The organism is Planococcus maritimus, assembly GCF_001592825.1.
In the GTDB taxonomy this organism is placed as follows: domain Bacteria; phylum Bacillota; class Bacilli; order Bacillales_A; family Planococcaceae; genus Planococcus; species Planococcus maritimus_C.
This window is the reverse complement of the sequence record NZ_LTZG01000001.1, coordinates 1380848-1496190: the sequence shown is the minus strand read 5'-3', so window position 1 is coordinate 1496190 and position 115343 is coordinate 1380848. Positions and strand designations below refer to the sequence as shown.

Here is a 115343-nt window from a genome sequence, read left to right as displayed (position 1 = left end):
TTTCGGAGGCGGATTTTAGTATAAAAACCGTTAAACATGACAGGGCTTTTGTCTATGAGCTTTAGATAATATTTGTTTTCTTCGAACAAAGCTTCGAAACTCAAGGCAATATCGGTCCCAAGTAGTTTGACGAAAGGCCTAGCTAGTCTTCGTTGAATTGAAGAGCTTGTTTCAGTTGAAGAAAACTTATCGAAAATAATGAGTTCCCCACCATTTTTAAGTACGCGTGTCATTTCTCGCAAACAAATATTCGGATCAGGTACAACAGAAAGTATCAGGCTGGCAATGACAAAATCAAACTGATCGTCATCAAAATCCAGTTTTTGAGCATCCATTTCTAAAAAACTAATAGCAGAATCAGGATATTTTTTTCGCGCCTTTTCTAACATGTCGGGAGATAAGTCAATCGCGGTAATAGTAAAGTGTTGAGGATTGAATAACTCCAAGTCGGCTCCTGTCCCCACTCCTACAAATAATAGATTTGAGTGCTTTTCAAACTTCACATCTTGGAAAACTTTCTTCCTGGCTTCTAAGAAAGGCCCAGTATTGAAGATCTGATCATAGATAGGCGACCAAATCCTATACATTATTTTATTCCAAGCATTGTTCACTCTCTCTACCTCCTAGTTAGGATGTTCATATTTGGTATAGGCAAGGATAGAACAGATGAAAAGGAGTTTGACATTCCTTTTTCTCTGTCACATTCTTTATCTCTTCCTTAATTTCCTGCTTGCCGAAACTCTTCTTCATAAGCAATTATGGAAATTGCGCCTATCATTTACCAAGGTGTATTTCATGAGCTTTGGGGAATATATAAACTACTCAGTGACATGGAGTGAGTTAAGCCTTGGGTAAATCAAAATTTGTACGTCATTTTTTATTTAACTGTAATGAGAAAGGAGGAGAACAGATGGCAACAGCTCATAAGGATGAGAAAAATATCAAATTGGCTTTTTTCATCAACTTGCTTTTTTCTATAGGCGAATTTATTGGGGGCTTCTTAATTAATAGCGTGGCTATTATGTCTGATGCCGTACATGACTTGGGGGATGCAACAGCATTGGGGCTTTCTTGGTTTCTGCAAAAATTCTCGAAGAAGGAAGGCGACCAAAAGTTCAGTTTCGGTTACAAGCGTTTTTCGCTGCTGGGAGCTTTGATTAATGCACTCATTTTAATTGCAGGTTCTGTTTATATTTTCTTTCAAGCCATACCTCTTCTATTCAACCCCGAGCACTCCAACGCCCAAGGAATGGTTTGGTTTGCAATTGCCGGTGTGTTGTTAAATGGATTTGCGGCATACAGGCTACATAAAGGCAAGTCAGTAAATGAAGGCGTGCTTACTTGGCATCTGTTAGAAGACGTCCTAGGTTGGGTTGCCGTACTAATAGTAGGTATCGTTTTGTTGTTCAAAGACATCCATATACTTGATCCCATTTTATCGATTGCCATTGCTTTATTTATACTGTTCAATGTTTTTCGTAATTTATCGAAAACCATGAAAATCTTACTTGAAGGTGTACCTCAGGAGATCAATTTGGATGAAGTCCATTCAAGAATTGAGAAAATTCCTGGGGTGCTTTCAGTAAAGGATCTGCATATATGGTCAATTGATGGGGAGGAGCATGCGATGAATGTGTGCCTGTCGGTCACAGGAGAAAACTTGGCAGATTCAACTGCAATTAAGGAAAAGGTCCGGAGTACAATTTCGGATCTTCAAATCATTCATTCCACAATTGAAATGGACTGGAAGACTCAGTGATTGCCAAGGTCCCGTCATGGGAATAACCAGTTGATCAATTTTACTTTTATAAAGATGTCCAATAAGGGAGTTGTCGTAAATGGGAAGTGAACATGACCACGCACATGGACGCAATAAAAAAACCTTATTAATTTCTTTTTTGATTATTACGGTTTATATGGTCGTAGAAGCGATTGGCGGCTTTCTGACAAATAGCCTGGCATTGATCGCGGATGCTGGACATATGTTGAGCGATTCGATTTCCTTAGGAATTGGCTTTTTAGCTTTTACAATTGGGGAAAAGGCAGCGGATCAAGCTAAGACGTATGGTTACAAGAGGTTTGAAATCTTAGCTGCCGTCTTCAATGGAGTAACGTTGGTGTTAATCTCACTTTACATTTTTTACGAGGCCTACCATCGGTTTTCTGATCCGCCAGAAGTCGCTACAACAGGCATGTTGATTATTGCCATTATCGGTCTATTAGTAAATATATTGGTTGCCTGGATTTTGACCAGAGGCGGAGATACTAAGGACAATTTGAATCTCCGAGCCGCCTTCCTACATGTACTGAGTGATTTGTTGGGTTCTGTAGGAGCTATAACAGCCGCATTGCTAATAATCTTTTTCGGCTGGGCATGGGCCGATCCTTTAGCTAGTGTCGTTGTGGCCATACTTGTTTTAATAAGTGGTTGGCGTGTCACAAAGGAAGCTATTCATGTATTGATGGAAGGGACTCCGACAGATGTAAGTATCGATCGCATAACAGATACGATTGAAAAAATCCCAGGAGTAAATAATATACACGATTTGCATGTCTGGAGCATCACTAGCGGAAAAAACGCATTATCGGGCCATGTGGTGATAGAGAATGGCCTTTCTTTCGAAGAAAGCCAACTCATATTGAGAGAAATTGAGGCTGCAATGATAAAACAACAAATTACCCATGTAACAATTCAATTGGAATCACAAGACCATCCTCATATAGAGTCTATTTATGGGGATTTGAAGGATTTAGAAGACTCCCGTTAGCTTTTGCAGGTACTTCATTTGAAAGTGCTTGGAATAGAGTGTTCAAAAATATTTTGATAAAAAAGAGCGACGGAAAGCCCGTCGCTCTTTTTTATTGTTCCCTTATCATTCACTTGAGTTTTAACTCGGACTCTTTTACTGTCTCTTTTATTTTTCGTTGCTGATAAAACACTTTTGACCACAAATAGATGGCAAACCCAAGGAATAGAATCGGTACTTGCCATCCAGTGGTACCCGTGATAAAAAAGTCATAAATAGACCAGCCGAGCAAGGCTAAAAAGTAAAATAGAAATCCAAAAGTTGTCGATTTATCTTGTGGCTTTTTATTTGAAGAGAGCATGATATTCCTCCTTAGGATTATTGAAAGAGCGATATTTCATTTTTGGACCATTGTTAATATCCTGTTTAACTGTAATACATGTTTCGAGAAAATCAATACCTATTGACGCTTTAATTACAGAATAAAGTGTATTAATAGCTTAACCTACTGAAGCTTCATCCAAGTAAGCTTAAATATTCACAGGATCGATAAAACTTTAAGCAGAGTTTATGAAGTATTTGATTTTATATAGAAGAGAAAATTGATATTTGTTACACTGAACCGAATCTGAAAACGAGTTTGGTATTTTTGAGGAGGAAAACTGTGTGAAAAAGAGATGGGTTTCAATCCTGTTGGTGGGATTTTTACTATTCAATTTAGCAAGGCCGATAGAAGCTTCAGAGAATAATGAATTGCAAGACGAAATTATTTATGACCTATTGGTAGATCGATTCTTTAATAAAGGGATTCAAAATGATATCAATGTAAATTCCCTAGACCCTAATTCATTTAGCGGGGGAGATTTTGCAGGACTGAGCAGCGAAATGCAGTACATCAAAGATATGGGGTTTACCATGATTTCCGTCGGGCCTATCTTCTCTGCGACTTCCTATGATGGGAAAGCCGTGGTGGATTACGATGAGTTAGAGTCACGTTTTGGTACCCAGGAGGAATGGAAAGAAGTTATAAACAAAGCCCACGAACTGGATTTAAAGGTAATGATTGATCTGCCGACTCAGGAATTGAGTGAACAACATGTATGGCGGGAAAGCCATCCTGAATGGTTTGTTGAAAATGGAAATGGAACCGTCGCTCTGAAGACTGCTAATCGTGAAGTACAAGATCAATTAATTGAACAATTTGAAGGCTTCATCGAAAAATATGCGATTGACGGTATTCGAATAAAAAAGGCAGGTAGCTTGGATCCAGCCTTTATAACTCGATTTTCTGAAAGCCTAAAAAGCATTCGGGATCTCTACGTAATAAGCGATGATGTAACACCGCCTCAAGACGGCCTTGATGCTGTGGTCATGCCAGGAATTGAGACTGCTTTAAGAGATAGCTATAAGAGTTTTAACCCTAATGAAACAGAGCTTTCCGGTTCTTGGGAAGAAGCAGAGGGCAAGCTGATTCAAGTTGATTCTCTCCTCACTTCTCGGTTCACTGCGGACACCGTCCAAGAAGGCGGCTTCCCGCCAACACGATGGAAGTTGCTTACCTTTCAATTATTAACTATGCCAGGGATTCCTGTCATACAATATGGTTCTGAAATTGCTGTTAACGGGCGAACGACTCCTGATACCCATCCGATCTTGGATTTAGGAGTAGACGAGGAATTAATCGACCATATAGCCAACTTGACTTCTCTGCGTAATCAATCGGCAGCCTTGCGGACGGGTAGTATGGAAGTATTACACGAGGAAGACGGCTGGTTTGTATATAAGCGGTCAAACGAAGAAGAAGCCTGGATTATCGCCATTAACAATTCTTCCTCTACACAAAGTTTGACTTTGCCAGCCAGTGTAGTTGGCGACGATAAGGAATTGCGTGGATTATTCGAAAACAATATTGCGCGTCAGGATGAAGAGGGAAATTACCGGATCACTTTAGATAGAGAATTAGGAGAAGCTTTCAATATCATCGAACAAAAAGGCTTCAATAAAGCCTATATCGCGGCGTTAGTAGTCTTATATATCTCCTTCTTAACGTTCTTGTTTTTAGCTTGGCGTCGAGGAAGAAAGAAAAAGAAGGCTGCCACTGCTAAAAAATAATTCCTCCTTAAAAATTCAATACGGTCATAGTGGCTTTAGAATCGTTCAAGATGCTTGGGTATGTTATATATCCAAGCATCTTTATTTGATTCCGTTATCTCCTAATTAGGAGCATCGATTGGTACTTACAGAAAAAAATGAATAAAAAAGCTGAGATTCTGCACTGGGAAATACCTTGAATTAAAAACGAAATTGCAAGGTTCCTGTAACAAATGTAAAAGAGCACCATGATACACTGGTACAGTTGGATTTTAAAATCGGGTTTCTAGGATAATAAAGTGTTTTGAAATGACTGGTGAGTCCTGGAAGACAACTGATTATAAAACGATATATTTTAGCGCGAATTTTAAATGATGTAGTACTGACCTATACATAAAGAAATAAGAGTTAAAGTACGAGAGGGGAAGTAACAATGAGAAAGCAGTGGTTATTAACCGGTTTATCTTCTATTTTGGCATTCTCCATTTTAATGCCTACAGTAAATGCGGATAAATTGAGTGAACTCGAACAAGAGAAACAGGAAATAGAGCAAAAACAGAATGATTTAAACAAAGGAATTAATAATAAAGCAAACGAAATTTCCAAGAATCAATCAGCTCTGGAAAAAATCATGGAAGAAATTCAAAGCTTGGATAAACAAATTCAAGAAACGACATCAAAAGTTGCAGTTGTCGAAGGCGAAATTGAACAAACGACAGCGGAAATAAAGGATTTACAAGATTCAATCGCTAAGTTAAAGAAAAAAATTGATGAGCGAACAGAATTACTGAAAGAACGGGCACGAGCTATCCAAATGAGTGGCGGATCCGTTGATTATATAGATGTTTTGCTTGGGGCTGAGGATTTTGTTGATTTTATTGATCGATTTTCGGCTGTTAATACGTTAATTGAAGCCGACCGTGAAATCATGCGTACCCAAGAAGAAGATAAAGAATTATTGGCAAATCAAAAGGCCCAGGTGGAAACCAAGCTTGCTAAACAAGAAGAGCGTAGAGCAGAGCTTGAAAAACTTAGAAATGAGCTCAATGGACAAAAAGCTGAACAAGATGGTCTCGCAAAAGATTTGAAGGCAGAACAGCAGCGATTGGCAGCAGAAAAATCCGATTTAGAGCAACAACGTTCTGAAGCACTTGATGTATCAGCAGATTTAGAAAATCAAATTACCAAAGAGCAAGAACGTCTAGCCGAAGTAGCTAGAAAAGCTGAAGAAGAACGAAAACGTAAGTTAGCTCAGGAACGTAAAGCAGCAGCAGAGCAGGCAGCAAAGAAAAAAGCACAAGCACAAAAAGTACAAGCACAAAAAGCGCAAGAACAAAAAGCCGAAAAATCTGCGGAGTCTGTTGAAAGTTCGTCAAAATCTACAGAATCGGCTGTATTAGCAAGCGAGCCAGAAGCTCAGGCTACCCCAGCTGTATCGTCAGGATCTCCCTTCATTCGGCCGACTACTGGACGAGTGACATCTAACTTTGGATGGCGTGATATTGGTGATGGACCTGAGTTTACTTCAGGCATGGATATTGCAAATGGTGTCGGTACAGCAATAACAGCTGCTGCAGATGGATATGTTTCTCATGCAGGTGTTATGGGGGGATTAGGAAATGCGGTAGTTATCACCCATTCCGTCAACGGACAAACGTTCACTACTGTATATGGCCATATGAGCGCGCTTAACGTATCTGAAGGACAAAAAGTGACTCAGGGACAACGAATCGGCGGAATGGGAAGTACTGGCCGTTCTACAGGGTCACATCTTCATTTTGAAATTCACATTGGTATCTGGAATGGTTCAAGTTCAAATGCAGTAGATCCAAGAAACTACATCGGTTCTTGATAAGCAAATCTTTTCACCATGTTTCTATCCAAAAGAGCCAGCCGTTCAATAAATGAACGGCTGGCTCTTTTTATTAGTTAGGATTCCAGGATAAAACGATCCGGGTTATGCGGGGTTGGCTCAATATTTGGTTTTCATGAGGCGCAGAGAATTCAATACGACAATCAATGTGGCACCCATATCAGCAAATATGGCCATCCATAGTGTTAACCATCCAGGAATGATTAACAGCAAGGCTAGCAATTTAAGCCCTAAAGCAAAAGCTACGTTTTGAAAGATGATTTTCAAAGTTTTTCTGCTTAACCCAATAGTATAAGGGAGTTTATCTAAATCATCTGCCATAAGTGCGATATCTGCCGTTTCTAACGCTGTGTCAGTCCCGGCCCCGCCCATGGCAATTCCGACAGTAGAAGTTGCTAGTGCCGGCGCATCGTTTACTCCATCGCCAATCATTGCAACCTTGCCAAACTGTTTTCGTAAAGATTTAATGGCATCTAATTTATCTTCGGGCATTAAATCTGATCTAACTTCAGTCAAATGAAGTTTATTGCCGATTGAAGTAGCTGCCAGTTTATTATCACCTGTGAGCATAATCGTTTTCTGAATGCCCAAATCGTATAGTTTTTGAATGATAGTAGAGCTAGCGGATCTGATCTGGTCTTCTACTGCTATATATCCTTTGATCCCAGTGTGGGACCCTAACAGCATTACGGTCTTGCCGTCAGCTTGAAGCGCTTCAATACCCGCTGAAATTTCAGGTGACCGTTCTAATTCAGCTGTAAACAGATGAGGACTGCCAATGTAATACAGTTGGCCGTCGACTTCGGCTTTTGCGCCTTTGCCGGTCATGGACTGGAAGTTCTCTACTTCAGCTAAAATAATATTGGAGCTCTGCGCTTTTCGCAAAACAGCAGCCGCCAGCGGATGTTGAGAGAGGTTTTCAATGGATGCAGCTGTTTTAAGGACTTCTTTTTCAGTCATGGTTGACAGGGAAACAATATTCGTTACTTCGGGAGTTCCATGCGTTAGTGTCCCCGTTTTATCAAAAGCAATGACTTTGAGACGGCCAGTTTCTTCTAAGTGGATCCCCCCTTTAATCAATACGCCATTTCTAGCAGCATTGCCGATTGCTGTGACAATAGCGACAGGCGTAGAAATGACGAGAGCACAAGGGCACCCCACAACTAGAACTGCTAAGCCGCGATAAATCCATTCGTTCCATTCCCCATTTATAAGTAAGGGGGGGAGGACAGCGACTAAAAGGGAGATAATTAATATAGCTGGTGTGTAATACTTTGCGAACTTGTCTACGAACTGCTGGGAAGGGGCACGCTCTGCCTGGGCTTCCTCAACTAAGTGAATAATCTTTGCAATCGTAGTGTCTTCAGTTCTCTTGGTGATCCGGACTTCCAATGCACCCTCTTCATTGAGTGTGCCTGCAAATACTTCATCTCCAGCACTTTTATGGACAGGCAAAGATTCGCCTGTAATTGCTGCCTGATTAATTGACGAATTCCCTTTTGCGACAACGCCGTCCATTGCCAATTTTTGTCCTGGTTTAATGATCATGATGTCACCGACCTGAATGTCCTCTACATCTACTTCGAACTCTTGTGTTCCACGTTTGATTGTAGCTGTATTAGGTGCGATGTCCATTAGTGAACGAATGGAGTTTCTTGCTTTGTCCATGGAGTAGGTTTCCAATGCTTCACTGATTGCAAACAAAAAGACTACGACAGCACCTTCTCCCCATTCGCCAATAACTGCAGCTCCAATGACCGCGATGGTCATTAACGTTGTCATATCGAATTGGAACTTAATAAGATTTTTAAGCCCTTCCTTGAAAAGACTGAGACCGCCTGTCAAAATCGCTAGACCAAAAAGGCCGATAGTAATAACTTCTTCTTCGCCAATTTGAAGTGATGATATATAGCCGAGAATCAAAAAGAAGAGAGAAACCATGGTGGTTTGATTCGCTCGTTGCTTCCAAAACGGCTCTTTGGTTTCAGGCAATCGTTGGTGTTCAGGATATACCAGGATGCCATCGAAAGAACCGGCTTGCTCTAATTGTTCAATTGAGGCTTGTCCAGCGATGGTGATTTTTGAAGCTCCAAAGTTTAGTTTCACGTCTTCAACTGTAGGAATTTCTCGGATGTTTTTTTCGAACTTAGCGGCACAGCTGGTGCAGGATAGATTTTGGAGCTTGTAAATGTGTTGGTCCTGAGTTTCGCTCATTTGTATCGGTCCTCCTCTGCATGCTCGCAAGCAATGCGGACTAACTGGTGCACATGATCATCAGCTAGTGAATAAAAAACCAATTTCCCGCGTTTTTCATAATCTGCCAATCCCATATTACGCAAATAGCGCAGATGGTGCGAAGCAGTAGCTGTGGTTGTCCCTAGAATATTGGCCACGTCACAAACACATAATTCTTTTTCCAGTGTCAAAGCATAAGCAATTTTCAGTCGGGTCGCATCAGAAAGTGCTTTGAAGATTAACTCCACCCCACGAATGCCGACCATCTTAGGTTGAACCCTTCCAATCACTTCTTCGTCATAACAGAAAGTTTGGCATGTATCATTCTTTTTACTAATTTCGATTTCCTCCATTTTTACACCTCATTCAAATGTTCGTTTGAGTATTAGTTTAGAAAGAGTTCGTTGATTTGTCAATTCTAATATTCAAACGATTGTTTTAATGTTCAAAGATTCTTGGTAGACTTTATAAGAGGGAAAGTGGCTTATTAAATAAAAACAACCCATTCTGGAGGTTTTTAGCAAATGAAAAAAATATGGATAATGGCAGTATTGATACTGCTTATGTGTTCGACTACTGTTTCTGCTCATACTGCACTCGAAAAAAGTGTGCCGAGTGATGGAGCTACAGTGACTGAAGAACTTAATGAAATTGTTCTTGAATTCAATACCGCCTTGGAGAAAGGCAGCAACTTTACCGTGGAAAACCAAGAGGGCGAGGAAGTTCCTTTCAATGTTCAGCTTTTGGAACAATCAATGAGTGGGAATCCTAAGGGCAGCATGCCTGATGGGGACTATACTGTGAAATGGAAAATAATCGGCGCGGATGGGCATCCAATTGAAGGTATTTTAAGCTTTACCGCAAAAACAGGAGAGGTGAAGAAAACAGAGGATACAGAAGAGCAAATTACAGGTTCCCTTTCAGAGGTACCAACTAAAGAAACACAAACCTTTGAAACGGATCAGCAAACTAGCGAAACGACAACATCCAGTCCTCCGTATGCCGTAATAATCATTTTTATTATTTTGGCGATAATCGCAGCTGGTACATTCATGTGGGCGCTGGAGAGGCGAAAAAGTTAAATGATCTGGCTATACATAGCTGAAATGCTTCTATTTCTCTGTTTTTCGCTTTTAATTGGTTCGTTGCTTATTCACTTAGTTCCAGCCAATAAAAAGCCGGATCTGGTAATAAATAAACGCGTCCTACAAATTTCCATCTTGGGCATTGCTTTTTTATCGACAGCTCCCGTCATTCGGCTTGTAGTATTTCTATACGAAGATATCGGTCTTTTATTGACCGTTCAAAATGTAGTCGGGGAATTCGAGGTAGGGCAAGCGTGGTCAGTAACGGTTTTAACTTCTCTTTTTTTCTATTTTTTCGTATCAGTTACTCCCGTTTTTAAGAGCAAAGTATTGATCGTTGTCTCCCTCGTTTTTACTTTTCTGCTCCTTCTCGCGTTGGGATGGGGAAGCCATGCAGCTTCATTAACAGATGGAAGTGGATTTATTTTTCATACTTTACACTTTACAGCTGCAACGGTTTGGATAGGTATTTTACTTATTGTTAGCTGGTTTTCAGTGTCTTCTAAAAACTGGCTCCCATTTATAAAATGGTTCACTCCACTTGCTATCATATGTTTAATTATCATTTCGGCTTCAGGATTATATATCATGACTTTGGCGTTGAATTTAAAAGACTATACGGATGCGTGGCAAATGCCATATGGCCAAGCAATTTTAGTGAAACATTTATTAATTCTTCCAGTATTACTCTTTGCTTTCATCAATGGCGTATTCATTAGAGCGAAATTAAGCAGAGGGAAAAAGGTAAATCCATTGCCTTGGGCCAGAGCAGAAAGCGTTGTATTGTTACTTGTATTGTCGGCAACTGCAGTATTAGGGCAACAAGAACCTCCCCATTCAATCGAATCGTTTATAAGAATGAATGGAGCTTCCAATCTTTTTGCTTATTTTCATACTGATTCGATGGATACTGCGATGCATCTGCAATTTGAGTGGAGCATTCTTGGCGTTTTGTTTTTGTTTCTCGGCACAGCCTTTGGCAGTCTTGTCATTTATAGTTTCAAGCAAAAAATCCCTGTATATTTGACATTGGTGATGGGATTGTTTTGTGTGTTGAGTTTTTATGTAGGCTTAATGCTCAGCGTTGGATAATAAAAGTAGAAAAGAGGATATAAAAATGGGAAATAAATCGAAGCAATCTAAAATGAAATGGATCGTCCTAGCAACCGCTGTATTAGCAGTAATTGTATCCGTCATAGTGGTATTTCTGAATCAAGAGGAAGCACCCGCTGTAGAAACAGCACAAGTGGATGTTTCCGGACAGCCCACTTTAGGTGAGGGCAATGCTCCAGTGACAGTAGTGGAATACGGTGACTTTAAGTGCCCATCTTGTAAAGCTTGGGGAGAAATGGTATATCCTCAGCTTGTAGAGGACTATGTGGAAACAGGAAAGGTGAAGTTTTCTTATATTAATGTATTTTTTCACGGAAATGAGTCTGTATTAGGTTCTTTGGCTGCGGAGTCGGTTTATGAGCAGAGCCCAGAAATTTATTGGGAGTTTCATAAAGCTCTTTATGATGCCCAACCAGTAGAAGACCATGATGCCGCATGGATTACTCCAGAAAAATTGATGGAAGTAGCATCAGCATTTCCAGAGATTGACCAGGTTCGTCTAAAGGAAGACATCGAACAAGTGTCACAACAAGAACAGCTCCAAAAGGATGAAGCTCTAGTGGAAGAAGCTGGTGTTTCTCAAACACCTACTATTTCAGTTAACGGCCAACAATTGGAAGACCCCTTTGATTATGATGCGATCAAAGCCTTGATTGATCAAGAATTGGAAGGTGCAGAGTGATGGCGAAAGAACAAGGACAGTCTGGAAAAACGGGGATTCTACTCTATAGTGCGTGGTTTGTTTCCCTAGTAGCGATGCTGGGAAGCCTATACTTCAGTGAAGTGCAAGGTTTTATTCCGTGCGAACTTTGCTGGTATCAACGGATTGCCATGTATCCCTTAGTGCTGATTTTGGGCATTGCAACCTTTACAAACGACACTAAAGCGCCTCGTTACGTTTTGCCACTCTCCCTTTTGGGTGGGAGTATTTCCGTTCTGCACTACTTGGAACAAAAAATTCCTGGGTTTGGTGGATTCAAGCCCTGTGTCAATGGGGTTCCATGCAGCTCAGAATATATCAATTGGGCAGGTTTCATCACGATTCCATTCTTGGCATTGATTGCCTTTGTTTTAATCACGGTAACTATGCTATTACTGGCATTTAGAGAATCTCGTTCTTAATCTGTATATGCATCTCAAGTTATTCTGTCTTTGCTGTGAGGTTTAACAATTTCTATGGTTTTGGGTCTAGTAAAGATGAAAGATTAGTACTGAGGGGGGAACGTATGGCTGTAAGAAAAAAGCAACGTTTAATTTTGAGAAGTGTTATCTTGCTTGTCATGACGGGTGCCATCATATTTACGATTTATAATGCACTAACGAAAGAGCAAAGTGAGGTATTACAGGTAGGAGACAAGGCACCTGATTTCACCTTAACTGACTTAAATGGGCAGCGCCAGCAACTATCTGAGTATAGAGGACAAGGAGTTTTTGTAAACTTTTGGGGAACTTGGTGCAAACCATGTGAGAAAGAGTTTCCATTGATGGAAAAGCAATACCAGAATTACAAGGATCAAGGCGTGCAAATATTGGCTGTAAATATTGCTCAGTCTGACTATGAAGTGAAACAATATGCAGAACAAAAAAACTTAACCTTCCCAATTGTTATTGATAAAAATAAAAGTGTAATGGAGGCATACAACATTCGCCCACTTCCTACTACCATGTTGATCAATCCAGATGGAGATATCGTAAAAATCATTACCGGTGAAATGTCGGAGGAAGACATAAGAAGGTACATGGAAGAGATTAAACCAAAAGCTTCCTGAAGGGGTTAATAAGAGAACAGCTCTCTGTTTAAATTCCTTTGTTTTAAAGCAAAGGCCTATGGAATTTTTTCCTTGGCCTTTTTTTATTGAAGCGTATTTAAAACAAGCCCGACGTTTTAGTTTAAGAGCTTTAAGAGATCGAGTGACACAATTAAATTTTAGAAGTTGAGGAAGAATTATCTTTTAAAAAACTGAACTGACCCCCGATTGGTAGACACTTTAAGAAAGTGACTACCAGTCGGGGGTTTTTTCTGGTTATATTATTTGAAGCGTGTTTATAAGCTAAACTGTGAAGAATCTTTGAATCGGTCCAGGCCATTGGTCTAGATAAAATTCCGAGTAATTATTGTTAGTATACTCAGAAATTACCTCTCTCCAAAACTTTTGAGCTGGAAGGTTGGTTTCAAGTTCCGCCACTTCCCAAGTATCTTGAAAGAGATTGAAAATATGAAAGGCTGCTCGTTTTCCAACACCTTCTTTTCGATATTTTCTCATTACAAAAAACTCACACATTTTCATATAAGAAGGATTACTTGCATCTTCAACAGTTATCTTACGTACCAAAGCAAATCCTGCATACTTACCGTCCACTTGAAATAAAAATGGATAGTGGTTTGGTTCGTTCCAATAACAATCCAGATATTTATAGCCAAACAATCCATTTTCATCTACATCTTCAGATTCAAACTCTGAAAAATCATATTGGTACAATTCCAATAAATTCTTTAAAATCTCTTTCCGTTCCACGATTGGTTGAATGATTTCAATTTTCATTATTATCCCCCATATAAGTAGTTTATTTATTAGATAATAAACTTTAAATGTGAAAAAAGTGTCGAGTATAGCTAGTAATTTAAATGTTCTGATTGAAATTACGATGGAGAATTAGCAGTTATATAAATAGAAAGGGCTAAGTAAGTCTGGTTAAAGCCTACTTTGTTGCCCTTTTATCTATGACTCTTAAAAGAGAATCCATAAAGATAGAGGAGTGAAGTGAACTTTGGTGTACTCCATATCTAAATATATAGAATAATTACTTAAAAAAGTACAGAGAGGGGCCGGAATAGTGATTCGATTTGATCGATATGAAGAAAATCGGCTATATTGAGGATTTACAGAGAGAGAGCTAGAGGTTATTTTAACGATACTGGAAAAAATTCTGAACAATGAAATCACAAGGCGAATGGATGTATTGAAAACGACTTTTCGAAAAAGAAAAATAGAAGAACGCGAATCAAAAGGTAAAGAATGAAAAAGATAGCTTAAAGTTCAGTGTATAAATGCGATATAATAGAAAGAACTTGTTCATCCGAGAAACTGAAACAAACATTGAGGGGGCATTTACTTGAGATTAGAAGAGGCCAAGAAAAAGTTGGCGGCTACGTTGCCTGCTTTAAAAGGGATATCAAAAGAAGAAGAGTTTGAGCACGACCGTGAAGATCCGGAACAACGCTTTGAAGAGCGAGAAATTCGGAAAGTGGCAGACCATCTGTATAGCTTAATTTATTCGGTTGAGTACCTTCAGAAACCGATCCAAGCCAGTGGAAGAATTATTAAACGGTCAGATGGACGTTATGAAATCGAAGGTGCTGAAGATTACTTTACGTCGGGCAGTCCCCTTGAAATCTGGGATGAATCACAAGAAATATACGCACGAACACGAATTGAGCATGACGGTGAGGATTACTTTGCGGTAGGCATCAAACAACCTTTGGAGGGTCTACAAGCAAGGTGTCGATAATATAAGAGACTCTTTCTGCAGCAACAGCAATAAACTGAATGATGTGATTCGAAAAATAGCGAGAACCCATTTTCTTGGTCTTCAAGAGAATGGGTTTTTGTGTGCTTATTTATAAAGGGAGGATTCAGAGCGCTTCTAGAGTGGTATGATAAGAACGTATGTTCTTTTTATTTGAAAGGAGGCGATAGCATGAAAACAACAAAACACACAAAACAAGTAGGGGCTGTCAGCGATCGAGGGTTAATCAAGTGGCAAGGGATGCTGCTAACGGAACACGTCCGGTTAATCAAAGCATTCTACGAGGAACAGGACCAGGTGCCGAAACCCGAATTGACCGAGTTTGATTTGCAAGCCATTCAGGAAGAAGTGGAAATCGCCATGAGCCGAAGATGTGAGGTCCAACTGAAGACATGGAAAAACGGCGCGTTTTTTACGCATACCGGGGTGATTCAAGAAATCGATTTGAAGAATGGTCAACTGATTTATGAAGATGCATCCGGACGGCAGCGATTACCGGTTGAGAGCTTAGTAGGCATTCAGTTAGTGGATTGATTCAAATGATCAAAAGGAAATGGCGGATGCAAGGTAGGTGGCATCGGTCATTTCCTTTTTCCTTGCCATTGTTTCTGCGCAGCCATGAGGTTTGCGGAATCTCCCTTACAAAAGGCAAATCCCGTGTCTGAGATTTGCCTTCTGAGGGATTTATCTTTACTTGGACGATAGATGATACGGTTCATTTCGCCTGAGAAGCCTGTAGGGAAGGGGTTTTTAGATTACCCCAAGTTCCCTCAAGGAAACGCCATCTTTTTGGCTGACAATCAGTGAATCCAACACTTCAATGCCAATCAGTTCGCCGGCATCCATCAATCGCTTGCTGACAGCTACGTCTTCATTAGAATATTGGCAGTCGCCGGAGGGATGGTTATGAGCTATTAAAATACTTCCGGAGTTATTCAAAATGGCGGCTTTGAACACTTCGCGTGGATGAACGACACTGGCATTCAAGCTTCCGGTGTGGCAACGATGAACCACCGAGATTTCATTTTTGATGTTCAAGCAGATGACCAAGAAGACCTCCCGGTCCTCATCCCCGATTAAGGCTTTCGCAAAGTTAATGGCGTCTTTAGAACTCTGAATGCGTTCAGGAAGGACACTTTTATAGGTTTCTTCGACTTCTTTCACTTCTTGTTTAATGCGTGTGATTTCAATGATTTTTTCGAGTTTCATGGGTATCGCTCCTTTGTGGTTTTGTCCGCCGGGCGGGAATGGTCCCAAAAGGGATTATTTTTTGCCTTTTGGTAAGGAGGACGGCCACACCCCATAGCCGACCAGTCAAGGGTCCCAGCGCCAAAGTTTTTTAGCGAAGCCAATCTAAAAAAGTTTGGTGCCCCTTGACTGAACACGGGCTTTGTCGGCTCCTGTCTTGGCTCGAAATAGGGATAGGGTGAAGCCAAGGAATCTGTCCGTATTTCGAGCTTAGACAGGCTGGGGCTGTGTACGCTCCGGTGGCCAAAAGCAAAAAATAACAACAAAAGGCAGCCGTTTCGGCTGCCTTCCCACTTGCTTGGTCTTCTGTTGTTCGACTCGTTCACCCGATAAGAAAAAGACAGGAATCTAGGGGCTGTTTCCGGCAGGTTACAGCCCCTGATTATCGGCTTTTTTAGGGGGAAGCGACACATAGAGCGCCTTGAAACGACGGTTGCTAGGCGCTCTTGTGCAGTCATCCAAAAAAGTCCTTCTCATTAGAAAGAATTAGACTGAAGTCCTTTGAAAGAATTCTCAATCGTTGCGGTTCGTCTCCATCAGAAAACTGATAAGCACACTCTGTAAGAAGGAAAAACAGATGAATGGCTAGAATAGTAAAAGAATGAGAAGATACGGGGGTGGGGATTGATGAAAGAGAAGACAAGGTTTCAGCGCCGAGTAGAGCATACCTCTTGCCTATATGGACCGCAGCTGTTGCTGCGATTTGAATTTTTGCATAATCGTCAGAATATGCGGAAGTCCGAGATTACGTTAAGGGAATTTCTTTTCCTGGCTCAGTGCAATGAAAAAATAACTCAAAGGAAACAACTGCAAGGAATATTTGGAACACAAACGGTCCAGTCCTTCTACCGAATACAATCAAAGCAATAGAGCTTGAAATAGCCAAGCTGTTCTGCGCATCATCCAATAGAATTTCCGCCTCATTTCCCCTCGAGCCCTCTCAACTATAAACACATTCCAAAGTGAGAAGAATCTGGAAGCATAGTGGAAGCCCCAGTTTTTTTGCATCCAAAGTAAGTGCGAAAAAAGTGGTCTATGCATTTACTAGGCAATCAGTAACCGTTTCACTAAGGTGAAGACGTCAAAATCCGACAGGAGCTTTATACATGAAATATCTTAAACATGAAACACGTAATCAACTCTTAGAGGCCATGGTTAATGGCAGCCGAGTAGCCACTGTCGTCACGGATCCTCAACAAGAAGACAACCCTATTATTTATAGCAATCAAACCTTCGAAAAATTAACCGGCTACACTCAAGAAGAGGTTATTGGGCGTAATTGCCGATTTCTACAGGGAGAAGATACCGATCAAAGCGTTGTTCAGCAAATTAGAGAAGCCATAGCTAATCAACACTCTTTAGTTGTGACTTTGAAGAATTACCGGAAAGACGGGACGAGCTTCTGGAATCGCTTGCAAATGGAGCCAGTCAAATTGGGGAACGATGTTTATTTCGTTGGCACTCAAACGGATGTGACCAATGAGGTGTATCAGCAACTACTATTGAATGAAAAAGAACATGAGCTGAATGAGCAGCTTTTGCCGATCATGCCAATTAGTTCGAATATCGGTGCCGTGGCACTTGTTGGACGAATGAATAATCATCGATTTTCTGTATTAACCTCAAAACTAAGCGACTTTGTTCAAGAGACATCTACACATTACATCTTGATTGATGTGACGGGAGTCCTATGGGAGCGTGATTTTTTATATCATCACCTCCTAATGGTGCAGGATGTCTTGCGCTTAATGGGCAGCGAGTTGCATGTAACGGGAATCAGTCCAGCGACCGCCATTCAGATTGCCCAAAATCAAGAGGACACTAGGCGATTAAAAACTTATTCCAGTGTCCAACAAGCAATGCAACGGCTGCTTGCAGCTTAACTGCAAAAGACCGGAAGAGAGCGAACTGCTTGTCTTCCGGTCTTTTACATGTCTCTATAGTGAACTGTTCTTTGTGCGATTCGCTTCCATTTTCGCCAAAACTTGTTGCTGATCCTTATTCGATAGGTTGGTATAGAGGGAAGTGGTTTCAATATTGCTATGCCCCAATTGATCTCTAAGGAGCACGATATTGCCGCCATTCCGGATAAAGTCCGCTGCAAAACTATGCCGAAGCTTGTGAGGACTCATGCCTTCCCCTTGGGCAAAGGCCGCTGTGTATTTGTTCACCAGGTTTTCAATCGACCGACGAGAGAGAGGACGCGCAGCTCCACCATATAGAGTAACAAAAAGAAAAGGGACTTCATTGCTGGCTTTATAGCGACTTTCTCGAATGCTGAGATAAGATTTCAAGTGACCCATCGCTTGATCCATGACACCGACCGTGTCTTCTTTCGAGCCCTTCCGTTTGATATCAATCAGCTGTTTCTTCAAATTGACTTTCTTCGTTAGAATCCGTGCAGTTTCACCGAGGCGAATGCCGCTGCCAAGGAAGAGGGAGAGGATGGCCAGGTCCCGTTCTTTGTCACGGGAAAAACGTTGTTTTGAAATGCCACTCGTCAGGGTGGCTCCATAGTCATGCTCGACAAAATGAAGAAATTCATGAATTTCCTGTTCATTCAAGATGACCGAGCTGATTTTTTGAGCCCTGCGACTTGCTGTTTCTTTTTTCGTATGTAGCACGATTTTGCTCATCACGTTCCGGTAAAAGTAGGATTCTCCATCTTCCGTTTCAGTTTCCTTCGTCAAGTAGTTAAAAAGAGACTTCAGCGCATGAATAGACAAATTCACAACCGCGTCGCCTCGCTTTTTTGTGGTGTCTTTTTCGTAAGGAATGGTTTCCTCTCGCAAATACTCAATGTAGAGTTCCATGTCTTGTTTTTTCATTTCTGCCAATAGCGTATAAGGAATTGAAGCCACGTCAGGAGACGTTGCCAGACCTTCATGCCGCAGCCATTGAAAGAAGTGCTGGTAGCGATACAAGTACTGCAATAAGGTATCAGGGGAGAGTCCGGCCCGTTTTTTCGATCGGACATATTCGACCACGTAAAAAGGCATGGTAGTGAGCTGTGTTTCAATACGTTGGAGGACTTGAAGTTCTTCGGGTGTCATGGCCATATTAGTTGTTCCTCCTTAAAAGTAGGAATAATAACTTCGCAAAATGTAATTTAAGCGAACATATAAGTAAGAAAAACGGTTATCGAACCGCTTTTAAGTAATTGGTTAAACTTTCTTCAACGCAACCGGCAATTAGCGCGATGAACGGTTGGACATTGTTTCTTACGCTAGCCATTTCCAACGTTTCATAATAGGCCAACCGTTGCTCATTCTCGGCTTTTACGATAGCGGGAGGGAAGCCATGGCTCATGAGGATTAAATTCATCAATAACCTTGCTGTCCGTCCATTGCCATCGGCAAACGGATGGATATAAACAAATTTAAAATGAAACAATGCGGCCAGTTCAACAGGATGAAGACGATTTTTCTCTCGTTCATACCAGTCGAAGAGATCCTTCATTTCATGTGGGACTTGAAGAAAGTGCGGCGGTTCATGCTGGCTGCCGGAGATTCGGACGCTAATCGAGCGGTAAGTACCAGCATTTTCATCATCGATATTTTTTAAAATCAAGTGATGAATCTTTTTTAACGTTTGCTCATCAAGAGGCTCTGTCCGATTGACTTGATTCTCTATGAAACTGATGGCTTCCGAATGGTTGATTACCTCAAAGTGTTCCTGTATCCGCTTGCCACCAATGGCCAGTCCTTCTTCAAGAATGATTTTCGTTTCGATAAGGGACAGCGTATTCCCCTCAATTGCATTGGAGTTATATATCCATTCCACGCGCTCTGCTTTTTTGAGATTATTGAAAGCAGCTATTGGAAAGGGTAGAAGTCGATCGAATTCTGCTTTTAGCTGATTTACATGATAAAAACCTTCCATAATCCAGCACCTGGCCCTCCGGCATTCAATGAATTATTTCTGAAATGACTTCTTAGTTAATGGATCAATTGATAACTTGGATAAGAATCACAGGTTTTCACCCAAGAATATATTAAAGTAATTAGTAAATGGTGTATCAATCAAGTCATTTGATTGACCCCATTCATACAGTTTAATTCGGTTTAAAAAGGAGTGGAAACTTTCGTTTTGATTAATTAAATCCAAAATCAGCTTATTTTTGGCTCTTTTAGCTGCAGATGTTCCAGTCGGATTTTCTATAATTGTTCGAACGATTCCAAGTAATAAATCGGTTAATTCTATTCCGTATTCCTGTTGTTTCTTCATATACTGAACATTGCTTAATTGAAAATTTTCGCCTCTGTAGATGGATTGAATGTTGAGCTGTTCAAACATTTGCCTGCGCAAATCATAATTCTTAGCTTCATATGTATTGTCATGTTCGATCGCCACATCGGCATCCACAAATGAGTGACTTCCATATTTACGAATTAGTCCATAAACAACTCGTTCCGGAAATTTAGTATAAATTGTATGATCTACCACATCGGTGAACTTCTCTTTGATTCTTTGGGAATCCAGTTGAATCTTATTTTGATTATAAGAAATTACATTCATTTTAATTAGGTGCTGATGTTTCATGGCTGTAAGGATGATTTTTTCTATCTTTTTCCGGGTTTGGCCATGTCCCCGGTAAGTAGCCCAATGGATATCGGAATGTCGAATGATTTCGTTCAGTTCTTGTAGTTCCGGTAAATTGTATAAGTTTGAAGGCAGTAAAATGGCACCCATTAAGTGGGTTTTTTCTGAGTATTTGCCGCTTTCATCAAAGAAGATTTTAACAGGAAAAGATTTTCTTTCGGTCACCACTACACCGCCTTAATGGTTTTTAATTAAATCTTATAACTTTACAAATCACTTTATTTACGTGATAATAAAGATAAATAAAATAACAGAATTTAAATACTTTAAGTAACATTTTATTGGTTGCTCCTAAATTCGCAGCTTGTGAAATGTTACGTATTAAAGCCTATTGGTTGCTCCTTAATCTGCAGCTTGTAGGTTTTTGTTTTGGGCTAAAAGAGCTGACTTTTATAAAGTTGGATCTTTTCTTATTATACCACATCTAATTATTCGTTAAATTAATATTTTGCGAATAAATATAATGTTATTTTTTATAAAAAGTAAATTCTTAAGAAAAGGTGTCTCTGTTTTCTCAATAATCAGTGAATACTTTTATTAATCAAAATATCTTTTGGTTGGTCGGCGAAAAAATTTCACACTTGTTTAAAGCAATTTTGATGGCGAAATGTTTATAAAAATGCGGATGAAAAATCTAGAAGCTTAACTATTTTCATATACATCGATTATTAGATGTAATTGACAGCTATATTCAACCCTGTAAAATCGTCTTTTAACTGCTTTGTCCTGCAAGTAAAATGACAAATGGAGTTGCTATCTTTAAGGTGAGTTTGTAACAAAACTCAATCATTTAAATAAATTGGTATCTATACTATCATCTTGGATGTTGCTTATCCAGAAAAAAGCAGCTTAGAATATGCAAAGGAACATTGCCTATACCTCATTTCCAAAAAAAAAGCTGGAATGTGGCTGTGTAGAGTTAGTTATGTGATAATCCGGATAGCTCACTAAAAAAAACGGCCAAAATCAAAAAGATACGTACTATTTGGATATTGAGCATTGCAAGCGATGTCCAATGCGAAACGGCTGTTATAGAGCATGCGTCAAATGCAAGACCTATTTCGCTAAAAACAAATCAACTGCACATCTTAATTAATTGAATTTTACGTTAATATATTTTTTCAAGGAAACTGCTAAAGAGCGACGCAAAATTGAGGTCGAAAATAGCGAATTGAAGAATTGGTATATCTACAGAGTAGCTATGGACAACGCATTAACCAATATAGAATGGCGAGGTCGCATGTCTATTTTCATAGTGAACTTAAAACTAATCTTTCGAGTATTAGTAAGTCCCACACTAGTTCCAAATGGCAAATGATAGACGAAAAAGCCAGAAAAGCACAATTCTATGCTTTTCCAGCTTTTTAGTTCCTTACACCACTCTTGAAAAAGAGTTTTTCAGTTGCCTCTCACTGACGCTGTTTCATTTTAAATTTTTGATGAAACAGATTTCAGAAAAGCTTGAAATTAAACTCTGTTCATTCCCTGAGGTAATACTTAGTTAACAAAAACCCATTGACTTACTGATCGCAAAAACAAATATTGGATATAACAATGTGAAAAATTTTTAATCAACAAGGTTTTACTTAATTTAATTTACATCAATAATTAAAGTATCAACCTTTGTTTGAAAATTCCACCAGGACATTAAAAACAATTTATTTGTCAAATCCTCAGTAGTGGAATTTACTTCTAAAATAATATCCTCTGTTTTATTCTCAGTTGCATTGCTTACAACAATTAATTTAAACGAGGCATTATGGAAATAGACTTGTAATTGTTCGAGTTTGTAAATAAGATTTCTTAATTTTTGTGGCATATTTTCCTTCTCTTTCCAGTCCTCGAATTCTCCCTGAAACTCCTGATCAACAATTTCTATGACTTCTTCTCCTAAATAGTCTTTTAAGTATTCTAATTTTCTTTCTTCAATTTGATTTTTTGATGAAACTATATAACCGTCTTTTTGAAGGTTCTCAAATATTTTATCATAATCATTCTTTTCTTTCTCAACAAAAGTCAATAATTGACTACAGTCGAAGATGGTAATATTAGACATACTTTGCACCTTTCTTTTAACGATATTTGTTATTGTATAGATAAGAATATAACTGCTTGACATCTCTGCGGGTAGGATATGTTACTCCGCGATTTTTGGTTTTTGAGCCTACGCCACCTCTAATAGTTCCATTTTTTACATTTCGTCTTGGTTGATGAACGTGAGGGTTTAAACCAGCATGAGAACCATTCCCTATTCGTTTGAAAGCGCCGCCCTTAGAGCCATGATTGTTAAATTTAGCTGATTTTGTATATAAGTTTATCTCTTTTTTTGAGGATACGTTGTTTCGAACAAACCCCTTTAAAGTTCTTTCTCCCGGCTTTGGTCTATATCCTTTATTTGCAAACCCGAGAAGTTTTCCGGCCTTTTTTAAATGACCGACTTTTGCAAAACTACTTCCACTTGCCCAAGCTACAGAACCGGCCAACTTCCAGCCAGATTTTCCGGCTTTTTTTCCGGCTTTATATGCTTTGTATCCGTCATAAGCCGCGAACCCAGCATTGATAGCTAACCAAACATAGTGGCCGTCTGGATCGACTAGCATGACAGGGTTGTTATTGGCATAGGTGTATCCATTTTGCGTTAAGATGTCATCGTCGTCTCCTGGATCTGGATCCATGGAAGTGAAGACACCAGCTTTTGGATTATAGTAACGCGCCATTAAATAGTACTGGTTCGTCTCTGTATCAAACTGGTACCCTGCATACCGGTAGGGGTTCTTCGCGGCGTATGAACCTTCTTGATATACAATATTGCCCCATGCGTCATAGACATAAGATGCAACAATCAAGTCTGTTTTTGAAGTGCCGCCAGCTTTCGTAACCATGACCACATCGCCGTGTGCATTATAATGATAATAGTAAGGAGTTTGCGTGCTGCCACTTACTTCTGTGCGGGTCATTAGTTGACCGTTGGCATTGTAGGAATGATACGCTGTGATCGTATGGCTAGCGTTCGTTTCATACAAAACGTTTAATCCATCACCATCGTAAACGTAGGTCGTGATGGTACCGCCAACGTTTTTACGGATTCGACGGTCTGCATCATCGTACCAGTATTCCGCAATTTGTGCACCGCCTACTTTAGCCTGAACTTTTCGTAACCGGTTATCGGCATCCCATGTATAGGTATACTTGCCGTCGTCCAACAAGTTGCCGTTATCATCGTATGTCCAGTCAATGGAAGTAGTTCCTTCTTTTACTCGAACGAGTTGGTTTCTTGCATTGAAGGTATGTGCTACTGTTTTGGTCACGGTACCATTCTTTGTGACTTTCATCTGGGTGCGGTTGCCGAGCACATCATACTCATATTCAACTTGTTCGCCCGTTAATGGGATCGTCTCACGTTTTAACTGGCTCATCGCGTCATACTGATACTCGACCGTTCCGGTAAGTGTTGCCCGGGTAGCAAATTGCTGCATGATGGATTGCTTAGTACGGTTGCTAGTTGCATCGTACTCGTAGCCGAATTTAGCTAGTCCGCCAATTTCGTTATGGCCAATGTCAATTGAGCTGACCAGTGAGCGCTCATCGTATTTAAAGAGAGCAAAGGTTTCGTTCGGTCCGCTATAGGCCTTCACGTTCCCAGTTTCATCGTATTGGAAACGATATTTTCCAGACGTGGGTCCCTCCAACTCTGTATTCAAGTTCGTTGCATTGTATTTTAGATCATGACTATAAACCGTGCTGCCATTCGTAATTTTTTCCGCCGTTACATTATCGTTGGCATCGAACGTCCAATCAATCGTATTCCCTTTGGACGTCGCAGTGCCGTTGCTTTGTTGGATGACACGATTTCCTTTATCAAATTCTTGGTACTGGACACTATTGGTCAGGAGGTTATGAATCTCCTTCTGATTTCCGTTGCCGTCCAATTTGTAGGAAGTGATTTGTTCAGGTGCTTGTCCAGGTAAAGTGTGAATCAGACCGGTCGAGCGATCAGCTGAATCATATAATACGGACACGTTGCTTCCTGTTGGATACGTAGTTGATTGAACTGCGCCTCTGGCATTGTAAGCAAACGAAGTTCGGTATTCTTTTTCGGGTGTATGATAACTTTGCGAAAGCAATTGACCTGCATCGTCGTATACATAATTAGTCCTTATCGGAAGCGAAGAAACTCTAATATGAGTTTCTTTTTTTATTGTCTATGAAAGTTTATTCTAAAAAAAGGGAAGTCGTTCTTTATCGATAATACTCCAAACATAAGGAAAGCTAACTGTATAATCAAAGGCAGAGAAATAAGCACATGCGAAAGGGCGATTAAATGTTTAATCAAAAAAGAATTCGCGATTATGGGGTCGAAATTGGGCAATTGGAAACGGGTACACGCAATGCGATCACCGATGTTGAAGGAGTATCCGTCGGGCATGTGACCTTAAGCCATAATGAGATGCAAACTGGTGTCACAGCAATATTGCCGCATCAGGGAAATATCTTTAAAGAGAAACTGATTGCTTCTAGTCATGTGATTAATGGTTTTGGAAAAACGACAGGTACTATTCAAATAAAGGAGTTAGGTACTTTAGAGTCACCCATTCTTTTAACGAACACACTGAGTGTTGGAGTAACTGCAGATACTGTAATTGACTACATGCTAAAAGAAAATCCGGAAATTGGACGCACAACTGGAACTGTGAATACCATCGTTGGTGAATGCAATGACATGTTTTTAAATGATATAAGAGCGAAGTTTGTAAAGCCGGAACATGTTCTCCAAGCACTTGAAAATACTGCATCTGAATTCCAAGAGGGAACAGTTGGCGCCGGGACTGGAATGCTTTGTTATTCCTTAAAAGGAGGGATTGGCTCTGCTTCTAGACGGATTGAAATGAATCACGGAACCTACACCATAGGGGTTTTGGTGTTATCGAATTTCGGGATTTTGAGTGATTTGTTAATCAAGGGCAAAGCAGTCGGTCAAGAATTGAAGACGGCTATCCAAGAATCCTATAAAGAAGAGGACAAAGGCTCTGTCATGATTATTGTGGCAACGGATCTTCCGGTGTCTGAGAGGCAATTGAACCGGATCATCAAAAGGTCCGTAACGGGACTATCTAGAACCGGCTCAATCATCACCAATGGAAGTGGTGAAATCGTCATTGGATTTTCGACAGCTACGAAGATTCCACATGATAAACCCGAAAAATGTATGGCAGTTCCTCAAATTCATGAAGAAGATATGGATTTGGCTTTTAGAGCTGTGGGAGAAGCGACGGAGGAAGCCGTGCTGAATTCACTGGTAACGGCAGAAGCAGTGAGTGGCCGAGATGGGAATGAAAGACCAGCTTTTAAAGATCTAATCGAGAAGTTTGGTATTTCACTTAAGTGACTAAAATAATTCTCCATGAAAAGTTAATTTGAATCACTTCAATTCAAAACAATGAACTTTCTTCCAATTATAAGAGTAATTAAGAGAGTGTCAGTTTGCATATTGCCGGATTGTCGGAAACCACATATAAGCAAAAAAGAAGAGTTGATAACAGAACTCTTCTTTTTTTATTCTAAGAACGCTCAAATAAAATAAGAATGAACGGGTGAACCATGCAGTTCATTTCTTAATTTCATCCTTATTTCACATTTGTCCGGTAAGTTTTAGTGGATGAACGAGACAGTAAAGAATGAGGCGGTCTGGGGGTAAGCCACCTGGTTGCAGTATTCGGTGTCTGAAGAAAAGAGGAATAGGTGAAATGAAAGAAAAGAAAAAACCTTCCAGGGATTGGTTTCAAACCATCTGGCGCTGGCATTTTTATGCGGGTTTGTTTACTGCGCCATTTTTAATTGTCTTGGCGTTTAGCGGCGCCGTGTATTTATTCAAACCGCAAATTGAAGGCGTACTTTACCAAAGCCAATTTCAAGTGCAAGAAGTAATGGAAGAGCGGCTCGCTCCTTCGGCGATCGTTGCGGTTGCCCAAAACCGTTATCCAGAAGCAGCGATCACTGCAGTGAAAAGCTATGAAGAAAAAGATCGGACGGTAGAGCTGTCGGTGATGGACGGGGAGCTTGCGAAATCGGTCTATGTCGATCCGTATACCGGCAAGTTCCAAGGCGAGTTGGTCGTCAGCGACAAGTTTACGGAGCTTTTTAAAAAGCTGCATAGTGAATTGATTGTAGGCGGTACATTCGCCAACCGGCTGGTGGAATTGGCGGCTTGCTGGACCATTATTCTTCTGGCTACCGGGTTGTATCTCTGGTGGCCGCGTACAAGAAGCGGCATTTGGGGAACGGTGCTGCCGCGTGTGCGTGCTCGCGGCCGCTTGTTTTGGCGTGACTTGCATGCAGTGCCGGCGTTTTGGTTTTCGATTTTGATTTTGCTGCTGATTGTTAGTGGCCTGCCTTGGTCCGGCGTTATGGGCGGCCAGATCGACCGTTTGGCGAATTCGACTCATTCCGGATATCCGGAGTATGCTCATTCCTTCGGTGAAAAGCCTGAATCTATTGTGAGAGCAGCCGACGCAGCCGAAGATATCCCGTGGGCTTCGCAAAATGACATCATGCCCATTTCAGGAAATGGCTATCAACGCCTTTCCATTGATGATGTGGATATGATTGCTTCTATGGAAAATGTTCAATTGCCCTACACGATTTCATTGCCGGCACAAGAGACAGGTGTCTATACAATCGCGGCTTCACACGCTGCGCCTTGGGATAACGCGGCACTTCACGTAGATCAATACAGCGGGGCTGTACTATCCGATGTGCGCTTTAGCGATTACGGGATTTTGGCGAAAGCGATCACGGCCGGAATCGCCTTTCACGAAGGGCGGTTGTTCGGCTGGCCCAATCAATTGCTGGGGCTTCTGATATGCTTGGCGGTTATCCTGCTGGCCATCAGTTCACTTGTCATGTGGCGAAAAAGAAGGCCGGATGGATTGGGGAGCCCGAAAAAGCCAATGGACCGCAAAGTGTCTTGGATGGTTCTCGGCATCATGCTCATTGGCGGGCTTCTTATGCCGCTCGTTGGACTTTCCATCCTCGCTGCTTTAGTAGTAGACGCAGTCATCATTAAACGGATCCCGCGAGTCAAAGCTTGGTTTCACGGAAAATAAATGAGAGAAAGATAGGAGTAGATCGTGTTGAAACAAATCAAACAGATTGGGTTCATAGGTGCATTGTTATTTTTGGGAGCCTGTAATGCAGAAAACGCCACGGATACAGAAGTTCCAGAAATCATCGAGGCGGATATCCAATTGCCTGGAGAAATGGATCCTGGTGAAGAATATCAGCTGCAAGTCGCGGTGTCACAAGGAGATGAAGCAGTCACGGATGCTAACGAAGTGGTGTTCGAATTATGGAATGATAGTGAAGGCAGTGACAGCACTCAAGTGGAGGCAGATCATATCGGAGAAGGAATTTACGAGATTAGCCAAACCTTTGAGGATTCCGCAGTCTACAGCGTTCAGACCCATGTAACGGCCAGATCCGTGCACATCATGCCGAAGCGCCAATTCCAAGTAGGAGAGGTCACGGAAGAACAAGTCAAAAAAGCGGAGGAAAATGCCGAAAATCAGCAAAGTAGGCATATGGATGGCCACGAGGCTGGCGGACATCATTGATCGCTTCACTTCTTGTGTATTGCAAAAAGACTGTCCCAAAAGTCATAAATGATGACTTTTGGGACAGTCTTTTTTTCAACTAGTAAATCTGATTAGATCATTCCTCAAAGTGCTATGAACAACAAGCTCCTTTTCATTCTGAGCCTCTTCAACAGTGAGAGGAATCACGTAAGATTTTAAGAAAGTTCTGATAAAATAAGAAAGAACCGTTTTCGAGCGGTTACATAAAATGGAGACAGGAGGAGAAACACTAATGAGCAAGAAATTGATAGGTCTCGCCTTAGTATCTTCGGCAGTGCTGTATGGCTGCGGTTCGGGAGCGGAATCAGAGCCGATTGTTATCGGGGGTAAGCCGTGGACAGAACAATACATTTTGCCTTATATTCTCGGGGAATACATCGAGGCACAATCAGATTATACAGTTGAGTATAAGGATGGCCTTGGGGAAGTCGCTATTTTGACGCCCGCTCTCGAGCAGGGAGATATCGATATGTATGTGGAATACACCGGTACGGGGTTGAAAGATGTATTAAAGCGCGAATCAGAAGCCGGTCAATCCTCTGAAGAAGTGCTTCAAGAAGTGCGTGAAGGCTATGAAGAAGAGCTTGAGGCGACATGGCTTGAGCCGCTTGGATTTGAAAATGGCTACACGCTGGCGTATTCGAAAGACAGCGGATTCGACGCAGCCACCTATTCTGATTTGGCAGAATTGTCCCGCTCACAAGACGTCACATTCGGCGGGCCCCATTCCATTTATGAAAGAGAAGGGGATGGCTATGAAGATTTGAAAGCGACATACGGCTTTGAATTTTCCGCAACTGAAAGCTTTGATCCCGCGATTATGTACGAAGCAGTGCGCAACGGGGACGTAGATGTCATCCCTGCCTTTACAACGGATAGCCGGATTGGTTTGTTCGACTTGGAAACGACAGAAGACGATATGAACTTTTTCCCGAAATACGATGCCGCTCCGGTCGTTAGGCTCGAAACATTGGAAGACTATCCGGAGCTAGAAGAAGTATTGAACGGGCTCGAAGGTGAAATCAGCGAAGAGGAAATGCTTGCGATGAATGCCCGAGTGGACGAAGACGGGGAGCAACCGAGAGATGTCGCCGTCGATTTTCTGATTGAACAAGGCTTGATTGAAGAATAATAAAAGCGTGAACAGAAAACTAGCAATTTAATCAAAATTCAAGGGAGTTTTTGCATGCAAACGATGGATATCGAAACTTTAACCGGCCGTTATGCCGAAGTCCGCAACGTCACAATGAAACTGATCGAACCCTTGGAAAAAGAGGATTTCATCATTCAATCAGATGCGGATGTCAGCCCGCCTAAATGGCATATTGCCCACACGACATGGTTTTTTGAGCGCATGATTTTGAAAGAATTTAAATCAGGCTACGAAGAATTTAATGCCCGCTTCGATTTCCTGTTCAATTCGTATTACAACTCCATCGGCCCCTACCAGCCACGCCATGAACGGGGCGTATTATCGAGGCCGACCGTTGAGGAAATCATCGCCTATCGCCACTATGTAGATGGCCAGATGAAAGACTTACTGGCTGAAACACATACGCCAGAGCAAGCGCATCAGCTTGGCAAACTGGTCGAAATGGGCCTTCAACACGAGCAGCAGCATCAGGAATTGATCTTGATGGACGTTAAGTACAATTTTTTCGTCAATCCATTGTTTCCAGCTTACAAAGAACCACAAGCACAACAGGCAATAGAACCCAAAGAGGCCGCATTTGTGGAATTTGCTGGCGGACTGGTCGAAATCGGCCACCACGGGGAAGGGTTTGCGTTCGATAACGAGAGCCCGCGTCACAAAGTATGGCTAGAGCCGTTTCAACTGGCGTCTGAACCAGTAACCAATGGAGAGTTTCTGGAATTTATCGAAGCTGGTGGCTACGAACAGCCGGAGCACTGGCTGTCGGACGGCTGGGGCGTCGTGAAAAAGAATAATTGGAAAGCGCCGCTGTATTGGCTGAAAAATGAGCAGCAGCAATGGGAAATCTTCACGCTCGGCGGAGTGAAAAACTTAGATTTGGCCGAACCGGTCAGCCACGTGAGTTTTTACGAAGCCGATGCGTTCAGCAGATGGAAAGGCAAGAGGCTGCCGACTGAAGCGGAATGGGAGCATGCAACTCAAAATCTCCCCATTCAAGGAAACATGATGGAACAAGAAGCTTATCATCCGTCAACTGCACAAAACGAAAGCACCGCGCCGCTTTCGAAAATGTTCGGGGATGTATGGGAATGGACATCGAGTGCCTATTCCTCGTATCCCGGAAGCAAGCCGCTAGAAGGGGCTCTCGGTGAATACAATGCCAAATTCATGAGCAATCAGATGATCTTAAGGGGCGGCTCTTGTGCCACTCCGGCAAGCCACATCCGGGAAACCTACCGGAATTTCTTCCCGCCAGATAAGCGCTGGCAGTTCGGCGGATTCCGCTTGGCGGATGATCAGGCTTAACCGATGCAGGAAGAAGCTTTAAAAACCGGCTGGACCAGACTCGTTATTCCAGCGAATTCATGACCTGCAACTGGAAAATGCATCGAAACTTTCTATAGTAAACCCCAAAAAACATCAAGCGATGAGAAGCTTGATGTTTTTTGGGATTTTATTGAAATTGGTTGAACCCAACTACGATATGTTTTGGGGCTATTGCTGTTCGTTTAGCTGCAGCCAACTTTCCAGGAATTCCTGCTGGTCGCCTTCCAGCTGTTCTTCAAAAAACGCAGCAAACTCTTCGCTATCGACGGATTGGAACCGGAATTGCTCAACATACTTCGAGAGAAAATCAAATGCTTGCGGCTCGCCGCCTGCTTCTTCAAAATAATCCTGCAACAATAGAGGCGCTTTCCCATAAACGGTAGAGTAATATTCCCCCTCTTCAAAATCAGGCAAAGATAAGTTGACAATAGGTGAAGTCGCGTTGCTTGCGGCAAGTGATTTGGAAAAACCAAACGCATTGGTTTGCCCTTGTTCGCTCCGGTACATAGCAGCGACCCATTCCGCAAGGCTCTCATCCAGCCAAGCATTTTCGTATGGATCATTCGCTACTAAATAATAAAACCACTGGTGGGCTATTTCATGGACGAGAGTGTCTTCAAAAACAGCTGGACTGCTGCTCACTTCCACAATATTCGGGTATTCCATTGCTCCGTCATTGCCGATAATATCCAGTTCCTCCAAAGGGTGCTCAGCAATCTGCTGTTCAAAAAAGCCGAACGTTTCCTGTGCTGCTGCAGCCATTTTTGCGGTAAAATCGGGCCCGCTTTTTGGCGTGAAGACACGGAAAACTGTGCCATCCTGTTCCGCCTCACCAGTATGCCAAGAAGCGGGATCCAAGAAGGCGAGATAGAAGTCTTTGATGTTTTCTCCGGCCAACGTTCCTGTAGCCGTTGGCAACGCTGTGCCGTCTTGTGCTGAACTGGCGACCAGGTAATCACCCGGCAATTGATAGCTTATGTGATAGCTGCCATAAGGCGTATCGTAGGATTCCCCTTTGCTGTCGAAGGAATGGATTTTCCAACCTTCGTCATACTGTCCGAGCATCGGATACCATTGCGCCAAAAAGAAATCGTTATCGACTTGTGCCAGGCGAATGCCGTTTTCCGGGAGCGACAGTGTGTATTCAATGGTGATTTTTTGTGCTTCTGCAGGTTTTAGTTCTTCATCTAATTGAACGGCAAGATGATTCCCTTCTAATGTGTAAGTGGCTTCCCCACCATCGACTTGGACTTTAGAAATGCTCGTTTCGGCCCCGTCTGTCATGGATTCCGGTTTGTTGGCATCGGTCAATGCGTTCGGAACAAAATAAAATCCGATGTCGCCCCAAGTCGCTTCAGAGTCGTTTGTTACATCAATTTCTGTGTGTATGTGGAACTGGTCGTTTTCATCCAAGCGAAGCTCAATGGCATAAGATGCACGGGTGCCTGAATTGACAGGGACATCTGCAACGGCATCGTCAAGCGGGATTTCAACGACTACAGGGCTTGGGTAAAATTCGCCTCTCGACACGAAGACAACCCGGTCGAGATCTTTCGGCACTTCGTAAGTCAGGAGAGTGGTCATCTTATTGGGCAGCAAGAATTTGTAGCGATTCAGCCAGCGTTCTTCTCCTTCTAGTATGTCCATATCCACTATCGAATACTCGGATCCGCTATCATCAATCAATTTAAAGCCCTGCGGTTTATAGTCGGTACGGCTGCCGTCATCTTCTCCCGAAAGATCTAGTGTAACGGGGAAGGAGATCAATCGATTGTTTTTATTCGTGACCTGGACATCGGAAGGGGGCGGGGCGAGCGCGCCTAACCGAAAGTCTGACGTTTCGTCAGTCCCGTCTGCCAAGGTATAGGAGCGGTAGGCAGTCTCCTGGAGCTTTTGGATTTCTCCCCCAGTTGTTTCGGGTAGTTCTTCTGGCGCTTCCAAAACCGCTTCAGCGGGATCTTCAGAAGAGTCCTGTGCTATCAATTTCCCATCGGTGCCTGTTTCTTCCTGTTCAGGGGCAGGATCGCTTGTCGCGCTGTCAGCAAGTTCTGGCAAAGTCGCGACAACTAAAGACAAGATGCCCACAACCAAGCTCGTTCCGGCAATGCCCAGTGCCCATTTGAATTGCCGCTCGACTTTTTTGGAATTTTGCAGGAGCCCGTTGATGGCTTGATAAGGTAAGATTCGCACGGCTTTTTGTGCGGGCAATAAAGCGCCAAGGACACCGGTCAAAATCGGAATCCATAAAGTGAGCGACAGGAAGCCGAACTCTGCTGCCGGCAATTGCCCATAGATCCAATAAATCATCGTCAGGGAAAGGGCCATCCCGATCACTCCGGCAAACAATCCAGTGAAAATGCCTTCCCATAAAACGAGCATGCGGACGCTTTGATTCTGCCAGCCGGTCGCTTTTAAGACCGCAATCTGGGATTGTCTTTCAGCCACGTTTTGCCACATGATTTCAGTCGTCGTCAGGACGGCAATCAATAAAGCGACGGCCATGGCCACATAATGCATGGTGCCGACTTCGAGTGCCACGAATTCACCGAGCCAAGTGGCATAAAGCACTCCTTTGAGACGGAAAGTCACGAACAAAAAGAAGATGAAAAGACTTGTCGGGACCGCAATCGCAAAAATCGACAGCAGGCTTCGCTGCCATTGCGAAACCAAATGATTGACGCTCATGCCAATGACGGACTCCGAACGGGCCAATCGCTTCGCTTTGAACGAAACTTCGCCGGAACGCATGGATTCAAACGGCTTGATCTTCCGTATGAGGGCTATGGGAATGAGCGAGCCGAACCAGTAAATGGCGATGCCGCTCACACCGATCAAAAAGACGCGCGATGCGGAGGTGTCGACACTGCCTGTGACATAAAACACGCCGAGAATGAACCAGCTGATCAGGGCGACGAGCGTCCCGAGTAGAGTAGCTTCCCAGAACAATAGCTTGGAAAGTTGAGAAGGGCGCCAGCCGAGTGCCAAAAGAACCGCAAATTCCTTTTTGCGGGCTACGAGCATAATGATGCTCGAAGCGAATACATAGACAATGGCCACTAAAATGACGCTGGCGATGACACCACTCAAGCCAATTTTTGCTTCCTTGAAAATGGAGATCGAGGAGCCGATTTTGATCCAAGGCTGCTGGATCCACCCCAGCGGCTCTTCGTCTTCGAGTGCGGGCAAATGGGTCAAGGCGAGCTGTGGGGAAGATCCCAAGGTGATATCGGTGATCAGGCCCGTTTGCTGCTCAATCTCAGCAGCCATTTCTTTAAGGATGCGTTCGCTTTCCTCATCCATGACCTCTACGCCTTTGACGTTGACGCGGATGGCGGAAATCGGAGTATCTCCTAAAATTTGAGCTGCCGCATCGAGCGTCGTTAAGACGAGCGGAGGCTTCGTCAAAAAACCATAATTATCATTTGTCGGTCTCATGTCAGTCGGTGGATTGATCGGCGTATTATCCGCATCCATCACCCATTGCGCTTTAGCTGGGAAGTATGTCTCCATCGGCAATTCGGTTAACGGGTCTTTGGATAGCTGAAGCTTTTGCGGGTCGAATACCCCGACAAAATCCAACTGCAGTTTTGGCCAAGCCGAACTGTCTGTGCTATAGGGGTTGAATTGGCGATACATATGTTGAGTGGCCCAAGGCGAGTCCTCAGGAAGCTCGAACGGTTCCACTTCATAGGCAAAAGGCCAGCGTTCTTTGAACGGGCTCGTCACGGGTGAATAGTTTACACTAGACGGCTTCAAGGCAATCCACGCCCGGTCAGGTACCGTCATGATGCCATCATAAGCGGGATCCAGGATTTTTTTGATTAGTTTTTCATGTACTTCAGTCGTTTGATAAGTAAATTCTTTGACCGGAGTTCCTTTAAAGGTATCGAGGTATTGCTCTTTGCCTTTTGCAAGAATGTCCTCCGCAATCTGCTGTTGGTTATTATCAAACGCCAAGTCGATTTTTTCAAAACGATAAGTGATTCTAGCGTCCACAAAATCCTGGTTGCTAATTAACACGGGAATTTTGTATTCCGGTGTGTCGATCACTTCGCCGGTAGCCGAAACCACATCACTTTCAGTAAAATAACGGCTGGAATCACTGGCAACAATCGCTTCGTCGAGACCGGCCATGGCCGCTTCCGCTTCCGGGTCGATACCGGCGATCATGATGGAGGTGCCGTAGGCTAAATTCGGAATGCCTGGCGAAATCCCATAATCGATAGCCACTTCACCGCCCGGCTGCCAAGGACCGGCTGTTACATAAATGGCGGATTCGTCCACTTCCGTGCGAGCGCCAGTATTGGTTTCCTCACGCATTGTCATCCGGTAAATGCCAGGTTCTGTAATAGCAGGGTCTTCTAGGTCCACGTAATTGGTGTTCGAACCGATCATGGCAATAGGAGCGGCGATTTCCACATTTTCAATGGCTTTGATTTTCTCGTATTGCTCGAGAGAGATTCCGCCTTCTAAGCCGCTCAAATAATTCGGTTCCAATAAATTCAAGTCTTCTGTAATGCTCCGGCTCCCAGGGGGGCGGACAACGAGATGATAGGAAGATTTCCATCTCTTTTGCAATTCTTCCACGACTGTGCCGTTATTGGCTTGAGTCAGGCCGATTAAATAACTTAAGCCCGTACTCAAGATCAAGACACCTACTAGCAAGAGGATAAAACGTTCTTTGTTTCGCCACCAAGAGTTCCAAATGAATTTAAGCATAATGACGTGCCTGCGAGTCTTCGATAATTTCGCCGTCACGCATCTCGATTTTCCGGTCGGCCCGGTCGGCCAACTGCGGGTCATGCGTCACAAATAAAACGCCGCATCCTTTCTCTTGATTTAAACGCTGAAGCAGCTGGAAAATAACTTCCCCCGTTTCAGAGTCGAGGTTGCCAGTCGGTTCGTCCGCCAGCAGCCATTTCGGTTCATGGACCAGCGCACGGGCAATGGCGATTCGCTGCTGTTGCCCGCCTGACAGCTGAGAAGGGAGGGCATTCGCTTTGTCGGATAGCCCGACCAATTCCAGCAATTTTAACGCACGCTCTTTTTTGTCATAGCTTACTTTGCGTCCGAACAATGGCGCCATGATGTTTTCAAGTGCAGTCAAGGTCGGGATCAAATGGAATTGCTGAAAGATAAAGCCGATCGTCTCAAAGCGAAAATCGGCCAATTGTCTGCTGTTGAGTCGGCTAACCGGCTGTCCACCGTGCAATAGCTCTCCTGATGTCGGCTCATCGAGCGTTCCCATTAGACTGAGCAAAGTAGACTTTCCAGAACCGGATGGGCCGATAAGGGAAATGAATTTTCCGCCTTCTAGGACAATGTCGACATTTTTTAATGCGTGCGTCTCCACACCGTCTCCGCGGAAGGCTTTAACTAGCTTGCGGCACTCAATGGATTGATTCAATATGTTCACCTCTATGTAATTAGTTGGTAAATAATCTCTGTTTTAAATATACAGAATTGCTAAAAAATAATATAGTTTTTTTTCGTGCCTTGCTGATCACGCGTCACAACGGATAATAAACAGCGGTGTTATGCAACAATGCAGCAAAATATAGAAAAAAGAGGGAAGAGCGGCTGTTTCAACAGCGCGTCTTCCCTCTTTTACATTTTGGTGTATAAATTCACATAGCTTAATTGATGTCCTTGAACTTGATTAATTCACTCCAACGGCGGAGAATGCTGCTTTCACGCTGGCCACTTCAGCACTTGATGCCCCGTACAAGTCCGTTGCCGCTTGGATGGTGGAGACGCGGAAATGGCTATAGTTTGAGTTTGGCGTCAAGTATTGCGTAAGTGTGCGGTAATAGATATCGCCGGTTTTGTCATTGCCGATGCCAGCGACTGTCACGCCGTAATGCGTCCCGCCATTCGCGAGCAGGAATGCGGCTTTATTGCTGATACCCGAGTTGATGTGGACGCCGCCATAATCACCCGTTCCTGTGTAGCGTTTCGAATAATGATCTGGATCTCCGCTCAAAGTCGGGTCTTCCATCGAGCGCAAAGCATCTCCCGCCACGTTCGGCGTATAGATGTCTTCGCCTACTTGCCAGTCTGGCTTGTTGTTGAAATGGTGTTCGACAAGCGTTCCGAAGATATCGGACATCGACTCGTTGATTGCACCTGACTCGTTCTGGTAGATCAAGTCGGCGGAAGTATCCGTCACAGCGTGTGTTAATTCGTGCGCAATGACATCAAGCGCTCCTGATAGTGGCACGAATGTAGTGCCGTCCCCATCCCCGTAGACCATTTGGGACCCGCTCCAGAATGCATTATTGTAGCTGCGGCCGTAATGGACAGTCGAGATCAGCTCCGCCCCGTTGCCGTCATAGCTATTGCGGCTGTGGACGTCCTGGAAATAATCGTAGGTCTGGCCAGCGTAGGCATGAGCATCGACCGCCGCCCCGTCATAAGCCGCGTTATAAACATTGTCGCTGTCAAGCCACAGCGTGCCCGGCGTACGCGTCCGGTTTTTCGCATCATAAGTGAAGATGCCGCTGCCGCGTGTCCGGTCAACCAAATAGGATCCGTTATTGTTCACTAAAGTATTGAAAGTTTTTGTATCGCCCAGTACGCCTTTGCCAGTCGCAGTCGAATCATTGCCAGTTAAACTAGCACCGCCGCCGGATGGTTTCGCTTCATGGATTTGGTTAAAGGAATCCAGAACGTCGCCGGTCTTCGCGTCGACAAAGTATTGATAATTCCCCGGTTCTGGGTAGAGGAATTCGAATTCTGCACTGTAGGCAAAATGCGCTTGCCCGTCTTTGGAATAGATGACCAATTCCGGTGTCACTTCAGCTTCAAGTTCCGGTGTGCTGCCGATTTTTTCTTTCAAATCCGCCGCCGCTTTTTCGACCGCTGCACTCGCTTTCACGGTAGCGCCTTTTTTCAAGGACTGCTTATCGTATAGTTCAGGTGCCAAGTTGCCGGATACGGAAGTCAACACGCCGTTTTGGTCAACATGTGCATTGATGACAGAGCCGAAAACAGGCACGCCTTTGAATTTCTGTTGCAGCTTCACTTTGGTGAAACCAAGTTCATCTTTTTCCTGGCTGATCACTTTAAAGCTAGAAAGGTCTTTTTTATCAATCTTAAATGTGTCTTCGTTTTCTTCCAAATATGTAAAGACGATCTCTTTGGCTGCTTTATCGGATGGTTCGGTCAGTTTTCCGGAAATGAAATCTGGCGTCTTCGTGTCTTTATTGACATGGACGTTTTCCGTCGTTTGTCCGGATAGTGTATCAGCCGAAACAGCTGTTGCGGATAATGCTAGTGATGCTGCCAAACTTAAAGTTAGTAATTTCTTTTTACTCATCAAATTCACTCCTTTTCGTCTTACCGGCATCGTAACTCGGTAACAACATCATAACTTTTTAACTATTCTGAACAAATGGGTTGGACTATGTGTTTTTTGATGTCCGAAATTGTGAATTTAGGACGTCCGTAAAAAACAGCAGGGCGACTCTTTTTATTTTTTATAGGCATATGTATGGCATTTGCCAGCTGTAAAGAGAGAGCGTGGAGCCAAATAAATGAATTGAACCAGAAGAACAAAATATTCAGTTTTTTTGAATGGGCGTTTTTAATAGTAGAAGATAATGAGTGCAAATCAATAAACATCACAATTACTGAGCAAAATCAGCGTTATTTTCCAATTTTCAAGCTAAAAAAAGCGATTAGGACAGTTTCGACAGAAAAAATTCATTATTTATTTTACTTTTCACGCAAAAAGGATTAAGATGGATTAAAGTTTCCTTGAGGAAACAATATTCACATTAGGAAAGAGGGTGGGGACATGACCCATGCACTTAAAATAGAAAATGTAACGGTGTCCTATCATGGCCGGTCCGCGATCGAGGCCATTGACTTAACGCTCGGCAAGGGAAATATATTAGGGATTATTGGCCCAAATGGAGCTGGCAAATCCACTTTACTGAAAGCGATACTGAACTTGATCTCTGTTGATTCGGGTTCGATCAACATATTGGGCGGGAGCTTAAAGGAAAATCGCAATCGCATTGCCTATGTTCCTCAGCGAAACCAATACGATTGGGATTTTCCGATTCACGTGATGGATGCGGTGTTAATCGGGACCTATCCGTCTTTAGGAATATTCAAGCGGCCAAAGAAAAGCGACAAGGCTTGGGCACTGGAATGCTTAGAGAAAGTCGGTTTGGCGCAGTACGCGAACCGGCAGATCGGGGAGTTGTCCGGGGGCCAGCAGCAACGGGTTTTTCTCGCACGGGCATTGGCTCAAAAAGCGGACTTGTTTTTCCTGGACGAACCTTTTGTCGGAATTGACATCGCGAGTGAGGAAATGATTGTGAAGCTATTGAAAGATTTGCGGGACGAGGGCAAGACCGTCGTCGTGGTCCATCACGATTTGAGCAAAGCCAAGGAATACTTTGATGAATTGCTGCTATTAAATAAACAACTCGTACAGTTCGGGCGTCCGGCTGAAGTCTTGCGCCCTGAAGTTATGCGCAAAGCGTATGAAAGCGAATTGGCTTTCTTGTTTGAAGCGGGGGTGAGCTGATATGGCATTTATCGAAGGGATTATGCAATATGACTTTTTGCAAAAAGCCTTGCTTACTTCTGTAATGGTCGGCATCATTTGCGGTGCTATTGGCTGTTTCATTATCTTAAGAGGCATGGCGCTGATGGGGGATGCCATTTCCCATGCGGTGCTTCCGGGTGTGGCGATTTCATACGCGCTGGGCATCAATTTTTTCTTTGGGGCGGTATTTACGGGCGTATTGACGGCGATGGCGATTGGATTTGTGAGCCAAAACAGTCGGATCAAACAAGATACGTCCATTGGGATTATGTTTACAGCGGCATTTGCGATGGGGGTCATCCTCATTACAGTGCTAGAAAGCAGCACGGACCTCTACCACATCTTATTTGGCAATGTCTTAGCCGTGCGCCCATCCGATATGTGGATCACGCTGGTGATCGGGCTGGTCGTGCTGGGCTCCATTTATTTGTTCTATAAAGAATTGTTGGTGACGTCTTTCGACTCGGTGATGGCCAGCGTCTACGGATTGCCGGTTCGGCTCATCCATTATTTCTTGATGGCCTTGCTGACGATGGTCACGGTCGCTTCTCTTCAAACGGTAGGAATCGTTTTGGTAGTGGCTATGCTGATCACGCCTGCCGCGACGGCGTATCTTCTGACAGACCGGCTTTCCACCATGGTGTTCTTGGCATCCACTATAGGGGCAGTGTCAGCAGTGATCGGCTTGTACTTTAGCTACACGTATAATTTGGCCTCTGGGGCAACCATAGTATTGGCAGCGACCGCGTTGTTTATCATCGCGTTTGTCTTTTCTCCGAAGCACGGCTTGCTTTGGAAAAAAATAAACAGCAAGAAAAAGCAATCAGAACTGGCGAAGCTATAGAAAAGGAGAATGATGATGGAAAAAATAGTGAAGACGAAAAATAGGATAGGGGCGTCGATAGCATTTCTTTTGCTACTCGCGCTTTTGGCTGGATGTACCGGGAATGAAGAGCAAGACGCTTCTGCTGATGGAGGCGAAGATACATTGGAAGTGGTGACGACTTATTCCATCCTCTACGATATCGTGAAAAATATCGGCGGTGACCGGATAGAGATCCATAGCCTGGCACCGATTGGCTCCAATCCGCACGAATACGAGCCTTTGCCTCAGGATTTACAGAAAACAACGGATGCCGATTTGGTGTTTTACAACGGTTTGAACTTGGAAGCCGGCAACTCATGGTTTGAAAAATTATTGGACACTTCCGGAAAATCCGGGGAATCGGCCCCTGTCTTCCGATTAAGTGAAGGAGTAGAGCCGATGTATTTGACGACGGAAGGCAAAGAGGGCGAAGAAGACCCGCACGCTTGGCTGGATATACAGAACGGCATTCAGTATGCCGAAAATGCGCGCGATGCCTTTATTGAAATCGATCCGGAGCATCAAGACGTTTACGAGCAAAATGCGGAAGCCTACATCAGCCAATTGGAAGAGCTTCATCAAGAAGCCATTGACCAATACAGCAAAATTCCACAAGACGAGCGCGTATTCGTGACAAGTGAAGGGGCGTTCAAGTATTTCAGTAAAGCTTATGACTTCCAAGCTGAATACATTTGGGAGATCAATCAGGAAAACCAAGGAACGCCGAACCAAATTACGCGCGTGCTGGACATTATTGAAGAGCAGAATATTGAAGGCTTGTTCCTGGAAACAAGTATCGACCCGCGCAGCATGGATATGGTGGCAAGAGAGACCGGCGTTGACATCAAAGGCAAGGTCTTTACCGATTCTATCGGAAAGCCTGGTGAAGACGGCGATACTTACCTGAAGATGATGCAATGGAATATCGACACCATTCTAGAAGGACTGACAAACTGAGCGTGCGTCTATCCTATTGCATGAAAAAAAAGGGGCAATGGCGTAATAGCCATTGCCCCTTTTTCTTGGATATGGATCAATCTTCGCAGATTGTGTGCCGCAGCACCCGCTTATAGCGTAAAGAAAGTAAGGATAGAAATGGAGAGCGAGACAATCGTCATGACGGCTAAAGGGAGCAATGCGCGTTCTTTTACGTCTTTTAAGCTCACATTCAAGCCCAAACCGACCATCGCAGCCGTCAAAAGCCATGTGGTAAGAATCGAGACGAAATCCATCGCGGCTTCAGATACCGGGATGATTGGCCCCAATACATAACTGCCGATGAGGCTCATGCCCATGAACCCAAGGAGAAACCAAGGGAATTCCACTTTGCCGGAGACATCTCCAGCAGGTGCTTTGCGCTTCATGATCCAGATGAAGATAAAGCAGACCGGGATCAATAAAAACACACGACCCAATTTGGCAAGCAAAGCCATCGCAAGGCCCTCTTCCCCAGCTGGTGCGCCGGCAAGGGCTACATGTGCGACTTCATGCAAGCTCATGCCCGCCCACATGCCGTATTCGATGTCTCCGATCGGCAAGAACGGGCGCAAAACGGTATAAGCGATGGCAAACACGGTCCCCATAAGGGCGATGATTCCAACACCGATTGCGGTATCTTCGTCTTTTGCTTTAATGATCGGGGCTACAGCCGCAATGGCAGCCGCGCCGCAAATGCCGGTCCCTACCCCAAGGAGTAAGGAAATGTTGCGGTCGGCCTTGAAAAGCTTGGCCAACAACAAGATCCCAAAAATCGCCACAAGCACGACAGCTGCATCTCTTGCCAATAGGCCAAGCCCATCCTCTAAAATGATATGGACGTTGAGCTTCAGGCCGTACAGGATAATGGCTGCCCGCAGGAGCCGTTTGGAAGAAAAAGCGATGCCGCTTCGCAAACTTTCCGGATAGCCGAACAATTGCCGGTAAGCCACTGCGATGATGATGGCGCACGCCAATTGCCCGATGAAATTGAATCCCGGGACCAGTGCAAGCAAATATCCTAAAAATGCGATAAAAAATGTGAATACAATGCCCTTGAACCAGGCGTTACCTGGCAAAGAGCTGAAAAACCGATTGTTTGCTGACATATAAACACCTCAATTTTATTGTACGGGCGCCATATCTATAAGTATAATAAATATAAAATAATCTAATGATAAGTAATAATTATTATCATTTATTTAGGAGGTGCATGAATGAATCAGGCCTTGGAAGTCTTCATTAAAGTGGCAGAAGAAAAAAACTTCTCGAATGCAGCCAAACGATTGCATATGAGCCAGCCGGCGGTGAGCCAGTACATTCGAGGATTAGAAGAAGAATTAGGTGTTCAATTGCTGGAAAGGACCAATAAATACGTTCGATTGAATAAAGCTGGAGAAATTGTTTATCAGCATGCAATCGAAATGGCCAAGGTTGATGAACGCATGCGCCATTTAGTTGAAGATTTGAGCACAGTGGCTGCCGGGAAACTAGCGGTCGGGGCCAGCTACACATTCGGTGAATATATTTTGCCGAGTATCTTGGCCCAATTAAAAGAAGCGTTTCCACAGATTGAAGTCGAAGTGACCATCGGAAATACCGCCTCGATTGCAGAAGCGGTGTCCAAGCATCTATTGGATATAGGGATAGTGGAAGGCCATCACAAAGAGCATGTACAATTGCATACAGAATTTTTTGCTGAAGACCAAATGGTTATCTTTGCTTCAGTTCATCATCCACTGGTTCGCCGTGGCGGAAAAGTCACGATGGCTGAACTTCAAGAACAGGAATGGGTGTTACGTGAAGAAGGGTCCGGAACACGAGAAGCCGCAGAAAACATCTTCGCCGAACATCGTTTTCGCCCAGCCACTTTCATACAATTCAGCAGCACCCAGCCCATCAAAGCCATGATCGAAGCAGGGACCGGGGTTAGTGTGTTATCGGAATGGGCCATCGAAAAAGAAGTGCGCCACGGGGAACTGGCGATACTGGATGTAGAAGGCATGCCTTATCCTAGAAAATTTTCACTTGTCACAAATTCTCATTTCCAGACAAAGGCTTTATCAGTTTTCATCGATATGGTCAAAAGGCAAGCGCGGTAAAGCGTGCCGACAAGCTCCGAGTGATAGCCGGAAATCCAATAACTGGCTTGGAATAGAAAGCTTGCCGTGAGAAAATCGAGATCACCGTGCTTCACTGCGCGAGCCGACGAAACAGTAAAAAACGGGGAAGAGGGAGCGATCATGGAAACAATCTATTTAGCAGGCGGATGCTTGTGGGGCGTCCAAGCATTTATCAAAACATTGCCGGGTGTCGAATCCACTGAAGCGGGGCGGGCCAATGGCATGAGGCAGACGCTTGAAGGCGCGTACGACGGCTATGCGGAATGTGTCAAAACGACATTCAATCCGGCGCAGGTGTCGGTCGAGGAATTGATGGGCTATCTCTTTGAAATCATCGATCCCTATAGCATCAATAAACAAGGCGAAGATGTCGGCGAGAAATACAGGACCGGTGTCTATAGCGAAAGCCCGGAGCATCTAACGGCGGCGAAATCCTTCATTCAGGAAAGAGCGGATGCGGCACGCATTGCAGTCGAAGTCATGCCGCTTGAAAATTACCTCAAGAGTGCAGAAGAGCATCAGGACCGGCTAGACAAATGCCCAGATGATTATTGCCATATTCCTCAAGCCATGTTGTCCAAGTATTTATAGAAGAAAAGGAGTATGGGGCTTATGATCTCACTTGCACTGACATTGAAACGATTACTATCAGCTATTTTCAGGACCGGGAAAGATCCATTGTTCCGGACCTTGTTGCTGACTTTGGCGTTTATCGTGCTTTCGGGTACGTTGTTCTATTATCAAATAGAAGGATGGCCATTGTTCGACGCTTTCTATTTCGCTTTCGTCAGTCTGATTCCTACCGGAGTCGATACCGGTCTCGTCCCTAGTGGCAACTTGAGCCGAAGCTTTACGATGATTTACTTGGCTGTGGGGGTCGGCGTGATGGTTATGGTATTGATCAGGCTAGCCTATGCCGTTTTAAAATTAGAGCGTCCGGAAGAGTTTGGAACTCCTAAGTCTTCCCGCGAACTGCGGGATAAAGAACAATAGTATAGAAGAAACCCCAAACGAGCTGCCATTGAAAGTGGCTCATTCGGGGTTCTTTTTGTCGTCTTATTGTTCTTTTGTCGTCGTCTTTTTCCAGCTGTCGTCCATGACCATTTTGCCTGGCCATGTGTACGCAGTAAGGCCGCCGTCCACTACGATGTCTTGGCCTGTCAAATAAGAGCTGTCGTTCGATACAAGGAACAAGACGGTTGTGGCGATTTCCTTGGGTAAGCCAAGACGGCCTAGCGGTGCGAGCCAACGATTGCTTTCTCTGAATTCGCGGCCAGCCTCTTCTTCTTTTGAGCCGGCAAGTTCATCAATCAGCGGTGTTTCGATCGTGCCAGGGGATACGGAATTGGCACGAATGCCGGATCTGCCGTATTCGATGGCGATCGATTTCGTGAAATTGATAATGCCGCCTTTTGCAGCGTTATAGCCCGAGCGGTCCAGATCCGCGAAGCTGCCGGACATAGAGGCATTGTTGACGATCGCCCCGCCATTGTCCATCATGAGCGGAATGAAATACTTGCTCATCAAAAACGTCCCGCGTAAATCGGTAGCCGTGATGTCGTCGAACAAATCAACCGGGTACTCATGCACTTTGCCGCCTTCTTGGTCGATGCCGGCGTTATTGAATAATGCGTGAATGTTTCCATACTGTTCTTTTACTTGATCCGCGAAAGCAGTAACTTCTTCTTCCTTGGCGATATTTACTTGGAAGCTTTTTGCCGTGCCGCCGTTGTCGTTGATTTTTTTCACGGTTTCTTGCAGCTCGTCTTCTTTAATGTCTGCCAGCAGGACAATTGCGCCCTCTTCTGCAAAAACTTCCGCTGTCGCTTTTCCGATGCCTGTGGCGGCACCTGTAATGACGGTTACTTTATCTTGTAATTTACCCAAGATGTATTCCTCCTCTAAAAGAATGCCATGATTAACTTCCAGCGTTTTACTGTATTCATCATTCTTGCTCTTCCTCAAATACCACGCTCGCCTGCTGTTAAACCGTCTTTTCGAATGTAACCGTTTCAATAAAAAAGTTTTTTAAAAAAAGTTGAAAAATAAGTGATCTAAATATAATCCCACTCCGTTGAGCTTATAAGAAACAAAAACAAAACAAAAAAGAGGAGCGGTTTGAATGAAAATGAAAAAGCTTTTATTACCAGTAGTAGGGGCATCACTTTTGGTGCCGGGGATCGGATCGAGCGTATTGGCAGCTGAACAAGCACCGCCAACAGAAACGACAGGCGTTGAACTTCGCACAGCATTGGACTCATTACTATCTGAACATTATGCACTCGCAGTTGACTCCATGATGAAAATTTACGATGGAGACGAAGCGGCAGACGAAGCCATCGCAGCTCTTGATGAAAACGCAGCCGATATGGAACCGGTCATCGCTTCTGTTTACGGTGAAGAAGGCGGAGCAGCTTTCGTTGAAATCTTCGACAAGCACAATATGGGGACAGATGATTACGCAGCAGCCGTGAAAGCGGATGACGAAGCGATGCAAGAAGAAGCATTGATGCAAATCCAGTCTTTCGTCGATGAAATGGGCGAATTCCTTGGTACAGCAACAGAAGGCAATCTTCCAGAAGACGGCGCGACAGCAGCCCTTCGCGAGCATGAAGATTATGTGCAAGACACTTTTGATCTATATGTAGCAGGTGATTACGAAGCGTCATACACAAACTACCTTGAAGGATTCAAGCAAATCTTCGGAGCAGGCAGCGCAATTAGTGGCGCCATTTCCGTTCAATTCCCGGATCAGTTCTCTGACCCGAATACGCCAGCTGGCGACTTCCGTTCTACAGTTAACCGCATCGCGGCAGAGCATTTCGCTCTTGCACAATTGAGCATGACAAAAGGCTTTAACGGATCAGCTGACTTTGATTTCGTCAACTGGGCACAAGACCAAAACACTGAAGAGTTCCGTTCTGCACTAGCTTCTGTTTACGGGGAAGAAGCAAGCAATCAGTTCGTGAAAATTTGGAACAACGAGCACATTACAGTCCAAGGTGACTTGGCTAACGCTACAGCTTCAGAAGATCAGCAAGCGAAAGAACAAGCTTTGTCTACATTGACTAGCACATTTGCTACGGACCTTGGCACATTCTTGAACCAAGCTACTGAAGACCGCATGCCTTTGGATGAAACCATTGCAGGTGTGGAAGCACACGAACAATCAGTAGTTGACACATTCCAACAATATGTCGACGGTGACTACGCGGCGTCTTATGACACGTACCGTGCAGGTTATGCGATCATGTTCGATATCGGTAAAGGCTTGAGCGCTTCTATCGTCGATCAGTTCCCGGAAGCTTTCGAAAACACAGCACCTGAAAAAATGCCTTCAACCGGATTCGGTGGAACTGCTAACCAGTCCAACACAATGATCCTGTGGGTTGCACTGAGCGCATTAATCTTCATGGCAGCTGGAACATTGACTTATCGTCAAACTAAAAAACAATAATGTTTTCTAAAAAAAAGAGGGCCTCGGCTCTCTTTTTTTATTTTCATATGTACAATCGTGGGAGCGCTTTATTTGGTCCTTTTTAAATAGATAGTGGATCAGAAAAGCGAAATAAGCGCATGTAAATATAAAATGATGGTATAATTCAATGACAATAAACGCTGGTTTCCCATAAACTGTTAGCGGAGCATCAGCGGAAGAAAGAAGGTTGGCCGTTTGGAATATACGATGAACGAATTGCTGGAAACCCAACGTAATGTCCATGTCCTGTATGCATATAACGGAGCGGAAAATTACCTGCAGCAGCTCCTCAATTACATAGAAGAAGGTATAGCGGCAGGTGACCACGTCTTAATCGTCGAAAACGAGCGCGTGACAAAAAAGCTTGAAGCGGTATTGGCAAAACGCTATAACGAAACTCAACGAAGCCTAGTACATTTTGTCAACAGCTTGCAATTTTATTGGTCAACTGGAAGTTATCATCCGCCCGCCATCTATCAGTATTTCAACAAAACGGTAGAGCCTTTCATTAAAAACAACCGGGCTTTTCGTTCATGGGCTCATGTGGAGTGGGAAAGTGTGAAAGAACCATTGTTCCTGATTGAAGATTTCGAGAAAATGGCGGACCGGGCTGTGAATGAATACGCATTCCCATTAATATGCGCTTACGAAAAACAGCGGATGCCGCATCACTTGACGGAAAGTTTAATGAGAACCCATCCATATGTATTGCTAGAAGACGATTTGGTTGCTTCCAATCAGTATCAATCTACATAAAGCCGGGATCCGGGCAATTGCCGATCCGGGCTTTTTTAATAGCGCTAGGCCTGTACATTGCAATCAAAGAACAGCTTATAGTATCGTTAAAACAATTCGCCTATTTATTTGGGCGTATTGAATAGAGGAGGGATTATATGCACTATCAGACAATCGGCCCTTCCAGAAAATTTCAGAACTTCAACGATGCAGCAAATCAAGTATTGAACATGCTGAGCAGTCAAATGGAGATTAATACGCTTTTTATAGCTGAAAATGATGGAAAAACCAATACAATCAAGAAAGCGTTTAATAGAAATGAAGAACTGGTGGTAGAAAACAGCCAGTCTCCGCTCGATCAGACTTTTTGCAGTTTGGCGATTAATGCCGGACAGGAGCCGCTATGGATTGAAGACATCGCCGCTGATGAAGGGGCCAGTACGCTGCCAATCGCATCTCAATTCGGCAATGGGGCATTTATCGGCATTCCGATTTATTACGAAAACGGTGATGTCTATGGCACGATTTGTGGCTTGGACAAGCATCCGTTCCATTTCACAAAGCAGCAGCAGGAAATGTTCGAGATGATGTCATCTTTACTAAGCTATATTCTCGAACTCAATAAAGCCCAGCAAGAAATTCAAACTTTGTCTTCGCCGCTTGTTCCTTTATCAGACGGCATCTCCATCTTGCCAATCATCGGCCACATTACGCTTGAAAGAGCTTACCAATTAATCGATGATGTCGTGATGAAAGCAAGTGAAGGCTTAGACTTTTTGATAATGGACTTTTCTGGCATCACTCAAATCGATCCACGCATCGAGCAGCCTTTATTGGATTTGATCAAAGCTTTGAAAATCATGGGGATCACCCCGATCATTACGGGCATTTTGCCAACAATGGCCATGCAAGTGCCGCATTTTGCCCATTCCCTAAAAGGGGAACGAATGGAAGCTACGCTGAAAATAGCGATTGAGCAACTGGGCTTTATGTTGGTGCCAAAACAACACTCTTAACTACGAAAACTTGTACAGCCTGAAGACCTGGTCCAAAGCATTCTTCCGGGTATTTTGGCCGTTTGCTGATTGATAAGCATGCCGCAGTAAAGTGAGGAGGGATTGCCATTTCTTTTGAATGGTGGAGCACTGTAAGTAATGTTTTTATCATCATTAATATGGTCTTGGCGTTCTTTATTTTGTTTTTCGAACGGAAAACAGCTTCTTCTGCCTGGGCATGGATCCTCGTCTTGTTTTTTATCCCGGTTCTTGGATTCGTGCTTTATTTGCTATTTGGCAAGCCTTTGCGAAAAGAACGGTTAAATCGGCCAGTTGCTTATGACAATCCTGTCTTTAGGGAACGCCTAAGCCGTCAGCGCCTCGAGTTGCAGTCAGGCCATTTCACAGCGCCCTCGTCTCTTGCTGCCGAGTGGCAAGACCTTATTCAGATGAATGCCATCCGGACCGATGCGCCGCTGTCTAAAGCCAGCAACATCCAGATATTCAATGACGGACATCGTAAGTTTGAAGCATTGTTTAACGATATACGCCAAGCACAGCACCATATTCACCTGCAGTATTTCATCCTAAACAACGATGATTTGGGCAGGCGCCTTGTTTCGCTGCTCACTGAAAAAGCACAGCAAGGCGTAAAGGTGTTGTTTTTATACGATGCCCTGGGCTCAAGCAGTTTGCCAAAGCATTTTTTTGATGAGTTCGAAAAGTCCGGCGGCAAGACAGCCGCCTTTTTACCGGCGATGCTTGCGAGCATCAACCCTAGATTCAATCACCGCAATCATAGGAAATTGGCGGTCTTGGACGGGACTGTCGGCTATATCGGCGGTTTTAATGTAGGAGATGAATACATCGGAGAGAAAAAAGAGTTCGGCTATTGGCGCGATACGCATGTGCGCTTGGAAGGGGACATTGTCCATTCTTTGCAAAATCGCTTTTTCATCGACTGGAACCAAGCGGCTGAACACTACCCGATGAAATACCAGGAGGCCTATTTCCCGAAAATGAAGGAAGTTGGGGGAGCAGCGATGCAAATCGTAGCGAGCGGGCCGTTGGAGATGCGCGAAGACATTAAAAACGGCTATTTGAAGATGATCCACCACGCCCGGAAATCGATTTTCCTGCAGACGCCGTATTTTATTCCGGACAAGTCGATTATGGATGCGCTTCGTACGGCGTCGCTTGGCGGCGTCGATGTGCAGCTGATGATTCCGCATCAAGCGGATCATTTATTCGTCCATTCGGCCACATTGGCATTTGCGCGTGAATTGCTTGAAGACGGCGTGAAGGTCTATAGCTATAAAAACGGGTTTTTGCATGCCAAAACACTCGTGGTGGATGGGCAAGCCTGCTCGGTCGGGTCGGCCAATATGGATGTGCGCAGCTTTGCTTTAAATTTTGAACTGAATGCCTTTCTTTATAATGCCGCATCAGCGGCGGAAATGACAGATCTCTTCCGCCACGACCGAAAGCTGTCTGTTGAATTGACAGAAGCCTATTTTAAGGAACAACATTGGACAAACAAAGCGAAGCAAAATATTGCCAAATTGGTTTCGCCAATCCTATAGGATCAGCAACGAACGGATTGATTATTGAAATGTGCCGCCCCAGCCGTAGCTTACACGGCTGGGGCGGATTTTTTATGTTTATTCTTGGGAAAAAATAAAGGTTCTTTTTTAGTGAAAAAATGCTTTTTTGAAATGTTGATATTGTATACTAGTAGCAGAAGTGAAAGTATAGGTTAAATTTTGAAGAAAATAAGTCATAAGGAATCACTGGCTTAAAGGAGGGAGATTTATGAAAAAATTGCGCGAAAAAGGCATTCGGTACAAATATTTGAGGATAACGGTTTCATCCTTATTGGTATGTGCTCTTATCATTGTCGGAATCTATTCTTATATGAATCTGCAGCAAGAGGAAACTCAAGCGGAGCGAGATTTGCTCATCGATAAGCAGGAAACGCTTCAAGACCTTGCGCATTCTTTAAATCAGTTATTTTTCCGTACACGGGGCTATTATGCGTTCCAAAACCAGGAAGAGTTGCGCTTGGCGTATGTAGAGATGGAGAAGTTGAAAGCTTCGATCAATCAATTGAACAGTTTATCGATCACCGATCAGGAACGGCAGCAAATCACAGAATTGACGGCGTTTATTACAGCGTTTGAAGACGACATCTTTCCGGCTGCACTGGCAGCGGTGGAGGATGATGATTACGAAAGGCTGCGGGAATTATCACGCGGTGGGACGAACGCGGCTGTAAACGAATTCGTGGCGTTTGCGGATGAATACGAAGCTGGAGCTGAACAAAAGCTGGACCAATTAAATCAAGATATGGCGAAAGAAGCTGAAAACTTTGCTTTTGCTCTGATTATTTTATTCGGCCTATTTTTCCTGATCACGGTATTTGTTATTCTGCGTGCGTTAAGCGACATCATCAAGCCTCTCGAAACAATGAGGTCTTCGATCGATGGATTTATCGAAGGAGAAGAAGTATCCTATACGCCTCTAGAGCGAAAAGATGAAATCGGCATTCTTTCAAATGCATTTTATCGGATGGTGACGACAATCCGAAAAAACCAAGAAGAACTCACTGCGAGAAACCAGGTCTTGTTGCTTAATAAAGAGGAATTACAAGAACAACAAGAAAAGTTAAAAGAATCACTAACAGAAATCGAGAAAACCAAAAACCGTTTATTGCGATTTAATGATTTGAACCATATTCTTTCGCTTACACTGAGCGAACAGAAATTGATAGAAGGAACTTTGGATTATTTTGATGATTCTTACGACATTGATACCGGTGCTTTATGGCTGCCAGGTTCTGATGAGTATGCGTTGAAAGGCTTCACGCCTTCCATGTTCGGCCAATTTAAGGAAAAGCAAATGGCTTATATCATGGAACGGCTGAAAACCGCTGATGCCTTCACGATGAAACGGGAAGCAGACGAGGAAAAAGGATTTACGGTGGGCAAGGTGTATGTGTACGACCTGTACACCACGGTCAAAAATGAGTCAGACGAGGCAATCGTCATTCTTGGACTATCACGTTTGGGTAGACCATTTTCAGAAGAAGAACAACAGGATATCCACGGTCTGCTAAAACGGCTTCATTTGGCCATTGATCGTATTCAGCTATACGATGCGGCCGTACACGAACGGACATTGAATGAACGGATCATCAACAACATCAATGAAGGCATTCAATTTATCGCGAAAAACGGGGATATGGTCCAGCATAACGATACGATGTGCACGATGTTAAGCTGCGGGGACATTTCACTCGATACAAAAGTTTCACAAGACAGTTGGATTGCCCGTATGACAGAGCAAACGACCAAGCCAGAAGACATGGCAGACTTTTTGCATAGCTGCCTGCGTCAAAAGGAAAACAAGTCAAATACATTCCAGTACACGGTGAAAGCGCCTTACGAACGAGTCATCGATGTCTACAGCACACCAGTAATCGTCGATAATGAACGTACGGGCACGATCTTTGTCCACCGGGATATTACAAGAGAGCACGAAGTAGACAAGATGAAATCTGAACTTGTCAGCACCGTCAGCCACGAATTGCGTACGCCTTTATCGAGTGTGCTTGGGTTTACGGAGCTCTTGCTGAATAAGGAATTGAAACCTGAAAAACAAGTTCGCTACTTGAAGACCATTTATAAAGAAGCGAAACGATTGACCAATTTGATCAATGACTTTTTAGACTTGCAACGAATGGAGTCTGGAGATCAAGTGTACCGAATGGAAAAATTGTCGATGAACGAATTGATTATCGAGACGGCAGAGAAATTCCGCACTCAATCGATGCATTCGGTTATTTTTGTCGATGATGCGTCGGATGTAACGGTTGAAGGCGATAAAGAACGTCTTGCACAGGTCTTGATGAACTTGATCGGCAATGCTATTAAATTTTCCCCACAAGGCGGCAATGTGACTGTCTGTATGAAAAATAATTTTAATGCGCTCCGCGTGTCGATCAAAGATGAAGGAATCGGTATTCCGGCTGAGGACATTCCGAAATTATTCTCGAAATTCCAGCGCATCGACAATAGTTCCCGCCGTAAGATTGGCGGAACAGGGTTGGGCCTTGCGATTTGTCAGGAGATCATCGTCAAGCATGACGGGAAGATTTGGATCGAGTCGCAAGAAGGCGAAGGCACGACGATTCATTTTGAACTGCCTTTGCAATCGGATCCTCAAGAGTACAGCGTGCACGAAGGCGTCGAAGAAAACCCGCCCGTCATGATTGTAGAAGACGACATGAGCCTCGCCCTGTTGTTATCAGAGGAATTGAAAGTGAACGGTTTTAAAGTGATTTACCATACTTCGCCGAAAGAAGCTTTCAAAGAAGCGAAACGGACGCCGCTTGTCGGTGCCGTGATCGATATTATGCTCGGCGAAGAGCTGAACGGATGGGATCTAGTGAATATGATGAAAGCAGACGCTGCTACGCAAAATATTCCGATCGTCATCTCTTCTGCACTGGATCCAACAGATGATTCGGGACAGATTGATAAAATCAATCATTATTTGACGAAGCCATATGCGCCAGTGAATTTGTCCAAAGTCATGAAAAAACTATTGGATGGCCAAGAAGAAAACGGCGTCATCTTCTATGCTACACAAGGCGGTACGGAATAATCATATTAATGAAAGCTTCTCAACAATAAACCCCGTTGGAGAAAAGGGAATCCTTTTCTCCAACGGGGTTATTTGATGTGTTTGAAAGAAGCTTACGCCTCCAATATTTCTTCGACTAGCGACAGCAATTCCATCGGGCTGAATGGCTTGGACATAAAGTAATCCGCCCCATTTGCTATTGCTTTTTCCCGGTCGGCATCTTGGGCTTTAGCTGTCAGCATCATCACTTTAGTATCATTCTGCTCACCTCGGACAGCCTCGAGCACTTCCATACCCGTTAAATAAGGCATCATATAATCGAGTAAGACCAGGTCGTAGTCAGTCGCCCTGATTTTGGCTAGGGCTTCTTTGCCATCTTCTGCTTCATCCATCTCAAAATCGTCTTCTAAAGTGTCGACGATCAACGTACGCAAGATGTCTTCATCATCTGCGACCAATATTTTTTTCATGAATTTGCCTCCTTTAGATTTACGTAGAAATGCCTTTGCGTTTCATGTCTCCCCAATGGGCTTTTTTGCGGAACGCTGCGAAAATCCCTTGGACGCGCCACAGCACCATTAGCGGACGATACCAGAAGGCTTCGGTCAATGCCCAGAAATAAAGCTTCACCAAATGGGAAACATTTGGGTATTTATGCAAGGTCAACTCTTCTAATAATACGGCCAATGCCGAAATAAGGGAACCGTAGAAAACTGTCACCAAGAACATGACACCGGCCACTTGCGGATCGACCAAAGAGAAGAAGAAGCCGCCGAAAATGATGAAATAGCCGATAAACTCGAACACGGCGCCCAGCAGTTCCACGAAGAGAAAATACGGCATGGAAAACAAGCCGATCGAGCCATATTTAGGGTTTAACATCAGCTTTCGATGAGTCCAAAGAGTTTCGAATAACCCACGCTGCCAGCGAATTCGTTGCGACTTAAGAACACCGAGTGAATCGGGGGCTTCTGTCCAACAGACAGGGTCTGGAATGTATTCAATGCGCTGCTTAGATTTCTCTTCCCGCAGCAATCGATGCAGCCGGACAACCAGTTCCATATCCTCACCGACAGTATTTTTATTGTAGCCACCAGCTTGAATAACCCGTTCTTTATTGAAGACCCCAAAAGCACCGGATACGATCAATAAGATATTTAAATGGCTTAAAGCCAAGCGGCCAATTAAGAAAGCCCGGAAGTATTCCACGATTTGCATAAGAACAACCGGGCTTCTAGGCAGGCCGATAACTTCGACTTTGCTTCGTGAAATGGTCGAGCCGTTGGCAATGCGGACAGACCCGCCAGTAACAATGATTTGCCCATCCGATTCGATGATCGGTTTCATGGTCTTGAGTAATCCGTCGTTTTCCAAAATGGAATCGCCGTCAATGGCGCAAAAATAAGGAAAAGACGAGAGATTGATGCCCGCATTCAAAGCATCTGCCTTTCCGCCGTTCGCTTTTTTGATCAGACGGATGTAGGGGAAGATGGATGATTGGTAAATGGACTCAATTTCTGCCGTTTCAATGTGCATGCGGACAGCAAAAGGAATCTTGGTCATCTTGAACTCTTCAATCATGCGCAAAGACGTATCATCCTTCGATCCATCATCGATGACGATGATTTCCTTCTCCGGATATTCGAGTGCCAATAGCGAACGGACTGTGCTGACCACGCCGACTTCCTCATTATAAGCGGGAACCAAGATCGATACGGGATAAGTAGATTGGTTGCGCAGAAAATCTTCGGTGGATTCCCTTTTATCCAGTTTGGTTTCCCTTTTCACTTTGCGGAAAGCAAGCGCAAAAAGCCCAAGGTAACTCAGGCTTGAAAAAAGCATATATGCAATGACGATATAGGATACGATAAGCGCGGTTTCCTGCATTATTGTTCACTTCCTGAAAGAGAGGTTTTCCACTGATTCGCCATATCACGTGCATAACGATCGGGGTGGTTAGTTGAAAGGTGGGACAATAGGATGTCGCCGTCGGAAAACTGCGTCAAGGCCTCTGCGGCTGAATAACGTACCCACCAAACTGAGTCTCCCAGTAACTCGCTAAGCCGTTCCTTGTAGCGGGACAATTGCAAAGCCCCTGCAATCTGGCTGGCAAACATGCGCTCCTGCCAAGAGTCTGAGCTGAAGAAAGGAGTCAATGAACCGGGATCGTTCATGTATTGCAAATGCAGCAAGGCTTTTAAAGCTTGGATCCGCATTTCAGGGTCCTCATTTTCAAGCTCTTGTTCAATGCGCGGAAGAAACAGCATAATCCCCGCCATGCCGATATAAGATATAGCCGCGTGCTTTAGCGCGGGACTGGCATTTGCATCAAGTGCAGCATCCAATTCATCCAGCTTCGTCAATTCGTCCAGCCGCTTAAAGACATCGATGTACAAGCGGGCCGGCGCTTCCGGAAATTCGGCCAATGCCGCAATCGCAACAGGTTCGTTCAATGAAGCGAGTGTGCGGATGAGCTGCTGGGTCTCTTGATCCAATTTAGAGTGCTTGTGAAGCTTTTCCTTGAGCTGCGGAATCAACGACGCCATACGGAAGTCTTCGATAAAATACAAAGTGTTCATGCGCATCGCCCAGTTTCTTTGCTTCAATAGTTTAGCATAGCGGTGTGCGAGGTATTGTTCTGCCAAAGCGGTAATCTCATCCGAAGTAGGGCCGGTTTTCGTCACTGCTACGTAATGATTCAGCAAACGTTCAAGAACGGTTTGCTTATTGGGAGAGGCATCCAATTGTTGAAGAAAGCGGCCATCGTCTTGATCTATCATATAAGAACTGAATGCATCTATTAGGTCGTCATATTGCCGATCAACGGAAGATTCTTTCCGGTTTGTCCGCTGTTTTCGCCAAGCCAGAATGCCAAGCAAAACCAATTGGCCAATAAACAGTGAGAGACTGAGCATCCAGAAGAAAAATAGGTTCACTCGAACATCCTCTTCGTGAGCCGTTGAACGCGCGCCACTACTTCCTGTGCATAAAATGGTTTGACGATGTAATCATCTGCGCCGCTCTTCAGTGCCAAGATGATATCGGATTCATTGGTTCTCGACGTCAGCATGGAAATGACGATGTTATCGTGAGGATACTGGGTACGGATGTGGCTTAACACTTCCAAGCCGTCCATTTTTGGCATAACGCCATCCAATAAGATCATATAACTTTCCTCTGCGCGGTACCAATCGGATTCGATTAGGGCCAAGCCGTCCGAAAATTCTTCGATATGGATATCGAAATCGTCCGCTTTCCAGTTGGAAAAATGTTTTGAAACCAATTTCCGGACGAGAGAATCGTCATCCACAATAAGGATGTTGAGCTTTCTTCGCACCTCTTTTTGTGCTGACTCATAAATCATGGTCTGGTTTCTGCCATTTCTTTTGGCTTGGTACAATGCTTGGTCCGCTGTGGTGATCAAGGTCTCTTGTTTTAAGCGGTATTCGCTGATTCCAGCAGAAAACGAAATGCGGAAAGGTTCATGACCATCAACTTTGAACTCGGTTGAAGTGACCGCTTCGCGGATTCGTTCTACCACTGAAGCCGCGGACTGGGCTTTCGTTTCCGGAAGAATAAGGGCGAACTCTTCACCGCCGTAGCGGAAGAAATAATCCGATTCCCGTTTTTTGTTCAGGAGGATGTCGCTGAATGTTTTCAGGACTTCATCTCCCGCGGGGTGGCCATAATCATCGTTGACTTTTTTAAAATGGTCGAGGTCCAATAAGACCAGCGTGAAAGTTTTGCCGGTTCGTTCCGCTAGGTGGGTCATTTGCAGCAACACTTCATTGAAACCTTTGCGGTTGCCGGCTCCCGTTAAGTCATCATAGCGGGTTCCTTGCAAGATAAGTTCCTGGCTATGTAGGCGGTTCATCATGTACGGAACGAAAAAATCCATATTCAAGGGCTTAGCCAAGAAATCCGTAGCACCGATTTCCATGGCGCGGATCTGGTTGTCCATCTGGTCATCCTCGCTGACAATGGCAATTGGAAGATGACGGCCTCGTCCAGCTTCGTAAATACGGCTGACCAAATCGAAGCCTTCAGCATCCGGGAAATGAAGATCCAATAAAACCATTTGCGGATGTAGTGTGTAAAACAACTCCATTCCTTTTTGGCCGTCCAAAGCGATGACAACCGGAATGCCTTGCTGCTCTAAGGTTTCTTTTACTTGCGCTGCAAATTCTGCGTCGGGGTCAATTATCAGCACAAGTGATTCATCAACTGAAGATGCAGATTTTTGTAGAGGTTCCAAAATGGAGAGTTCTTCGGCTTTTTCGTTGTCTTCCACAGCAAAAAAGCTCCTCAACTGATTCATCATCGCTTGTAGGGAATCGATTGGCAACGAGTCAGTACTGCTGTCTGAATAAGCATCTAAATGTTTGCTACAAAACTCAGATAAGTCTGTGAGCCCGATCGTTCCTGCGGTGCCTTTCATCGTATGTAGAAAGCGGTAGATTTCTTTTTCTGGAACTGTTTCAAGCGTTGTCCATTTTGCAAAATCGCGTTCCGTTCGATCTGCGAGTAAAGCTTTATAATCTGTCTGCGCCATGTTCTTCACCTTCTTCAAAAGAGTGTTTCTCAGGTTGATATTAGCTTGGTCTTCTTTATAGAATTCCCAAATAAATACCATAATATTCAACTTCTAATTCAATAATAGATAATATTTTCCACTTATAGAATAACATCATTTTGTTTGTAAGTAAGGGATTTTGTATTGAGAATTTCCTGTTTCCTGGATTTAACCAAACACGTTTCACAATTTGCTCATAAAGGAGGAGACAAGAAAACACTTCCATTAGGTAATGGAAGTGTCAGGTATTCAAGGAGCCATAGTCATCCAACTGCCTACGTGGTGAATGGCGGTTCCTTCATATGCCGATGAGCTTGAGTAATGGCTCGCCACTTTATCTAATTGCTGGTTCATATACGCTTCGCCTTCCTCAGCAAAAGTGATAACGCTGCCTTCGTCGGTTGTTCCTGTTTCTACCCCAACAACGATTTTCTTGCCATATCGCTCGGCCATGGCAATTTCATTTTTGACGATTTCGATGATCATCGGGGCAGAATCACGGTAAGCCATCAGCGTTACCCCATCGGTATTGGCGATGACCCATTCAGCCAATAATCCTTTGCCGAAGGTATTTTTATAAGGAATCTCATCGAACCAAAAAGGCATATCGGCTTCTAGCGGCAAGTTCAACTGCGCAGAGCTCGTTGCGGCTCTTTGAAGAAGCGATTGGTAGGATTTCACGGTTGCTGCGCGGTTCGAATTCCAACCGCTATAGAGATAGGGCTCGACATCCAAATGAATGCCATCGAAACGTGCCTGTGCAAGCGATCCGGTTTGGTAATTGCCCAGCCAGTTCATTAATTGGTTTTGGTTAGTGAATCCTTTTGGAGCCACCCATGAAGGTGCTCCATCGAGTGCAAATACAGCGATGCCACGCGTATGCGCTTGTGTAACAAAACTGCGGTAAGTATTTTTAGGGATATCCCGGTCGATTTGGACATAGACTTTATTGACATTTTTGTTCTCGAGAAAAGCCAGCGTAGCTGCCTCATCTTCCACAAACATCCATGGATTCCATAGCCAAGTAGCACGGGTATCAGGCGTATCGCCGCTTGCTTGAACGTTTTCTGCATGGCTGAACGCTGTCAGCATGAGAGACAGTGCGAACATCCATATCGCCGCTTTCTTCAACATATTCGTTTCCTCCATTCTGTTGGCCGAGGCCCGCAGAATGGGTGCCTGGCAACCTGACGACCGTGCACTGCTTTAGCAGTGGGTAGGCTCATGGCTTTGCGTCCTTCCTTTTCAGGTAAGTTTGCCTTTATCAGTTTTTTCTTATTATAGATGGAATATGACTTATTAAGACAGTAACTATATACCTATAAAAGCCTTTGCGACGCAATAAAAGAAAAATGGCAAGGCAGTTCTTCCAAATTTTATTTAAAAGCTGAAATTTTTGTGGAGCGTTCTCGGAAACTGCTATAGACTAACACTATATAATAATTTACTTGCCGGCCCAGCTGGCTAAACAGATCGGCACAATATCCCAAACGCTAGAAGGAGGATTCCGCATGATTAGTTCAAAATACTTGGATCTGCTGGCAGAAAAATACGACAGCGAAGAAAAAGTAGCGACAGAGATCATCAACCTAGAAGCCATCTTGAATTTGCCAAAAGGGACGGAGCATTTCGTCAGTGACCTCCACGGTGAATATCAGGCGTTTCAGCACGTGTTGCGCAATGGATCGGGTAACGTCAAAGTGAAAATCAGGGATTTGTTCAAAAACGAGATGGAGGAAGAAGAGCTCAACGAATTTGCGACGCTTGTCTACTATCCGGAAGAAAAACTGAGCTTGATCAAAAGCCATTTCAGCAGCAAAAAAGAATTGAAGGAATGGTATATCGAAACGATTGAACGGCTGTTGAAGCTGGTATCTTATGCATCGTCCAAATACACGCGTTCCAAACTGCGTAAGGCTTTGCCAAAACAGTTTGTGTATATTATCGAAGAGCTGCTATACAAAACCGACGAATTCACGAATAAAAAAGATTATTACGCCAAAATGCTCGAACAAATCATTTCCCTCGGACAAGTAGACAAATTAATTGTTGGGCTTGCCTATACGATGCAGCGCCTGACCGTCGACCACCTGCACGTTGTTGGTGACATTTACGACCGGGGACCAGACCCGCATAAGATCATGGATACGCTCATTGATTACCATTCGGTCGATATCCAATGGGGGAATCACGATGTGCTGTGGATTGGTGCTTATTCCGGCTCCAAAGTATGCCTTGCCAACATCATCCGCATCTGTGCACGCTATAACAATCTGGACATCATCGAGGACGTGTATGGCATCAACTTGCGGCCGTTGTTGAATTTGGCGGAGAAGTATTATGAAGACAATCCGGCCTTCCATCCGAAACGAATTTCAGATGAACAATTAACAGAGCAGGAACAATTGCAGATCACCAAAATTCACCAAGCCATCTCGATCATCCAGTTCAAATTGGAAAGCCCGATCATCAAACGGCGCTCCTGCTTCGCTATGGAAGACCGCTTGCTTTTAGAAAAAGTCGATTACGAGAAAAACGAAGCGACGATTCACGGCAAGACCTATGCGCTTGAAAATACGTGCTTTGCCACGATCGACCCGGAACACCCCGACCGCTTGCTAGAAGAAGAGCAGCAAGTGATCGATAAACTGCTGTTTTCGATTCAGCATTCCGAGAAACTGTCACGGCATATGAAATTCCTCATGAAAAAAGGGCGCCTGTATCTCCAATACAACGGCAATTTGCTGATCCACGGCTGCATCCCGCTCGAGGAAAATGGGGATATGAAGGAAATGCAGATCGAAGGCGAGAGTTACTCCGGACGGGAACTGCTCGATATCTTTGAAGAATATACCCGTTATGCCTTTGCGCATCCAGAAGAGACCGATGATTTCGCGACCGATATGGTGTGGTACCAATGGACAGGCGAAAACTCCTCATTATTTGGCAAACGGGAGATGACGACCTTTGAGCGTTATTTCATCGCAGACAAAGCAACGCATAAAGAACGGAAAAACCCATACTATCATTTGCGTGAAGACGAAGAGATGTGCCGCAAGATGCTGGCAGAATTCGATTTGAATCCAGAACACGGCCGCATCATCAATGGGCACACGCCAGTCAAAGAACGAGACGGCGAAAATCCGATTAAGGCGAACGGCAAAATGATCGTCATCGATGGCGGGTTCTCAAAAGCCTATCAATCGACGACGGGGATTGCCGGCTATACGCTGTTGTACAACTCCTACGGCATGCAGCTCGTTGCCCATCAGCGTTTCAATTCCAAGGAAGAAGTCTTGCAAAACGGGACCGACGTCTTGTCAATCAAGCGATTGGTCGACGAAGAACTCGAACGCAAAAAGGTGCGCGAGACCAATATCGGAGAAGAACTCCTGCAGGAAATCGCCAATTTGAACAGCTTGAGAAAGCATCGTTATATGAATTAACAGCAGTAAGAGCAAGAACTGATCGCCAGTTCTTGCTTTTTCTCATGCGAAAAAATGTAGAAAGGCAGGAATGGGAATACGAAAATCCAATTAATTGGTATTTAAATTGTGGGAATCTTTGGTTACCTCTGTTAGTCTAAAAGGGAGAAGGAATAGAAAAAACACGAACTTAAAAGAAATACAACTGGAGGGAGTCCATGCCAATTTGCCAAAACTGCCATCAACAATGGGGCTGGAAGCAAACTGTCCAAAAGATGTTCATTTTGGATACGGGCATGATTTGCCCACATTGCGGAAAAAAGCAATTTCTGACTACCGAATCGAAAAAAAGAGCCGGCCTCTTAAATTTTCTAACACCGTTAGTGATGCTTTTCGGGGTGTTATTTGACCTTCCCTTAAGCATCATCTTGATCATGATCTTCACTAGTGGGCTCGTGATCTTCGCTGCCTACCCGTTTTTAGTTGAATTCACTGATGAAGAACAAGCTCTTTGGTAGCTCATATTTATGGATTAGCCATTTGAACCTTTGATTGAAGGAGATGAATGCCATGAGGAAATCCATAGCCTTATTCGCCTCCGTACTAACTAATCCTGTCATTGACGGCCTGCAGTGATTCGGAACAAGACACTCAGGAAGAAAGCGGAAAATTTCTGTTGGACAATATATACGCAAACCCTATTGAAGCGGATACCATGTATTCCATGATTCACGAAATCGAATGGACAGGGGAAACGCCTGCTACCATCAATTCTTTTGACTTGGTGAAAGAACAGGGCGAACCGGTTTCATTTGAGAAGGATGGCATTGCCTATGAAGCGTATGGGGCCGATCCGCTGAAGCAAGTCGGAGTTTACGCCGAAGGACATGAGATTGGTGAGGTTGAAGATGTAAATGGATACGAAGTTGACGGAACAGGGCGCATCGTTCTCAAACTGAAAATCGGCGAAGTATCTGAGGACCCGGACCGTGCTGCCAAGATCAACTACACTGTAAACGGCGAAGAGCATGAAGTCATTTACGAGTGGGATGGCTACAAGAAATTCACTACAGAAGACAATTAATCGAATCAAGCATTATTTTGAGCAGCTATAGCACGGCCGATTTTTTGCGAAAACACAGCTAAACTAAAGGTGGTGCGTTTATTTTTTATCCATTCAGCTTTTACATAGCTATCCTAATCGCCATCTTGTACTGTGCAAGTTTGTGGATGCTGCGAAACTTGGGGAAATTCAGAATGCCTTTATTTATCTACGGGCTTATCGTGCAATTGTCGTTTCTGGCATTCTTCTTTCGGATGAGCCGCTATTTCAGGACCAGCGAAAGCGTGAACCGGGATTATTACGGTGTCTTCGTGAATGGCCTTTTCATTTTCTATCTGTTGATGGTCGTTCCATTCGTCCTTGCACTGTGGGTGCAGGTTTATAAAGGGATATGGAATTTGCAAGTCGGACAAATTTCCAAAGTCATCATGATGATTTTATTTATTTTAATGACATTGGTGGTCGCATTCGTTGGTTTTTATGCACATATTCTGTTCTATTATGGATTTGCACCGTAATGAACGGCGGGCTTTCTTTAGAAAGGAGTGATGGGGTGTTCAGTAGGTATTCAATTGGGCTCATCGTATCGGGGACATTATTGCTTGTGCTAAACCACAGGATGTCCGGCTATTCCGACCCGCTGGCATTAACCGGTTTTCTGCTGCTTTTTTTATCCGCAGGGGCCATCTTTATGGCGGCGTTGAAAAAAGAGCCGGGCCAATTGAAAGTTTGGGCGCTCTCTGCTTTATTCATCGTCCTATTTGTCATCAGCTGGGCTGAACCTTTGGAGATTTTGCGCCTGCTGACATGGCTGAAAAATGTTTGATTGAAAAAAAGCGTGGGATACCGATTGATTTGGTGTCCCACGCTTTTTGAATATCAACCTAAGCGGTCGTCATGCCGCCGGTGATGCTGTAAATTTGTCCCGTGACATAACTAGATTCAATAGAAGCCAAGAAGACATAGACAGAAGCGAGTTCTGCCGGCTGTCCTGCACGGCCGATTGGCGTCTCAGGCGTGCCTTTGCCGAATTCGGGAATGTTTTCTTGCGGCTGTCCGCCGGAGATTTGCAGCGCTGTCCAAATCGGGCCCGGCGCGATTGAGTTGACGCGGATGCCTTTGTCGGCCACTTGTTTGGCTAGGGATTTCGTAAAGCCGATGATCGCGAATTTCGTAGCTGAGTAATCGAGCAGCATCGGGCTCGGGTCAAAGCCTTCAACCGAACTCGTCGTGATGATGGAGGCGCCTTCTGGAAGATGCGGAAGCGCCGCTTTCACTGTCCAGTACATGGAAAAAACATTGACTTGGAAGGTTTTTTCCAGTTGTTCAGTCGGTAAGTCGGCAATGTCTTTAACGGCTTGCTGTTGACCGGCAACGAGTGCCAGAATGTCCAAGCCGCCTAGTTCGGTGTTCGCTTTTTCAACCATTTCCTTGTTGAACGCTTCATCGCTCAAGTCGCCGGGGATCAAGACGGCTTTGCGGCCTTCCGCCTCGATCAATTGTTTCACTTCGTCCGCGTCGGATTGCTCCGCCGGCAAATAATTGATTGCCACATCCGCGCCTTCTCTCGCATATGCAATAGCTGCAGCGCGGCCGATTCCGGAATCTCCGCCCGTTACTAAGGCTTTGCGGCCTTCGAGTTTGCCGGAGCCTTTATAAGTTTTTTCGCCGCAATCCGGCACGGGGGTCATTTGGTTTTGTACGCCAGGGGCTTCCTGATACTGTTTCGGAAAATCTTCCGTTGTATATTGCGTTCTAGGGTTTTGGATATTCGCCATTTATAATCTCTCCTCAGTTTGGAATCGTTAGTTTCTCCCTTTATCTACCACCTCCATTCAAGATAAAACCTCTCGTGCATTGCAAAAGAGAGAATGAGTGGCTAAATGCAGTGATTTTGGGGCAGAAGCATGAAATAGCACCCTTATTTATGTTATAAAGAAACAGGTAAATACAGATAGGCTGCGCCATTTGGTCTTTATTGAAGGCAGCCAAAGAATGTGAAAGGAATGATTGTTTGTTGGATTTTATTGATATTGATTGGGGACAACTACTAGTTGATGCGGGAGTTATCGCTGCACAAGTAATCGGAATTTTGATCGCATTCGTCATTGTCCGGGCGATCGGGAAAAAATTAATCAGCCGTTCGTTTGACCGATTGACGAAAAAAGGCGATATTACCAATGGCCGTGCACTGACGCTTCGGACGCTTGCAGAAAATGTCTTTTCTTATGCATTAATCTTTGTATTGGTCGCGACCGTGTTCAGCATCTTCGGTCTCTCTGTCGCAAGTCTTATTGCCGGTGCTGGGATTGTCGGCCTTGCGGTTGGGTTTGGGGCACAGGGCCTCGTCAGCGACGTCGTCACCGGGTTCTTCCTATTGTTGGAGAAACAGATTGACGTCAACGATTATGTAACGGTCGGCGCCATTGACGGCGTGGTTGAATCAGTCGGACTTCGCACGACGCAAATCCGCAGCTTTGACGGCACTTTAAACTTTATCCCAAACCGGGACATTACGACTGTCAGCAACCATTCACGTGGAAATATGCGTGCACTCGTAGATATTGGCGTATCGTACGACGAAAACATCGATGAAGCGATGACCGTTCTGAAAACGGTTTGCGCAAAAATGACGAAAGACAATCCAGCGATTGTGGAAGGGCCGGATGTCATCGGCGTGCAGGCTTTCGGTGAATCGGATGTGACCTTGCGCATCATTGCCAAAGCGCAAAGCGGCGAGCAATGGGGCGTTGAACGCGAGTTGCGCAAAGCCATTAAAGAAGCTTTCGATGCGAACGGCATCGAAATCCCGTTCCCGCATCAAGTAACGATTCATAAAGGCCTGGAGAATCCCATCCAGTCTTAAGAAATCAGGATCGGCGCCGCATGGACGGCAGCTGATCCTGTTATTTTTTATCTTTTATCCATTATATTAATATTATCTCGAATATAGGGTTTTAATTCTCTCCTTATGGGTATTTTGAATAAGAAGAGAGAGGTGCTAAATGACTACGGATGGGAAATTGCTGGAAAGACTGAAGTTTAGTGACAAAGCCGCCCTGGAAGTGATATATGATGAATACTATCTATTGTTATGGAAAGTCAGCTACCGGAAATTCAACGACCAAGCGGTTTGTGAACGTGTCCTAACAGAGGTTTTTCAGCAGTTATGGAAACATCCGCAGCAGTTTAGCGGAAACAAACGGCTGATGTTTTATTTGATCGAATGTTTGAACGACAAAATAGCTCGTATGAAGGCATAACAGAAATATCCATGGCAAAGTGAAATTCATGCAATCAATGGCTTACTGCTATCAAGTAGGACAGCAAAAAGGTGCTAGTATTGCATGTGAACGTTTTTGCTTGAATAGTATATGGATCATCTTTAGAAGACGCTGTTTCTCCTTTTTAAGCAAGGAGAAAGAGCGTTTTTTTATGGCAGCTGATAGGCTAAACAAGGAAACTTCGTATTGTTAATATTGACAATATTACTCAACAGATGTAGATTTTAGTCAATTGAACATAATCATGGAGAAGCTTTCAAGAGGGCTGGAATCAGCGTTATCGCTTGTGCCGGATTTTATGGAAATGAGGAACTAACGTGAAGAAACAATTTATCGTAATCGGACTGGGCAGATTCGGCAGCAGCATTTGCAAAGAACTGTTCAAGCTGGGCCACGATGTCTTGGCCATAGATTCTTCTCCAGAGCGAGTAGAGTTGATGCGCAATTTTTCCTCGCATGCAGCGGTAGCGAATGCGACAGACGAAGCAAGCTTGAGGGACTTAGGCGTCCGAAATTTTGAACATGCGGTCGTGGCGATTGGCGAGAACATGCAGACGAGCGTCTTGTGCACCTTGATGCTTAAGGAAATTGGCATTCCGCTAGTGTGGGTCAAAGCGAAGGACTTGCAGCACCAGATGATTCTCGAAAAAGTCGGAGCGGATCGCGTCATCCAGCCGGAAAAAGAGATGGGCATCCGCATCGCTCATCATATGGATTCAGAAAAAGTCGTCGATTACATCGATTTATCGGAAGATTACAGCATCGTGGAATTGGTGGCTTCTGAAAAACTGATGAACCAAAGCTTGCTGGAGCTGGATATTCGGGCAAAATACCAATGCACGATTTTGGCTATCAAGCGCGGAGATGAAGTAAACGTTGCGCCAATGCCGGACGACGAGGTGAAATTGGACGATGTGCTCGTCGCTATGGGCCATCGCAACGATTTAAAACGCTTTGAAGCAAAAGGGATTTAATGAGCAAGATAGCAGGTGAAAGAGAGGGATGGGCTTCAGGCCGGTCGCTCTTTTTTTATGGCAAAAAGCCTAGTTTTTTAGTAGGGAAGGAAATTGGAGTTCAAGGGGGAATTGATTAACAAAGGAAGTCGACAAGCAATCAAAAGAAAGGGCGAGTCAGCTATGGCAAAGGTATGTTTTGGAATGATTGCGTCTCTCGATGGATTTATCAATGACCAACATGGGAAACTCGATAAGCTTTATGAAAGTTTTAAGCCGAGTGATGAAATCAATGAGGAGATGGCAAGGACAGGCGCGGTGGTGATGGGCCGGCGAACCTATGATATGGCCGACGACCCAGATGCTTATGCCGATTATTACGAATTTCAAGTACCTATTTTTGTCGTAACGCATCATCCGCCCGCTAGACATCCAAAAGAAAACAGCCAATTGAGTATCAGCTTTGTGACAGATGGCATAGAAGCCACTATACAAAAAGCAAAAGCCGCTGCAGGCCAGAAAAATGTCGTGGTTCTTGGGGCGGACGTCGGCCAGCAAGCTTTGCGTGCGAAGTTGGTGGACGAATTGCAAATCGCTATCGCTCCGTTGCTGCTTGGAACGGGCACTCGGATGTTCGACCACTTAGAAGGCATGGAGATTCACTTGGAAAAAATCCGGACGATTGAGACAAATGAGCAAATAGAGGTTTATTATAAAGTAAACAGGCAGGGGACTAATTGAAGAATTTTTAAAGTCTTGCATCCGTCTAGAGTCAGTAGACAAAAACTGTCCAAACAGCGCACAAAATGACAGGAAATCAGATCGCAACCGGGCTATTATTCGAGTAAGGAGTTGAGAACATGGCTTTGGCGCAGTCTTTGCAAAAAGCGATCGACTATATGGAGGAGAATTTGCTGAATGAGCTATCCGTCGCAGCCATCGCAAAACAGGCAAACGTCTCTCCCTTCCATTTTCAACGCATGTTCTTGATCATGACCGATATCTCCGTTGGGGAATATCTGCGTCGCCGCCGCCTGACATTGGCTGCCCAACAATTGCTTAACACTGATCAGAAAATCATCGACATCGCGTATCGCTACGGTTACGAATCACCAGAAGCATTCACAAAAGCGTTCCGCAAGCAGCATGGGCTCAGTCCGAGGGAGGCGCGAAAAGGGAAGGGGGCATTGCAATCGCATAACCGTTTAATGATTCAAGTGAACTTGAAAGGAGCCAGTCCGATGAACTATCAAATTGTTGAAAAAGATGCGTTCCAAGTCGTTGGGGTCAAACGGGAATGTCCGTGTGGCGAAACCGGGGGAGTGAACGGGGTTGCTGAGTTTTGGCTGGAGGCCAATGCTGATGGAACAGCCGCTGAATTAGCGGAGTTAATGAATGGTGAGATCAACGGCTTGCTTGGAATCACCGATAATTATAATGAAGAGAAGAATACGGTCGATTATTGGATTGCAGTAGAGCATGACGGAAGCGTGCCGGCTAATTTTCGTGCATTTGTGGTGCCAACATCCAAATGGGCGATTTTTAAAGTGCAAGGGTCTGCCCCGATTGCCATGCCTGAAGCATGGAACCAAATCTACACCGAATGGATTCCGTCTAACGGCTACGAAGTGGCGGATATTCCAGCTATTGAAGCTTACACCGATCCTGATTCGTATAAAGACGATTCGTCCAACCAGATTTGGCTGGCGGTGAAATAGCAAAGTAGACACATTCTTATCAATAGAGTTGAAGATCGTAAAATATAATTCATGCACCGTTGGGTGTTTATCGATCATGACAGTCAGTTATTGCGGAAAAAGCGATGTTTACGAAGTGAAAGCATGGAAGAGGCAATTCTCTTTTGTGCTTTTTTTAATTAATAACTATATGGATGCTATGAAATTTGGATGGGGGTTCAGCCATTGAAGACTTGTAAGTATGAGACCTTGTCTTAAAATAGAAATCTATCAGGCTAAAAATGGTAGAATTTAGTTGGATGGATAAATAAGGACTGAAAGGGTGGAAAGATGACCGGCAAAAAAATAACAATTCTTCTATTGATTTCACTCTTAATCTTATCTGGCTGTACAAGTTTTGAGACCAATCGAAAGAAAAATATTCTAGAAACCGTCTCTTCGCATGGGAATTTGCCAAACACTTTCAATAATGGCAACACAGCGTTTTCTATGACAAATGATAAAGAAGCTTATAAGCTTCCTGTTGATGATATAACTTTAATCATTTCCAATTCTGGTTCAAGTACTGTCAAATTCGGTGAGCAACGGACGTTGGAGAAGTTGCAAGAAGAAACATGGCATGAAATTCCTTACAGTGAACAGTTTGCTTTCACAGACATTGGCCTGGGATTGGGGGCGAAAGAACATCTCGAGCAGAAGATGCCGCTCGAATTTTTGGATTACGAACTGACGGCCGGCACATACCGAATCGTCAAAAACTTTTATATTAATGAAGAAGCAGAGGAGATTGCTTTAGCTGCGGAATTTGAAATCACGAAGTAGTTCGAGGCATTGAAATATCGAAGCGATTCTAGAATAGAAAAGCGGTACATATTTACACGCAGTTTATTCCCCGGGAAATATTAATGTTGAATGAACTTGAAATGGTTATTAACAGAATGGGAGTGGAGCTCTGTGATGAAACTTCGAAAAGCTGAAAGCCGCGACGCAGCACAAATCGCGCAAGTCATTAAAAACGCTGAGGATTCAGGGTATATGCTATTCAATCCGGGCGAGCGGGAGATTTCAGCCGAATCGTTCGGAAAGTTCATTGACGTATTGAATGCCAATGAAAAATCAGGTGTTTTTATCGCGTGCGAAGAACAGCAAGTTATAGGATACCTGATTGCCCAAAATGAAAATTCCCAGCGACTTTCACACCGCGCTTATATGGTGGCGGGTGTCCATAGCGATAGCCGCGGCAAAGGTGTCGGAAAGGCTTTATTTTCCCATGTGATCGCTTGGGCAAAATCCGTCAATCTACACCGTTTGGAACTGACAGTGATAGCAGAAAACGCATCAGCAGTTGCTTTGTATCAGAAGATGGGATTCGAAATTGAAGGCGTGAAGCGGGATTCGTTGCTCATCAACGGTAGCTACATGGATGAGTATTATATGGCGAAGCTACTTTAAAACTATCGCAGGAGGACAACAAGGATGGCAAAACCCAAAAGCATTGCATTGATCACCGGTGTCAGCAACGATACGGGAATCGGAGCGGCTGTGTGCCGGAAACTCGCGCAACAAGAAATAAATATTTTCTTTACCCACTGGCAAGCAGAACCGAATTTTCCGGAGCGTTTTCGTTCAGAAACCACAAAGCTTGGCGTGCGCTGTGAGTTCATGGAGGTTGATTTAGCGCAGCGAGACGTCGAAGCAGCTATCTTGGCGCATGTAACAAGTGTCATCGGGTTTCCGACTATTCTCATCAATAACGCAGCGCATTCGATCGATTCCAACTATATGGATCTAACTGGCAAGGTCTTGGATGATCATTATATGGTAAATATGAGAGCGACTTTTTTATTGTCTATAGAATTTGCGAAAGGATTTCAGCAAATGGGCCTAAACGATGGGCGCATCGTCAATTTAACATCCGGACAGGAGCAGGGGCCGATGCCAGGAAATCTAGCTTATGCAGCAACAAAAGGAGCCATTTCAGCATTCACTTCCTCTTTGTCCGCAGAAATCGCGGAACTGGGGATCACGGTGAACGCCGTCAATCCAGGGCCGACCGACACGAGTTGGATGGATGATGAGATCAGGGATTACTTGCGGCCGAAATTCGGTTTGGGACGTATCGGAACGCCGGAAGATGCAGCCAAAGTCATCGCTTTTCTTGCCAGTACAGAAGGCGCTTGGATTACTGGGCAAGTGATTCATTCAGAAGGCGGATTTTTAAGAAGTTAACGCCAAAAAAGCTGCACCTCCGAGTTTGGGGTGCAGCTTTTGACTTGTGTGGCTTGCCAATCAACCTGTAAAAATATCGCCTTTCGGATGGCTGATTTGTTCCCGGTGTTGGCGGGCCAATGCAAATGCCAGCGTCACAGGGCCAACTCGGCCGATGAACATGAGCACCATGATGACGAATTTGCCGATGGTGGAAAGTTCCCCAGTTAAGCCCATTGACAGCCCGACCGTCCCGAAAGCTGAGAACGCTTCGAAGATGATCCATTCAAACGGGGCTTGTTCTGTATAGGACAAAATCAGAATGCCGGCGAAAACAGCGGACATACTGATGAACACAATCGCCAATGACCGTTCAAGCAAGTGGGAGGGAATTGCACGGTTGAAAATGACCGCTTCTTTTCTCCCTTTCAAATAAGAAGCTGTCACTAAAATGATAACCAAGAAAGTCGTAAGCTTGATGCCGCTCCCGGTCGAGGCGCTGCCGGCTCCGATGAACATGAGCAGTGAAATGAGCACGATCGAGCCGGTTTCCATGCTGCCGATGTCGATGGAATTAAATCCTGCAGTCCGCGGCGTGACCGCCTGGAAATACGAAGCCCATAGTTTATCGCCGAGCGGAAGAGCGCCTATGGTTTCCATATTGCTGTACTCCGAAACAAATAAAAACAGCATCGCGATCAAATTCACGGCCAAAGTTCCCGTCAGCATGACTTTGGAATGAAGGGACAGCTGCTTAAAGTTTCTCGTTTTCCATAAATCATACAAGACCGTAAAGCCAATCCCGCCTGAAATGAACAAGAGGGTGATCAGGATATTGATTGTTGGGTCGCCGACATAGGCGCTGAGGCTGTCATCCCATAGAGAGAATCCTGCATTATTGAATGCGGAAATAGCGTGGAAAGCACTGGTGAAAAGCCCGTATGTCCAGCCGTATTCCGGAACCCAGCGAACCGCTAAAATCGCTGTGGCCAATAATTCGATGCCAAATGCGAAAAATAGCAGAACCTGTACGAGGCGGATCATGCCGCCAAGTGAATACTGGTTGAACGACTGCTGGATTAAAATCCGTCCCCGCAGGCCAATTTTCCTGCCCAGCAGCAAAACAATCAAAATGGCGAATGTCATGAGGCCGAGCCCGCCGACCTGCATGAGGACCATGATGACCGATTGGCCGAACATCGTGAAATCATTGCCGGTACTGACAACAACCAGGCCGGTTACCGTCGTTGCAGACGTAGCGGTGAATAACGCATCGATCCACGAAATCGGTTCAACTGTGGAGATTGGCAAATACAATAAGATGGTGCCAATTAGAATGGCCACCAGAAAAGTCATCGTTAATATTTGAGGCGGCGATATTTTGATTTTTTTAAAATAAGTAGATCGTTTCATGTTACAAACCCGCCCGGTCAAATTGATGGATATTTTTCTTTGTCCCGAGCACCGTCAAAACATCCCCTGCCTGCAAGATATCATGTGGCAACGGGGAAACATTCAAGTTCTCCCCACGTTTAATCGCAAGGACAGTTACGCCGAATTTCAAGCGGATCTTCAGGTCATTCAACGACTTCCGGTTAACTTTTGGCGTGGCCATCAATTCGGTAATGCTATAGTCTGCAGAAAGGTCGATGGAATCGATAATTTTTTGGGAGCCTAGATGTTCAGCCATTTTTTTCCCCATCTCAATCTCGGGCTGAACGACTTGCTCCACTCCGATCTTCATCAACACTTTCTGGTGATAATGGTTCTGTGCTTTAACGTACACTTTGGGAATTTGCAGATCTTTCAACACGAGAGTCGTGAGAATGCTCGATTGGATATCTTCGCCAATTGCGACGATAACATTTTCAAAATTGGTGATTCCGGATCGCTTCAATGCAGACTCGTTTGTCGAATCCAATTGAAGTGCATGGGAAGAAAACGCCACGAACTCCAATACTTTTTTCTCGTCGCGGTCTATTGCCAGTACATCGTGCCCCATCTGATGCAGTTCTTTGCAAATGCTGCCCCCGAATCTTCCTAATCCGATCACTGCGAACTGCTTTTTGTTCCATCCCATTGCCATTCCACTCTTTTCCCTTAAATTTGAGCACAAAAAAACCATTTCAAAGAAACGGTCTGAGATAGACCTTTTCTCTCTTTTCTACGCTTACGAGGTTAGCTGTCGGATTAGGGATGGAGAGTACCCCTTCTTCAAAAATGAAGATTCACCCCGAGATCAAGTGGCGATCAAATTGGTTCCCCCGCACAGAAATTCATTCTGTCTCAGCGATAATAAAAGGTGGATTCTATTGTACAAGCTAAAATATACGCCTCTATTTTCAAAAGTCAACACCATTTTGTGTGCCGAAATAAAATAATTTTATCCAGTTACAGGAAAGGGGATGGAATTATTTTTGCAAATTATTTCAGGAAAACTGTAACATTAAGGAAAAGCAAACGTGTAAGTGGTAGAGATTAATAAAGGGGGACACAATGAAAAATCAACAGCTGGAACAACTTTTTAAACTGTATTCAAAACCCCTTTATTATTATCTTTGGAAATTATCAGGTTCTTCGCATTTGGCGGAAGATTTGACCCAGGAGACATTTGTCAGGGCAACGATCTCGCTCCATACTTATCAAGGAGAAGAAGCGAGAGCATGGCTTTTCAAGGTGGCGCGTAATATTTATATTGACGAATGGCGCAAACGAAAGAGAAGGCAAAACATCCCTGTGCTCAATATATTCAAGCCGGCCGAGGAGATGATCAGCCCGTACGGATTGCCGGAAGATGAGGCTTTGGCGCAAGAGCGAAACGACGATTTGCATGCCTTGTTCAATTATTTGCCGGAACATTACCGGACGATTTTATACTTAAGGGAAGTGGAATCGTTTAGTTATGCTGAAATAGCAAATTCGATGGATTTGTCAACAGATCAAGTCAAGGTCACGCTTCATCGTTCGCGAAAAAAACTGGAGGCGCTGGCAAAACAGAAAGGGTGGCATGATGACAGAATGGAATGAGGCATTGGAAAAAAAGATATTAAAGAAATCCCGCTTTGTGTTAACGATACGGATTCTCCGCATACTCATGATTGGGGTGCTACTATACGGTGCCTATATGATTGCTTTGGCATTTATTACCGATGGGCTGCAAGTGGCAGAAGAAAATGACTACTACACGAAACTCGCTTTGGATTGGACTGTACCTAATGTCCGCGGGGGATTCGGGTTTGAAGAGGAAGAAGTTTCTCCCTTAGGCACCAGTGCATTTTCCTACCCTTTGGTCAGAACAGTGGGCAAGGAGGAAATGGTCGTAGGGGAGGCGCAAGTGACGAAGCGCTTGTCAAACAGCTTATCGTCTATCGAATACCAAATCCCTTCGAGAGATGAACTTGATCGTTTCTTCTTTTTCTATCCGGAAGATCCGCGCAACGGCAATTCACTTAAAGCTTACGGCCAGCCTGATGTTTGGAACACGCTGGACAAACTGCACGAAGGGACCGTAGCGGAAATGGCCTTCTCGACAGGCCGTTTCATGACGCCTGAAGAGCTAATCGCACAATTGGAACCTTATGATATTGATGTTTTGTGGATGCCACTGCATACGGGCGAATTTGAGACGTTCACGCCAGGTGCCTGGGGAGGCGGCGGAGACGATTTGTCGGTGAACACGCTCTTCGGACTGACGGGTGGGCAAAGCGTTTCCGACGATTTTCAGTCCTTTTCTTCTATCTACCGGCTTGATTCTGAGACCATACAAGAAAGCAAGCAGATGATGATGGCCAATATGGAAACTTTGCTCGAAGAAAAATCTGCCGCTTATTATGAAAGATTTTTAGGCCTGAGTTATTTGAATGAACGCTACGAGTATATGGAGGAAAACGGCTTTATGGTATATGGAGCTGTGGTCACTGGCCCAGTCAAGGAATTATTGAAGCTGGAAGATGAAGCCATGGTGGCCGGCGAGCAATTGGGGCAAGTGGAACTGTGGAATTGGGAAGACGAGTAGACATATTGAAAAGAAGTGGGGAGACGCTGCCATATGCAGCATTTCCTCGCTTCTTTTTCGGATAATATAAGTAGATGCTTTACAGCTTTGCGACGAGAGCGCCTATGAAAAAAATAGCGGCTATCAACAAGAAGCCATACATTTCTTTCTTGTTGTTCAACTGAAAGGTTTGGAAACTCCTGATTAAAAAAATTCCTGCAGGCACCAGGAAGGTGAACGGAAATAATTCTCTCCAGTAAAATGACACTATCATCATAAAGATATAAAGGCCGTACAAGGGATATTCGATTTTAGTATTGGGCTTAAATGATTTCTGAGCAAATTCCATGAGCGTGTCCCCCTTCATAAGCCGGCCGGTTTGTTAGACCCTTTAAGCCGGCTCTATCTTATAGTAGATGTTTTCAATGTCTTGCGCTGGCAATGGGCGATTAAAGTAATAGCCTTGTGCCTGGTTGCATTGCTCAGTTTTTAGGAAATCCAGCTGTTCTAGGGTCTCAACACCTTCTGCGATGACGTTCAACTCCAAATCGTGCGCCATGCGGATGATGGTTTTGACGAGTGCCGCATCTTTTGAATCGCTTTTAATATTGCGGGTGAAATGCTGGTCAATCTTTAAGCTGTTGATTGGGAACAATTTTAAATAGCTGAGTGAAGAATAGCCGGTGCCGAAATCATCAATGGATAAATGCACTCCAAGAGCTGCCAGTTCTTCCATAGTGGTGATAGCCGTATCTGCATTCTGAATAATCGTTTCCGTCAGTTCCAGTTCCAAATACTGTGGATCCAATCCAGTCTTTTGCAAAATGGTGCTGACAATTTCGGTCAAATCTTTTTGGGCAAACTGCCGTGCCGAAATATTGACCGCCACGCGGAAGGGAGCAATCCCTAAATCTTGCCAAAACTTGTTTTGCCGGCAGGCTTCCTCCAATACAAATTCACCGATCTTTGTGATGCTTCCGGTCTCTTCAGCAATCGGGATGAACTCTGCCGGTGAAATGCTGCCCCATTCGGGATGGTTCCACCTGAGCAAGGCTTCCACACCAATAATTTGTTCATTTTGCAAGTTAATCTGCGGTTGGTAGTGAATCGTGAATTCACCATGCTCCAAACCTTTGCGCAGTCCTGTTGCCAGCTTTGACTTGCGGTCGATCGTTTCGTTCATATTGGGAGTGAAGAACTGAAAGCCGTTTTTTCCTTCTTCTTTTGCCTGATACATAGCGATGTCAGCATTTTTAACTAAGGTCTCGGAATCATTGCCATCAGAAGGAAATAGGCTGATGCCGATCGAAAGGCTGGTGAAAATTTCTTCGTTTTCAAAGCGAAAAGGAACGTTCAGGGCTGCAATGAGATTTTGTGCGAGATCTGCGGCTTTGCCGTACTCAGTATTCGGTAACAGCAAAATGAATTCATCTCCGCCAAGCCGTGATAGCGTATCTCTTGGACTAATTTGCGCTTCCAGACGGCTGGCGACACTTTGAAGAAAATGATCGCCCATTGAATGCCCAAAGCGATCGTTGATCATTTTGAAATTATCGAGATCCATATAAAATAGCGAGAAGTTAAAGCCGCGTTCATCTGCTTGGCGCAGCAGTGAATCCAGCCGGTCGTTGAACAAACGGCGATTTGGCAATCCTGTTAAAGGATCCAAGTACACCAAATCATTGATTTTGTCTTCGGATGCTTTGCGTTCTGTGATGTCGCGGAGAATGCTGCTGAAGAAAACGCCTTTCTCTGTTTCCCACGTGCCAACAGACATTTCGAGCTGGAATTCCTCGCCATTTTTTCGCAGGCCTGTCAATTCGACCGTGTTGCCGATTACATGGGGGATGCGCGTTTCGCGGTAAGCGTTCATGCCGTCTCCGTGTGCTTTTTTCAAGCGCTCGGGCATGAGTGTGCTAATATTTCGTCCAAGAATTTCTTTTTGGCTATAGCCGAAAATGGCCTCTGCGCCTCGATTCCATTGGACAATCGACCCTTGAAAGTCCGCAACGATAATCGCATCTTTCGCCGATTCGATAACGGATTGAAACTTCATTTCGGACTCTGTGGATTGAATTTCCAAGCGGCGGTCTGTGCGAATGCTCGCGAGTGTCAGGACAAAAAGCATGAGCATGCCCCCGCCGATGCCATAGGCGAGCAGCGTGCTATCGACTGAGAAAGGAGAAGTGTGGCCAGCAGCCGAGTGGTCCATTTGTGAAAAATTGGCGGCCGCCATGCCAGTGTAGTGCATTCCTGAAACAGCGAGGCCAATCAGCACGGCTCCGGCCAGCTTGCGCCAGTGAAATCTTGGAACATTTGGAATGTAGAACAGCAAAGCCAATCCAACAAACGAAGCAGCAAAGGCAATGAGTGCAGACAATGTCCACAAAAATGGATCATAGGAAATCATGGCATCCATGCGCATGGCATCCATCCCCAAATAATGCATCGACACGATTCCAATGCTTATAAAGAAGGCGCCTGTAACTAAATTGCGCCACGAGACGGACGGCTTGCTAATCAAATAAAACGCAACCGCGCAAGAAGCAATTGCTGGCACGATCGACAATATCACCAAACCAAAATGATAGGACACGTCAACCGGCAAGTGAAACGCCAGCATGCCGATAAAATGCATCGACCAAATGCCGAGCCCGAGCACAAAGGCACCTGCTGTGATCCATCGGAGGTGTGACACATTTTTAGCATATTTCAGGCGGCTGCTGATATCGAGTGCGACGGAAGCGGAAAAGATGGCGACCAAAATGGAGAGGGCCACGAGGGGAAGGTTATACGAGCTAAAGAGATTGGTAATAGGACTCACGCTCTTTCTTTAAGATTTTCTAATGAAGATGTTATTAAACCAATACAAAACAATGTCCGATGCTTAATTATGTACACCGCTTTAAATAGCTGTAAGACGGAAAATTCCTGTGTAGAAAAGAGGGGAGAGCTAAAACAATTAAAGGTCTTAAGACTTAATTATTTTTCTGGGCTTTTAATTATACCGTATCATTAGGCATCATAAATATCCAAATAAATCTATTTTTTATTAGAATACCACATTTATCTCGATTTGAAACTATTTATCGGCTTGTACAGCTCAAGTATCAGGCAAGAAATAGTTGGGTATTATCTTTGAATAACTTTTTATAAAAGCTAGGCGGTGCGTGGGCTTACAAACTATGGGTTTAGTAACTCAATCTGCGATAGTTTGGTAGATAAGGGGTATACTAAAATTATTGTGTATCAACTATCGAACGAGGGAGGGCATCAATCATGAAAAATTTACAAGCAACGGTCACGTTAACTAACGGAAGTGAAATGCCTTGGCTCGGCCTGGGTGTGTTTAGAGTAGAAGATGGGCCTGAAGCGACAGAAGCCGTTAAAACGGCCATCGTGAATGGCTACCGCAGTATCGATACTGCTGCCATTTACGGAAACGAGGAAAGTGTCGGAGAAGGAATCCGCCAGGGGATCAAAGCGGCGGGGATTTCGAGGGAAGACTTATTCATCACGTCAAAACTATGGAACGACGATTTCGGCTACACATCCGGTATTCAAGCCTACGGGACGAGCTTGAAGAAATTGGGGCTGGAATATCTGGATCTGTACTTGCTCCATTGGCCGGTTGAAGGCAAATACAAAGAGGCTTGGAAAGCGCTCGAACATCTTTATATGGACGGGCAAGTCATAGCGATCGGCGTCAGCAATTTCCAGATCCACCACTTGAAAGACCTGATGGAAGATGCGGACATCAAGCCGGTCGTCAATCAAATCGAGTACCATCCGCGTTTGACGCAGGAAAAACTGCTTGCTTTCTGCCGCGAGCACAATATCCAAGCGGAAGCCTGGTCGCCGCTCATGGCAGGCGAAGCAATCGAGCAGCCTGAGCTGAAAGAAATCGCGGCAAAATATGATAAATCGGTCGCACAAGTCATTCTGCGCTGGAATCTGCAAAACGGTGTCGTGACCATTCCGAAGTCGACCAATGCGGGGCGTATTGCGGAAAATGCCCAAGTATTTGATTTTGAATTGACAGAGGAAGACATGCAACGGATTTCGGCATTGAACGAAGACCGCCGCATCGGCCCGGATCCGGACAACTTCGATTTTTAAGAGAGTTTCAGGCTAACCTTAGGTGAGTGTTTCTGGTCTCCATAATAAAAGGAAGGGAAAAGCTCTCGGGCTTTTCCCTTCCTTTTATTTTTCCAGCTTATAGCCGATCTTATTGAGTGCCGATTCAATATCGGCGACATACTCGGTTTTCAATTGTGATAAATGTTCACTGACCCCCGGCATTTGGACGAGCCAAGGCGGAAGGCCCGTCATCATGACTTGGACGCCCATGACGTTCAAGCCGGACACCAGATTCTTTAAGACATCCGGGAACTGATTTTCCAACAGTCTCAATTGCGACAAGTCGATAACAAACGAATGGATGCCTTTGTCAGCCGCATAATAAAGCGTGTCTTCCATGATTTTCTGAGAACGTGCTTCATTGATATTCCCTTGAAGTGACAAAATAGCCAAGCCCTTTTTGATCGGGATGATTGGCACGCTCAACAACTCGATGTCTGCCAAGGTATTGTCCAAATGGATGACATAAGACAGCACTTCCGCCATTTGTTTCAGGAAATGGATGTCTTGGTCACTGAACTCTTTTTCTTCCTTATCCATGACACATAAAGTGCCGAAGATTTCGCCATAAAAATCGCGTAATGTCACGCCGAGAAAGCCTTTGACCTCCAGCTGCGGCGTTACTTCCAAGTCCTTCGTCAACGTAAATGAGCCTAAATTATTTGTACGCATCGCTTCCTGGTCACTCTGGATGATTAGGCGGCAGTAAGTGCCGTCATATTCCACCGCATAACCTTCAGGAATGACGTAATGGTCTTTATTGAATGAACTGATGACTTTCATCGCGGTCGGACCTCGCTCGGTCACGTAAGCGGTGTTGACATCGAGTTCGTCACTGATCACTTGAAACAGCTTGTAGGAAACAGCTTTTAACGAATCGTGCGTGGACATTCCCTTTTTTTCGTTCATCGTGCGTTCCTCCCCGAATCCTGGGGGACCTGTTCATTTCCTCAGATGTCTAGAGCTATTCGTGTTCACTTTAACATCTTTAAGTTTTCACCAAATGCTCTGGTGTTTCCAGTCGGTGTGCAGCCCCCGCGTGTTTCTTCTACTAAGGCTACAGAATTCACGAAAAAGGGTCAAGGAAAATATTTCGCCAACCGAAAAAACGTACGTTCCTATTCTGTAAAACCATAACTGCGGGTAACTAAATTAAATTTCCAATATTATCAAATGCATCTTATGTGGTAAAATCAAGAAAAAACAGAATAGTGGGGCTTTTGAGATGAAACGAAACGAGTTTGAGAAGACGATTCAGCGGTTGTTCGGCGAAGAATTACTAAAAGAGGACGATGAATACGGCTTTACTAACACGAGAGACGGCGACATCCACAAGATTGGCTACGCGACCAATTTGTCTATTGAAACAGTTGAAATGGCTATCGCACAAGGCATCGATTTACTATTGACGCATCACGATGCCTGGGATTTCATCTATGGCTTAAGAGAAGCGTGCGTCAGTCGGTTGAAACAGCACAATATCGGCCATTTTTGGATCCATGCACCACTGGATTTTGTGGACTTTGGGACCTGTACATCATTGATGAAGATGTTGAAAGTCGATGAAATCGATGCGTACTCCACTTATAGTGAAGCGGACGGCGAACTACCGGGCATTGGGGAATTCACTATCCCTGTTGAGTTTGAGCAGTTGGCGAAAAGAATGCGCGGCACTTTAAACGAACCGGTACGCGCATGGAAAAACAATGCACAGCCCGTTAAACGTGTCGGCGTGTTGACCGGTGCGGGCCATTCCTCTGCACTCATTCGTGAGGCGGCCGAAAGAGGGTGCGATACGTATGTGACCGGTGAAGCCACGCTTTACTCGATTCAGTATGCTCAGTATGCCGGCATCAATCTACTAGTAGGCAGCCATACCTTCACCGAGATTTTCGGCGTAGAAAGCTTAGCGAAAAAGATTGCGGAGCTGAATCCGGGTGTAGAAATTACTGAATTGATAGAATCACATTTTGAGTTGAATCATTGAAAAGAGCGTGAGTAGAGTGAAAACCAAATTGTTTATCTTGCGGGGAAATTCAGGCAGTGGCAAGACAACCATTGCCAAACGGCTGCAAGATCATTTCGGACGCGGCACTTTACTGGTGTCGCAGGATGTGGTCCGCCGCGACATGCTGATGGTCCAGGACCGCGACGGCAATTTATCGACAGAATTGATTCAGCAGATTACGGAATATGGCAAAGGCAAGTGCCGAATCGTAATCTTGGAAGGTATTTTGGTGAAAGAACGTTACGAATCCTTGCTGCTCGACTTGATCCGGTTCTATGAAGGTGAGGCGCTCGTCTACTATTTCGATTTGTCCTTCGAAAACACGCTGGAGCGCCATAATCTACGCCCTCAATCGGAAGACTTCGGAGAAGAATCGCTGAAAAAATGGTGGAGACCGAAAGACGAGTTGGGCGTGCCAGGCGAACAATTGCTGACAGCGGAAATGTCTGAACAAGTGATCGTCGAACGGATTTGCAGACAGGTAGAAGAATAACAACTGGGCAATAGAAGTAAAGGAGTAAGCATATGACCCTATTCAATCACTTGAAAAAAGGAGACTCGATCGGAATCTATTCCCCGTCGTCTCCGATTACCTATAATTCGCCGATACGCTTTAAGCGTGCGAAAGATTTTCTGGCATCGAAAGGCTTTAACATCACAGAAGGCAGCTTGACGGGTAAACGGGATTTCTATCGTTCGGGGACGATCCGTGAGCGGGCAGAAGAGTTGAACGAACTCATCCGAAACCCGGATGTCCGCTGTATCATGTCGACAATTGGCGGGACGAATTCCAATGCATTATTGCCGTATATCGATTACGAAGCGTTCAAAAAAGACCCGAAAATCATGATCGGTTATTCGGACGCAACAGCTGTATTACTCGCCATTTATGCCAAGACCGGCATCCCGGTGTTTTATGGACCGGCGCTGGTGCCGTCATTTGGAGAATTCGAGCCGTTTGTGAAGGATACATACGATTATTTTTCCGAAATGCTGATGCAAAAGCAAACACTTCCTTATCAAGTACCGCTGCCGCCTTATTGGTCAGATGAGCCAGTCAATTGGGAAGAGAAAACGCAGGAAAAGGAAGCGAGAAAAAACGAGTGGATTTGCGTGCGGGAAGGCAATGTGACAGGGCGCTTAATTGGCGGGAATGTGAATACGATGGCTGGCATCATGGGCAGCCCGTATATGCCGATCATTAAAAGCGGTGATGTTTTGTTGTTGGAAGACACCATGAAAACGGCTGCGGTCGTCGAAAAGAACTTTAATTTACTGAAGCTCAACGGGGTCTTCGATAAAGTGTCGGGAATTATTTTAGGCAAGCATGAATTATTCGACGACCAAGGAACAGGAAGAAAACCGCATGAAATTCTGCTCGAAGTGTTGGGCGACCGCGAGTTGCCATTGCTTGCCGAATTTGACTGCGCCCATACCCAGCCGATGCTGACGATGCCGATTGGCAAAACTGTTACGCTGGATGCGACTGAAAAACGGATTGAAATTACGGAACAATGGATTCGGTAATGGAGGAGGTCTTCGATGAAAACGATTGGATTGATTGGCGGAATGAGCTGGGAATCGTCCGCTGAATATTACCGCATGATTAATGAACAAGTGAAACAGCATCTAGGCGGTCTGCATTCGGCTGAATGTCTCATGTACAGTGTCGATTTTGAAGAGATTGAACGCTTTCAGTCACAAGGGAAATGGCAAGAAGCGGGCGAGCGATTAGCGGATGTCGCCCGATCGCTTCAAAAAGGTGGTGCAGAGCTGATCGTATTGTGCACGAACACGATGCATAAAGTCATTTCTTCTATAGAAGAGGCTGTCTCAGTGCCAGTTTTGCATATCGCAGACGCGACGGCCAAAGAGATCCAAGTAAACCATCTCCATACGGTAGGGTTGCTCGGCACGAAGTACACGATGGAGCAGGAGTTCTACAAAGAACGCATTGCAGAGAGCGGTATCCAGGTGTTGATTCCGGAAGCTGAAGAACGAGATATAATCAACGAAGTTATTTTTGATGAATTATGCTTAGGAGAAATCAACGACTCGTCGAAAGTGAAATACCGACAAGCCATCCAAAACCTCATCGATCGCGGAGCCGAGGGCATCATTCTTGGCTGTACAGAAATCGGTTTGTTGATACACGAAGAAGATGCAGAAGTGCCGCTATTCGATACAGCGAAAATCCACGTCGAAGCAGCAGTGAACCAAGCGTTGGATAACTGAAGCTAGAAGGAGGAAGCGGAGATGGGATCGCGCCTAATGCATTTGATCATCGCTCGGCAGGTAGCCGAGAAAATCGAGATTTTCGACCGACCGCGTTTTCTGTTGGGCGGCATTGCCCCGGATGCAGTTCATGGAAGAGAGCAGAAAACCAAATCCCATTATTACGAGGGCAGTGTGGATGACGGAACGAGACGCGTAAATTATGAAAACTTCATCCAGAAATACCGTGGGGAAATGAGGGACTCATTCATTCTCGGATATGTTGTGCATTTAGTGGCGGATGATGTGTGGATGACAGACATCTATTTCAAAAAAGACATGAAACACCGCATCGATGCCGATCCGTCCGTGCTCGAGAAATGGCATTCGGATTTCCGGAAACTCAATGGTATGCTCATTGATCTGTTTGACTGTGCTGGTTTGGAACGAGAACTGGCAGCTGCTGACTTTCCCGATATTCTTATAGAAGAACTCGAAATCAATAACTTGCGCGAGTTCACCGAAGAAACGCTTGGCGACTTCCAATCAACGAAACTGTTTTCCGGTAAGGATCTGGAAATATACTCGGTTGAAGAAATTACTGCCTACATCAAGTCCGCGGCAGACCAGGCGATTCGCATATGCGGGTCTATCGGAATAAAGGAACGGCAAAGGAGTGGACGCAATGGCCATTAGAAATTCCGCGAAAGCGATCATTGTTAGAGACGGCAAAGTACTATTGACGACGAACCGGGACGCAGAAGGCAGCTATTATCTATTTCCCGGTGGCGGGCAGGAGCTCGGCGAAACTTTGCCGGAAGCGGCTGCTCGTGAATGCCTGGAAGAAATCGGCTGCGCCGTCGAAGTGAAAAGCCTGATTCATATTCGCGAATACATAGGCGAGCGCCACGAATACGCCGAGACCGATCGTGGCGTTCACCAAATCGAATATTATTTTGAATGCCGTTTGCTGGGTGATTTGCAATCAGCGGTCCCGTCCAATCCCGACGCCCAGCAAACCGGCGTTGAATGGGTGGAGATTGAGAATTTATTGGAGCAACGGATTTATCCGAAGGGCATCCGCCGGTTTATCCAGGAGTTTGAAAGCGGTAAAGGGAATTCGGTTTATTTAGAGGCGTTTAATTAAAGTGGCGTAAGCTTATGAATCAATTGAGGGGGGAAAGTTTTGACTATCACTTTAAAGGGGCACGAATTAAACTCTGTTCATGATATGAAGAAGCTATCGATTGTGGTGGCACAAGTACATCTCGACGAACTGCAGAAAGATATGAAGAAAAAGAGGTTAATCCAAATTACCACTTCTAGTGCATTGATTATCGCAAAGAAAATAAGTACACAAGCCCCAGATATAGAAAGTCTCCCATTGCTGGATTTAGCTATTCTTCAATCAGAAGATACCATCTTTCCATTAATCAAAGACAGCAATGTCACCAATCTCGCCGGAATGATCGTTTTGAATGATGTCAAAATTGTGCCTCTTGCAAACCCTGAGAACGTCATTGAATGCGAAAGCTATGCCGTTTTTTCAGATCATATTATGGGATTTAGCCTGACAGATTAAATGTAACAATGAAAAAGGGACAGCGGGAATTTTCCGGCTGTCCCTTTTCGTGAATTTATTCCTGAACTGTGCGTCGAAAATGACTTCGGCCGCGGTAAGCGATCCAACTAACGATAGCGAGCAAAACACCAGATAAGACAAACACAGAGCGGATGCCAAATAAATCAGCCAGTATTCCCATCAATAATGAGGAAACGCCGAATGTGCCCATACCAATTGCCCCGAGCGTCGTGAAGACAGTCGGCAATTGTTCTTTCGGGACGCTCGTCTGCACGACGGTTTGCTGCGGAATGTTTTTCAGCTGGCTGAAGATGCCGACCAGAACGGATAAGCCGAGCGCAACTAGAGGCATGCTGTTCAAGCCGAACAATATAGTCGCGACGCTGCCGAAAATCGCGCCAGTTAGGATGAAGCGGCTGAGATTGCGTTCGACCCATTCGGTAAAGCGCAGGCAAATGAGGCTTCCGGCAATCAAACCGATAAAGAATGAACCGTTGATAAAGCCCCACCATTTCTCATCGACTGCTAGCGCTTCGCTAACGAAGACATACAAAATCGCGGCGATCCACACGGCGCCAGCGATGGTCTCGAGTATATCCATCACCGCAATGCGCTTTAATACCGGAGTCCTTGAAACAGTCTTCCAGCCTTTGGTGAGTTGTTGCCATTTGTTTTGTGGTTCTGGCGGGGCGCTGTCGACTCGATCCAATCCGCTCAACAACAAGCTTGAAAGCAGGAACAAGCCTGCCGTCAGCCAGACCAATTCGGTGGCGGTGAGCCAAATCAATAAGGAACTACCGACAAACCACATCGCTGTTTGAATTAGCTGTGTAACGGTCTCGGTGATGCCGTTCGCTTTCAATAGCTGCTCACTTTTCACGTAATTCGGAATCAATGCCTGTGTCACCGGACGGGCGCAGCCGTCCAACAGCGCCACCCAACTAATCAATGCAAATAGTACAGTAAAGTTAGCGGTTGTGATGTATGGCAAAAGCAATGCCAAGACTATCAACAATACGGTTTTGCCCATTTGCGACCCTACAAGCAGCCATTTCAAATCAACGCGCTGCATCAGGAGCGGTGTGAGCGTGTTCGAGACGAACATTGAACTGGTGATGACAAACGGCACCAAAGCGGCAGCCGTGGCGGAACCGGTCAATTCGAAAATCAGGTGAATGATGCTGACGATATAAAGCACATCGCCGATATTCGCAAGCGACTGGCCCGTCAGTAATAAATGGAAATTTCTATTCAATTTCATGTTGAATCCCCCAAGAGTCTATTTTGTAAATGACTTCTAATGCGGGGGAAACTTAGATTGGACTGATCGTCACGTCGGATATTCCTTTCGTAAGGAAGATAAATCTTGGGGAATTTACCTTCAGGATGGATTGGATTCATTATACTCTAAATAATTGGAAAACAAATAGCGGTGAAAGAAAATATTGGATATAGTAGAAACAAAGCGTATGTACCGAAAAACTTAGTACGGGAAATCTTTAAAACGGAAAGCAGGTCATCAGGTGAATCAAGAGAAATTACAAGCAGCCATTCTTCACGCAGAAGTGGAGTCGCCGAAGTTTTTAGGGGAAGGGGCCTGGCATCATGCGTGGAAAGTCGAAAAAGATGGCCGTGAACTGGTCTTACGAATTCCAAAGGACCTTGTGTACGGCAAGCCGGCTGAATTTAACGAAGAAGAATTGACCGCCGAATACGCCTCGACAGAACTTTACTACCGCTCGGTCAATCAGGCCGTGAAGGGCGCGGCACCGGAGTTTTTCCAATTCCACGTTTCTGAAAAATTGAGCTATACGCTCGAGTCGTTCGCCGGAAAGCATATCGATTTGCATAAACTAACAAAAGCACAAGCGGTTGAGACCGGAAAAGCGCTCGGTGAGATTTACCGGAAAACGGAAGAAATTCCGCACGGCTTGGATGGCTTCGGGTATCTGCATTGGACAGAGAAAGAGGGGCTGAGAGGTAGCATCACAGGAGATGTCCATCGTTTCCTGAAAGAAGAAAGTGAAGAGCATCTATCGGATTACCGGGAACTGAGCGAGGCGCGCCTAGAATTTAAGGATGAGACGATAAGCGAGGCGCTGAAATTAGCAACGGAGCTCAGAGCGCGAAGCTTCACTAAACCGCTCCTCAGCAATCAAGACGCATCACCTGAAAATATGTTGATGAACGGCATACAAATTTGCCTGATCGATCCGTTTCCGAATATTTATTATCCGCGGGGGATGGCCGGGAATTTCATGAATCTCTATGAAACGTTTTTCATCGCGCTGTCCGATACCGAGCGTTATGGAAAGCACCGTTTTGCTGATTGTGCGGACAATTTAAAGGGGATGGCTGATGGGTTTCTAGCCGGTTATAGTACGGACGACAGCCGGGTTCAGGCTGAAGTCCGGGGCGAACAATTGCTGCAATTACTAGAAACTGCCTATAGCCATTTTCATTTATTATCCGGAAAACTGCCGGAAGAAGCGCGCATCCGCTACGGTGACAAAAACCAAATTGAAAAGAGACTCGCCACGTTGGCTAATGAATTGAAAGCCTTGGCTGCTTCAGTAGTCGAGCGTCTAGCAGGTGCAGTAGAAAACAGCGATGCTCGTTAACTAAAAGGAGGAACCGGCATGGATTTTCAGGAATTGGCGACAGACAGACTGGCGCTTGTACATATTAAAACACATCACGCCGCAAGCTTTTTTGAAATCATGTCGAGAGACGAGGTCACGAAATATTACGGCATGAGCAGCTTAACGGAAATCGGCCAGGCTGAAAACATCATCGAGTCGTTCGGGCAGACCTTCGAAAGCGGCAGGGGAATCCGCTGGGGCATCGTCATCAAAGAAACAGGCGCTTTTATCGGCACGGTCGGCTTGAACAATTTGAACCTCAAAGGTCAGAAAGCGGAAATCGGCTTTGAGCTGCATCCAGACTACTGGAACAAAGGCTATGTTTCAGAAGCCGTCAAAGAAGTCCTAGCTTATTGTTTCGGCCAGCTCGACTTATTCCGCATGGGCGCCGTTACATTTCCCGAGAACGGCGCATCCATCGCTTTGCTGCAGAAATTGGGATTTGAACAAGAAGGCGTACTGAGAGGCTATCTTTATCAAGATGGGCGTTCTCATGATGCTTGCATGTTTTCATTGTTAGCGAAAGAGCACACAATCCACAATGCGAAAATATGTTGAATGGCTCATCATTAAACAAAAAGGTGGAACGTGATTCAACAGACATATAGTTGAGCTTGTCGGAGTTCAAACGGAACAGCCTATCGTTGAAGAGTGGCCCGCCTCACTTGCGAGGGAGCTTGTCATTCGTCCATTCCTATGATAGAAATAGAATAGCAACAAAACAATTTCATACATCGTTACTCTAGGGGAGCTTCTATTAGCTGAGAAAGACATGCGTCTTGACCCTTATTCACCTGATCTAGTTAGTACTAGCGGAGGGAAGAGATGGCAAAAGAACAACGCCTTTTTTGGCGTCTTACCTTTTAACGTCGTAAACACTTCTTTCTACTGGAAAGAAGTGTTTTTTTGTGGTGAAAAATATTGCGAAGAACAGAGGAGGGCAATATGCAAGACCATCAATTGCTTAACGTACTGAAAGAAATCGAATCGAAGCAAGAAGAATTGCTTAGCTTGGCAAAAACGTTGATCTCGTTCCGGACACCATCACCGCCTGCGCGCAATACTAGCGAAGCCCAACGATGGATCGAACGCTATTTACAACGTCAGGCATTTACGACCGATCGATGGGAGGTCTATCCAGGGGACCCGAATGTTGTAGGGACGAAGCTTGGGGAAAAAAGCAACATGTTTCAAAGCTTGATCATTAATGGACATATTGACGTCGCCGAAGTACGACCAGGGGAAGATTGGCATACGGATACATTTCAAGCTGAAGTAATTGAGGGACGGCTCATTGGCCGTGGCGCGGCAGATATGAAAGGAGGGATGGCGGCTGCGCTGTTCGTCTTAAAACTATTTCATGAACAGGATATTCAATTGCCGGGCGATATCATTTTTCAATCAGTCGTTGGAGAAGAAGTAGGAGAAGCCGGTACACTGCAATGCTGCGAACGGGGCTATCAAGCGGATTTTGCGATAGTTGTCGATACAAGTGATACCAAAATACATGGCCAAGGCGGCGTCATTACGGGATGGGTCACCATCAAAGACCCGAACGTTTACCATGATGCGATGAGGCGCGAAATGATCCACGCAGGTGGAGGCCTCTCGCAAGGGGCGAATGCTATTGAGAAAATGACGGTGATGATCGAAAGCTTGCAAGTGCTTGAACGTCATTGGGCAGTATCCAAAAGCTACCCCGGATATCTTCCGGGAACCAATACGATTAACCCGGCCGTGATTGAAGGCGGGAGGCACGCCGCTTTTGTTGCGGATGAATGTCGGCTTTGGATCACCGTACACTTTTATCCAGATGAATCGTATGAATCTGTAAGTCGGGAGATCGAAGCGCATCTATTGGCCGCAGCTCAAGCCGACCTTTGGCTACGGAATCATCCTCCTTCCTTTGAATGGGGTGGGCGTTCCATGATTGAAGACCGTGGCGAGATCTTCCCAGCGTTCGAAGTGGATACTGAACACGCTGGTGTGCATGCGTTGGCAGCTGCCCACCAAGAAGTTTTCTGTGAAGATGCGAGTATTGGTGTCTCAGGTACGGTGACAGATGGGGGCTGGCTCGCAGCAGCTGGCATTCCTACTGTTATATATGGTCCGGGTCAATTAAGCGAAGCCCATAGTATCAATGAATCCATTTGCGTAAAGGAGTTGGTGGAGTTTTCGAAAGTGATGGCCCGCTTTATTTACAAATGGTGCCATCAGCAGAAATGAGGAGGATTAACATGAGATCTAGTAAGAGATTCCGCAACATGCTTAAATCCAATCAGCGAAAAAAACACAGCCGTACGTTTAAGGTCGAGAGAAATGTTAAGCGACATAAGGACGTGACTGCGCCGTGAGTTCCTCAGTGTTGCAAGTCCAGCAGGTCAGCTTTCGATATGGTGGAAAAGAAATTTTTCGCGATTTATCCTTGGCGATTCAAGAACGTGAATTCGTCAGCATCGTTGGTCCTAGTGGGTCGGGAAAAACGACACTCTTCAGGCTGTTGCTCGGGTTGGAAAAACCAGAAACGGGTGGGCTGTTTCTTGGCGAGAAGCAAGTGATTGGCGCAGGGGGCGGCATTGCTTATGTGCCGCAAAAAGATTTGCTGATACCGTGGCGAAGCATTTTGGATAACGTCATCTTGCCACTTGAAATCAGTGGGCTGACAAAAAGAGAAGCCTATGCGAATGCTCGGCCACACTTTGCATCTTTTGGCTTAGCTGGGACTGAATCGGCTTATCCACATATGTTGTCTGGAGGGATGAAACAACGCGTGTCCTTTTTGCGCGCCTATTTGACCGGTTCGGACGTATTGTTGTTGGACGAACCGTTTAGCGCGCTTGATGCTATATCGAGAGTGGAGATGCAGGATTGGCTATTGGAACAATGGGTTTCCTTGAAGAAAACCATCATCCTCATTACACATGACTTGGATGAGGCATTGTTGCTGTCGGATCGGATATTGGTTACTTCGTCTCCGCCTATGGAGCAGCTTGCAGAAATCCTGGTGCCGCTTAGCCGGCCAAGAACAATGGACATGAAGCTGGGCGATAAATCATTGCTGTCGTTAAAAAGTGAGCTGCTCCAAAAATTTCGCCATGAGGGAGCGAAATGTGATGCAGAAGAAACCTAATCGCCAGTTTTCTTTCAAACGATGGGCTGCTCCCTATTACTTGTCCGTCGGTGTATTTCTCTTGTTTTTGGTTGCTTGGGAAGGATCGGCATGGGCAATCGGCAAGTCCTTTATCTTGCCGGCCCCCACACAAATAGCGGTCCGGCTTTGGGAGTTGAGACAAACCTTACTTGCCGTCCATTTACCGTCGACGGTGCTGATCATTTTGGTCGGGCTTTTGCTGTCGATCATTGGAGGTGTCGGCTTAGCGGCTTGGATGTCGTGGAACAAGACCGCTGAGCGTGCGTTCTATCCTTTGCTCATTGCCTCCCAGACCATTCCCATTATCGCGTTGGCACCTATCTTTGTCTTATGGTTTGGCTATTCCATTTGGAGCAAAGTGGCTGTAACTGTTTTGATTAGTTTTTTTCCGATTACCGTCAATACTTTTGATGGATTCAATTCAGTCAGCAAGGAGCTGCGGGAATTGCTGAAGACGATGGGGGCAAGCAGAAAGGACTTATTCTTTAAATTGGCTATCCCCTCATCCTTGCCATCATTTTTTTCAGGACTGAGAGTGGCTGTGACATTGAGTGTTATTGGAGCTGCAATCGGTGAATGGCTCGGGGCTCAAAAAGGGCTTGGCTATTTCAGCAGGCGAATGATGACGCAATTTGATGGGGCAGGGGTCTTTGCGCCGATTGTCCTTTTGTCGCTTACTGGAATTTTATTGTTCGTATTTGTCATGATAATGGAAAAATCGATCTTAAAGTGGAGGAATGCGAAATGAAACAGAACAGCAATTACATGAAAATCATATCTACCTGTGCTTTATTCGGCACCGCTCTTATTCTTGGGGGATGCAATAATGACAGCGGAGAAGTCGCAGAGGAGAACACGCAAATTGATTTAGTGCTCGACTGGTATCCAAACGCTGTGCATGCTTATTTATACATCGCCGAAGAGAAAGGTTATTTTGAGGAGCAAAATTTGGACGTGAATATTCACTTCCCGGCCAATCCGACCGACCCAATCAATATGGCGGCCTCAGGGCAAATGACATTAGGAATCAGCTATCAGCCGGACGTCATCACGGCAAGAGCCAATCAAGGCATCGAAGTGAAATCATTAGCGGCCATCGTCCGTTCACCGCTGAATCACATTGTCATGCTGGAAGACCGTGAAGTGAAGCGTCCGGCAGATTTAGAAGGAAAAAAAGTAGGGTATCCAGGCATTCCGCTCAATGAAGCCCTCATTCAAACGATGGTGAGCGAAGACGGAGGCGATCCCGAAGAAGTCGAGTTAGTGGATGTCGGCTTTGAACTTGGCTCTTCCCTGGCCAGTGAAAAAGTGAACGCGGTTGTAGGCGCATATATCAATCACGAAGTGCCATTGCTTCGAAGTAAAGGGATTGATACCGAGACCTTGAATCCTGAACAATACGGCGTGCCACCTTATTATGAATTGGTGCTCGTGAGCAATGATGAGAACTGGGAAGAGAAAGAACAAGAAATTCGTGCTTTTTGGACTGCTGCTACCAAAGGATATGACTGGATGGCGGAGCACCCTGAAGAGGCAGTGGATTTATTGCTGGAGAACCAAGATGAAGCCAACTTTCCATTGATTGAGGAAGTAGAGCGAGAAAGTCTTGATATCCTACTTCCCAAAATGGAGTCGCCCGAAGGATTCGGCAGTCAGAAAGCGGAAGATTGGGATACTGTGGCGGAGTGGATGTTAGAGAAAAATCTAATTGAGGAAATACCGGATGCAGAAGAGATATTTGTAAACATGGGTGAGTGAGTATGTGAAATAGACGTTTAAAGTTTAAATGGATTTTCCGTACTATGTATTAAGAAGCCAATTGATAGTAATTCTTTTGGTGGATAAATCAGGATAAAGTTAGTAAGCTGTTGTAGGAGCACGACAGCTTAACATATGTGCTAGAAGGAGAATTCATAAGATGAAGAATTTTGTTTTGACAGCACTTATTTTAGCATTGCTTCTGAACGGCTGGCTGGTTGCCTATTTTGCAGTACCAAATTACCTCGAATTAATCGCTATTGGACTTTTTTCGCTTTTGATTATGTCGATTATCAAGGAGCGCTATGTTTTTTTATACGCCATTACGGTGACTTTGCTATATGGAGCTTATTTAACAGTGACGTCGTTTGGCCAATCACTGCCAGAGGATATGCAGCTTCAATACATGTATACTCACTTGCTATTCACCAGTTTCCATTTAATCTTTTGGATGCTGATGAACGCTGTGAAAAAAATAGGCTATCAAAATATAGAACTGCAGCATCAGCTTCAACTGCTTCAAAAGTATAGAAAAGGATCTCAAATCCTGACGATGAAAGAGTTTAAAGACCAAGCAGAATGGCTTTTGAAGTCCACTGCCCGAAATGGGAAGGAAGCTTATTTTTTAAGAATTGAATTAGAATCTTCCACGAAGAAAACCAAACAGAATTTGCAAGAAATGCTTGAACGTGTAGCCCTTCAATCTATTCGGCAAAAATACGATTTGGTTTCAAGTGAGTTCGGCAATATCTATGTCCTATTAAAAGACACTCATAAAGAAGGAGTGGATATTGTTATGGACCGATTTAAAGAGAACAGCCAAAATGAGCTGAATTTCATCACTCCTCCATATCAATTTCAACAAATTCATATTAAAGATTCACAGCAGTTGAACGAGTTATTGGGGACAGAATCATGACACAAGTGATCATGCTCATCATGCTGTTCTTTTGGATGTTGTTGATTTTTTACTCCATCCTCACTATTTCGGGAGTCTGGTATCGTGTGCGATTTAAAAAGCCGCAAAAGCTGTCGAATTATCCTAGCGTCGCATTGCTGATCCCCGCACATAATGAAGGCATTGTGATGGAAGATACATTGCGAGCAATGGCAAGGTTGAAATACAGCGGCCAACTGGATATCTATGTACTAGATGACAATTCAAAAGACGACACGGCAGAAATTGCGAAAGAATTCGCGGCTGTATTTTCCAGAATTCATTACATTCCCGTGCCTGTTAGTTCTCCTTCTGGAAAATCGCGCGTCTTGAATTATGGACTGAGTATTTCGGAGTCGGATTACTTTGTCGTATACGACGCAGATAATGAACCCGAACCGGATGCGGTGGAATTATTGGTGGAAGTCGCAGAACAAACGAAGAAAGCCGCGGGTGCAGTCGGCTATGTCAAAACCAAAAATGCACGTACTAATACATTGACTCGGATGATCGGATTGGAGTTTCAAGTCTTCCAATTGTTAATGCAATGTGGGCGCTGGCAGTTCTTGAAACTAGGATCCCTGGCTGGCACGAACATGCTGCTTCGCAGAAGTGTGTTAGAAGAGTTAGGTGGCTACGACGTGAATGCGCTAGCGGAAGATGCGGAGTTAACGGTTCGGCTCCATGCAAAAGGCTACGTATTGCCAGTAGTACCAGAATCCAAGACATGGGAACAAGAGCCGGAAAAATTAACAACGTTTTTCAAACAGCGCACACGCTGGCTTACAGGGAACATTTATTTGCTGGAGAAATCATTTAAAGACTTGTCCCATTGGCGTGGGAAAACCTTTTTCCTAAGCTTGCAGCACGTGCTGACCTATTTGGTTTTCGTGCTAGTCCTATTATTTTCGGATATCTTTTTCATCATGAGTGTCATGGGGATGGAATTGCCGAATATGGAAGCTCCCTTATTGATGCTTTGGTTTATGAGCTATATTGTCTACACGGCCCAGTTATTGAGTGCATTGGTTGTAGACAGGAATGTATCGCCTAAAAATGTATTCTTCATCTTTATCATGTATTTCACCTATGCTCAGCTTTTCATCATCTTGTTGCTTCGTAGCGTAACGGTTTATGTCTGGAGCCGTCTTCGCGGCAACACGATTGCATGGGACAAAACGAAGCGCTTTAAAGGGCTGGGATAAGTGTAAAGTCGTTAAAGTGAAGGTGATACGCAACTTATAAAAGTGTATTCGAATTTATCGAATACGCTTTTTTTATTAAATGTTCTATTCCTAAATGACTGACTGAAAATATAGCTTGATAGTATACTGCAATATTCTGTGAATTGGATGGATGTATATACAATAATTGGATATAGTAAGGGGAGGAGTAAATGAATAGCCTGTACTTCAGTTCGATCTTCACAATAATGATTTTTGCTCTAAAAGGAGTGTCTTCGATGTACAACAAACCATCTATCTACTATAAAATCGCAGATTCAAGAGAAGAGATGGAGCAGATCCACCGTTTGAATTACGAAACTTTTGTAGAGGAGATTCCCCAGCATAGCCAAAGCCAAGAACAACGGCTGGTCGACCGTTTCCACGAAGAGAATACCTATTGGATTGCCAAACAAGACGGCCGCTTGATCGGGATGGTGGCGCTTCGGGGTATCCGTCCATTTTCGCTAGATCAGAAGCTCGGAACAATCGATCATTATTTGCCGGATGATGCCAAGCCGTGTGAAGTTCGCTTGCTCTCGGTGCGGCGAGAGTACCGTGGCAAGAGAGTTTTTTTCGGCCTTCTTCAGCAAGTCGTAGCCTCCTGTTTGCAGGAAAATTATAATTGCGTGCTCATTTCAGGGACAGTGCGGCAGACGCGGCTGTATCAGCATTTAGGGTTCAAGCCGTTTGGTCCTTTGATCGGCACAGAAAATGCACAGTACCAGCCGATGCTCTTGACCAAAGACTATTTCACTTCGGCTGGGAAGCTTTTTGATCAAATGATCCAAGTGGAGAAGCCGTCGTTTTCAATTCGTCTTTTGCCCGGTCCGGTCTCGATGCATCCGAAAGTCGAAGAAGCCTGGGCCATGCCGGCAGTTTCCCACCGTGCAAATGACTTTTGTGAAAAAATCGCCTCTGTGCAAACAGAGCTCAAGCAGTTAACGGGAGCGGCTCATGTTCAACTGGCTGTCGGAACGGGCACCTTGGCGAACGACCTGATTGCAGCGCAACTGAGTCGGCTTGGCGGAAAAGGGCTCATCCTGTCGAATGGTGAATTCGGTGAACGCTTGGCGAATCAAGCGAAGCGTTGGCAATTGGACTTTTTGTATCTGCAAAAGCAGTGGAATGAACGGCTTGTGGTAAATGAAGTGACAGAACTAGTGAAACAGCATCCGGATATTCGCTGGCTATGGACGGTTCATTGCGAAACATCGACCGGTTACCTGTATCCATTAGAAGAATTAAAGTTCTTATGTGAACAACAGGAAATTCGGCTGTGCCTGGACGCTTGCAGCAGTATAGGCAACGTCCCAACCGATTTATCGAATGTGTATATGGCAAGCGCAGTAAGTGGAAAAGGCTTAGGTTCATACCCTGGTCTAGCGATCGTGTTCCATCAAGATAGCGTTTCTCCGGATGCCAACTTGCCCGCATATTTGGACTTAGGCTTGTACGAAAAGAGCGGCACGGTGCCGTTCACCCATTCTTCGAACAGCGTCGCTGCACTCCAAGCCGCGATCGCCCATCACCGCTTTCCCGATTCGTTGCTGGCAAAGGAAATCCGCAACCAGCTAATGGATTCTGGCTTAGCGGTTTTAGGAGACGGCCGGTACTCGCCCGGCATCCTGACAATCGCCTTGCCGCCCGAAATAGACGGCCGTGCGGTGGGCGATGCACTCAAAACGAAAGGAATCGAGATCAGCTACGAGAGCGATTATTTATTGAAGCGGAATTGGATTCAACTTGCTTTGATGGGACATATAGATCCAGCAGAGGTTAAAAGAGCCGTCACTGAACTCCTTAACACTCTAATGATTTCACAACTTGCCGTTAGAAAGAGCTAATTTAACTATTGATAAAAATGGAGTTGAATTATGACCAGCTTAAATAGTGTAGTTCCATTAGAAGCGAGCTCGTTAAAGAAGATATTAAAAGATAAAAAAAGCTGGGATAAAGACAATGAATTGGTACTAATTAAATCGATGATGATACATATTGGTTCCACAGATAGTGAGCTGCGAGATGAGCTGATATACGGTACATTCTGGAATCTGATTTTGAAAAAAGAACTAGATGCAAATACATTGACGGCAATGCTTAATTCTTGTTTAACCGACCAAATGCTTTTCAAAGGGATTGGAGAATTCGGTACAGACGCTGTGTTTACAAGGGCGTTTACCAGTTTATTAATAGCACTTATCCTATACGCAGATAACCAAAAAACGTTTCTATCTGAAGAATTAGTACTGGAAGTGAAAGATCAATTAGTTTCCTACACAATTCTTGAAAAGGACAAGAGAGGATTTATTGTCGATAAAGGATGGGCGCATAGTATTGCTCATGTTGCAGATGCATTTGATGAACTCATCAAAAACAAAAAGACGACTATGGATGATTGCTTAGAAATAGTGAATGTCTTATGGAACAAAGTGTTTGTAGCTGACTATATCTATATCCATGACGAGGAAGAAAGGATTTTGATGCCTCTAGTGGAAATGTTGAAGCAGGGCTTGCCATATGAAGTGATGCAAGACTTGGTAGAGAAAATTCCTGCTGACCTGGAAAAGAAAAATGGCCAATTGCCGGAAGAGAACTATTGGGCTTTGTACGCAAATTGTAAAAAGTTCCTGAAGAGTTTCTATGTGAAAATTGATTCTGAGCCTGAGTTGATGCAACTTCAAAAAAGTATAGCAGCTTGCCTCTTGAAAATTTAAGTAGTCTTCATCGTAGTTTCGAAAGTAAGTATTATAAATTCCAGTAATAGGAGGCCAATTTTGAATAAAAAAATGCATATCTTTTTAATCGTTGTCTTGGCGATTAACACCTTACGATACGGAAGCTATTTGCTAGAAGGCGATACGCACATCTATTACTTCATTATGTTTTTGGCTAATCTATTGGCCATGCTGTTTGCTATTTTCAGCCGGAACAGAATAAAGAGAGAAACTGATAATGCCATGGAGGAGAGTCGGTGAATGAGAGGATAAAGCCCGTCGTGATCGCTATTGCCAGTGTTTCAGGAGGCGGAAAAACCACGCTGGTCAATCACTTGGCTACACATATAAATCGTTCAAAAGCTTTGTTCTTTGATGATTATGATTTGGATGGACCGGATGATGTCATGGAATGGATCGAGCGCGGCGCTAATATCCATGAATGGAATCTCGATCCATTTATTGAAGATCTCAAGAAGTTACAGAAGGATCCCTTGAATTACATCTTTTTGGATTATCCTTTTGCGTATCAACATGCTCATATGAAGAAATTCATCGATTTGGCTGTCTTTATTGAGACACCACTAGATATTTCCTTAGCCCGGAGAATTAGCAGAGACTTCCACAATAGTTCTGTGGAGGACATTATGAAGCGTGTAAATCATTATGCAACTCGCGGGAGGTACGCCTATCTTCATATGCTTGAAACAATACGGGTGGATTCTGATTTACTTGTAGACGGAACCATGCCTGTAGAGGTCCTTGGCGGCCAATTAATGAAGAAAGTAAGATGGATGCCATAGGTTCCGCTCTTGAACTAGTTATTAGAAGTATTTAAAGGAACCGATAGATGTTATAAAATTTCATTGCTTTGGCCAAAATAAAGAGATTTTTTTATTCGTTAAAGAGAAAAATCTTTCAGATATTGAAAAGATTTTTAATCGACATGCTGGAGACAGTGGGCTGCTAATTACTTTTTCACGGTATATCGTGAAATTGACTACATAAAGTAATCTCAAAACACTTAACTTGGAGGACGACAATGGAACACAAAATGAAACTCTACGAAGAACCTTTCCGGGAAATTCAGTCCGGAAAGAAAACAGTTGAAATTAGGCTGTACGATGAGAAGAGACGAAAAGTGAAGCAGGGAGACACGATTGAATTCGCAAAACTGCCGGAGGAAAATGAAAAAATAAATGTGAAAGTCAAAAAGTTATACACATATCCGACGTTTCGGGAGATGTTTGAAGATCTGCCTGCCGAAAAACTGGGGATTGTGGATAACTGTATCGAAACAAACGTGAAATCTATCCACAATTTGTATTCACCAGAGCGTGAAAAGGAATGGGGCAGTTTGGCGATTGAAATTGAGCTCCTGAATTTTAAAAACGGTGGATAACTATTAGAGGAGTGGGGGAAATGACGAAAACGGCAATAATGTTTTCCACAGGCTGGATTATGTTCATGTCGGGTATGTATCTATCCACATACTTATCCACTTTACCGGTAGCTGTTGGGACAGCACTGGCAATAGTAGGTGGTGGGTTGATGGGCACCAGTGCCATTTTCTTGCCGAAGCTAAAAAGGAAATCGAATTCAAATGCTTGATTCGGTTAGGAGTAGAGTATGCGCATATTTATAAATATGGTCTTGAGTTTCATTGGTGTGTTATTGCTGACGGCGGGGTTTGGGGTACTGCTATTGTTTTTGGATGTAGGACAAAGTTTGATTGCTTTACTTATCGCCGGCGTATTCGTTATCGCGGGGATCGTCCTGGCAATTGTCTGGATCGTAAAAGCAGATGCGCATATTGGCAGGAAGCGGCTAGATGCAGTGTTTGTCATTGTGTCGTCTCTTTTATTCGGGCTTGTTTCATTGTTCTTATGCGCTGCCAACTTCCTGCTTTATGAGGTGGAGTACGAAATGACAGAAGCGACGGAGCTGACGCCTGGAGAAAAGCTAGCTTATTACCGACAGTTAGTCACCGGAGATGATGGCTCTGTTGATTTAGCGACACTTGATTCAAAAGAAATCGAGGGCATCACGTTCTACTTTGCGCCAGGAAGTGCGCCTGTAGATGAAATGGAACAGGTAGTAAAACTAGTGAAAACCAATCATCCGCTCTTGGAACGTGAATTGGGAGGCGAAACCGACGCTGCAGTTTCCGTTGTTCTTTACGGCGAGGAACTCGATATGCCGATTCGGGAAACGATTCAAGAAGAGTATAGCGGATTTTACAAAGAGCATGACCAAACCATCCACTTGCCTCTGCCAATCGACGAGGTATCGGTCGTCCATGAATATACGCATCATTTGTTCTACAGCATCGCGGAAGAGCGGGGGATGTATAGTATTGAAATCCCGATTTGGTTTTCGGAAGGTGTAGCGACTTACTTATCGGAGAAGGGACAGCCCTTGTCTTACGATCTTATCCAAACGGCAGAATACATAGCATTTGAACAGTTGGAAGAGCCCGGGGGATGGGAAAATCATTTGGCGTTTCCCGAAGACCCGTATTACCAAAGCCGTGCTTTTATGGAATATCTGGTGGGTAAAGAAGGCGAAAGCGTAATTAGGGAGATTTTTGCGGACATGGAAGGTTCCATATTCCCAAGAAGTTTTGAGCAAGTGACAGGCAACACCGTAAAAGAATACGAGCAGGAATTCTTCACTGAATTTGAACGTGTGCCGAGGTTGTGGGATGAAATTGTTCCCGTAGAATTGGGTGGAGATGTAACAGAGAGTTTAAACGCATATTTAGAAGTAGCTGAAATCGTTCCGAATATGGAATCGTTGAATCCTCGAATTGCGAATCTTTACTTAGAGCTAGGAGACTATAAAACGGCACTCATCTACAGGCAAAAAGAGCTCGCATTGTTAGAAGGTGAGCGCTCTGAAAATTTATCCGCTGCCTATAGCTATTTAGCTATCGATCTATTGTATACCGATGTTCAGCAAGCTCAAGAAGCAGCCCTCAAAGCAGTAGAAGTATTTCCAGAAGAAGGAAATGTATGGAGTGAGGGCGTATTAGCTGAAATAGAAGCCTTACAGGCGGAGATTGAAAACGGTGCTCCTTTAAGAGCTTATCTTACAATTCTAAATGGTGAATACGCGTATAACCAAGTCACAGACAGCCAAAAGGAAAAAATCTTATTAATTGATACGGTTCTAGAACGATACCCTCAAGATTTCTCAGCAAACAGAACGGCATTGATCGACTTGAAGAAACAGCTGGAAGCGGAATTGGCGGTTGAGCAATAAGAACAAAACGGAGCTGATCGACAAGATCAGCTCCGTTTTTTGTATAGTTTTTTATTTTGAAACCAGCTGTGAGAGACCATCATTGATCGGTGTCAGTGGGCGGCCGAGCACTTGTTCAAAATCGCTGTTTTCGACTTCAAGCGAACCGTTGCGGATGCTTTCCTGGATGCCGACGACAATCGGAATGGCGAAGTCCGGCACACCGGCACCTTTCATGACTTCTGCGTATTCTTCGTCGCTTACTTGCTGCACGGAAACTGGTTTATCCAATACGTCACCAAGTGCTGAAGCCAATTGCTCCTGTGTTAACAAAGGTCCTGAAAGTTCGTAAGTTTTGTTTTCATGTCCCTTGCCAGTCAATACAGCGACCGCTGCGTCAGCGTAATCCTGCTGCAAAGCCCAGCCGACTTTTCCTTCTCCCGCTGAAGTAACCCAAGGCGCGCCTGCTTCTACAGCTTGGATGCTGCCGAGTTCATTTTCTAAATACCAATTATTGCGGAGGAAGGCATAAGGGATGCCCGTTTTGATGATGGCCGCTTCGGTCGCTACATGTGGCGGAGCCATCAAGTTCTGGCTTTCTGTCGCATTGGCGAGACTTGTATAGGCGATAAATTTCACGCCTGCACGTTCTGCGGCGTGTACAGCATTTCCGTGCTGACGGATTCTCGTTTCGGTATCGCCATCAGTTGAGATGATTAATAAGCGGTCAATTCCTTGAAAAGCTTCATCCAATGTTTCCGGGGCATCAAAATCACCGTGGCGAACGTCTACGCCTTGAGCGCGCAGGTCTTCCGCCTTTTGCGGATTGCGGACGCTTACTGCAAGATCGCTAGCAGGTACTTGTTTCAATAAAGATGCCACTACTTTTGAGCCCAGTTTTCCTGTAGCTCCTGTTACCAAAATTTTCATCAATAATTCCTCCTGTTCATTTGTTCTTGTAACTGCATTGATTACATGTTTAGTTTATTCACTTGTAACCATCTTGTCAACAGGTTGGATTTAATACATTTTCAGCTCGAACTTTGATACAATTACTTGTAACCGGAACAATTACATCATGTGAAATTCAACATAAATAAGCAATGGAGGGCTAGACATGTCTATCAGCAGCCGATTCGCCGTCGGAATCCATATACTGGCGTTAATCGATTTGAATAAAGAAACGGCCTCTTCTTCCGAATTTATCGCAGGAAGCGTCAATACCAATGCAGCAGTCATCAGAAAAATCATGGGGATGCTGAAAAAAGCAGGGTTGATCGAAGTGCAGCCAGGAGTGGCGGGCGCTAAACTTTCAAGAGCATTATCTGAGATCACGCTCTTCGACATATACAAGGCCGTAAACGTAGTGGAAGAAAACGAATTGTTCAGCATCCACGACAAGCCGCATCCCGATTGCGTCGTCGGCAAAAACATCCAAAGCACCATCGAGCCGATTTTCATGGCCGCCCAGTCGGCGATGGAAAAAGTATTTCAGAACCTGACGCTCGAAGACATCGTGAAAGATATTGAAGCGAAAGAACATATTCAGTGAAAAGACATTCCACGTGGATGTCTTTTTTTATCGAGAAGAAATTTACGGGAATTTCAAATGATGTAAAATTCAATTATTATGAATGGCTCGTGGGAATTATTGGTATAATAGTCTTTGAAATATGAAGGAGTAGAGACTCATGAAAGATAGAATCAAAGAAACCTTCAACAACCTTGCTGGCGCATACGAGCATTCGATAGACGCAAAAAATTTATATAATAGCGAGTACGAAAGGCCGGCCATGCTGGCTCAGCTGCCGGAGGGCTTGAGCGAAAAAAGAATATTGGACGCCGGGTGCGCAGCTGGTTGGTACACAAAGCAATTAATGGACAGAGGAGCACAGGTGACCGCTGTGGATATGAGCCCGGAAATGGTGGCGGCTGCCAAAAGGCGCATCGGAGATAAAGCAGATGTCGTGTGTTTGGATTTGTCCTCTAGGCTGCCTTTTGAAGAGGAGAGTTTTGACTATGTTGTCAGCTCTTTGACGCTTCATTACATAGAAGACTGGGAACTCACGTTTAAAGAATTTCAGCGCATTTTAAAACCTAGAGGCGAGTTGCTGTTCTCGGTCCATCACCCGTTCACCGATATTAAGCTGTCACGTGAGATGGAATACTTCTCTACTGAATTGATCGTAGACACGTGGAAAAAGCAAGGGAAAGTCTACGAAGTCCCGTTTTTCAGAAGGCCGCTTGGCGACATCTTAACGAAAACGCTTCAGCACTTTTTAATAGAACAGGTCATCGAACCGAAACCGACGCAAAAGTTTAAAGAGCTGGATGCCAAACGGTATGAACGTCTGATGAAAGCACCAAATTTTTTGATTGTGAAAGCGACTAAACAATAAGATTCTAAGACATTGTCTTGGAATAAAATCTTGAAAAATGAAGGAGGATAAAAAAATGCCGCATCTCAATACAGATAGGTTAGAGTTGATGACTTTCACGACAGAAATGATGCAAGCTGCGACTTCCACAAGGGAAGAGTTGGAACAAGTCACAGGCTACACCGTGGCTGTTGGCTACCCTAGCGAAACGTATAAAGAAATTCTGCCCTATAAAACTCAGCGGTACCGCGACTTCCCAGAAGAAAACGAATGGGAAGGACTCATTGTTCATAAGCAAGACCAGTGCATCATCGGGGATATGGGCTTCCGGCGAAGCACCGATAATCCTAAAGAAATTGAATTGGGCTATAGCATTGTGCCTGCGTATGAAGGCAAAGGCTATGCGACGGAAATGGCTAAAGCGATTATTGAGTGGGGTCTTGGCTTGGAGGGCATCGAGCGGATTATTGCGAGCTGCGACCCGAACAATGCGGCTTCTGCTAGAGTTCTGGAAAAAGCGGGTTTCAGCAGTTTAGGCGAGCGCGAAGGGAAGGTTTACTGGTCGACATAAAAATTCAGGAATTGCGGGGTGAAGAGTGGATGCATTACACGTTTCAATCCATGACACAAGAACAAGCAGAAGTGATCGCAGAAACTTGGCGTTATCAAGGAGACTATTCTTTTTACGATATGGATGCAGATGCAGAAGATTTGGAAGAATTTCTGGATCCTGAAAAACGACAAGGCAGTTATTTTGTAGTTCTCGACCGCAATGAAATCATTGGGTTTTATAATTTCCAACGACCGGACCCGGATACAGTGGAACTCGGGCTTGGGATGAAACCAGAGCTGACCGGCCAAGGCGCGGGCGAAGAATTCCTAATAGCTGGTTTGCAGTTTGCCGAAACAAAGTACCGCCCGAAGCATTTCACTTTATCGGTAGCAGCGTTCAATAAGCGAGCGATCAGGTTATACGAAAAAATTGGATTTAAGAAAACGGAATCTTTCGTGCAGGCGACGAATGGCGGGCAGTATGAGTTTGTGAAGATGGCGATGAAGACGGATGGGTGATTCAGGAGTACATGGTAGGTGCATAACAGAAATCAATGCGGCCATACTGGAGTGTTCTCTACAAAAGTTACTATCCTATGCGGCTTCTCCTGAAAAAGTGACCTATGAGTACGAAAAGTACATATCTTTTCCAAACCGAAAATTATACGGAATAGCCAAGAGTGAAGAGTTCTTTGCTTGCATCGGCGTTGAATTTCTAGAGGACTCCCAGTGTGAAATTAAACATATCGCTGTCTCTCCAGAAATGAGAGGACAGAATATTGGCAGTGAAATGATCGATTTTATCTGTCAGTCCTATCCGTTCCATCAAATAATCGCCGAGACCGATCAACAAGCAGTGGAGTTTTACAGGAAATATGGATTCTCGGTAAGCAACTTAGGCGAGAAATATCCGGGGGTCGAACGGTTCTATTGCTTGTATAGGCGTAACGCTAGATAGATATTTTTAAAAGGGGTGGGTTCTGATGAGTTATAAATGGGGAACTTGTCCGCAGGAAATACAAGATTTTGTATTCGAATCGATAAGCGAGATGGTCGCTATTATGGATAGAACACCTATAGGGGTGTACCTGCACGGTTCTTTAGCAATGGGAGGATTCAATCCGAATAATAGCGATATAGACCTGATCATTGTGACCGCGCAGCCTTTATCCAATAAGCAAAAGCGGGAATTGGTTCGTTTTTTGTTGGAGCGATCCAGCCAACCGTTTCCACTCGAAATCAGCTCACTTACCCTTTCGCAAATTGAGAACTGGAGTTACCCGACACCCTACGATTTTCATTTCAGTGAGTTTTGGCGTGCGCGCTATGAGGTTGAATTACGGAGTGGGACAGCTTTATATTTAAACAATGAAGAAAAGACCGACGTCGATTTGGCTGCACATTTCACAATCACGCACCATCGTGGGATCGTTCTCTCCGGCCAGCCGATTCATGAAATTTTCCCGAGTGTACCCCATGAAGATTACTTGGCTTCTATCCTGGAGGATTATAAAGAATGCTTGGGGAAAATTCATGACAAGCCGGTATATTGTCTGTTGAATTTGATTCGCGTGTATTGGTATTTGAAAGAAGGCAAAATCTGTTCGAAGGAAGAGGCTGGCGTTTGGGGGATTAAAAACTTGCCGAAGAAGTTCACGGTCCTGATTGAACGAATTGCAGAGGCTTACGAGTCAGAAAATATAGACTGTACTTTTATAAAAAGGGATTTAAATGAAGCGAGGGATTATATAAGACTACAAGTGGAGTGTATCAATACCGATTTAATTAATGAGATTTTTGAATAGTGGACTATTCTTTCGCCAAACGCGTAGTTACTTTAAGCTATTCGAAACTTTAGAGGGAGATAATAATGAAAAACGTAATATTATTACCGCACAAGGACGAATACTGCGAAGAAATTTTCCGACTGTCTTCCGTTCCAGCTGTAAAGGATGCTTTAGAACTACCGGATGGGACACTTGAAGATACGATCCGTTTTAGCCGCTCGGTAAGACAAGAAGAAAAATCAGGAAAGAGAGTACCGCGTATGATTTTGAATGAACAAAATCAGCTGGTCGGCTTGACTGATTTGATGTATATCGATTACGCGAAAAACTCCTGCCATATCGGAACTTGGATTGGTCACGAATATTGGGGGCAAGGGTATAACGAAGCGTCTAAAGTCGCCATATTAAAAATCGCTTTTGAAGAGTTGGGGTTGTCGTATGTGTTCGCAGGGGCTAGAACGGTCAATATCCGTTCTCAAGAAGCGCAGAAAAAATTGCCGTTTATCAGCTTACATGTGGAAGCTGAATTCCCTGAAGAGCATCAGGCGCTTGAAGACAAGGAAAAGCAAGCTTGTGTTTTGCATGTTTTTAGGAAAACAGATTTTGAAAATTATCTTGAGGGCCCCGATGCACATGCTTAATCCATATCTTTAAAGCACAAAAAACACCGGCAGCGACCGGTGTTTTCAATGTGGCTCCACATGGACATGCACAGCCGAAATATCGTAGCGTTTCATGAGTTTGACTTCCACTTTAGTGGAGATATCGTGAGCGACAGCGATGCCCAAATCACCAGGTACGAGGACGGTCACATCGACGACGGCGCGATTGCCATAATTTCTCGCGCGGATTTCACGAACTTCTTCAACGCCTTGTGTAGCGAGCGCGGTTTCTTTGAACGATTTGATAAGTTCTTCATCAAAACCATCCGTCAATTCGTGAGTCGCATCCCAAAAGATGCCCCAGCCGGTTTTGATGATCAATAAGCCAACAAGAAGCGCCGCGATGGGATCTAGCCACTGCAGATAAAACTGCGCGCCGATAATCCCGACGACTGCTGCGATGCTGACCCAGGCATCGGATAAATTGTCTTTGGCCGCCGTCGCGACGGCTTTACTATTAATTCGTTCAGCTAGTTTTTTGTTATATCTATATACTAAATACATAATAAGAGCGGAAAATCCGGCAGTCCAAGCGGAAAGCAAGCCTGGCGTTTCACTGGTTCCTTGGAAAAGTGAGATGACTGCCGAATAGACGACTTGCAGGCCAACTGCCACGATGATAAATGAGGCCACCAAAGAAGCAACGGTCTCTGCCCGCCAGTGCCCATAGGGGTGGTTGCCATCTGCCGGCTTTTGCGATAGTTTCAAGCCGATCAAGACAGCAGTCGATGCCACGATATCCGTGACATTGTTCAATCCATCTGCCTGTAATGCTTCCGATCCGGCTAGATAACCGATCCATAATTTAATCACGGATAAAACAATATATGTAGCAATGCTGAGCATCGCGCCCCGCTCGCCTAATTTCAGATTGTCAAAGCGTTCCTGTTCCATGTTAAATTCCTCCGTCTCGCAAGTCCTTGAGTAGGATACCACCCCGAAATCGTGTGTGTCTACGGCAAAGTTTTTTCAGTATAGCAACTGAAAAGGGTGCGGGAAAGAAAGTTTCGGGAGGGAAAGTGGAGGAATATTTGATCAATATAAGTTTTAAATACAGGAAGCGGGGCAGAAGCAGAGAATCGGCTAATGGAGTGATTGTAAACATCGACTCTTGATTACGGAACAATTTCGCCATTAAAAAACAGCGCCAGTAAGAATTTCTTCTTTCAGGCGCTGTTTTGATTAGCGGACGTCGAGTATGTCGTTGAAGATCAAGCCTTCACCGTCGATATCGATGAGCTTCAAGCGTTTCGTTTCTTTGACGAAAATGCTTTTGAATTCATCTCCGTCTTTATTCAATAGTAGTACGCGGTCACCGGAATTGTCAGAGACGAATTCTGCTTCTAGTGAATCGCTGCCGATTTCCTCGTCGATCACGGTAAACTCCGGCAAGGATTCCAAATCTTGTAGTTTGGCGTTTTCGGGGGACACGTCTTTGATAGCGGTAAACGATTGTTCGTTTTCTAAAGCGGCTTCATTGCCTGCGTTCGCTTGTTCTCCGCTGCAGGCAGTGAGCAAAGCCGCAGAAGCCAATAAGGTAAGCAATGGTTTATGCATATGTTTCAACCTCCTTTCAAATTCGTCAGAAGAAAAATATTAACTGATCATGCTGCTGAAATCCGGCGCAGTCGGATTGGCGATGTAATGCCCGCCTTCCACTTGGATCGTTTGGCCAGTGATGAATTTGGATTCATCGGAAGCGAGGAACAGCACAGTGTTGCCGATGTCATCCGCCTCTCCGTGATAAGGAAGGGCATTGTATTTCTCGAAAATCGCCAGCACATCCGGCGACAAATTGTTTTTTGCAGCAGGCGTCAAAATCAGGCCCGGCGCGACGCCGTTGCAGCGGATGTTGTCCTTGCCATATTGGGTGGCGATATAGCGCGTCAAGTTGACGACCGCGGCTTTGGATGCGCCGTATGCCGAGCGGATCGCATCTCCTGTGAAGCCGGCCATTGACGCGGTGTTGATGATCGAGCCACCACCCGCTTCGATCATGTGGGGAATGGCGAAGCGACTGCCGAGCAATACGCTTTTAACATTGACATTCATAAGGCGATCCCATTCATCCAAATCGATATGGAGTACATCCAAGTCTTTTTGCAGATTGGTGAGGCCGACATTATTGAACAAGACTTGCAGGCTACCGTACTGCTCAACGGTGAAATCGACCGCATCCTGGATCGATTGTTCTTGTGCAGCATCGAGGAACACACCCATCGCTTCGAGTCCTTGTTTTTGGAGAGACGCCGCGGCCTGTTTAGCACCTTTTACGTTATAATCCGCAATGACGACGCTCGCGCCTTCTTGTGCCAATAACGTAGCGGCAGACAGTCCGATACCCGATGCGCCTCCAGTGACCAATGCGACTTTGCCTTGAACTCGATTCATTTGGATTCCTTCTCTCTGTTTGTTCGTTTGGCTTTCAAGCCGTTTAAGATTTTTTCATTGAGCGCTAAATACTGGGCGATTTCGTCCTCATCTAGCACTTCGAACAGCTCCATATGCTGTTTTTGGCCAAGCGCTTGTGCTTTTTTCAACACCTTTGAACCTTCTGGTGTGATTTCAAGCAGCACTTGCCGGCGATCCTGGTCGTTGGACCGTCGCACGGCTAATCCCATTTTTACCAGCTTGCTCGCGATATTGGTCATCGCCCCACCCGTAAACCCGAGCAGTTCTGCAAGCTTCATCTGGTTTTGCGCGCCGTTTCGCTCGAGTTCGCCGAGCACGAGAATAGGGGAAACCCCGACATTATGCGGAAAGGCATCATTCCACACAACAATGGATTCATTCGTCACGGCTTCAACGGTGTGGATCAGTTTAAAAAGATTATCTGTATCCATAATTTGTACACTCCTATTAATCAAAGAATTCATTCATACGAATATACTTTAACACTAAACTATTTAATACTAAACAGTTAAGCTTACGGAGATTGCAAGTTGATACTCGTGCACCGAAAAATTTATAGGAAATCCAATTTGATGGGAATTAATGTTAATATGAAAAGAACGAAATCCACGTGTATTCACAGCAATTTACAAAAGGGGAGAAGGGAATGCAGTATTTTATTGGAATTTCACCACCTAAAAGTTTTTCAAATAGAGTGAGCCGGTTTAGAAAGAGCTGGCTAAATGGCCAGGTTGAGAAAGCGGTGGAACCGCATATTACCTTAAAAGCGCAAGGGGGCTTAACACCTGATGAGAGCTGGTTTGAAGATGTGCGACAAGCCTGCCGGAAAATAGAACCGTTCGAAGTGGCTATTGGCAATACTGCGTTTTTCGGGGAAGATGTTCTGTACTTAGAGGTCGATTCGTCAGAGATTAAGAAACTGCACGAACGGCTTGTTAAGGCAATTAAACCATCTGAGGAAATGATCTCGCAGTATTTTGAACTGGATCGATTCGTTCCACATTTGACGCTGGCAAAAACGAGTTACGGATTGTCAGTACAACAGCTAAAAGAGATGGCGCAGCTTGCGAGTGAAGAGCTCGATATTTGCCAGTTTGAGCTTGAGTCTATCCGGATCTATCAGGAAAACGGCAATGGCCGATATCGGAAATACGTAGACATTCCATTAGGCTCGCATAAGAGCTAAGCTAAAAATGACAGGGGACTGAAACAAGCATGTTCAAATCATATGTGGCGGCAACCGAAAAATACCGAGCCTTCATCATCGCCTTTAGTTGCCTAATAGGACTTATCAGTTCATGGGGAGACAATGGGGTGCTGACATGGATCATGGCGGCAGGTGTCATCATTTGCCCATTGATTGGTATCTCGGATTTGAAGCAAGCTCGCCTGGAACAGAATTCGGCTAAATGATAAAGAAAGGCCCCGCGGCAAACAAGCAGCGGGGCCTTTTGTAAATCCTATTCTTTATTCGCAGCTTCACGGTATTTAGGGAAATACCCCAAGATAAAAGCGAAAGCCGAGAAAATCGCTGCCAATACAATCGTCGGCTGCTTCAACATTTCACCAATTTTGATGACAAACTCTCCGTTGCCGATCGCAAGGCCCACTAATTGGCTTAATACCATGATGAGCCCCAATGAAATCGACAGCAATAAGCAGATTGTGAAAAGCCGTTCCAATACTTTTTGCATTATTATTCAACCTCCTTATATTGGTAGAATGCCCATGCCAATGAGCCAACCGATCAACACCACAGGGCAGGCGTAGTACAAAATCAGCATGACGAAGGTTTTTTCCGGCCGTGCCCCGACAATGCCGGAAGCAATATAGATAGATCCAGAAGCTGGCGGCATTTGGGCTGAAGTGGAAGCGAACGTCATAACGGCTACCGCCGAAATAATCGGTGAGAAGCCAGATGCAGCCAGGATTTCATAGGAGACCAGCCCGACTGCGGTCAATGTGCCCGTTGAAGTCAATGGGCCGGCAATGGCAGTGATGCCGAGCCCGACCAGTAGAAGCGTCAACCAAGCTGGAGTGTCAACAGAACTCATCATATATGCAATATTGTCGGACAGGCCGAGTGACGTGAGAACTTCACTGGACGCCACGGCGAAAAATATGAGTGCGCCAATTACGGTAAAGCGCGGAATTGATTTTTGGATAAAAGCAGAGATCTCCGATAAAGAGCGTGGAGCAGATTTGCCGGCTAATAAGAAAGCAATTGCGATCATCAATGTCGGAATCCAGATGACGATGTCAATACTATCGAGCGCTTCCTCGCCGAGTGAAGGGATATTCATAATAAATTCGCTGATCGGCCCAATCGTCAACACCAACGGGATGATAGCTCCTAAGTAAATCAAAATGGAAGTCCAGCCATCTTTCAATGAAACGCTTAACGGGCTAAGCGAATCCGGCGGGAATGCTTTAATGTTTTGTTTCTTAACAAAGTAACCAATCATTATCAATCGGTGCAAAAACTGATAGGCGCCCGCAATCAATAAGGCGATGAAAAATTCACCGGTCGTAATGGCTGCCGCGACTGGAGCAAATCCCAAAATGATGAACATGGAAGAAGTAGGAGGAAGGGCAGACGCCATTCCGCCATTCCCGACCATGACCGAGGCGGCAATTTCTTTGTTCCAATTATTGCGTAGCATCCAAGGTCCTGTAATGGAGCCTGTGGCAGCTGTGTTGCCGGAATCCCCGCCGGACAAAGTGCCCATCACGGAAGAACCGACAGCATCCATGAGAGCAGGAGCCCCTGGCAGTCGGCCGACCAGCGAGTTCAAAATGGCCAATAGGCGCTCAACGATACCGAATTTGTCGATTACATATGCCATGAACACAAAAGCGATAGCTGCGTAAAGTACTGAAAATGTCGAAGCGAACTCGATGCCTTGCATGAACAGGGCAAAGGCTTGAGATCCGCCAAGTGGGATGATGGCCAAAAAACCAATCAAAGCTGCTTCGCCCAAATTCCTTTTCAGTTTTACGCTCCAGAAAACTAAAACGCTTACAAAAATAACGAGTGCAATAATTCCCATTATGCGATCTCCCTTCTATGTCTCAATCGGAATGATTGATTTTCTCCATGACTTGTTTCCAGGTTTGAGGCGCTTCTCCATCGAATTGCTCTTTGAGTTTCGAATCCGTGAGCAATTGCAATTTGTCGCGCGTGGCTTTGGTCATCAAGGTGTCCACTTCATTCTCATTCAGAAATTCAAGCACATTGTCCATCTCTTTGACGCGCCGCTCTGCGTGGAGCACGTTGCCGGTGATAAGGCGATTGATCACATTTTCGAACGGCTCCTTGTCGATCGTGTTAGTGATCGACGCAGTAATCGTCTCATCGAGATCTAATTTCTCCGCTACTTCCATTACTTCATGAAGAAGGGTGGAAAGCCCTTTAGTGAAGATGCTGCGGATGAATTTAATGTTTGTAGCATCGCCGGCGCCTTCACTGACGAAGTCCAAGTTCATTTCCAAATTTTTTCCCTGGCGGATGAATGCTTGTGCAGCGGGGCCGCTGACAATCATCGGCACTTTATGCTGGTTGCCTTTTAAAGGCCCCATAATCGCGGCGTCTACAAACCGGCTTTGTGTGGATGCCAATCGCTCGCTGATTTGCTGTTTAATGTTAGCGGAAGCGGTCGTCAAATCCACATACAGCGTCTCGTTATTTACTGCTGGGAAAACAGAATCCCATGCACTCTCTGCATACTGCGCAGGAACTGCGACAAAGAGAATTACCAAGTTTTGCTCAGCCACTTTCAAAGGGCTATCGAGCAAAGTCACGCGGGCTTCCTCAGCTCGCTGAACCATGCCGGGGTCTTTGTGCTGTTGATCGAAAGCGAAAAGTTGGAGTTCGCTCTCAAGATTGCGGAATCCTTTAGCCATCTCGTATCCTACTTCACCAAAGCCGATAAACCCTATTTTCATATACTCAATCCCTTTCCGGTATGCCGTATTTTTTTAATTTACCTTCCAGCCAGCTCGGGGCGATCGCGGATTTTTGCTTTGTGCCGGAGTGTTGCTTGTATTGCTGGATGATGTCGAGGCGGTTTTGTTCGTAAGCCAATTTCTGTTTTGCTTTTTCAATAATCCCGGAAGCTAGTTCATGAGGGATCACTACTACTCCGTCTTCATCCCCTACAATATAGTCGCCCGAAGAAACGAATGCGCTTGCACATGCGATATCTTGATCGAACGAGCCAGGTCCTTCTTTTTTGGGGCCTGTCGACATGAAACCTTTTGCATAGATTTGAATATCCAATTGCTCAAGTTCTTTTTTGTCGCGTACCAGGCCGTCGATAATGATTCCCTGAATTCCCAATGCTTCCGCAGCCCCAGCCATCAACTCCCCTAAGTAAGCAGAGCCTTTATGGTCTTGTCCATCGACTACGATAATGTCGCCTGCCTCCACTTCGTAAATTGCGTGATGCAAAAACAAATTGTCGCCTGTTGGAAGGGATACGGTCCGTGCCCGCCCAACCAGCGGCTGTTTGTAATTCACCGGCTTTACCCGATAGTCCATCGTATTGTTCGTCTCCATCACATCAGCGAAGATGGAAGAACTTATTGTGCGCATCTGTTCAATCAACTGCGAATCTGTTCCCGGGGAAGATTTGGTCATGTGAAAACCACCTTTGTAATATTTATTACTTAAAATTAAGTAAAAGTAATTTTCATTACTATACCAATTGATCTTTACTATGTAAACCCTTTCATCGAGTAAAAGACAAAATAAAAAAACTTTTCAGAAGACGAATGAGATCTTCTGAAAAGTTTAGGAGGCTGCCCGAAGACGGTGTCAGGAATCTTTCGATGAGTTGTTGTAATGATAATCCATGCCGGTTAGCACATCGTTGATGAGGTCCAATCGCTCTTTCGTTTTCTCGGATTGGGTAATGGCAGTTGCGTTGATCAAATAGTCGGCGACAACCATCGCTGAGATGGGCGAGTTATGAAAAGCGAGGCTATCCGATTCGCAGATAAGCGTGAGATCCGCAAACTCGACAATAGGTGAAGAAAAACTATCGGTGATGGCCACGATTTGCACATTCCGCAATTTCGCGGCTTTGACAAAGTCGATGATGCGCTTGGCATAGCGCGGAAAACTGGTAGCAATGATCAAATCACCTTCATTCATGGTGATGACTTCATCAACCCAATCGCTCGTATCGGCAATGACAAGCTTGGCGTTGCCGGATGTCCGGTTCAAGCCATTGCTCAGGTATTGCCCGACCGGAAGCCCGCTGCGAACGCTCGTGCAGTAGATGTGGCGTGCGGAGACGATCTTTTGGACCGCTGCATCAAGTTGCGCCTTCGGCAATTGTTCGGCCAAGGTGCGGATAAGATGCAAGTGATGAGCAATGGTATTTTCCCACAAGTCGCCTTCAGTGGGACTTTCGAGGTTCAATTTCAGCCGGTTCTGCGGAGCAGTTTGATCCCGCAATCGTTGCTGCAAGCCTTTTTGAAACTCGCTATAGCCGCTGTACCCAAGATTTGCGGTCAGTCGCATAATGGTGGTGGTACTGGTATTCACACGCTGTGCCAATTCGTATACGGTTAGAAAAGCGGCTTCTGAAGAGTTTTTCATAATATAATCCGCAATCGTACGTTGGCCAGCCGTCAGTTTCGACAAGTTTTCTTTGATCGACGTTAAAGGATCCATCCCTAATCCGCTCCTTTTCAAGCACAGCTGATTCGTTTTCACTTTTATTCAGTGTACTATACATGTTTTAACTAAAGTGAAGGGTGATGCATATATTCACTTCCGGTGAGTATTATCCAAACGCTTAGATTCGCTCATGCGTTTCTCCAGCGTAAAGAGGAGCAGCAAGATAATGGTGATAAAAGCGTTCAATGTCAGTGCTAGGGGCCATAAATGGTCAGATGTCCCGTCATTTGCGTGCAAGTACAAATAAATTCCCAGTGAAATGCTGCATGCCGCAGCGATAGCCAGCAAAATTTTCAACAATACAATTCCTTTTTTCATCAATAACGCCTCGCTAAGAAAACCCAGGGTGAAAACAAAGTGCTAATCATCAATGCGCTTAGAATAGTGATCGCGTCACTGGCGGTTAAGTGGATGATGTTAAATTCAAGCAATGAATTGAGGGCGAAAGAATAAAACAAAAAAGCAAAAAAGGTAAAGAACATGCCTTTCTGTCGGATTAGCTGCATCCGTTCATCTTTTTGGGCAAATTGTGGATACAAGTAACTTAAACAAAAAGTCATGACAGCCATGGAGAGGATGATATAGGTCGCCGGTAGTGGAGCGCTATTGGCCATAAATGCAGCGAGGAGCAAAAATCCGCCCATCAGAAAAAATACTGAGCCTAGTGCTGAAAATGCGATGCGGTAGCTGATAGCAATTCCTCCTTATCGATTCAAAAATTCACGAGCCGTCTTTTAAAAAGAAGATGTTCTCCACGTGGGTGTTGAATAGTCGGCCCATCTGCAAGGCGAGGGGGAGGGACGGGTTATAGCGCCCTTTTTCGATTGAAATGATGGTCTGTCTGGATACGCCTAATTGTTTGGCGAGTTGGTCTTGGGAATACCCGTGTGCTTCCCGCAATTCCTTTAATCTATTGTCCACGCCATCACATCCTTATAGGTATGATTCTATGCTACGTGGAAGGGTTGTAGCGTGTCAAGTCAGCTTTACATATTGGTCTTTAAAATTGATAGAAAAAAGACGAAGCCTATTCCAAGGCTTCGTCTTTTCGGAGTGTTGAAGAAGTCTATGGTTTGTTCTCAACTACGAAAAAGAGTGTCTTTTTCTATTTTCCACAATTCGTAATCTCTCTAAGTATTTGGAGAAGTGTTCGCTCGACTCCTGTGGAACAGCGAGACGACCGAGACCCCGGAAGGCGCGTAGCGACTGAGGAGGCTTGGGCGCGAGCCCACGGAAAGCGAGCGATAAGCTTCGGAAAATACGACTTTTTAACTTTCTCGATAACTGAACAAGACGAAGCCTATTCCATGGCTTCGTCTTGTTCAGTTAGTTTAGGCTCGCGTGTGCTCATGCGAATTGTTTCCTGAAGAGCAGCGAGTTCTTGTTCAACTTCCGGGAATCCTGGAATTTCTGGAATCACATGCTCGGCAAATGGCCAGTTGCCCTCTATCGCATTTGCCATCATTTCAAAGAACAAGTAAAGCTGTCCGAGTTGCGCGGGTGACAAGGCGAGTCGGTCTTTTTGCGCCGCGTTCTCAAGCAGGAATCCAAGCTGTTCGGCAGCGAGAAATACTTGTTGCAAATGGGAGAGGTTTTCTGTTCGCTGCGGCAATTCACCTCGAGCGGTATCGAAGACTAGCTTCAAGTTGGTATGCATTTTCTTCAGCTCAATTGGCTCGGCTTCGATATCCGGGCTATAAGGCGAAAATAATAGGCTCATGAAACGCTGTTGGCTGCGCAAAGTTTTGGCCGCAAGCTTGCGGAATTCCGTATTCTTTGCGGTTCGGTTTCGTTTCATTCCAACGCCTCCTGCGAATAAGTTCTCTTTTCGCTATTATTTCATAGATCGATTTTGAAGGGCGAGTCTCAGCTGCTTTCTAAAGAACTCCTTCGAAAATTTATTATTCATTTTATAGCTTTATGGATTTCTATATCGTTGTAAATTTTTCCGCTGCCATAAAAAATCTGCCGTAATGTCGATGAATTTATCTGAACGAGAGGAAAGCTGAGCTAAGGGGTTTCGTATTACCTATGTGGCATCCGCCTT

Annotated in this window: 116 protein-coding genes and 3 riboswitches (1 of these 119 cut by a window edge); of the genes, 75 read left to right on the top strand and 41 right to left on the bottom strand. The window is 44.6% G+C overall.

Annotated features, from left to right (window positions below):
• Positions 1-611: the 5' portion of a class I SAM-dependent methyltransferase gene (locus AY633_RS07375; protein WP_068487680.1), read on the bottom strand. The gene continues 7 nt to the left of window position 1, outside the view; 611 of the gene's 618 nt are visible here — the first part of the coding sequence; its start codon is at positions 609-611; its stop codon lies off the left edge, out of view.
• Between the two features lie 299 nt (positions 612-910).
• Here AY633_RS07375 and AY633_RS07370 point away from each other — a divergent pair, with 299 nt between their 5' ends.
• Positions 911-1759: a cation diffusion facilitator family transporter gene (locus AY633_RS07370; protein ID WP_068487679.1), complete on the top strand. Its 849-nt coding sequence runs from the start codon at positions 911-913 to the stop codon at positions 1757-1759.
• 79 nt (positions 1760-1838) lie between these two features.
• Positions 1839-2768 carry a cation diffusion facilitator family transporter gene (locus AY633_RS07365; protein ID WP_068487678.1) on the top strand — a complete coding sequence of 310 codons (930 nt, stop codon included), beginning with the start codon at positions 1839-1841 and terminating at the stop codon, positions 2766-2768.
• A 109-nt stretch (positions 2769-2877) separates the two neighbouring features.
• On the opposite strand, the gene AY633_RS07360 is transcribed toward AY633_RS07365, so the two are convergent.
• Positions 2878-3108: a hypothetical protein gene (locus tag AY633_RS07360; protein ID WP_068487677.1), complete on the bottom strand. Its 231-nt coding sequence runs from the start codon at positions 3106-3108 to the stop codon at positions 2878-2880.
• Between the two features lie 305 nt (positions 3109-3413).
• Here AY633_RS07360 and AY633_RS07355 point away from each other — a divergent pair, with 305 nt between their 5' ends.
• Both AY633_RS07355 and AY633_RS07350 read left to right on the top strand, forming a co-directional pair.
• Positions 3414-4859: an alpha-amylase family glycosyl hydrolase gene (locus AY633_RS07355; RefSeq protein ID WP_068487676.1), complete on the top strand. Its 1446-nt coding sequence runs from the start codon at positions 3414-3416 to the stop codon at positions 4857-4859.
• Positions 4860-5271: 412 nt separating this feature from the next.
• Complete coding sequence (locus AY633_RS07350; protein ID WP_068487675.1) at positions 5272-6690, top strand: murein hydrolase activator EnvC family protein; 1419 nt, start codon at positions 5272-5274, stop codon at positions 6688-6690.
• Positions 6691-6810: 120 nt separating this feature from the next.
• Here AY633_RS07350 and AY633_RS07345 read toward each other — a convergent pair whose 3' ends face one another.
• Positions 6811-8925 carry a heavy metal translocating P-type ATPase gene (locus tag AY633_RS07345; RefSeq protein ID WP_068487674.1) on the bottom strand — a complete coding sequence of 705 codons (2115 nt, stop codon included), beginning with the start codon at positions 8923-8925 and terminating at the stop codon, positions 6811-6813.
• On the bottom strand, positions 8922-9299 hold the full coding sequence (locus AY633_RS07340; protein ID WP_068487673.1) for an ArsR/SmtB family transcription factor: 378 nt from the start codon (positions 9297-9299) through the stop codon (positions 8922-8924). Before AY633_RS07340 ends, AY633_RS07345 begins: the two co-directional genes overlap by 4 nt.
• Before the next feature lie 171 nt (positions 9300-9470).
• Between AY633_RS07340 and AY633_RS07335 the strand changes: the two genes are divergently transcribed.
• From AY633_RS07335 to resA, 5 genes are all read left to right on the top strand, one after another.
• Positions 9471-10028: a copper resistance CopC family protein gene (locus AY633_RS07335; protein ID WP_068487672.1), complete on the top strand. Its 558-nt coding sequence runs from the start codon at positions 9471-9473 to the stop codon at positions 10026-10028.
• Entirely contained in the window at positions 10029-11123 is a 1095-nt protein-coding gene (locus tag AY633_RS07330; RefSeq protein WP_068487671.1) for a copper resistance D family protein, read from the top strand.
• 25 nt (positions 11124-11148) lie between these two features.
• On the top strand, positions 11149-11826 hold the full coding sequence (locus AY633_RS07325) for a DsbA family protein (protein ID WP_068487670.1): 678 nt from the start codon (positions 11149-11151) through the stop codon (positions 11824-11826).
• Positions 11826-12266, top strand: coding sequence for a disulfide oxidoreductase (locus tag AY633_RS07320; protein ID WP_068487669.1), 441 nt, complete (start codon positions 11826-11828; stop codon positions 12264-12266). Before AY633_RS07325 ends, AY633_RS07320 begins: the two co-directional genes overlap by 1 nt.
• A gap of 104 nt (positions 12267-12370) precedes the next feature.
• Positions 12371-12913, top strand: coding sequence for a thiol-disulfide oxidoreductase ResA (gene resA, locus AY633_RS07315; protein ID WP_068487668.1), 543 nt, complete (start codon positions 12371-12373; stop codon positions 12911-12913).
• A gap of 282 nt (positions 12914-13195) precedes the next feature.
• On the opposite strand, the gene AY633_RS07310 is transcribed toward resA, so the two are convergent.
• Positions 13196-13687, bottom strand: a complete 492-nt coding sequence (locus tag AY633_RS07310) for a GNAT family N-acetyltransferase (RefSeq protein ID WP_068487667.1) — start codon at positions 13685-13687, stop codon at positions 13196-13198.
• 571 nt (positions 13688-14258) lie between these two features.
• Between AY633_RS07310 and AY633_RS07305 the strand changes: the two genes are divergently transcribed.
• Both AY633_RS07305 and AY633_RS07300 read left to right on the top strand, forming a co-directional pair.
• Positions 14259-14654: a DUF5348 domain-containing protein gene (locus tag AY633_RS07305; RefSeq protein WP_068487666.1), complete on the top strand. Its 396-nt coding sequence runs from the start codon at positions 14259-14261 to the stop codon at positions 14652-14654.
• A 189-nt stretch (positions 14655-14843) separates the two neighbouring features.
• Entirely contained in the window at positions 14844-15206 is a 363-nt protein-coding gene (locus AY633_RS07300; protein ID WP_068487665.1) for a YolD-like family protein, read from the top strand.
• 216 nt (positions 15207-15422) lie between these two features.
• On the opposite strand, the gene AY633_RS07295 is transcribed toward AY633_RS07300, so the two are convergent.
• Positions 15423-15881, bottom strand: a complete 459-nt coding sequence (locus AY633_RS07295) for a JAB domain-containing protein (RefSeq protein ID WP_068487664.1) — start codon at positions 15879-15881, stop codon at positions 15423-15425.
• Positions 15882-17026: 1145 nt separating this feature from the next.
• On the opposite strand from AY633_RS07295, the gene AY633_RS07280 reads away from it, so the two are divergent.
• Positions 17027-17803, top strand: coding sequence for a PAS domain-containing protein (locus AY633_RS07280; RefSeq protein ID WP_068487661.1), 777 nt, complete (start codon positions 17027-17029; stop codon positions 17801-17803).
• 54 nt (positions 17804-17857) lie between these two features.
• On the opposite strand, the gene xerS is transcribed toward AY633_RS07280, so the two are convergent.
• The 5 genes from xerS to AY633_RS07255 form a co-directional block, all read right to left on the bottom strand.
• Positions 17858-18979 carry a tyrosine recombinase XerS gene (xerS, locus tag AY633_RS07275; protein ID WP_068487660.1) on the bottom strand — a complete coding sequence of 374 codons (1122 nt, stop codon included), beginning with the start codon at positions 18977-18979 and terminating at the stop codon, positions 17858-17860.
• 79 nt (positions 18980-19058) lie between these two features.
• Complete coding sequence (locus AY633_RS07270) at positions 19059-19802, bottom strand: Fic family protein (protein ID WP_068487659.1); 744 nt, start codon at positions 19800-19802, stop codon at positions 19059-19061.
• Positions 19803-19889: 87 nt separating this feature from the next.
• Positions 19890-20687: a DUF3800 domain-containing protein gene (locus tag AY633_RS07265; protein ID WP_068487658.1), complete on the bottom strand. Its 798-nt coding sequence runs from the start codon at positions 20685-20687 to the stop codon at positions 19890-19892.
• 1426 nt (positions 20688-22113) lie between these two features.
• Complete coding sequence (locus AY633_RS07260; RefSeq protein ID WP_068487657.1) at positions 22114-22578, bottom strand: hypothetical protein; 465 nt, start codon at positions 22576-22578, stop codon at positions 22114-22116.
• A 16-nt stretch (positions 22579-22594) separates the two neighbouring features.
• Positions 22595-24541 carry an RHS repeat domain-containing protein gene (locus AY633_RS07255; RefSeq protein ID WP_068487656.1) on the bottom strand — a complete coding sequence of 649 codons (1947 nt, stop codon included), beginning with the start codon at positions 24539-24541 and terminating at the stop codon, positions 22595-22597.
• A gap of 302 nt (positions 24542-24843) precedes the next feature.
• Here AY633_RS07255 and AY633_RS07250 point away from each other — a divergent pair, with 302 nt between their 5' ends.
• The 5 genes from AY633_RS07250 to egtB all read left to right on the top strand — a co-directional run bounded on the left by AY633_RS07250 (position 24844) and on the right by egtB (position 30611).
• Entirely contained in the window at positions 24844-25908 is a 1065-nt protein-coding gene (locus AY633_RS07250; RefSeq protein ID WP_068487655.1) for a DmpA family aminopeptidase, read from the top strand.
• 358 nt (positions 25909-26266) lie between these two features.
• Positions 26267-27625 (top strand): PepSY-associated TM helix domain-containing protein, encoded by a 1359-nt coding sequence (locus AY633_RS07245; protein WP_068487654.1) that lies wholly within the window; start codon positions 26267-26269, stop codon positions 27623-27625.
• 27 nt (positions 27626-27652) lie between these two features.
• Positions 27653-28132, top strand: coding sequence for a FixH family protein (locus AY633_RS07240; protein ID WP_068487653.1), 480 nt, complete (start codon positions 27653-27655; stop codon positions 28130-28132).
• Positions 28133-28385: 253 nt separating this feature from the next.
• The gene (locus tag AY633_RS07235) at positions 28386-29285 is read left to right on the top strand and encodes a glycine betaine ABC transporter substrate-binding protein (RefSeq protein WP_068487652.1); all 900 of its coding nucleotides are present in this window, start codon (positions 28386-28388) and stop codon (positions 29283-29285) included.
• Positions 29286-29339: 54 nt separating this feature from the next.
• Complete coding sequence (gene egtB / locus AY633_RS07230; protein WP_068487651.1) at positions 29340-30611, top strand: ergothioneine biosynthesis protein EgtB; 1272 nt, start codon at positions 29340-29342, stop codon at positions 30609-30611.
• A gap of 189 nt (positions 30612-30800) precedes the next feature.
• Here egtB and AY633_RS07225 read toward each other — a convergent pair whose 3' ends face one another.
• From AY633_RS07225 to AY633_RS07215, 3 genes are all read right to left on the bottom strand, one after another.
• Positions 30801-35351, bottom strand: a complete 4551-nt coding sequence (locus AY633_RS07225; RefSeq protein WP_068487650.1) for an FtsX-like permease family protein — start codon at positions 35349-35351, stop codon at positions 30801-30803.
• Entirely contained in the window at positions 35344-36039 is a 696-nt protein-coding gene (locus tag AY633_RS07220) for an ABC transporter ATP-binding protein (protein WP_068487649.1), read from the bottom strand. Before AY633_RS07220 ends, AY633_RS07225 begins: the two co-directional genes overlap by 8 nt.
• A 252-nt stretch (positions 36040-36291) precedes the next feature.
• On the bottom strand, positions 36292-37950 hold the full coding sequence (locus AY633_RS07215) for a M4 family metallopeptidase (RefSeq protein ID WP_068487648.1): 1659 nt from the start codon (positions 37948-37950) through the stop codon (positions 36292-36294).
• Between the two features lie 480 nt (positions 37951-38430).
• On the opposite strand from AY633_RS07215, the gene AY633_RS07205 reads away from it, so the two are divergent.
• From AY633_RS07205 to AY633_RS07195, 3 genes are read left to right on the top strand one after another with little or no spacing between them, the layout of a single operon-like run.
• Complete coding sequence (locus AY633_RS07205; protein ID WP_068487646.1) at positions 38431-39171, top strand: metal ABC transporter ATP-binding protein; 741 nt, start codon at positions 38431-38433, stop codon at positions 39169-39171.
• Position 39172: 1 nt separating this feature from the next.
• Positions 39173-40036: a metal ABC transporter permease gene (locus AY633_RS07200; RefSeq protein WP_068465422.1), complete on the top strand. Its 864-nt coding sequence runs from the start codon at positions 39173-39175 to the stop codon at positions 40034-40036.
• Between the two features lie 15 nt (positions 40037-40051).
• A complete protein-coding gene (locus tag AY633_RS07195; RefSeq protein ID WP_082799196.1) occupies positions 40052-41014 on the top strand; it encodes a metal ABC transporter substrate-binding protein in 963 nt (320 codons plus the stop codon).
• Positions 41015-41124: 110 nt separating this feature from the next.
• Here the strand turns inward: AY633_RS07195 and AY633_RS07190 are convergent, their stop codons facing one another.
• Positions 41125-42141, bottom strand: coding sequence for a YeiH family protein (locus tag AY633_RS07190; RefSeq protein ID WP_068487645.1), 1017 nt, complete (start codon positions 42139-42141; stop codon positions 41125-41127).
• Between the two features lie 108 nt (positions 42142-42249).
• Between AY633_RS07190 and AY633_RS07185 the strand changes: the two genes are divergently transcribed.
• The 3 genes from AY633_RS07185 (at position 42250) to AY633_RS07175 (ending at position 44148) form a co-directional block, all read left to right on the top strand.
• Complete coding sequence (locus AY633_RS07185) at positions 42250-43134, top strand: LysR family transcriptional regulator (protein WP_068487644.1); 885 nt, start codon at positions 42250-42252, stop codon at positions 43132-43134.
• Positions 43135-43275: 141 nt separating this feature from the next.
• A complete protein-coding gene (locus AY633_RS07180) occupies positions 43276-43746 on the top strand; it encodes a peptide-methionine (S)-S-oxide reductase (protein WP_068487643.1) in 471 nt (156 codons plus the stop codon).
• Positions 43747-43767: 21 nt separating this feature from the next.
• Positions 43768-44148 (top strand): ion channel, encoded by a 381-nt coding sequence (locus tag AY633_RS07175; RefSeq protein ID WP_068487642.1) that lies wholly within the window; start codon positions 43768-43770, stop codon positions 44146-44148.
• 63 nt (positions 44149-44211) lie between these two features.
• Here AY633_RS07175 and AY633_RS07170 read toward each other — a convergent pair whose 3' ends face one another.
• Positions 44212-45042 (bottom strand): SDR family oxidoreductase, encoded by an 831-nt coding sequence (locus AY633_RS07170; RefSeq protein WP_068487641.1) that lies wholly within the window; start codon positions 45040-45042, stop codon positions 44212-44214.
• 235 nt (positions 45043-45277) lie between these two features.
• Between AY633_RS07170 and AY633_RS07165 the strand changes: the two genes are divergently transcribed.
• The 5 genes from AY633_RS07165 (at position 45278) to AY633_RS07145 (ending at position 53028) form a co-directional block, all read left to right on the top strand.
• Complete coding sequence (locus AY633_RS07165) at positions 45278-46612, top strand: hypothetical protein (RefSeq protein WP_068487640.1); 1335 nt, start codon at positions 45278-45280, stop codon at positions 46610-46612.
• A 228-nt stretch (positions 46613-46840) separates the two neighbouring features.
• On the top strand, positions 46841-47389 hold the full coding sequence (locus tag AY633_RS07160; protein ID WP_068487899.1) for an MEDS domain-containing protein: 549 nt from the start codon (positions 46841-46843) through the stop codon (positions 47387-47389).
• A 137-nt stretch (positions 47390-47526) separates the two neighbouring features.
• Entirely contained in the window at positions 47527-48384 is an 858-nt protein-coding gene (locus tag AY633_RS07155; RefSeq protein ID WP_068487639.1) for a GAF domain-containing protein, read from the top strand.
• Between the two features lie 158 nt (positions 48385-48542).
• A complete protein-coding gene (cls, locus tag AY633_RS07150; protein WP_068487638.1) occupies positions 48543-49946 on the top strand; it encodes a cardiolipin synthase in 1404 nt (467 codons plus the stop codon).
• Between the two features lie 229 nt (positions 49947-50175).
• Positions 50176-53028, top strand: a complete 2853-nt coding sequence (locus AY633_RS07145) for an ATP-binding protein (protein ID WP_068487637.1) — start codon at positions 50176-50178, stop codon at positions 53026-53028.
• A 92-nt stretch (positions 53029-53120) separates the two neighbouring features.
• Here the strand turns inward: AY633_RS07145 and AY633_RS07140 are convergent, their stop codons facing one another.
• The 5 genes from AY633_RS07140 to AY633_RS07120 all read right to left on the bottom strand — a co-directional run bounded on the left by AY633_RS07140 (position 53121) and on the right by AY633_RS07120 (position 58714).
• Positions 53121-53477 (bottom strand): response regulator transcription factor, encoded by a 357-nt coding sequence (locus AY633_RS07140; RefSeq protein WP_068487636.1) that lies wholly within the window; start codon positions 53475-53477, stop codon positions 53121-53123.
• A 19-nt stretch (positions 53478-53496) separates the two neighbouring features.
• On the bottom strand, positions 53497-54894 hold the full coding sequence (locus AY633_RS07135) for a glycosyltransferase family 2 protein (RefSeq protein WP_068487635.1): 1398 nt from the start codon (positions 54892-54894) through the stop codon (positions 53497-53499).
• Entirely contained in the window at positions 54894-55943 is a 1050-nt protein-coding gene (locus AY633_RS07130; RefSeq protein WP_068487634.1) for a HEAT repeat domain-containing protein, read from the bottom strand. Before AY633_RS07130 ends, AY633_RS07135 begins: the two co-directional genes overlap by 1 nt.
• Positions 55940-57559: a diguanylate cyclase gene (locus AY633_RS07125; RefSeq protein ID WP_068487898.1), complete on the bottom strand. Its 1620-nt coding sequence runs from the start codon at positions 57557-57559 to the stop codon at positions 55940-55942. The genes AY633_RS07130 and AY633_RS07125 overlap by 4 nt, the downstream gene beginning before the upstream one ends.
• A gap of 270 nt (positions 57560-57829) precedes the next feature.
• On the bottom strand, positions 57830-58714 hold the full coding sequence (locus tag AY633_RS07120) for a glycoside hydrolase family 10 protein (protein ID WP_068487633.1): 885 nt from the start codon (positions 58712-58714) through the stop codon (positions 57830-57832).
• Between the two features lie 44 nt (positions 58715-58758).
• Positions 58759-58850, bottom strand: a riboswitch (cyclic di-GMP riboswitch).
• A gap of 244 nt (positions 58851-59094) precedes the next feature.
• Here AY633_RS07120 and AY633_RS07115 point away from each other — a divergent pair.
• The 5 genes from AY633_RS07115 (at position 59095) to AY633_RS07095 (ending at position 62894) form a co-directional block, all read left to right on the top strand.
• Complete coding sequence (locus AY633_RS07115) at positions 59095-61026, top strand: fructose-bisphosphatase class III (RefSeq protein ID WP_068487897.1); 1932 nt, start codon at positions 59095-59097, stop codon at positions 61024-61026.
• Positions 61027-61223: 197 nt separating this feature from the next.
• On the top strand, positions 61224-61523 hold the full coding sequence (locus tag AY633_RS07110) for a TIGR04104 family putative zinc finger protein (RefSeq protein WP_068487632.1): 300 nt from the start codon (positions 61224-61226) through the stop codon (positions 61521-61523).
• Positions 61524-61681: 158 nt separating this feature from the next.
• Positions 61682-62089, top strand: coding sequence for a hypothetical protein (locus tag AY633_RS07105; protein WP_145915654.1), 408 nt, complete (start codon positions 61682-61684; stop codon positions 62087-62089).
• 173 nt (positions 62090-62262) lie between these two features.
• A complete protein-coding gene (locus AY633_RS07100) occupies positions 62263-62586 on the top strand; it encodes a hypothetical protein (RefSeq protein WP_068487630.1) in 324 nt (107 codons plus the stop codon).
• Between the two features lie 35 nt (positions 62587-62621).
• Positions 62622-62894, top strand: a complete 273-nt coding sequence (locus AY633_RS07095; protein ID WP_068487629.1) for a hypothetical protein — start codon at positions 62622-62624, stop codon at positions 62892-62894.
• A gap of 58 nt (positions 62895-62952) precedes the next feature.
• Here the strand turns inward: AY633_RS07095 and AY633_RS07090 are convergent, their stop codons facing one another.
• Positions 62953-63846: an SDR family oxidoreductase gene (locus AY633_RS07090; protein WP_068487628.1), complete on the bottom strand. Its 894-nt coding sequence runs from the start codon at positions 63844-63846 to the stop codon at positions 62953-62955.
• A 236-nt stretch (positions 63847-64082) separates the two neighbouring features.
• Here AY633_RS07090 and AY633_RS07085 point away from each other — a divergent pair, with 236 nt between their 5' ends.
• From AY633_RS07085 to AY633_RS07050, 8 genes are all read left to right on the top strand, one after another.
• Positions 64083-64934: a mechanosensitive ion channel family protein gene (locus AY633_RS07085; protein WP_068487627.1), complete on the top strand. Its 852-nt coding sequence runs from the start codon at positions 64083-64085 to the stop codon at positions 64932-64934.
• A gap of 139 nt (positions 64935-65073) precedes the next feature.
• The gene (locus AY633_RS07080) at positions 65074-65331 is read left to right on the top strand and encodes an RNA polymerase sigma factor (RefSeq protein WP_068487626.1); all 258 of its coding nucleotides are present in this window, start codon (positions 65074-65076) and stop codon (positions 65329-65331) included.
• A 338-nt stretch (positions 65332-65669) separates the two neighbouring features.
• Positions 65670-66326, top strand: coding sequence for a potassium channel family protein (locus AY633_RS07075; RefSeq protein WP_068487625.1), 657 nt, complete (start codon positions 65670-65672; stop codon positions 66324-66326).
• 162 nt (positions 66327-66488) lie between these two features.
• Positions 66489-67046, top strand: a complete 558-nt coding sequence (locus AY633_RS07070) for a dihydrofolate reductase family protein (protein WP_069577095.1) — start codon at positions 66489-66491, stop codon at positions 67044-67046.
• Positions 67047-67165: 119 nt separating this feature from the next.
• Positions 67166-68023 carry an AraC family transcriptional regulator gene (locus AY633_RS07065; RefSeq protein WP_068487623.1) on the top strand — a complete coding sequence of 286 codons (858 nt, stop codon included), beginning with the start codon at positions 67166-67168 and terminating at the stop codon, positions 68021-68023.
• A 309-nt stretch (positions 68024-68332) separates the two neighbouring features.
• Positions 68333-68824 carry an immunoglobulin-like domain-containing protein gene (locus AY633_RS07060; RefSeq protein ID WP_068487622.1) on the top strand — a complete coding sequence of 164 codons (492 nt, stop codon included), beginning with the start codon at positions 68333-68335 and terminating at the stop codon, positions 68822-68824.
• Positions 68825-68959: 135 nt separating this feature from the next.
• Positions 68960-69454: a GNAT family N-acetyltransferase gene (locus AY633_RS07055; protein ID WP_068487621.1), complete on the top strand. Its 495-nt coding sequence runs from the start codon at positions 68960-68962 to the stop codon at positions 69452-69454.
• Between the two features lie 24 nt (positions 69455-69478).
• Positions 69479-70231: an SDR family oxidoreductase gene (locus AY633_RS07050; protein ID WP_068487620.1), complete on the top strand. Its 753-nt coding sequence runs from the start codon at positions 69479-69481 to the stop codon at positions 70229-70231.
• Positions 70232-70291: 60 nt separating this feature from the next.
• Here AY633_RS07050 and AY633_RS07045 read toward each other — a convergent pair whose 3' ends face one another.
• Together AY633_RS07045 and AY633_RS07040 are read right to left on the bottom strand one after the other, a co-directional pair.
• Positions 70292-71623, bottom strand: coding sequence for a TrkH family potassium uptake protein (locus AY633_RS07045; RefSeq protein WP_068487619.1), 1332 nt, complete (start codon positions 71621-71623; stop codon positions 70292-70294).
• 1 nt (position 71624) lies between these two features.
• On the bottom strand, positions 71625-72290 hold the full coding sequence (locus tag AY633_RS07040) for a potassium channel family protein (protein WP_068487618.1): 666 nt from the start codon (positions 72288-72290) through the stop codon (positions 71625-71627).
• Between the two features lie 72 nt (positions 72291-72362).
• Positions 72363-72512: riboswitch (cyclic di-AMP (ydaO/yuaA leader) on the bottom strand.
• A 194-nt stretch (positions 72513-72706) separates the two neighbouring features.
• On the opposite strand from AY633_RS07040, the gene AY633_RS07035 reads away from it, so the two are divergent.
• Both AY633_RS07035 and AY633_RS07030 read left to right on the top strand, forming a co-directional pair.
• Positions 72707-73237 (top strand): sigma-70 family RNA polymerase sigma factor, encoded by a 531-nt coding sequence (locus tag AY633_RS07035; RefSeq protein WP_068487617.1) that lies wholly within the window; start codon positions 72707-72709, stop codon positions 73235-73237.
• On the top strand, positions 73221-74225 hold the full coding sequence (locus tag AY633_RS07030) for an anti-sigma factor (RefSeq protein ID WP_068487896.1): 1005 nt from the start codon (positions 73221-73223) through the stop codon (positions 74223-74225). The genes AY633_RS07035 and AY633_RS07030 overlap by 17 nt, the downstream gene beginning before the upstream one ends.
• A gap of 370 nt (positions 74226-74595) precedes the next feature.
• Here AY633_RS07030 and AY633_RS07020 read toward each other — a convergent pair whose 3' ends face one another.
• Complete coding sequence (locus tag AY633_RS07020; RefSeq protein WP_260804533.1) at positions 74596-76983, bottom strand: bifunctional diguanylate cyclase/phosphodiesterase; 2388 nt, start codon at positions 76981-76983, stop codon at positions 74596-74598.
• Between the two features lie 500 nt (positions 76984-77483).
• Between AY633_RS07020 and AY633_RS07015 the strand changes: the two genes are divergently transcribed.
• A complete protein-coding gene (locus AY633_RS07015) occupies positions 77484-78323 on the top strand; it encodes an aldo/keto reductase (RefSeq protein ID WP_068487615.1) in 840 nt (279 codons plus the stop codon).
• A gap of 84 nt (positions 78324-78407) precedes the next feature.
• Here AY633_RS07015 and AY633_RS07010 read toward each other — a convergent pair whose 3' ends face one another.
• Entirely contained in the window at positions 78408-79253 is an 846-nt protein-coding gene (locus tag AY633_RS07010) for a GAF domain-containing protein (protein WP_068487614.1), read from the bottom strand.
• A gap of 316 nt (positions 79254-79569) precedes the next feature.
• Here AY633_RS07010 and AY633_RS07005 point away from each other — a divergent pair, with 316 nt between their 5' ends.
• The 7 genes from AY633_RS07005 to AY633_RS06975 are packed head-to-tail and all read left to right on the top strand — an operon-like array spanning position 79570 to position 84148.
• Positions 79570-80331 (top strand): Nif3-like dinuclear metal center hexameric protein, encoded by a 762-nt coding sequence (locus tag AY633_RS07005; RefSeq protein ID WP_068487613.1) that lies wholly within the window; start codon positions 79570-79572, stop codon positions 80329-80331.
• Positions 80332-80347: 16 nt separating this feature from the next.
• Complete coding sequence (locus AY633_RS07000) at positions 80348-80845, top strand: kinase (RefSeq protein ID WP_068487612.1); 498 nt, start codon at positions 80348-80350, stop codon at positions 80843-80845.
• Between the two features lie 32 nt (positions 80846-80877).
• On the top strand, positions 80878-81879 hold the full coding sequence (locus AY633_RS06995) for a S66 family peptidase (protein ID WP_068487611.1): 1002 nt from the start codon (positions 80878-80880) through the stop codon (positions 81877-81879).
• Positions 81880-81894: 15 nt separating this feature from the next.
• The gene (locus AY633_RS06990) at positions 81895-82587 is read left to right on the top strand and encodes an aspartate/glutamate racemase family protein (protein WP_068487610.1); all 693 of its coding nucleotides are present in this window, start codon (positions 81895-81897) and stop codon (positions 82585-82587) included.
• Positions 82588-82608: 21 nt separating this feature from the next.
• Complete coding sequence (locus AY633_RS06985; protein ID WP_068487609.1) at positions 82609-83262, top strand: zinc dependent phospholipase C family protein; 654 nt, start codon at positions 82609-82611, stop codon at positions 83260-83262.
• On the top strand, positions 83252-83713 hold the full coding sequence (locus AY633_RS06980) for an NUDIX domain-containing protein (protein WP_068487608.1): 462 nt from the start codon (positions 83252-83254) through the stop codon (positions 83711-83713). The genes AY633_RS06985 and AY633_RS06980 overlap by 11 nt, the downstream gene beginning before the upstream one ends.
• A 39-nt stretch (positions 83714-83752) precedes the next feature.
• Positions 83753-84148, top strand: coding sequence for a hypothetical protein (locus AY633_RS06975; protein ID WP_068487607.1), 396 nt, complete (start codon positions 83753-83755; stop codon positions 84146-84148).
• Positions 84149-84203: 55 nt separating this feature from the next.
• Here AY633_RS06975 and AY633_RS06970 read toward each other — a convergent pair whose 3' ends face one another.
• Positions 84204-85409: an MFS transporter gene (locus tag AY633_RS06970; RefSeq protein WP_068487606.1), complete on the bottom strand. Its 1206-nt coding sequence runs from the start codon at positions 85407-85409 to the stop codon at positions 84204-84206.
• Positions 85410-85671: 262 nt separating this feature from the next.
• On the opposite strand from AY633_RS06970, the gene AY633_RS06965 reads away from it, so the two are divergent.
• The 15 genes from AY633_RS06965 (at position 85672) to AY633_RS06895 (ending at position 99840) form a co-directional block, all read left to right on the top strand.
• A complete protein-coding gene (locus tag AY633_RS06965) occupies positions 85672-86769 on the top strand; it encodes a hypothetical protein (RefSeq protein ID WP_068487605.1) in 1098 nt (365 codons plus the stop codon).
• An 18-nt stretch (positions 86770-86787) separates the two neighbouring features.
• Entirely contained in the window at positions 86788-87348 is a 561-nt protein-coding gene (locus AY633_RS06960) for a GNAT family N-acetyltransferase (RefSeq protein ID WP_068487604.1), read from the top strand.
• A gap of 176 nt (positions 87349-87524) precedes the next feature.
• A riboswitch (TPP riboswitch) is annotated at positions 87525-87628 on the top strand.
• Between the two features lie 107 nt (positions 87629-87735).
• Positions 87736-89016 (top strand): acetylornithine deacetylase, encoded by a 1281-nt coding sequence (locus AY633_RS06955; RefSeq protein WP_068487603.1) that lies wholly within the window; start codon positions 87736-87738, stop codon positions 89014-89016.
• Between the two features lie 124 nt (positions 89017-89140).
• Positions 89141-89920 carry an ABC transporter ATP-binding protein gene (locus AY633_RS06950; protein ID WP_068487602.1) on the top strand — a complete coding sequence of 260 codons (780 nt, stop codon included), beginning with the start codon at positions 89141-89143 and terminating at the stop codon, positions 89918-89920.
• Positions 89904-90689 (top strand): ABC transporter permease, encoded by a 786-nt coding sequence (locus tag AY633_RS06945; protein WP_068487601.1) that lies wholly within the window; start codon positions 89904-89906, stop codon positions 90687-90689. Before AY633_RS06950 ends, AY633_RS06945 begins: the two co-directional genes overlap by 17 nt.
• On the top strand, positions 90686-91699 hold the full coding sequence (locus tag AY633_RS06940) for an ABC transporter substrate-binding protein (protein ID WP_260804532.1): 1014 nt from the start codon (positions 90686-90688) through the stop codon (positions 91697-91699). The genes AY633_RS06945 and AY633_RS06940 overlap by 4 nt, the downstream gene beginning before the upstream one ends.
• Positions 91700-91859: 160 nt before the next feature.
• The gene (locus AY633_RS06935) at positions 91860-92618 is read left to right on the top strand and encodes a hypothetical protein (protein ID WP_068487600.1); all 759 of its coding nucleotides are present in this window, start codon (positions 91860-91862) and stop codon (positions 92616-92618) included.
• Positions 92612-93841, top strand: a complete 1230-nt coding sequence (locus tag AY633_RS06930; RefSeq protein WP_068487599.1) for a glycosyltransferase — start codon at positions 92612-92614, stop codon at positions 93839-93841. Before AY633_RS06935 ends, AY633_RS06930 begins: the two co-directional genes overlap by 7 nt.
• A 257-nt stretch (positions 93842-94098) precedes the next feature.
• A complete protein-coding gene (locus AY633_RS06925; protein ID WP_068487598.1) occupies positions 94099-95706 on the top strand; it encodes a GNAT family N-acetyltransferase in 1608 nt (535 codons plus the stop codon).
• 30 nt (positions 95707-95736) lie between these two features.
• Positions 95737-96576, top strand: coding sequence for a DUF2785 domain-containing protein (locus AY633_RS06920; RefSeq protein ID WP_068487597.1), 840 nt, complete (start codon positions 95737-95739; stop codon positions 96574-96576).
• Positions 96577-96636: 60 nt separating this feature from the next.
• Entirely contained in the window at positions 96637-96837 is a 201-nt protein-coding gene (locus tag AY633_RS06915) for a hypothetical protein (protein WP_068487596.1), read from the top strand.
• On the top strand, positions 96834-97379 hold the full coding sequence (locus AY633_RS06910; protein WP_068487595.1) for a nucleoside/nucleotide kinase family protein: 546 nt from the start codon (positions 96834-96836) through the stop codon (positions 97377-97379). Before AY633_RS06915 ends, AY633_RS06910 begins: the two co-directional genes overlap by 4 nt.
• A 239-nt stretch (positions 97380-97618) precedes the next feature.
• Positions 97619-97978: an ASCH domain-containing protein gene (locus AY633_RS06905; protein ID WP_068487594.1), complete on the top strand. Its 360-nt coding sequence runs from the start codon at positions 97619-97621 to the stop codon at positions 97976-97978.
• 20 nt (positions 97979-97998) lie between these two features.
• Positions 97999-98187 carry a hypothetical protein gene (locus AY633_RS06900; protein ID WP_068487593.1) on the top strand — a complete coding sequence of 63 codons (189 nt, stop codon included), beginning with the start codon at positions 97999-98001 and terminating at the stop codon, positions 98185-98187.
• 18 nt (positions 98188-98205) lie between these two features.
• Entirely contained in the window at positions 98206-99840 is a 1635-nt protein-coding gene (locus AY633_RS06895) for a DUF308 domain-containing protein (RefSeq protein WP_068487592.1), read from the top strand.
• Between the two features lie 51 nt (positions 99841-99891).
• On the opposite strand, the gene AY633_RS06890 is transcribed toward AY633_RS06895, so the two are convergent.
• Positions 99892-100749 (bottom strand): SDR family oxidoreductase, encoded by an 858-nt coding sequence (locus AY633_RS06890; protein WP_068487591.1) that lies wholly within the window; start codon positions 100747-100749, stop codon positions 99892-99894.
• Between the two features lie 187 nt (positions 100750-100936).
• Between AY633_RS06890 and AY633_RS06885 the strand changes: the two genes are divergently transcribed.
• The 7 genes from AY633_RS06885 (at position 100937) to AY633_RS06855 (ending at position 105177) form a co-directional block, all read left to right on the top strand.
• On the top strand, positions 100937-101371 hold the full coding sequence (locus AY633_RS06885) for an Rrf2 family transcriptional regulator (RefSeq protein ID WP_068487590.1): 435 nt from the start codon (positions 100937-100939) through the stop codon (positions 101369-101371).
• A 139-nt stretch (positions 101372-101510) separates the two neighbouring features.
• The gene (locus tag AY633_RS06880; RefSeq protein WP_068487589.1) at positions 101511-102218 is read left to right on the top strand and encodes a class I SAM-dependent methyltransferase; all 708 of its coding nucleotides are present in this window, start codon (positions 101511-101513) and stop codon (positions 102216-102218) included.
• 55 nt (positions 102219-102273) lie between these two features.
• Positions 102274-102768, top strand: coding sequence for a GNAT family N-acetyltransferase (locus AY633_RS06875; RefSeq protein WP_068487588.1), 495 nt, complete (start codon positions 102274-102276; stop codon positions 102766-102768).
• A 29-nt stretch (positions 102769-102797) separates the two neighbouring features.
• Positions 102798-103268: a GNAT family N-acetyltransferase gene (locus AY633_RS06870; RefSeq protein ID WP_068487587.1), complete on the top strand. Its 471-nt coding sequence runs from the start codon at positions 102798-102800 to the stop codon at positions 103266-103268.
• The gene (locus AY633_RS06865) at positions 103261-103707 is read left to right on the top strand and encodes a GNAT family N-acetyltransferase (RefSeq protein WP_068487586.1); all 447 of its coding nucleotides are present in this window, start codon (positions 103261-103263) and stop codon (positions 103705-103707) included. Before AY633_RS06870 ends, AY633_RS06865 begins: the two co-directional genes overlap by 8 nt.
• Positions 103708-103732: 25 nt before the next feature.
• The gene (locus tag AY633_RS06860) at positions 103733-104554 is read left to right on the top strand and encodes an aminoglycoside adenylyltransferase domain-containing protein (protein ID WP_068487585.1); all 822 of its coding nucleotides are present in this window, start codon (positions 103733-103735) and stop codon (positions 104552-104554) included.
• 65 nt (positions 104555-104619) lie between these two features.
• Positions 104620-105177 carry a GNAT family N-acetyltransferase gene (locus AY633_RS06855; protein ID WP_068487584.1) on the top strand — a complete coding sequence of 186 codons (558 nt, stop codon included), beginning with the start codon at positions 104620-104622 and terminating at the stop codon, positions 105175-105177.
• A 45-nt stretch (positions 105178-105222) separates the two neighbouring features.
• Here AY633_RS06855 and AY633_RS06850 read toward each other — a convergent pair whose 3' ends face one another.
• From AY633_RS06850 to AY633_RS06835, 4 genes are all read right to left on the bottom strand, one after another.
• Positions 105223-106092: a cation diffusion facilitator family transporter gene (locus AY633_RS06850; RefSeq protein WP_068487583.1), complete on the bottom strand. Its 870-nt coding sequence runs from the start codon at positions 106090-106092 to the stop codon at positions 105223-105225.
• A 288-nt stretch (positions 106093-106380) separates the two neighbouring features.
• Positions 106381-106755 carry a hypothetical protein gene (locus AY633_RS06845; protein WP_068487582.1) on the bottom strand — a complete coding sequence of 125 codons (375 nt, stop codon included), beginning with the start codon at positions 106753-106755 and terminating at the stop codon, positions 106381-106383.
• A 39-nt stretch (positions 106756-106794) separates the two neighbouring features.
• Positions 106795-107589 (bottom strand): SDR family NAD(P)-dependent oxidoreductase, encoded by a 795-nt coding sequence (locus AY633_RS06840; RefSeq protein ID WP_068487581.1) that lies wholly within the window; start codon positions 107587-107589, stop codon positions 106795-106797.
• Complete coding sequence (locus tag AY633_RS06835) at positions 107586-108041, bottom strand: MarR family winged helix-turn-helix transcriptional regulator (protein WP_068487580.1); 456 nt, start codon at positions 108039-108041, stop codon at positions 107586-107588. Before AY633_RS06835 ends, AY633_RS06840 begins: the two co-directional genes overlap by 4 nt.
• A 215-nt stretch (positions 108042-108256) precedes the next feature.
• Between AY633_RS06835 and AY633_RS06830 the strand changes: the two genes are divergently transcribed.
• Together AY633_RS06830 and AY633_RS06825 are read left to right on the top strand one after the other, a co-directional pair.
• On the top strand, positions 108257-108796 hold the full coding sequence (locus tag AY633_RS06830) for a 2'-5' RNA ligase family protein (protein ID WP_068487579.1): 540 nt from the start codon (positions 108257-108259) through the stop codon (positions 108794-108796).
• A gap of 29 nt (positions 108797-108825) precedes the next feature.
• Positions 108826-109023, top strand: coding sequence for a hypothetical protein (locus AY633_RS06825; protein ID WP_068487578.1), 198 nt, complete (start codon positions 108826-108828; stop codon positions 109021-109023).
• A 47-nt stretch (positions 109024-109070) separates the two neighbouring features.
• On the opposite strand, the gene AY633_RS06820 is transcribed toward AY633_RS06825, so the two are convergent.
• The 9 genes from AY633_RS06820 to AY633_RS06780 all read right to left on the bottom strand — a co-directional run bounded on the left by AY633_RS06820 (position 109071) and on the right by AY633_RS06780 (position 115094).
• Positions 109071-109304, bottom strand: a complete 234-nt coding sequence (locus AY633_RS06820) for a hypothetical protein (RefSeq protein WP_068487577.1) — start codon at positions 109302-109304, stop codon at positions 109071-109073.
• Positions 109305-109319: 15 nt separating this feature from the next.
• Positions 109320-110660, bottom strand: coding sequence for a TRAP transporter large permease subunit (locus AY633_RS06815; protein ID WP_068487576.1), 1341 nt, complete (start codon positions 110658-110660; stop codon positions 109320-109322).
• A gap of 22 nt (positions 110661-110682) precedes the next feature.
• Entirely contained in the window at positions 110683-111555 is an 873-nt protein-coding gene (locus AY633_RS06810) for an NAD(P)-binding domain-containing protein (protein ID WP_068487575.1), read from the bottom strand.
• Positions 111556-111559: 4 nt separating this feature from the next.
• A complete protein-coding gene (locus AY633_RS06805) occupies positions 111560-112249 on the bottom strand; it encodes an RraA family protein (RefSeq protein ID WP_068487574.1) in 690 nt (229 codons plus the stop codon).
• 177 nt (positions 112250-112426) lie between these two features.
• Complete coding sequence (locus AY633_RS06800; RefSeq protein WP_068487573.1) at positions 112427-113290, bottom strand: MurR/RpiR family transcriptional regulator; 864 nt, start codon at positions 113288-113290, stop codon at positions 112427-112429.
• Between the two features lie 96 nt (positions 113291-113386).
• Positions 113387-113614, bottom strand: coding sequence for a hypothetical protein (locus tag AY633_RS06795; RefSeq protein WP_068487572.1), 228 nt, complete (start codon positions 113612-113614; stop codon positions 113387-113389).
• Entirely contained in the window at positions 113614-113940 is a 327-nt protein-coding gene (locus AY633_RS06790) for a permease (RefSeq protein WP_068487571.1), read from the bottom strand. The genes AY633_RS06795 and AY633_RS06790 overlap by 1 nt, the downstream gene beginning before the upstream one ends.
• 76 nt (positions 113941-114016) lie before the next feature.
• Positions 114017-114217 (bottom strand): helix-turn-helix transcriptional regulator, encoded by a 201-nt coding sequence (locus tag AY633_RS06785; protein ID WP_068487570.1) that lies wholly within the window; start codon positions 114215-114217, stop codon positions 114017-114019.
• A 379-nt stretch (positions 114218-114596) separates the two neighbouring features.
• The gene (locus AY633_RS06780; RefSeq protein WP_068487569.1) at positions 114597-115094 is read right to left on the bottom strand and encodes a hypothetical protein; all 498 of its coding nucleotides are present in this window, start codon (positions 115092-115094) and stop codon (positions 114597-114599) included.
• Positions 115095-115343 lie beyond the last annotated feature (249 nt).

Coding starts and splice junctions, on each gene's coding strand:
- AY633_RS07370 (WP_068487679.1), top strand. CDS start 911: ATGGCAACAGCTCATAAGGATGAGAAAAATATCAAATTGGCTTTTTTC.
- AY633_RS07365 (WP_068487678.1), top strand. CDS start 1,839: ATGGGAAGTGAACATGACCACGCACATGGACGCAATAAAAAAACCTTA.
- AY633_RS07360 (WP_068487677.1), bottom strand. CDS start 3,108: ATGCTCTCTTCAAATAAAAAGCCACAAGATAAATCGACAACTTTTGGA.
- AY633_RS07350 (WP_068487675.1), top strand. CDS start 5,272: ATGAGAAAGCAGTGGTTATTAACCGGTTTATCTTCTATTTTGGCATTC.
- AY633_RS07345 (WP_068487674.1), bottom strand. CDS start 8,925: ATGAGCGAAACTCAGGACCAACACATTTACAAGCTCCAAAATCTATCC.
- AY633_RS07340 (WP_068487673.1), bottom strand. CDS start 9,299: ATGGAGGAAATCGAAATTAGTAAAAAGAATGATACATGCCAAACTTTC.
- AY633_RS07335 (WP_068487672.1), top strand. CDS start 9,471: ATGAAAAAAATATGGATAATGGCAGTATTGATACTGCTTATGTGTTCG.
- AY633_RS07330 (WP_068487671.1), top strand. CDS start 10,029: ATGATCTGGCTATACATAGCTGAAATGCTTCTATTTCTCTGTTTTTCG.
- AY633_RS07325 (WP_068487670.1), top strand. CDS start 11,149: ATGGGAAATAAATCGAAGCAATCTAAAATGAAATGGATCGTCCTAGCA.
- AY633_RS07320 (WP_068487669.1), top strand. CDS start 11,826: ATGGCGAAAGAACAAGGACAGTCTGGAAAAACGGGGATTCTACTCTAT.
- resA (WP_068487668.1), top strand. CDS start 12,371: ATGGCTGTAAGAAAAAAGCAACGTTTAATTTTGAGAAGTGTTATCTTG.
- AY633_RS07310 (WP_068487667.1), bottom strand. CDS start 13,687: ATGAAAATTGAAATCATTCAACCAATCGTGGAACGGAAAGAGATTTTA.
- AY633_RS07300 (WP_068487665.1), top strand. CDS start 14,844: ATGAAAACAACAAAACACACAAAACAAGTAGGGGCTGTCAGCGATCGA.
- AY633_RS07295 (WP_068487664.1), bottom strand. CDS start 15,881: ATGAAACTCGAAAAAATCATTGAAATCACACGCATTAAACAAGAAGTG.
- AY633_RS07280 (WP_068487661.1), top strand. CDS start 17,027: ATGAAATATCTTAAACATGAAACACGTAATCAACTCTTAGAGGCCATG.
- xerS (WP_068487660.1), bottom strand. CDS start 18,979: ATGGCCATGACACCCGAAGAACTTCAAGTCCTCCAACGTATTGAAACA.
- AY633_RS07270 (WP_068487659.1), bottom strand. CDS start 19,802: ATGGAAGGTTTTTATCATGTAAATCAGCTAAAAGCAGAATTCGATCGA.
- AY633_RS07260 (WP_068487657.1), bottom strand. CDS start 22,578: ATGTCTAATATTACCATCTTCGACTGTAGTCAATTATTGACTTTTGTT.
- AY633_RS07250 (WP_068487655.1), top strand. CDS start 24,844: ATGTTTAATCAAAAAAGAATTCGCGATTATGGGGTCGAAATTGGGCAA.
- AY633_RS07245 (WP_068487654.1), top strand. CDS start 26,267: ATGAAAGAAAAGAAAAAACCTTCCAGGGATTGGTTTCAAACCATCTGG.
- AY633_RS07235 (WP_068487652.1), top strand. CDS start 28,386: ATGAGCAAGAAATTGATAGGTCTCGCCTTAGTATCTTCGGCAGTGCTG.
- egtB (WP_068487651.1), top strand. CDS start 29,340: ATGCAAACGATGGATATCGAAACTTTAACCGGCCGTTATGCCGAAGTC.
- AY633_RS07225 (WP_068487650.1), bottom strand. CDS start 35,351: ATGCTTAAATTCATTTGGAACTCTTGGTGGCGAAACAAAGAACGTTTT.
- AY633_RS07215 (WP_068487648.1), bottom strand. CDS start 37,950: ATGAGTAAAAAGAAATTACTAACTTTAAGTTTGGCAGCATCACTAGCA.
- AY633_RS07205 (WP_068487646.1), top strand. CDS start 38,431: ATGACCCATGCACTTAAAATAGAAAATGTAACGGTGTCCTATCATGGC.
- AY633_RS07200 (WP_068465422.1), top strand. CDS start 39,173: ATGGCATTTATCGAAGGGATTATGCAATATGACTTTTTGCAAAAAGCC.
- AY633_RS07195 (WP_082799196.1), top strand. CDS start 40,052: ATGGAAAAAATAGTGAAGACGAAAAATAGGATAGGGGCGTCGATAGCA.
- AY633_RS07190 (WP_068487645.1), bottom strand. CDS start 42,141: ATGTCAGCAAACAATCGGTTTTTCAGCTCTTTGCCAGGTAACGCCTGG.
- AY633_RS07185 (WP_068487644.1), top strand. CDS start 42,250: ATGAATCAGGCCTTGGAAGTCTTCATTAAAGTGGCAGAAGAAAAAAAC.
- AY633_RS07180 (WP_068487643.1), top strand. CDS start 43,276: ATGGAAACAATCTATTTAGCAGGCGGATGCTTGTGGGGCGTCCAAGCA.
- AY633_RS07175 (WP_068487642.1), top strand. CDS start 43,768: ATGATCTCACTTGCACTGACATTGAAACGATTACTATCAGCTATTTTC.
- AY633_RS07165 (WP_068487640.1), top strand. CDS start 45,278: ATGAAAATGAAAAAGCTTTTATTACCAGTAGTAGGGGCATCACTTTTG.
- AY633_RS07160 (WP_068487899.1), top strand. CDS start 46,841: ATGAACGAATTGCTGGAAACCCAACGTAATGTCCATGTCCTGTATGCA.
- AY633_RS07155 (WP_068487639.1), top strand. CDS start 47,527: ATGCACTATCAGACAATCGGCCCTTCCAGAAAATTTCAGAACTTCAAC.
- cls (WP_068487638.1), top strand. CDS start 48,543: ATGGTCTTGGCGTTCTTTATTTTGTTTTTCGAACGGAAAACAGCTTCT.
- AY633_RS07145 (WP_068487637.1), top strand. CDS start 50,176: ATGAAAAAATTGCGCGAAAAAGGCATTCGGTACAAATATTTGAGGATA.
- AY633_RS07140 (WP_068487636.1), bottom strand. CDS start 53,477: ATGAAAAAAATATTGGTCGCAGATGATGAAGACATCTTGCGTACGTTG.
- AY633_RS07135 (WP_068487635.1), bottom strand. CDS start 54,894: ATGCAGGAAACCGCGCTTATCGTATCCTATATCGTCATTGCATATATG.
- AY633_RS07125 (WP_068487898.1), bottom strand. CDS start 57,559: ATGGCGCAGACAGATTATAAAGCTTTACTCGCAGATCGAACGGAACGC.
- AY633_RS07120 (WP_068487633.1), bottom strand. CDS start 58,714: ATGTTGAAGAAAGCGGCGATATGGATGTTCGCACTGTCTCTCATGCTG.
- AY633_RS07110 (WP_068487632.1), top strand. CDS start 61,224: ATGCCAATTTGCCAAAACTGCCATCAACAATGGGGCTGGAAGCAAACT.
- AY633_RS07100 (WP_068487630.1), top strand. CDS start 62,263: ATGCCTTTATTTATCTACGGGCTTATCGTGCAATTGTCGTTTCTGGCA.
- AY633_RS07090 (WP_068487628.1), bottom strand. CDS start 63,846: ATGGCGAATATCCAAAACCCTAGAACGCAATATACAACGGAAGATTTT.
- AY633_RS07080 (WP_068487626.1), top strand. CDS start 65,074: ATGACTACGGATGGGAAATTGCTGGAAAGACTGAAGTTTAGTGACAAA.
- AY633_RS07070 (WP_069577095.1), top strand. CDS start 66,489: ATGGCAAAGGTATGTTTTGGAATGATTGCGTCTCTCGATGGATTTATC.
- AY633_RS07065 (WP_068487623.1), top strand. CDS start 67,166: ATGGCTTTGGCGCAGTCTTTGCAAAAAGCGATCGACTATATGGAGGAG.
- AY633_RS07060 (WP_068487622.1), top strand. CDS start 68,333: ATGACCGGCAAAAAAATAACAATTCTTCTATTGATTTCACTCTTAATC.
- AY633_RS07055 (WP_068487621.1), top strand. CDS start 68,960: ATGAAACTTCGAAAAGCTGAAAGCCGCGACGCAGCACAAATCGCGCAA.
- AY633_RS07050 (WP_068487620.1), top strand. CDS start 69,479: ATGGCAAAACCCAAAAGCATTGCATTGATCACCGGTGTCAGCAACGAT.
- AY633_RS07045 (WP_068487619.1), bottom strand. CDS start 71,623: ATGAAACGATCTACTTATTTTAAAAAAATCAAAATATCGCCGCCTCAA.
- AY633_RS07040 (WP_068487618.1), bottom strand. CDS start 72,290: ATGGGATGGAACAAAAAGCAGTTCGCAGTGATCGGATTAGGAAGATTC.
- AY633_RS07035 (WP_068487617.1), top strand. CDS start 72,707: ATGAAAAATCAACAGCTGGAACAACTTTTTAAACTGTATTCAAAACCC.
- AY633_RS07030 (WP_068487896.1), top strand. CDS start 73,221: ATGACAGAATGGAATGAGGCATTGGAAAAAAAGATATTAAAGAAATCC.
- AY633_RS07015 (WP_068487615.1), top strand. CDS start 77,484: ATGAAAAATTTACAAGCAACGGTCACGTTAACTAACGGAAGTGAAATG.
- AY633_RS07010 (WP_068487614.1), bottom strand. CDS start 79,253: ATGAACGAAAAAAAGGGAATGTCCACGCACGATTCGTTAAAAGCTGTT.
- AY633_RS07005 (WP_068487613.1), top strand. CDS start 79,570: ATGAAACGAAACGAGTTTGAGAAGACGATTCAGCGGTTGTTCGGCGAA.
- AY633_RS06995 (WP_068487611.1), top strand. CDS start 80,878: ATGACCCTATTCAATCACTTGAAAAAAGGAGACTCGATCGGAATCTAT.
- AY633_RS06990 (WP_068487610.1), top strand. CDS start 81,895: ATGAAAACGATTGGATTGATTGGCGGAATGAGCTGGGAATCGTCCGCT.
- AY633_RS06985 (WP_068487609.1), top strand. CDS start 82,609: ATGGGATCGCGCCTAATGCATTTGATCATCGCTCGGCAGGTAGCCGAG.
- AY633_RS06980 (WP_068487608.1), top strand. CDS start 83,252: ATGGCCATTAGAAATTCCGCGAAAGCGATCATTGTTAGAGACGGCAAA.
- AY633_RS06970 (WP_068487606.1), bottom strand. CDS start 85,409: ATGAAATTGAATAGAAATTTCCATTTATTACTGACGGGCCAGTCGCTT.
- AY633_RS06960 (WP_068487604.1), top strand. CDS start 86,788: ATGGATTTTCAGGAATTGGCGACAGACAGACTGGCGCTTGTACATATT.
- AY633_RS06955 (WP_068487603.1), top strand. CDS start 87,736: ATGCAAGACCATCAATTGCTTAACGTACTGAAAGAAATCGAATCGAAG.
- AY633_RS06945 (WP_068487601.1), top strand. CDS start 89,904: ATGCAGAAGAAACCTAATCGCCAGTTTTCTTTCAAACGATGGGCTGCT.
- AY633_RS06940 (WP_260804532.1), top strand. CDS start 90,686: ATGAAACAGAACAGCAATTACATGAAAATCATATCTACCTGTGCTTTA.
- AY633_RS06935 (WP_068487600.1), top strand. CDS start 91,860: ATGAAGAATTTTGTTTTGACAGCACTTATTTTAGCATTGCTTCTGAAC.
- AY633_RS06925 (WP_068487598.1), top strand. CDS start 94,099: ATGTACAACAAACCATCTATCTACTATAAAATCGCAGATTCAAGAGAA.
- AY633_RS06920 (WP_068487597.1), top strand. CDS start 95,737: ATGACCAGCTTAAATAGTGTAGTTCCATTAGAAGCGAGCTCGTTAAAG.
- AY633_RS06905 (WP_068487594.1), top strand. CDS start 97,619: ATGGAACACAAAATGAAACTCTACGAAGAACCTTTCCGGGAAATTCAG.
- AY633_RS06900 (WP_068487593.1), top strand. CDS start 97,999: ATGACGAAAACGGCAATAATGTTTTCCACAGGCTGGATTATGTTCATG.
- AY633_RS06895 (WP_068487592.1), top strand. CDS start 98,206: ATGCGCATATTTATAAATATGGTCTTGAGTTTCATTGGTGTGTTATTG.
- AY633_RS06890 (WP_068487591.1), bottom strand. CDS start 100,749: ATGAAAATTTTGGTAACAGGAGCTACAGGAAAACTGGGCTCAAAAGTA.
- AY633_RS06885 (WP_068487590.1), top strand. CDS start 100,937: ATGTCTATCAGCAGCCGATTCGCCGTCGGAATCCATATACTGGCGTTA.
- AY633_RS06880 (WP_068487589.1), top strand. CDS start 101,511: ATGAAAGATAGAATCAAAGAAACCTTCAACAACCTTGCTGGCGCATAC.
- AY633_RS06875 (WP_068487588.1), top strand. CDS start 102,274: ATGCCGCATCTCAATACAGATAGGTTAGAGTTGATGACTTTCACGACA.
- AY633_RS06870 (WP_068487587.1), top strand. CDS start 102,798: ATGCATTACACGTTTCAATCCATGACACAAGAACAAGCAGAAGTGATC.
- AY633_RS06865 (WP_068487586.1), top strand. CDS start 103,261: ATGGGTGATTCAGGAGTACATGGTAGGTGCATAACAGAAATCAATGCG.
- AY633_RS06860 (WP_068487585.1), top strand. CDS start 103,733: ATGAGTTATAAATGGGGAACTTGTCCGCAGGAAATACAAGATTTTGTA.
- AY633_RS06855 (WP_068487584.1), top strand. CDS start 104,620: ATGAAAAACGTAATATTATTACCGCACAAGGACGAATACTGCGAAGAA.
- AY633_RS06850 (WP_068487583.1), bottom strand. CDS start 106,092: ATGGAACAGGAACGCTTTGACAATCTGAAATTAGGCGAGCGGGGCGCG.
- AY633_RS06845 (WP_068487582.1), bottom strand. CDS start 106,755: ATGCATAAACCATTGCTTACCTTATTGGCTTCTGCGGCTTTGCTCACT.
- AY633_RS06840 (WP_068487581.1), bottom strand. CDS start 107,589: ATGAATCGAGTTCAAGGCAAAGTCGCATTGGTCACTGGAGGCGCATCG.
- AY633_RS06835 (WP_068487580.1), bottom strand. CDS start 108,041: ATGGATACAGATAATCTTTTTAAACTGATCCACACCGTTGAAGCCGTG.
- AY633_RS06830 (WP_068487579.1), top strand. CDS start 108,257: ATGCAGTATTTTATTGGAATTTCACCACCTAAAAGTTTTTCAAATAGA.
- AY633_RS06825 (WP_068487578.1), top strand. CDS start 108,826: ATGTTCAAATCATATGTGGCGGCAACCGAAAAATACCGAGCCTTCATC.
- AY633_RS06820 (WP_068487577.1), bottom strand. CDS start 109,304: ATGCAAAAAGTATTGGAACGGCTTTTCACAATCTGCTTATTGCTGTCG.
- AY633_RS06815 (WP_068487576.1), bottom strand. CDS start 110,660: ATGGGAATTATTGCACTCGTTATTTTTGTAAGCGTTTTAGTTTTCTGG.
- AY633_RS06810 (WP_068487575.1), bottom strand. CDS start 111,555: ATGAAAATAGGGTTTATCGGCTTTGGTGAAGTAGGATACGAGATGGCT.
- AY633_RS06805 (WP_068487574.1), bottom strand. CDS start 112,249: ATGACCAAATCTTCCCCGGGAACAGATTCGCAGTTGATTGAACAGATG.
- AY633_RS06800 (WP_068487573.1), bottom strand. CDS start 113,290: ATGGATCCTTTAACGTCGATCAAAGAAAACTTGTCGAAACTGACGGCT.
- AY633_RS06795 (WP_068487572.1), bottom strand. CDS start 113,614: ATGAAAAAAGGAATTGTATTGTTGAAAATTTTGCTGGCTATCGCTGCG.
- AY633_RS06790 (WP_068487571.1), bottom strand. CDS start 113,940: ATGGGCGGATTTTTGCTCCTCGCTGCATTTATGGCCAATAGCGCTCCA.
- AY633_RS06780 (WP_068487569.1), bottom strand. CDS start 115,094: ATGAAACGAAACCGAACCGCAAAGAATACGGAATTCCGCAAGCTTGCG.